Raw genomic sequence first — 112,741 nt, 5'->3', positions numbered from 1 at the left:
CACTCGCCTTGCCGGTGCGCGGCCTCCATGTCGAGATCGATCCCGAGCTTTTCCTGCTGGTGTTCATTCCGCCGCTGCTGTTCAGCGACGCCGTCACGGCACCGAAGCGCGAGCTGCTGGCGCTGCGCGGGCCGATACTGGACCTTGCCATCGGGCTGGTCTTCTTCACCATCGTCGGCTTCGGCTACGCCCTGCACTGGCTGGTGCCGAGCGTTCCGCTCGTCGTCGCTTTCGCGCTTGCCGCGGTCCTGTCGCCGACCGATGCGGTGGCGGTGTCCTCGATCGTCGACAAGAATGTGGTTCCGGCGCGGCTGATGCACATTCTGGAAGGCGAGTCCCTGCTCAACGATGCGTCGGGGCTGGTCATGTTCCGTTTCGCCGTGGCAGCGGTGTTAACCGGCAGCTTCTCCTTCGCCGCCGCATCCCTGACTTTCCTCTACGCCGTGGCAATCGGCATCCTGGCCGGCGTGGTGGCATTGTTCGTTGCCGCCAAGGCGCTGCAATTGCTGAACCGCATCGGCGGCGTGCCGGCCGAGGCGCAGGTGCTGGTCATGGTCCTGCTGCCCTTCGTCGCCTATCTCGGCGCGGAGCATTTCGGGGCTTCGGGCATCCTGGCAGCGGTCACCGCCGGCATGCTGACCGGCGGTTCCGGAGTTTTCCGTTTCCTCGGCGTTTCGGCGCGCATGCAGACGATGTCGCTTTGGACGACGCTTTCCTTCGTTTTCAACGGCGCTCTCTTTATCCTGCTCGGCCTGCAGCTTCCCGATATCATCGGCAACGTGCCGCCCGGGCTCAGCGGCCGCTATCCGGTCATCCAGCCGATCCTGACGGTATTGGCGCTGACGCTGTGCCTGATCGGGCTGCGCTTCGTCTGGATCTGGATTGGCGACACCACAGCCCGCGTCTTGGCGCGATTGCGCAAGCGCAAGTCCGAACCGTTCGGGCTGCGCATCCGGCTCGCCGGCTCGGTGGCCGGGGTGCGTGGCGCCATAACGCTGGCCGGCATTCTGTCGTTGCCGCTCGCCATGCCGGACGGCTCGCCGTTTCCGGCGCGCGACGAAGTGATCTTCCTGGCGGCCGGCGTCATCATCTGCTCGCTGGCCATCGCCAGCCTTGCCTTGCCGAAGATCGCGCACGGGCTGGTCGAGCCGGGCGAAGATCCAGGGGCGGCGGAGGAGCGCCTGGCGCGCGTCGGTGCGGCAAAGGCCGCCATCGCCCGTATCGAAAACATGGCCGCCGCGGAAGATGGGGACGAAGGCGAGGTGCCCGGCGCCCTGCTTGCCGCGGCCGACAGTATTGTCGCCGGCTACCGCCGCCGCATCGCCGCCTCCGACGAAGCCGATGAAGCACGTGCCGAAGCCCGTGAAGCCGGACGGATGGAGCTTGAATTGAGGCTCGCCGGCATCGAGGCCGAGCGCACGGCGGTGCGCGCCATGTTTCGCAGCCGAGAGATCAACGACCACACAATGCGGGCACTGTTGACCGAGATTACTCTCACCGAGGCCTTGCTGAAGGGCTGGCAGGCGAGGAAATAGCCGGCTCTTCGCCTTGCTGCCGCAATCCGGCCAGCAAATTTCGCGCTGCAAACGTGGCGGGGCGAAAGCAACTGTGTTAATGGCGCGGCAGACCCCCAAACCTGAGGAATTCAGCCCATGGCAACAGCAGCGGCAGTGTCGAACAAATTCGAATCCTTCTTCGAAACCACACTGGCCGATGCCGACCCTGAGATTTTCGGCGCGATCCGCAACGAACTCGGTCGCCAGCGCCACGAGATCGAGCTGATCGCATCGGAAAACATCGTCTCCCGCGCCGTGCTGGAAGCGCAGGGGTCGATCATGACCAACAAATACGCCGAGGGCTATCCCGGCAAGCGCTACTATGGCGGCTGCCAGTTCGTCGACGTGGCCGAGGAACTGGCCATCGAGCGCGCCAAAAAACTCTTCGGCTGCAACTTCGCCAACGTCCAGCCGAATTCCGGCAGCCAGATGAACCAGGCGGTGTTCCTGGCGCTGCTGCAGCCCGGCGACACCTTCATGGGTCTCGACCTGAACTCGGGCGGCCATCTGACCCACGGCTCGCCGGTGAATATGAGCGGCAAATGGTTTAAGGTCGTTTCCTACGGCGTGCGCAGGGACGATAATCTGCTCGACATGGATGCGATCGAGAAGACCGCGCAGGAGACCAAGCCGAAGCTGATCCTTGCCGGCGGCACCGCCTATTCGCGCGTCTGGGACTGGAAGCGTTTTCGCGAGATCGCCGACGCGGTCGGCGCCTATCTGATGGTCGACATGGCCCATATTGCCGGCCTGGTTGCCGGCGGCGTGCATCCGTCGCCGCTGCCCCATGCGCATGTGGTCACCACCACCACACATAAGTCGTTGCGCGGCCCACGCGGCGGCATGATCCTGTGCAACGACGAGGACATCGCCAAGAAGATGAACTCGGCGGTGTTTCCGGGCCTGCAGGGCGGGCCGCTGATGCACGTCATCGCTGCCAAGGCGGTGGCGCTCGGCGAAGCGCTGAAGCCAAGCTTCAAGCTCTATGCCGAGAGCGTCGCTGCCAACGCCAAGACGCTCGCCTCCAGCCTGCAGGAGACCGGTCTCGACATCGTCTCCGGCGGCACCGACAATCATCTGATGCTGGTCGACCTCAGGCCCAAGAACGCCACCGGCAAGCGCGCGGAGGCAGCGCTTGGCCGCGCCAACATCACCTGCAACAAAAACGGCATCCCGTTCGATCCTGAAAAGCCGTTCGTCACCTCGGGCGTGCGCCTCGGCACGCCGGCCGGTACCACGCGCGGTTTCGGCCAGGCCGAGTTCCGTGAGATCGGGAAGCTGATCGCCGAGGTGCTGGACGGGCTCAAGGCTGCGAATTCCGACGAAGGCAATGCAGCCGTCGAGGCAGCGGTGAAGGCGAAGGTGGCCGCGCTGACCGATCGTTTTCCGCTTTATCCCTATCTCGGTTGAGCTCTCGCAAACTGTCGTCCCTTATCGGCCGTAGGAGAACGACCGTTTCAGCGGGCACGGAGTCCGGACAGGAGCCTTGACGATGATGCAGATTTTCCGTGTCGCTGGTTTTGGCGCGCTTGGCGTGTTGGCCACATTGACCATCTTGCCGCTGTCCGCCGCCTTGGCACAGTCCGCGCCGACCCCAGCCGCACCGAAGACGGAAACCTTCGGCAAATGGTCCACCACCGTGGACGAGATCGATACCGGTGAGGACGTGCGCAAGACCTGCGTCGCCTCGACCGCCTTTCTCGACGCGAGCGGTACCAGCGGCACTCTTACGCTCGCCATCTCGAACGGTGATGCATTGCCGCCCAATGGCTATCCAACCCTTATCATCGCGATGAGGAACAAGGACTTGCCGACCGGCGAGAACATCCCGGCGGTGTTCGGCGACAGCAACGGCAAGGTCAAGGCGACCGTCAATGCGCTTGCCGGCGGGAAATGGATGTTGAACAACAAGACCGAGGTCAGTCTGGCGCTGCTGCGTGCCATGCGCCGCGCCGGCGCGCTCGATATCGTCTTTGCCGACAAGCCGGTCGCGACGGTATCGATGGACGGCTTCACCAAGGCCTATCGCAGCCTCGGTCTGTCATGTGGGTTTCCGACCGGTGACGTCGCACCGTAGTCGACCGGTATTGCCGTCGGGCTGGCAATTTTGCTTGCGCCTCGCTATTTCAGAGGCTCGAGAGGCCATCCCGATACTTTGCCATCCCGGCAAAAACCTCTAAGCCTTTCGCTCCACGAGAATCGCGTACACAAGGCTCTCCATGCGCTGTCCCTACTGTCAGTCCGAAGATACGCAGGTGAAGGATTCGCGCCCCGCCGAAGATGGCGCGGCGATCCGCAGGCGGCGCGTCTGCCCCGATTGCGGTGGCCGCTTCACCACCTTCGAGCGCGTGCAGTTGCGCGACCTCGTCGTGGTGAAGAAGTCCGGACGCAAAGTGCCGTTCGACCGCGACAAGCTGCTGCGTTCGGTCGAGATCGCGGTGCGCAAGCGCAATGTCGATCCCGAGCGCATCGACCGCGCGGTGACAGGCATCGTGCGCCAGCTCGAAAGCTCGGGCGAGACCGAAGTCGCCTCGGGTGAGGTCGGTCGCCTCGTCATGGAGGCGCTGAAGTCGCTCGACGACGTCGCCTATGTCCGCTTCGCCTCGGTCTATCGCAATTTCCGCGAGGCCAAGGATTTCCACGACGTGCTGGGCGAACTCAAGGGGGATGAGCTCAAAGACGAGGACGCCGGCTGAGCATGGCAAGACGCACTCAAGCCGAACAAGAGGTTCTTGATCGCCGTTTCATGGCCGCGGCGCTTAGGCTGTCGCGGAAAAATGCCGGGCGGACCTCGACCAACCCTTCGGTCGGCACGCTGATCGTGCGCGACGACGGCACCGGGCCGATGATCGTCGGCACCGGTGTCACCGCTGTTGGCGGCCGGCCTCATGCCGAGACCGAGGCGCTGGCCGAGGCTGGCGAACTCGCACGCGGCGCCACTGCCTATGTCACACTGGAGCCCTGCGCCCACCATGGCCGCACACCGCCTTGCGCCAATGCATTGGTCAATGCCGGCGTCGCGCGGGTGGTTGGGGCTGCGAGCGACCCCGATCCACGCGTGTCCGGCAACGGCTATGCGATCCTGCGTGCCGCCGGTGTCGAGGTGGTCGAAAAGGTGCTGGTGGCAGAAGCCGCCGAGCACATGGCCGGCTACCTCACTAGATCTCTCAAAAAGCGCCCCGAAGTGATTCTGAAACTTGCGCTTTCCAGCGACGGCAAGATCGGCATGGAAGGCGAGGGGCAGGTCTCGATCACCGGCGACATCGCCCGGCGCGAAGTCTATCTGATGCGGGCCGAAGCCGACGGCATACTGATCGGCATCGGCACGGCGCTGGAGGACGATCCGGCGCTGACGGTGCGGTTGCCCGGGCTGGAAAACCGTTCGCCGGCGCGCATCGTGCTCGACCGCCAGGTCAGGCTGCCGGAGACGTCGAAACTGGTCGCCGGCGTCGACCGGGTTCCGCTTTACGTCGCCGCCTGTGCCGAAGCCGATCCGCAGCGGCGGTCAGCACTCGAACGCGCCGGCGTGCGCTTCATCGGCACCGAGACCTATGAAGGCGATATTGCGCTGCCGGAACTGCTCGAGGATCTGGCCGCGCTCGGCATGGCGAGCGTGCTGGTCGAGGGCGGCGCCAAGGTGGCCAAAGCCTTCCTCGCCGAAGGGCTGGTCGACCGGATCGTGCTGTTCCAGGGGCCGGAGCCGATCGGCAAGGGTGGCATTGCATCGCCCATCGACGCCAACCATATCCCGGCAGGATTTCGCAAATTGCGCGGCATGCGTTTCGGCGAAGACAGCTATGCCGAGTGGATAAGACCATGATCCCCAAAAGTGGGAATCGGTTTTTGGACAAGATCATGGTCAAACTGAAAGACAGTATCTGATGTTTACCGGGATTGTCACCGATGTCGGCACCGTCGCTGCGGTGAAGCCGCTGAAAGAGGGCGTCGGTTTGCGCATCGACACCGCCTATGACCCTGAGACGATAGCCATTGGTGCCTCGATTTCCTGCGGCGGCGTCTGCCTGACGGTGACGGCGCTCCCGGAAAGCGGCGCCAATACACGCTGGTTCGAAGTCGAGGCGTGGGAAGAGGCGCTCAGGCTGACGACAGCGGCGGACTGGAAATCCGGTACCAGGATCAATCTTGAGCGGGCGCTGAAGATCGGCGACGAGCTCGGCGGCCACATTGTATCGGGCCATGTCGACGGTACGGCCGAGATCGTGGCGCGCAAGGAGGAAGGCGACGCCGTGCGCTTCACGCTCGAAGCACCGCGCGAACTGGCCAAGTTCATCGCGCCCAAAGGCTCCGTCGCGCTCGACGGCACCTCGCTCACCGTCAACAAGGTCGATGGCACGCGCTTTGACGTGCTGCTGATCCATCACTCGTTGACGGTGACCACTTGGGGCGAACGCGATGTCGGCGACCGGGTCAACTTAGAGATCGACACCATGGCCCGCTATGCGGCACGCCTGGCGGAGGCGGCGAAAGAGGGGCTTTGAGCCGCGGTTGGAAATTAGACGCAGCCCGACCCTCTGACAAAGCTTGCGAACGCGGCCGCTTCGGCCTAAGTCACCGGCGACCCCGGAGACATCTATGGCTGGCACATCCCAACACGGCAAAGCGTTCATTCGCCCGAAGAAGAAGGCCCACCTTCTTGTCATCGAGGCTCGCTTTCATGACGACCTTGCCGACGCGCTGCTCGAAGGCGCGACAAGCGCGCTCGAGGAAGCGGGCGCGACATACGATGTCGTCACCGTTCCGGGCTCGCTCGAAATTCCCGCGGTGATTTCCTTCGCGCTCGACGGCGCCACCGAAGGCGGGCGGGGCTATGACGGTTTTGTCGCCCTCGGCACCGTCGTGCGCGGTGACACTTATCATTTCGACATCGTCGCCAACGAATCCAGCCGTGCGCTGATGGATCTGTCCGTGCAGGAAGCGGTCTGCATCGGCAACGGCATCCTGACCACCGAAAACGACGAGCAGGCCTGGACGCGGGCCAGGCGCTCGGAAGGCGACAAGGGTGGCTTTGCCGCGCGTGCGGCGCTGACTATGATTGCCCTCAAGCAACGGTTGGGAGAGCGATCGTGAGCGAACCCGCATCACCCGGCCAGCCTGCGGTACGCCACGCAAACAAGCGCGGTGCTGCCCGTCTGGCCGCCGTGCAGGCGCTCTACCAGATGGATGTGGCCGGCAGCGGCGTCTTCGAGATCACCGCCGAATACGAGGCGTTCAGGCTCGGCAAGGAAGTCGATGGGGCGCTCTATCGCGAGGCGGATGCGCAATGGTTTCGCGCTATCCTCGCCGGCGTCGTCGAGAACCAGAAGACCATCGACCCGATCATCCGCCAGGCGCTGACCGAGGACTGGCCATTGTCCAGGCTCGATTCGACGCTGCGCGCCATATTGCGTGCCGGCGTCTACGAATTGATGAAGCGCGAGGACGTGCCGGTCGCCGTCATCGTCTCCGAATATGTCGACATCGCCAAGGCCTTCTACGAGGAAGATGAACCGAAGCTGGTCAACGCGGTGCTCGATCGCGTGTCGCGCCGGGTGCGCGGCGAGGGGCGCGGCAAGGACGCGTCATGACGGCCATTGTCGCCGTCGAGGCCGTTAAGGAAGCGCGCCGCACCGCGTTCATCCTCGCCGCTTCGCAGGCGATTATCGGTTCGGCCGCGCCCATCGCCATTTCCCTGGGAGCGCTGGCCGGGCAGCATCTGCTCGATGCCGACAAGTCGCTGGCGACGGCGCCGGTCACGGGTTTCAACCTCGGCGTGGCGCTCGGCTCCTTGCCGGCCGCGGCCATCATCCGCTGGCTCGGCCAGCGCGACGGCTTTATGACCGGCACGATTGTTACTGCGCTGGGTGGCCTCATAGCGACACTGGCACTCTTCCATCCCAGCTTCTGGCTGTTCGCCTTCGGCCTGACCGTCATCGGCGTCGGCGGCGCCTTCGTCCAGCAGTTCCGTTTCGCCGCCGCCGACAATGCGACGCCGGAGTTCAAGGCGCGCGCCATCTCCTTCGTGCTGGCCGGCGGCGTCGTCACCGCCATACTCGGGCCGCAGATCGTCATCTTCACCAGCGATCTGTTCTCGCCGGTGATGTTTGCCGGCTCGTTCGCCTCCATCCTGGTGCTGGCCGCGGTCGGCGCCGCTATTCTCTCCTTCCTTCACGTCCCGGTCAGCGCAACCGGCAAGGCTGAAATCGCCGGCAGCGACGCCCGCCCACTTTCAGAGATCGTCACGAGACCGCGTTTTGTCGCGGCTCTGTTTTGCGCCGTCGGCAGCTATGCGCTGATGAGCTTCGTCATGACCGGCGCGCCGTTGGCCATGGTCGGCTGCGGCCTGTCGACGGATGACGCCACGCTCGGCATTTCCTGGCATGTCATGGCGATGTTCGCGCCGAGCTTCTTTACCGGCTCGCTGATCCATCGCTTCGGCGCCGAACGCATCGTGGCGACTGGCCTGATCCTGCTTATCGGTTGCGCCGTGGTGGCGCTGTCCGGGCTGGCATTATGGCAGTTCTGGACGGCATTGATCCTGCTCGGTCTTGGCTGGAATTTCGGCTTCATCGGCGCCACTGCCATGGTCGCCGATAGCTATCGGCCGTCCGAAAAAGGCAAGGTCCAGGGTTTTCACGATTTCGTCCTGTTCGGCTCCGTCGCTTTCGCTTCGCTGATGTCAGGCGCGGTCTACAATGCCTGGGGCTGGGAAATGCTCAACTGGATCATCTTCCCGGTGACGGTGCTTTGCTTCGTGGCATTGGGCGCATTGAAGATGACGGGCTCGCGCGGGACTAGCTGACACGACGCTGTCGGGACGAGCCACGCCCGAATTTACCGCATCGGAACAAAATTATTGCGCCCATCCCCCTTCTTATGAAACCGTGTGCCCCGACGGAGCATTGAAGCCATGCTCATATGCGGCAGCCGTAGTCCGGTTCACAGCAAGGGATTTGTCAAATGTTTTCAGTCAAGGTTCTGGCCGGCGCTGCCTTGGCGCTCGGCATCACCGCAGCCTCGGCGAACGCTCAGGTGGTGGTGTCGTCGAAGATCGACACCGAGGGCGGCGTGCTCGGCAACATCATCCAGCTGGTGCTGAACGCCAACAACATAAAGACCACCGACCGGATCCAGCTCGGCGGCACCCCTGTGGTGCGTAAGGCGATCACCGCCGGCGAGATCGACGTCTATCCGGAATACACCGGCAATGCCGCCTTCTTCTTCGAAAAGGCCGACGATCCCGTGTGGAAGGATGCGGCGAAAGCCTATGAGACGGCCAAGAAGCTGGACTACGACGCCAACAAGATCGTCTGGCTGTCGCCATCCCCGGCCAACAACACCTGGGCGATCGCGCTGCGAAAGGATGTCGCCGAAACCAACAAGCTGGCGACGCTGTCCGACTTCGGCAAATATGTCTCCGGCGGCGGCCAGGTGGTGCTGGCGGCCTCGGCCGAGTTCGTCAATTCGGCCGCCGCGCTGCCGGCGTTCCAGACCACCTATGGCTTCACCCTGAAGCCGGACCAGCTGATCACGCTGTCCGGCGGCGATACGGCGGCGACCATCGCCGCTGCGGCGAACCAGACCAACGGCGCCAATGCCGCCATGGTCTACGGCACCGATGGCGGCATCGCGCCGTCCGGCCTGGTCGTGCTCGATGACGACAAGGGCGTGCAGCCGGTTTACCAGCCGGCGCCGATCATCCGCGAGGCGGTGCTGAAGGAGCATCCCGAAATCGAGACGCTGCTGAAGCCGGTCTTCGCCAAACTCGACCTTGTCACCCTGCAGGAACTGAACGGCCGCGTGCAGGTCGGCGGCGAACCGGTCAAGGGTGTCGCCGAAGACTTTTTGAAGAAGAACGGGTTCTTGAAGTAGTCAGCCCGTTTTGAAAATGACGCCGGTGCGAGGCGCCCCCCTCTGGCCTGCCGGCCATCTCCCCCACTTGGGGGGAGATTGGATGCCCGCTCGGCTTTCACCAATCGCTAACGGCGAAGATGGATCGGCGGCAATGAAGCTGCCGATCTCCCCCCGTGTGGGGGAGATGTCCGGCAGGACAGAGGGGGGCGCGACGGAGCGCGGCGGTCCTGACGTCAGGTCCTCAAGTCGCCGCCATCGCAATGGCACGTCATGACCATCCGCTTTGACAAACTCGGCGTGGTCATTGCCGCGATCGTTGCCTACGCCGCTTTCGCGGCACCCTTCGCCACCTTCCGTGCCAATCGCATCGTGCCGGGCGAGGCACGCTCGATCCTCGAGGCTCTGCCCGCCTCCGTCGGCCCGTTGCTGCTGGCGGTCGTCGTCGCCGCGGCGCTTATCGCGCTGTTGAAGACGCCGCTGACCCTGCGCCTTGCCGCCAGCGTGGCCGCGCTTGCAGCACTGGCGCTGCTGATCGGGGTCGCCGGCAGTTTCCTGACGCCTGAGGGCAACAGCTTCGCCCGCATCTCGCCGGCCTCGGGCTTCTGGCTGCTCATCTTCGCCTTTACGCTTTTGCTCGCCGATGTTCTGACAAGGCTGGACCTGTCGCCAGCGGCGCGGATCGGCGTGCTCGTCGTCGCGGCGGCGGCGATCGGCGTGCTGCTGGTCTCGGGAAGCTGGAACAGCCTGTCGATCCTCAAGGAATATGCCAACCGTGCCGACAGTTTCTGGGCGGAAGGCTCCAAGCATGTGACGCTGGCGCTGGGCTCGCTGGCGGCGGCGGTAATCGCAGGACTGCCGCTCGGTATCCTCTGCCACCGCGTCGAGAAATTGCGGGCCGGTGTGCTGAACGTTCTGAACATCATCCAGACCATTCCCTCGATCGCGCTGTTCGGCCTGCTGATCGCGCCGCTCGGCTGGGTCGCAACGCATGTGCCCGGCGCCGCCTCCCTCGGCATTCGCGGCATCGGCACCGCGCCTGCCTTCGTCGCCCTGTTTCTCTATTCGCTGCTTCCGGTGGTGGCCAACACCGTGGTCGGGCTGGCCGGCGTGCCGCGCGCAGCCAACGACGCGGCGCGGGGCATGGGTATGACCGATCGCCAGCGCCTGTTCGGCGTCGAATTTCCGCTGGCTTTTCCGGTGATCCTCACCGGCATCCGCATCGTGCTGGTCCAGAACATCGGCCTTGCCACCATCGCGGCGCTGATCGGCGGCGGTGGCTTCGGCGTGTTCGTGTTCCAGGGCGTTGGCCAGACCGCGATGGACCTGGTGCTGCTCGGCGCCATCCCGACGGTGGCGCTGGCCTTTGCCGCCGCCATCATCCTCGATGCGGTGATCGAAATGACCTCCACCAAGAGACGCGAGGCGCAACCGGCATGATCGAGATCGAAGGCATCACCAAGCGCTATGACGCGACAACGGTGGTCGACGATGTGTCGATGGTGATCGAGCCGCGCACCATCGCCGTCATCGTCGGAACCTCCGGCTCCGGCAAGACGACGCTGCTTCGCATGATCAACCGGTTGGTCGAGCCGACCGCGGGCGTGATCAAGCTCGACGGCGCCGACAACCGCTCGCTGCCCGGCTATGAGCTGCGTCGCAGCATCGGCTACGCCATCCAGGGCCATGGCCTGTTTCCGCATCGCACGGTGGCGCAGAACATCGCCACCGTGCCGGTGCTGCTCGGCTGGGACGCGGCCCGCATCAAGGCCCGCGTCGACGAGTTGATGACGCTCTACCAGCTCGATCCCGAGGCGTTCGGGCCACGTTATCCGCACGAGCTCTCCGGCGGCCAGCAGCAGCGCGTCGGCGTTGCCCGCGCGCTTGCCGCGGAACCGAACGTGCTGTTGATGGACGAGCCGTTCGGCGCGCTCGACCCGATCATCCGCACCAAGGCGCAGGAGGATCTTCTGGCGATCCAGAAGCGCTTCGGCACCACCATCATCCTCGTCACCCATGACATGGAAGAGGCGGTGCATATGGGCGACAAGATCGCGGTGATGGATGCCGGCAAGCTGGTGCAATATGCCAAACCCGCCGAGATCCTGGCGAAGCCGGCCAGCGCCTTCGTCGAGAGTCTGGTCGGCGCCAGCGAAAAACCGTTCAGGCTGCTGTCGCTCGGCCGCGTGCGCGATGCGGTGGAGAAGGGGACCGCCGAAGGCGAGGCGATCCCCGACGATGCCAGCCAGCGCGATGCGCTGGCCGAGCTCCTCTGGTCGGGCCGCCCGGCTCTGCCGGTGAAGGGCGCCGACGGTAAGCCACTCGGCCGCGTGACGGTGGACGGTCTGGTGAAGCGCGCGGCGCGGCCGGCATGAAAGAGGCTGGCTTAAAAGCCTGGCTTCCATCGCTGCTCAGGCTTGTCCTGGTGGTGCTGCTCGTCGCATTCGTGACCAACCCCGGCTGGTTCGAACCGCTTCTGAAGCCGCTGACCGAGAACAACGCGCCAGTGATCTACAACCAGGGCAGCCTGCTGTCGCTGACGCTGCTGCATCTGAGGACGGTGCTGATCGCCACCGTGGCCGCGACCGTCGTTGCCGTGGCGCTCGCCATCCTGGTCACCAGGCCGGCCGGCGTCGAATTCCTGCCGCTGTCGCGCAGCCTGGTCAATATCGGCCAGACTTTTCCGCCGGTGGCGGTGCTGGCGCTAGCCGTGCCGGCGGTCGGCTTCGGCGAGAAGCCAACGCTGATCGCGCTGTTTCTCTATGGCCTGCTGCCGATCTTCGAGAACGCGCTGACCGGGTTGACGACGCTTCCGGCCAATGTGGTCGAGGCGGCGCGCGGCGCCGGCATGACCGGCTGGCAAAGACTGATCAAGGTCGAACTGCCGCTCAGCGCGCCGATTATTCTCGGCGGCATCCGGCTGTCGGTGGTCATCAGTCTCGCCACCGCAACGATCGGCTCGACCGTGGCGGCCAGGACGCTGGGCGAGGTGATCATCGCCGGTCTGTTGTCGAACAATCTCGCCTTTATCCTGCAGGGCGGCCTGATCGTCGCAGCCCTTGCCGTGCTGATCTATGACGGGCTGTCGGCGATCGAGCGCTACACAGCTCGGCGTATGGGGCGGGAGGCGGCGTAGCGTCTGGGGCGAAATTCATTCGTTTCAGTGCCCGCCCGAACGCGCCGGGTGATCGAGCGTCAGTTCGAGCGTGGTGCCCGTCTCGCCCGAAATCCAGCGGCGGCGGACGATTGCAAAATCATACTGTCTTCCAGCTTTCACAAAAGAAACAAGGTCACCCACGGCGCAATTGCTGTTGAGATCGAGGGCTTCGACAGTCTCCGCAATGCTGTGCAGGCCGGCATAATGTCTCGCGATGGTGGTGAGCACTAGGATCACTGGACCCGCAGTTGCGCGATCTTCGGGACTCGGCGATTGATGCGTGCGATGCCCCGATCTTTCAGCAGGAGTTCTTGCCATGACCGCGCGTCTCTCCAAGATCGTCATGTGTCTGTGTCTGGCGATTTTCGCCTTCCTCGTCGCTTTCGGCAACATCACCGATTACGGCTCAAACTTTGCTTTTGTCCAGCATGTGCTGAGCATGGACACAACCTTTCCTGGTAACGCATTGATGTATCGGTCGATCACCAACCCATCGCTGTGGACGGCGGGCTACTGGCTGATCATCCTGGGCGAGGCCTTGACCTGCCTGCTTTATCTGATTGCCGCGTGGAACCTGTGGCAGGCGCGCAATGCCAGCGGGCAGGTTTTCAACGACGCCAAGAACTTCGTGGTGATCGCCGCCACCATGGGTTTCCTCGTTTGGTACTTCGGCTTTATGGTTGTCGGCGGCGAGTGGTTCGCCATGTGGCAGTCTTCGACGTGGAACGGCCAGGAGGCGGCGTTCAAATTCTACATGACCATGCTGGCGGTGCTGATCTTCGTCGTCCAGCCGGACGGCGACCTGCGCAAAGGCTGACGACCCCCGGCCGATTTCAATCGATCTAATTGGGCGGCGGCGCTGGCGAGTGTGTCGCCGCCCATAGCTTTTGGGCGAAAGCCGGGCAAAAACCGAACAATATCTTGACGTTCGCAACCCTGTTTCGCATAAGCCGGTGCGAGGGGAGCGGATTCCGCGCGCGGAATCCGCTCCCCTGTCTCAACGGCCCAGGGAGGGGTTCTTTTGGGTCATCAATCGAGGAAAATCCGGCAATGACCATAATTTCAGCTGTCATCGCCTGCGGTCTGCTTTCAGTCCTTTACGCCATATGGGCGACACGTTCGGTCCTCGCGGCCGATCAGGGCAATGCACGCATGCAGGAAATTTCCGCGGCCATCCGCGAAGGCGCGCAAGCCTATCTGGCGCGTCAGTACACCACCATCGCCATCGTCGGCGTCGTGGTCCTGCTGCTCGCCTGGTGGCTGCTTTCGATCACCGCCGCCATCGGCTTCCTGATCGGCGCCATTCTGTCGGGCGCCGCCGGCTTCATCGGCATGCACGTCTCTGTGCGCGCCAATGTGCGCACCGCGCAGGCGGCTTCCAACAGCCTCGCTGCCGGCCTCGAGATCGCCTTCAAGTCGGGCGCCATCACCGGCATGCTGGTCGCTGGACTGGCCCTGCTCGGCGTCTCGATCTACTACCTGATCCTCACCCACTTCATGGGTCTTCAGCCGAATGACCGCGTCGTCATCGATGCGCTGGTTTCGCTCGGCTTCGGCGCCTCGCTGATCTCGATCTTCGCTCGTCTCGGCGGCGGCATCTTCACCAAGGGCGCCGACGTCGGCGGCGATCTCGTCGGCAAGGTCGAAGCCGGCATTCCCGAAGACGATCCACGCAATCCGGCCACCATCGCCGACAATGTCGGCGACAATGTCGGCGACTGCGCCGGCATGGCCGCCGACCTGTTCGAGACCTATGCGGTGACGGTGGTCGCCACCATGGTCCTCGCCGCCATCTTCTTCGGCGGCACCGCCGTTCTCGGCGCCACGATGCTCTATCCGCTGGCCATCTGCGGTGCCTGCATCCTGACTTCGATCGTCGGCACTTTCTTCGTCAAGCTCGGCTCCAACGGCTCGATCATGGGCGCGCTCTACAAGGGCCTGATCGTCACCGGCCTGCTGTCGATCGTCGGTCTCGGCGTCGCCACCTCGGTCACGCTGGGCTGGGGCGAGATCGGCACGGTCGCCGGCATGGCGATCACCGGCAGGAACCTGTTCATCTGCGGCCTGGTCGGCCTGCTGGTGACCGGCCTCATCGTGGTGATCACCGAATACTACACCGGCACCGACAAGCGCCCGGTGAACTCCATCGCCCAGGCATCGGTCACCGGTCACGGCACCAACGTCATCCAGGGCCTTGCGGTCTCGCTGGAATCGACGGCACTTCCGGCGATCGTCATCGTCGGCGGCATCATATCGACCTACCAGCTAGCCGGCCTCTACGGCACGGCGATCGCGGTCACCACGATGCTTGGCCTTGCCGGCATGATCGTCGCGCTCGACGCCTTCGGCCCGGTCACCGACAATGCCGGTGGCATTGCCGAAATGGCCGGCTTGCCCAAGGAAGTACGCCAATCCACCGATGCGCTCGACGCCGTCGGCAACACCACCAAGGCGGTCACCAAAGGTTACGCCATCGGTTCGGCTGGTCTCGGCGCGCTGGTGCTGTTCGCGGCCTACTCCAACGACTTGCAGTTCTTTGCCGCCAATGGCGACAAATATCCTTACTTCCAAGGCATGGGCGAGGTCTCCTTCGACCTCTCCAACCCTTACGTCGTCGCGGGTCTGATCTTCGGCGGCCTGATCCCGTATCTGTTCGGCGGCATCGCCATGACGGCCGTCGGCCGCGCGGCGGGCGCTATCGTCGAGGAGGTGCGCAAGCAGTTCCGCGAGGATCCGGGCATCATGGCGGGCACGTCGAAGCCGAACTATGCGCGTGCGGTCGATCTTTTGACCAAGGCCGCGATTCGCGAAATGATCATTCCGTCGCTGCTGCCGGTGCTGGCGCCGCTGGTCGTCTACTTCGGCGTGCTGCTGATCTCGGGCTCGAAGGCGTCCGCCTTTGCAGCGCTCGGCGCCTCGCTGCTCGGCGTCATCGTCAACGGCCTGTTCGTCGCCATCTCGATGACCTCTGGCGGCGGCGCCTGGGACAATGCGAAAAAATCATTCGAGGACGGCTTCACCGACAAGGACGGCGTCAAGCATCTCAAGGGTTCCGAAGCGCATAAGGCCTCGGTGACCGGCGACACGGTCGGCGATCCCTACAAGGACACCGCCGGCCCGGCGGTCAACCCGGCGATCAAGATCACCAATATCGTCGCGCTGCTGCTGCTGGCCGTGCTCGCGCACGGCTGAGGCCGTTTGGCCCTTCCGGGGCTGAAATCCAAAACCGAACCCGCGGGAGCGATTCCGCGGGTTTTTCCATTTTCAGATGTCCCGCGCAGCCAGCGACAATGGTTGCTGGTGTCAAAACAAAACCCGCAGGATCGCTCCTGCGGGTTTCGGTTGCCTGAGATACTGCTGCTTCGAGGGAAGCAAAAGAGAAGAAAGGAATCAGCCGCCGGGCATGCCGCTGCCACCGGGGAGGCCGGGCGCCAGCTTGCTGGCGCCGGTCATGATCTGGCTGAGGAAGTTCTGATCCTTGCCGCCGGTCGGCGTGGTCCGCGAGATGAAGTCGAACATCTTGCCATCCTTCAAGCCGTAATTGGCGATCTGGCTAACGCGCCCGTCCTCGCCGAAATAGACGGCCAGCACCTTCTGGTCGACCAGCCTCGGCTTGTCGAAGGCGACGTAACGCTTGCGCGTCTGTGAGATGTAATAGAAGGCTTCGTTGTCGAAAGTCGCCTTCGTCGACGGGGTGCCAAGCGCCAGAAGCACCTGTTCGCGGCTTGAGCCGACCGGCACCAGGTCGATCGCCTGCTGGTCGATGACGTAGCCCTGCGTCAGCGTTTCGCTTGGATTGAGATCACCGATCATCTTCGACGAGTTGCAGGCGGAAAGCGCCGAAGCAACCACCAGCAGCGAGACCGCACCGGCGGACCTGGACAAAGCGAACCTGGGCAGAAAAGTCGACTTGAATTTCAGCGCGCGCAACTACAACTCCATTAGCTGGCCGCAACTTGCGCTGGGCCGCAAAACCGGTAAACCAGCTTGCTCGCCGATGCAACAAGGCCAATTCAACAATCGGTCCCCGGGAGACCACCCTCAATGTTCCAGCGCCTTTTTGGTCGCGAACGTCACGCCAACCGCGCTATCACCGAGGCGCTTTACGCACAAATCGTGGCAGCGGCGCGGCAAACCGTGTTTTATTCCGACTGGAATGTACCGGACACACCGCTTGGCCGCTTCGAGATGCTGTCGCTGCACATGTTCTTGTTTCAGCACCGGCTGCGCGGCGAGGGCGGTGTTGGAGGCGAGGTCGCGCAAGTGCTGATCGATGAGTTCTTCATGGATGTCGAGCATTCGCTGCGGGAACTGGGCGTCGGCGACGTCGGTGTGCCGAAGCGCATGAAGAAACTGGCGAAAATGTACTACGGCCGCACCGCCGCCTATGACGATGCGCTCGAACGAAATGACCGTGAAGCGCTCGCCGCGGCCCTTGCCCGCAATGTAAGGCCAGATGCCGGCGCCTGGCCGCAAGCGACGCATCTTGCCGACTACGTTGCCGATGTCTCTAACCGACTCACGGAACAGCCGACCGAGGCGATCGTTTCCGGCACGGTGGCATTCCCCGTGGCCAAGACTATCTAAGAAAATAATACTATCTAAGGAAAAGATGAAACACGCTGATCCCCAGAGCCCTGTGTCCTTTGTGGCCAATGTCGCCCGGCTGCCACAGAAGGGATTGCCTGTGGTAATCGAGGCTGACGCCGCGCAGCGCGCCGCACTGGCCGGCGAGCATGAGTTGCTCTCGGTCGAGAAATACCGCGCCGAACTTCTGGTGACGCCATGGAAACGCAACGGCGTCAAGGTCAGCGGCCGCGTCGAGGCCGATATCACCCAGGCCTGCATCGTCACCCTCGACCCGGTCGCGGCGCATATCGACGAGGCGGTCGACGGGTTGTTCCTGCCGGAGCAGTCCAAGCTCGGGCGGCAGGGTTTCGAAGGCGGCGGCGAGATCCTGCTGGATGCCGAAGGGCCGGACAGCCCGGAAACATTCTCCGGCAATACGATTGATGTCGGGGCGCTCGCCGAGCAATTCTTTGGACTGGCGATCGATCCCTATCCGCGCAAGCAAGGCGTTTCGATGGAGGCTGCCGACGATGCCGGGACTGCGGAAAGCGAATTCCAGCAAAAGCTGCGTTCTCTGCTGGGAAAATCCTGAAAAGCCGACCCAATCGGAGAAAGCCGGTTGTGCGGCAGCCCAAAAACGCTATTTTCGCCGAACCTTCGCGAGCCCAATACCGTTGCCAGCGCCAGGCGCTCGCTCAAGCAAACTGTGAGATGATTACCGCGTGATCAGGATTTCCATCGATGCCATGGGCGGCGATCACGGACCAAGCGTGGTCATCCCGGCGCTCATGACGGTCGCGACACGGCGTCCCGACATCCGTTTCGTCATCTATGGCCGCGAGGAGGCGGTGCGCCCGGAGCTCGCAAAACTCCCCAAGCTGGCGGAAGTGAGCGAGTTCATCCACTGCGAGATAGCAGTCAGGATGGACGACAAGCCGAGCCAGGCGCTGCGTCATGGCCGCTGGAAATCGTCAATGTGGAAAGCCGTCGAGGCGGTCAAGACAGGCACTGCCGACGCATGCATCTCGGCCGGCAACACCGGCGCGCTGATGGCGATGTCGAGGTTCTGCCTTCGCACCATGGCGACCATCGACCGCCCCGCAATCGCGGCGCTCTGGCCGACATTGCGCGGCGAAAGCGTGGTGCTGGACGTCGGCGCCACCATCGGCGCGGATGCGCATCAACTGGTTGATTTTGCCATTCTGGGCACCGGCATGGCGCGCTCGGTTTTCGGCATCGAACGGCCGAGCGTCGGCCTGCTCAACGTCGGCGTCGAGGAGATCAAGGGCCAGGAAGAGGTCAAGGAGGCGGGTCGCATGTTGCGCGAAGCCAACATGGCCTCGATGAACTACCACGGTTTCGTCGAGGGTGACGACATCGGCAAGGGGGCCGTCGACGTGGTCGTCACCGAAGGATTTGCCGGCAACATCGCGTTGAAGACGGCGGAAGGCACGGTACGACAGATCGCCGGTTACCTGCGCGCCGCAATGGACCGCACGCTGATGGCCAGGATCGGCTATATATTCGCCAAGGGCGCCTTCGATCGCCTGCGCGAAAAGATGGATGTCGGCCGCTCCAATGGCGGTGTTTTCCTGGGGCTCAACGGCATCGTGGTGAAAAGCCATGGCGGGGCTGATTCGGACGGCTTCGCGGCGGCGATCGAGCTTGGCTACGACATGGTGCGCAACAATCTGCTCGATCGCATCGAAGCCGATCTCGACCTGTTCCACGCGCGCAATCCGCAGGCCCAGACATCTAGGAAATCCGACGTCGTTGCCGACGCAAAGGAATAGGAAAGAGCCTTGATCAGATCAGTCGTGCGCGGCACGGGCGCCGCGCTGCCCCGCCGCATTATGAAGAATGCCGATTTCGAAGGCATGGTCGAGACGTCAGACGAATGGATCGCCCAGCGCACCGGAATCCGCCAGCGCCATATCGCGTCCGACGACGAGACGACGGCTTCGCTTGGCGAGGCGGCAGCGCGCGCGGCCCTCGACGATGCCGGCCTGACGCCTGATGATATCGATCTGATTGTGCTGGCGACCTCGACGCCCAATAACACCTTTCCGGCGACCGCTGTCGAGATCCAGAACCGGCTCGGCATGCATCACGGCTTCGCCTTCGACATGCAGGCGGTATGCTCGGGCTTCGTCTACGCTGTGACCACCGCCGATCTCTATATCCGGGGCGGCCTGGCAAAACGCGTGCTGGTGATCGGCTCGGAAACCTTCTCGCGCATCCTCGACTGGAGCGATCGCTCGACCTGCGTCCTGTTTGGCGACGGCGCCGGCGCCATCGTGCTGGAAACAGGCGAGGGGGTGGGCAGCATTGCCGACCATGGCGTGCTGGCGGCCAGCCTGCGCTCCGATGGGGCCCACAAGGACAAGCTGTTCGTCGACGGTGGTCCGTCCACCACCGGAACGGTTGGCTATCTCAGGATGGAAGGCCGCGAAGTGTTCAAGCACGCGGTCGGCATGATCACCGACGTCATCGAAGCGACATTCGCACAGGCCGGCATCACCGCTGAGGATCTCGACTGGTTCGTGCCGCATCAGGCCAACAAGCGAATTATCGACGCTTCCGCCAAAAAGCTCGGCATAGCAGAGCAAAAGGTGGTGGTTACGGTCGATTTGCACGGTAACACCTCGGCTGCTTCCGTGCCGCTGGCCCTGTCGGTGGCCGTCGCTGACGGCCGCATCAAGAAGGGTGACCTGGTGCTGCTCGAGGCGATGGGCGGGGGCTTCACCTGGGGCGCGGTTTTGGTTCGCTGGTAAGTGCCGAACTGACAGGTTCGGTCCTTGACCTTGCCGGATCAATTACTTAGGCTCTATCTTTGCTTGTATCGATTTATGTTTTTGAGCTGATGGGACGGTTCGCATGGGGGGAAAGACACTTACGCGCGCCGATCTTGCTGAAGCCGTTTACCGCAAGGTTGGCTTGTCGCGTACTGAATCGGCCGAGCTTGTCGAAGCGGTTCTGGACGAGATTTGCGAAGCGATCGTTCGCGGTGAGACGGTGAAATTGTCGTCGTTCGCGACGTTCCATGTCCGCTCCAAGAACGAGCGCATCGGGCGCAACCCCAAAACCGGCGAAGAAGTGCCGATCCTGCCGCGCCGTGTGATGACCTTCAAATCGTCGAATGTGCTGAAGAACCGCATCCTGCGCGCCCACCAGAACAGCAAGGCCAAGGGCGGAAAATAGCGCCTGCGCTTCAAAGCCCGGTTGAAAACGGCCGCTCCCTTTGACGCCGGGCTTGAATATTGTTTCATAAACCGCTGAAATAAGGCCCGATTCGGCAGAACAAGCTGGATCGGAATGGTTCTTTGTTGAGTGTGATCCTGCCCGAAACCGATTCCCACTTCGGGATCATGCTCCAGCGTGAGGATTTCGCCCATGGACAAGAGCCCCGACGCTTTCCGCACCATCAGCGAGGTCGCAGAAGATCTCGACCTGCCGCAGCACGTGCTGCGGTTCTGGGAAACGCGTTTCAACCAGATCAAGCCGATGAAGCGCGGCGGCGGCCGCCGCTACTACCGGCCGCAGGATGTTGAACTGATCAAGGGCATCCGCCACATGCTCTACGACCAGGGCTATACGATCAAGGGCGTGCAGAAGCTGCTGCGCGAGAACGGCAACCATTTCCTGGTCGCCATCGGCAATGGCGACATGGCCGCCGTCGAGGCGATCTCGCAACGCCGGCAGGCCGATGCGGTGCCGCTGACACCGGCTGCCCAGCCGCGCGGCGCCGATGACGAGATGCTGGTCGGCGAGCCCAAGGTGAAACCCAGCCGCCGCTTTTTTGGCCTGGGCAAGACCGAGGACGAAGGGCCGGTGCAGCCGGGCACGTCGAAACTGTCACGCGACAATCGCGCTTTGCTGCAGGAGGCGCTGTTCGACCTTCTGGAATGCAAGCGCCTGCTCGATCAGGTGCGCTAAGAGCCGATCAATCGCCGGCAGAACCGGAACTGCTTCCGAAATCATGCGTTCCTCCCGGAAAGGAAGGACGCATATCATGGTATCATTTTCGACCCTCTCCGACATCGACCTTGAAAAGCAGGTCGCGGCCCTCTCCAGGGAACTGGCGGCGCTGAGGAAAGCCGTGTCCAGGCGGGGCGGCGCTTATTACGAGGACGGGCGTGAGGCAGCGTCGGACTATTACTCGGATCTTGCCGAGCGCTTCAGTGAGGCTCTGCCTGCGATCAGGAGGCATAGCAGGGTGATAGAAAAGACAGCCCGCGAGCACCCCGCGACGGCAGCCGCCGTCGGGCTGGTTGTGGTCGGGCTCGTCGCCAGTCTGCTCCTCAGCCGACAGCAAAAAACGTCACGAACGACATCGAGATCGGCGCGTTGAGACAAAGAGTATGGCGGCCGTCTGCGGACGGCCGCCATGTTCGTGATGACAGGCGATCAGCGGTGCGCTTGCAGTCGAGCTGCAGCACCATAGAACCTGGCCTCCTTCCGGTTGGGGAACGCCTTCTTAGCGTCCATACCGTCTTGGCGCGGCTCTAAAAGGTTTCACGCGTCGGCTCAAAAATTGCGGTCCCTGACGCGTTCTGCGCCTGGGCTCCCGCCGCGGTTTCGATCCTTTCAAAGCGGCTGGCGCGCCAGCGACAGTTGCCTGACGAGCGAGCGGCTCAAAAGGGTCGGCGATCGGCCGGTCAAAGGACCTGATCGGGATGGCGTTTCCGCGCCGAGGCGAAGGCCGAGCCGGTCCGGAATCACGATGCCGTGACGGTTCCTTTGGTGCTTGGCAAATCGTCAATGAGCGGGCATTCTCCCGGCCGTCTCAGGCAACGTCATTATTTGATCAAACTCTTTCAGACCACGGAGTTGCCAATGTCCCACATAGCCAAAAAAGAACCCTTCTCCGAACTGGCGGCAATCGAAGCTGCGCCTGACCACAGCGCCCTGAGAGCTATCCGGGAAGCCAGGGGATATAGCATGGAAGAACTGTCTCTGACATGCGGCCTGGCGGTCGATGAGATTGCGGATATCGAGAACGGCAAGAATGCCGATCCATCGAAGCTCCGGCGAATAGCGACCGCGCTTCGGCTTCCGGAAAACGCGCTGATCGATACAGCCGCGCTGACACATCCCGTGGAAAGTCGGCCCGTCCCATAGCAGCGACGCCGGAGCATCAAACCATACGAATAAACGAGTGTGATTCTGGATTTGAAGTTCCTGAGTGCTGGCGACATGCAACAGAGCAGGAACTTCAAATCCATCGTGCCGGGCATCTGCGGGATGGCCGCCGAATTCGGTTGACCCGAACCGGGTTATCACGATACATCGCGACCGGTCCGGAGTGTAGCGCAGCCCGGTAGCGCACTTGACTGGGGGTCAAGGGGTCGTCGGTTCGAATCCGGCCACTCCGACCATTTCCAACCTCAGACTTGCCCCCAGAAATCCATCATGTCCCAGCCGCCGGCGCAGGCGCCACCAACTGCCGCTGATGGCGGTATTCCAGCGCGATGGCGCCCCAGATCAGTCCGAGCAGCAGATAGACATGACGCCAGTGGTCGATGTCGATGAAGGTGCCCAGGCCGATATTGCCGATGAAGGCGACATAGGCGCACAGAAGAAAGGGCTGCCAGGGCCTGTCGCGTAGGAGAATGCGGAAGCCGGCCGCGATCGTCCACAAGGTCAGCGCGAGGAACGACACGAAGCCGAGCCAGCCATAGTCCATCAGCATCTTCAGCCAGATGTCGTGCGTGTCCTCGCCGAACATCGTGCCGAAGACGAGCGGGCCGATGCCGAGCGGATGCTCCAGCGCCATCTGGAAGCCAATCGTGTAGCGGGCGAAACGGCCGAGGCGGGCGGTGTCGTAGCTCTGTTCCAGCTGGGCGCGGCTGGAAAACATTTCCGAAACGCCCGGCAGTTGCAGGATGACGAGCATCGCGATCACCAACAGCGCAATCGCGGCGATGGTCATGACGACGACGCGAAGCCGGAATTTGCCGCTGGCGCTCTGCAGGAACAGGGTGCCGGTGAGCAGGATCGCCGCGACGCCGAACATGCCCCAGGCGCCGCGTGAGAAGGAGAAGAAAATGCCGGCCGTGATGATCAGCAGCGGCACCGCCAGCAGCGGCATGCGTGAGACGGGGCCGGTCAGCAGGAGATAGAGCAGGTAGATGCCAGGCAGCACCAGGAACGGCCCGAACACGTTCGGATCCTGGAAGGCGCCGGTGGCGCGGTCGTATTTGGTGAATATCTCCGCCCCGGGGAAGGCATGGAAATAGCCTGCTATGCCAAGCAGCGAGGTCAGCACCGCCGACATCACATAGGCCAGGAAGATCACCCGGTAGAGACTGGGCTGGACTGCTGTCACCGAGGCGAAGAACACCGCGGTAAAGGCAAGGAACAACGACACCGAAATATAGAGCGGGGTGCCGGCAATATCCGACATCTGGGTCATCGAGATCATGCCGCCGATGTTCATGAGCACCAGCAGCACCAGCAGCGGCGCCGCCGCGCGCGATATGCGCAGGCCGAACAAGGCCCACACCACGATCAGCCCGGCCATATAGAGGTCGTATGGGGCAGGCTCGGCAATGACGAAGCCGGACAGGAAAACGCCGAGGAAAACCGCGCCCGAGGCAATCAGCGCGATCAGCTTGGCATTGATTGCGGCCGGCGGCAGGTCATGCGTGACGGCGCTCAATAGGCATTTTCCGTGTTGAGCAGCCGGATCGGTGTCAGAAACAGGATCCTCAGGTCGAACAGCAGTGACCAGTTCTCGATATAATAGAGGTCGTACTCCGTACGCATCCGGATCTTTTCGTTGGTATCCATCTCGCCGCGCCAGCCATTGATCTGCGCCCAGCCGGTGACGCCTGGTTTGACCTTGTGGCGCGCGAAATAACCGTCGACCACCTCATTGTAGAGAAGGTTGTGCGACTGGGCGGCTATGGCATGCGGGCGCGGCCCGACCAGCGACAGCGAACCGAAAAGCGAATTGAAGAACTGCGGCAACTCGTCGATCGAGGTCTTGCGGATGAAGCGGCCGACGCGGGTGACGCGCGGGTCGTTCTTGGTCACCGTCTGCTTGGCCGTCGGGTCCGCCTTGTCCGTATACATCGAACGGAATTTGTAGACATCGATGATCTCGTTGTTGAAGCCATGCCGCTTCTGATGGAACAGCACTGGTCCCTTACTGTCGAGCTTGATGGCGATCGCTGTCACCAGCATCACCGGCGAGAACACGATGATGCCGATGATCGAGAAGACGATGTCGAAGGCGCGCTTGGCGACCGAATCCCAGTCGTTGATCGGCTTGTCGAAAATATCGAGCATCGGCACGGAGCCGATGTAGGAATAGGCGCGCGGCCGGAACTGCAGCGCGTTCGAATGCGCCGAGAGCCGGATGTCGACCGGCAGCACCCACAGCTTCTTCAAAAGCTGCAGGACGCGCGATTCGGCGGTCAGCGGCAGCGACACGATCAGCATGTCGATGCGGGCGATGCGGGCAAACTCGATGAGCTCGGAAACCGTGCCGAGCTTCGGGTAGCCGGCGACGATGGGCGGCGAGCGCTTGTCGCCGCGGTCGTCGAAGATGCCGCAGATACGGATGTCGTTGTAGGGCTGCTTTTCGACGGAACGGATCAGGACTTCCGCCGCCGGGCCGCCGCCGACGATGACGGCGCGGCGTTCCATGCGCCCGTCGCGCGCCCAGCGCCGGATCAGCTTGGACATCATTAGCCTGAGACCGAAGATCAGGATGAAGCCGACGACGAACCATGTGCCGAAAAACAGGCGCGAATAGTCTTCCGACGTCTTCATGGCGAATGCCGTCAGCGCCATCAAGGCGAAGGTGCCGGCCCAGACCATCAGGAGACGGCCGAAATTGGCGAGCGGCCGCATCAGCGAGACGATCTGGTAGCAGTCGGTGACGTCGAACAGCACCACGGCGAGGAACGAGGCGGCGGCGATCGTCAGCGGATACTGCCAGGCGAGATGGTTGAAGAAGCCGACATAGTAGAAATAGACGCAGAGACCCGACAGGAACAGCAGCGCGAATTCGACCATGCGCAACACGCCGCTTACCATGATCGGCGACATGGTATCGCGCCGGTATTGCGATGCGACCTGACGGGCGACGTCGTTCATCCCGCCAAGGCTATCGCCGTTGACCGGGCCTTCGAACTTGCGCACCGCGTCTATCGAAAAGCGGCGTGCGGGATCGATCTCGTTCATTGTGTATCCGCCAAGCTTTCCCCGGGTGAATAGCAAAAGAGAGCTAAGAAACCCTTGAAACAACAGTTGGCTTTGGAGAAGCTTTTGGGGCTTAACGCTTGAGCGCGGCGAAATAGGCTGTCTCGATCGCGGCGGCCATCACGTCGGCGCCGAATCGCGACTTGAGGTCGGCGGTGTTAGGCATCAGGCTGCTATAGGCCTTTAGGTCGGCCAGCGCCGCGCTCATCTTGTCGCCGAGTTCGCGCGGGTCGGGCCGGATCAGAGCAGGGGAACCGGCGCCGAGAATTTCCGGGATGCCGCCAACGGCGGTGGCGATCATCGATTTGCCGGCGGCGAGCGTCTCCAGCACGATATAGGGCATGGCTTCCGCGCGCGAGGGCACGACAACCAGTTCGGCCAACGCGAAGGCTTTGCGCGCCGGCATCGGCGGCAGGAAGCGGATATGGCCTTCGAGCCCAAGCTCCTTCACCTGCGCATGGTAGCGCGGCAGGTCGTCGCCGGCGCCGACCATCACCGCTTTCAACGGGCGGCCAAGCCGCTTTCCGGCAAGGACCAGCGCATCGATGAAGATGTCCGGTCCCTTGAGGTCGCGCATCATGCCGATATAGAGGACATCGGCCGCATTCTGCTCGGTCCGCACCGGCTCGAACTCGGCGGCGCGCAAGCCGTTGTGGACAAGGTTGTTCGGTGTGGGCGGCTCGCCGACTTTCCTGCGATAAGTCTGTCTTTCATAGTCGGAGACAAACAGAAGATAGTCGGTGAAGCGCGCCATGAACCGTTCGAGCGCGAAGAACAGCTTCCCCGCGACGGTGGTCTCGTCATAGTGCAGAGAGCCGCCATGGGGCGAATAAAGGCGGGCTACGCGAGACCTTGATACCCGCAACAATGAGCCGAACAGGCGGGCATAGACGCCACCCTTGGCGCCGTGCCCGTGGAGCACGTCCGGCCGCAATTCCTTGATAATCTTGAAGGTGCGCCAGGCCGAGGCGAGGTCGCCTGGCCCGACATGCCGCTGCATCGGGGTGCGATGGATGCCGAGCGCCATTCTGCCTTTCATCTGTTCGAACAGGTGTTCCTCGAAATCGCCGCCCGTCGTCGAATCGCAGACGATGCCGACCAAATGCCCGGCGGCGACCTGCGCCTCGGTCAGGTCGCGCACGTGACGAAAAATCCCTCCGACAGGTGAGCGAAAGCAGTGGACGATCCTGAGTGTGTCGGCCACTTGGTCTAGAACAGGCGTTCGCGAACGTAGACCGTGTCACCGGGCAGGAGCGGGTCGGAGGTGGCCACGCGACCGGTCATAACCTTGCCGTTGATGTCGCGGGTGATGTCGACGCTTTCCTGGTTGGCGCGGGGGCTGAAACCGCCGGCGATGGCAATCGCCTTTTGCACGGTCAGGCCGGGAACATAGGAGTACTGGCCCGCGGCGCCGACTTCGCCCATGACGAAGATCGGCCGATACCGGTCTATCTCGACCGAAACGTCCGGATCGCGCAGATAGCCCTGGCGCAACTTGTCGGCGATTTCGCCTTCGAGTTGCTGTGCGGTGTGGCCGCGCGCCGGTACGGCGCCGACGAGCGGGATGGACAGATAGCCGGATTGGTCGACGCTGTAGACGTTGGTCAACCCTTCCTGCTCGAACACGGTGACGCGGACCCGGTCGCCGGCGCCGAGGCGATAGGGCTGGTCGAGCATTTTATGAAAGGCGGCCGGTGCCGGCCGGTAGCTGGAGCAGCCGGCAAGCAACGACACGGCGAGCAGCGCGTGGAAGAGGGAAGCAGTGCTTTTCATGACCGGACACGTACCTTCGACTGGCCGCTGTTACACTGCGGCAAACTTTGGGGGTCGAGGTCCGTTATCATCCCGTTAGGGTTAATGGCCGGTAAAGGTGCGCGGCGGAAGCGGCGGCTTCGGACAAAGGACGGCCGGTTTCGATGCTTTTATTGCCGCTTGCGAGTAGAACCTAACAGATGCTTACCGCGATATTAACGGCTGAGTTACCATAGTTGTTTACCGTCCATCCTGACTGATGCATGTCGCCCAAAAGTGCGCAGCGGTTTTGGGGCAACGACACGCATGAAACCAAGAGCTTAAAGCGCGTCGCGTGGTTCTGTTCAAACGCGACGGGCTTTAAGTACCGGAGCAGGATGCATGTCCGTTCAATCCGCGGCCGCAGATGTCGACGTCGATCTCAGGCAGCTTTTCGCAAGCCTAGCGAGGAACTGGCTGCGCATTCTTGTCATCGCGCTTGTCATAACCGGCCTGGCGCTCGCGCTCACCTGGCTCGCCACGCCGCATTACATGGCCGAAACACGGCTTCTGATCGAAACGCGCGAATCCGTCTACACGCGCCCCGACGGCACCAATAACGACGACAGGCCAATTCTCGACGAGGAAGGCGTGACCAGCCAGGTCGAGGTCATTTCCTCTACCGACATCCTCAAGCAGGTGGCGCAGAAGCTCAATTTGTCACGGCTTCCCGAGTTCGACGAGGCGGCTGACATGCCGGTGTTGAGCCGCCTGCTCGTCGTCGCCGGCCTGAAAAGCGATCCCAGCGAGATTCCGCCGGAAGAACGCGTGCTGAAGACCATGCGCGAGAAGCTCAACGTCTATCGCGTTGAAAAGTCCCGTGTCATCGTCATTGAGTTCTCTTCGGAAAATCCCAGGCTCGCCGCCGAAATTCCGAACGCCATCGCCGACGCCTACATCTCCGTCCAGGGCAACGCCAAGACCGAATCGAATTCCGCCGCAACCGACTGGCTGGCGCCTGAGATCGCCGACCTGACGAAGCGGGTGAAGGATGCCGAGGCCAAGGTAGCAAGCTACCGTGCCCAGTCCGATCTTTTGATGGGCGGCAACAATTCGGTGCTCGCCACGCAGCAGCTTTCCGAACTGTCCAGCGAACTGTCTCGAGTGCGCGCCAATCGCGCGTCGGCAGAAGCGACCGCCGACAGCGTGCGCAGGGCGCTGCAGAATGGCGGCTCGCTGGATGCGGTGCCGGAGGTGCTGTCTTCCGAACTCATCCAGCGCCTGCGCGAGCGGCAGGTGGAGCTCAAGACCAACATCGCCGACCTCTCCACCTCCTTGCTCGACAATCATCCGCGCATCCGGGCGCTGAGGTCGCAGCTTGCCGATCTCGATCGGCAGATCCGCAACGAGGCGGAAAAGATCATGAAAGGGCTGATGACGCAGGCGCAGACCGCCCAGGCCCGTGAAAACCAGCTTGTCGCCGACGTCAACACGCTGAAGGCCGCATCGGCGCGCGCCGGCGACCAGCAGGTCGAACTGGACGCGCTGCAGCGCGAAGCGACCGCCCAGCGGCAGCTGCTCGAATCCTACCTGACCCGCTACCGGGAGGCATCCTCGCGCAAGGACAGCAATTACCTGCCGGTCGACGCCCGTGTCTTTTCGCGCGCGGTGGCGCCATCCGAGCCCTATTTCCCAAAAACCCTGCCGATCATCGGTGCGGCCTTCGTTGGTTCATTGTTGCTCATGGCGATCGTGACGCTTCTGCAAGAGCTGTTCTCGGGTCGAGCCATGCGGCCGGCCGCCGGCGCTCGATTCGAGCGGATCGAACAAGTCGCGATGCCTGTTGCCAGGCACGAACCGGCCGACATCGAAGAAGCCGACGTGGAAGGCGCCGGTATCGGAGAGGCCGGTCTCGAAGAGTTCGAGGATCGGGCGGAAACGGAGGCCGAGCCGGAAGCGGCTGCCGCGGCGCAAGCAACTGCCCCGGCAATTGGCGAGGACGTCGAGCCGGCGCGCGCCACCCTTGGCGAGGTCGACATCGACAAGGCGGTGGAGAAACTGATCTCAAGCGGTACGGCACGCGCCATATTCGTGTCGCCGGAAGGCGACGAGGCCGCCGCCTCAGCGGTGCTGGTGGCGCGTGAAATCTCCGACGCCGGCCTGCGTGTGCTCCTGCTCGACCTCACAGCGTCTGGCGCTGCCTCGCGGCCGATGCTCGACAGCGGGCTTTTCCCTGGTATCACCAATCTGCTCGCCTCCGAAGCGCAGTTCAGCGACGTGATTCATCCCGATCTCTATTCGGACTGCCACGTCATTCCCGTCGGCACTGCCGATCCGGTCCGTGCCATGCGCGCCGCCGACCGGCTGCCGATCATCATGCAGTCGCTGACCACCGCCTACGATCTGGTCGTGGTCGAATGCGGGCCCGCCGACCCACAAAGCATCAGCCGCCTTGTGGGCGAGGGCACGGAGGTCTTCCTGTCCATGTTGGAGCCGGACGATGAGGTGGCGCAGGCTGCGGTCGAGCTGATCGAGAGCGGATATCCCGACCTGACGTTGGTGACGCCCATCGGCCATGAGACGCCGGGGACGCCGGTGCCCGGACGGCGATCCGCCGCCTGAGACGGTTTGATAATTCAGGTCGAAGGTCACGGAAATTCGGCAGCGGTCAGCTGTCGTCTTCGCCCGCGGCAGGTGCTGCCTGTTTGGCCGTCTTGCGGCGCAGCGACTTGGTCAGCTTCCAGGTCGTCGGGTTGTTCTTGATGAAGGCTTTCAGGCGCGCGCCTTGCTGCAGGACAAGCGCCAGCGCGCGGCCCTTCAGCGTCAGCGGAATCAGCACCTCGAAATGCTGGCTCTCGATATCGCACCACAGCCGCTTGTAGGGTTCATCGCCGACCGAGAAATCATAGACGTCGAACCCGCTCTCGCAGGCCTCCTGGATGTTGTCGAAGAACAGGAAGTCTCCGGGGCTGCTATGGGCGAGGTCGTCGTCGGCGATCGCCCCGAATTCGCAGATGAGGCGTTTTCCGGAGCGGCTCGACCCGGTGACCGCGCGAAGCTTGCCGGCAACCTCGAGCCCGTGCAGCACGAAGGACGGCTTGTCATCGGTAAGCGCTTCGACGAACAACGCGCGGAAGAAAGCACGAACCTCCGGCTCGCCGAAAACGTTGGCGATGCCCATCTTGCGGAAGCGGAACTCCTTCATCTCGAAAAACGCATCGAGCAGTCTGTTCACTTCGTTCGCTGTCCGGGCCTCGATGCGGCGGTGACTGCCGACGGCCTCGAACTTGCGCATCTGCGAGCGGTGCTTCTTGCGCTTGCGCTTGCCGCTCGCGCGCGACAGCAGTGCATCGAAACCTCCCACCAAGTCGACGGCCAGCGACAGGTTGGGGCTCGGATAATGTGGAAGCGAGGCAAGCGGATTGGCAATGCCGTCGAGATCGGGCAGCAGCCGTTCCAGTGCGACGACGTCGATGTCCGGTCGCGCCCTGGCGACAGCCGCCAGCATCGAGCGGATCGCCGCACCATCCGCCTTGGCCAGCAAAGACGGGTCGGCGGCGGCGAAATTGCCATTGGCATGGCGGCCGCCCATGAAACGGGCGACGCGGAACGGACCGCTGCGTGTGACTTCCAGCGCCACCGAAAAAACCGGCCGGCCGTCAGCGCTCAGCGTCGCCAAAACGCTGTCCGCTTCGGCATGTTTGGCCCAGTTCACGATCCAGGCCGGGCTCTGCGCCGGTGCGAACAGCGCCGAACGGCAGAACTCGGCATAAGCCGCAAATGCTGTGCTATCGGCGACTGAGACCGACAGGCCGGCATGATCCATCGGCAACACGCGCGGCGCCGCCTCCATTGCTTCGAGCCGATTGCCATCAAATGACGCGGTGGCGTCAATCATACCTCAATCCTTTAAGGCGTATTCACCGCGATTGGGGGCTCGCGTAGGCGCATTCCCTGCTTGGATGAACCTAGGCGCAAAAGGTGAACGAATGATCGACGGGAGCGAGGCAATCCGGAAACTGGCGCTCAACGTCGTCCGCTATACCGGCCTTGCCCCGCTGGCCAAGCCGTTTGTCGGCGGCATCGGCGCGATCCTGATGCTGCACCGGGTCACCGCCACGCCGGAAAAGCCTGATAGCGTCAACCGGCACCTCAACATCGCGCCTGAGTTCCTGGATGCCGTGATCGCCGACATGAAGGCGGACGGCTATGAATTCGTCACGCTGGACGAGGCGATCGATCGCATCAAGAAGGGCGGCAAGGGCGGCCAGTTCGCGGCGATCACTGCCGACGACGCCTACCGCGACAACATGACCGAAGCGCTGCCGGTGCTGGAAAAGCACGGCGTGCCGGTCACCATCTATGTTGCGCCGGGGTTGATAAACGGCGCTGCCGATCTATGGTGGGAAGTGGTCGAGGACATCGTCAATGCGCGGGACCGGTTGATCCTGACGACACCCAACGGTGCGGTGACGATCGACTGCTCGACCCCAGCCAAGAAACTCCAGGCCTTTGCACGGCTGCAGGATTATCTGACGCTGGAGGTCCGCGAGGAGGACCAGCGCGCGGTACTGCGCGAATTGGCGCGGTCGAACCGTATCGAGTTGGACGCGCGCCAGGGCATGTTGATGAACTGGGACGAGATCCGTGCCATGGCGAGGCATCCGCTGGTGACGATCGGCGCGCATACGGTCAATCATCGCAATCTGAAGCGGCTTTCCGAAGCCGATGCGCGCCACGAGGTCGACGACGTCAGGCGCATACTAAAGGCCGAGCTGGGCGAGGCGCCGCGCCATTTCGCCTATCCCTACGGCTATGCCAGCGCCGTTGGCGACCGCGAAGTCGGCTTCGCCCGTGACTCCGGCTATGCCTCGGCAGTGACGACACGCCACGGCGTGTTGCGCGCCGAACATTCAGGCTTCCTGCACGCGCTGCCGCGCATTTCGGTCAACGGTCGCTATCAGAGCGTTGCCCATATCCGCACGATGCTGTCGGGTGTGACGACGCCGCTGGCCAATGCCGGCAAGAGGCTCGTCACCATCTGACGGTGAAAGTCTGACACTTGGTACCGGTGGACGGCCGGCTGTTCACAGCTGCTCTACGCGCTCAGTCCTCGACAAGCCGGCCAGAGAACTATCCTTCCAGAAGCGACGATCACTCCGGCACGCCGGCAATACCCAGCGCCTCGACGTACCCCTCGGCGAACTCCTTGTCCCGCCACGGGTTGATCTGCCTCTGCAGGCCGAGCGTGTAGGTCGGGAACGCCTCCATCAGCCGCCGCGCCGCCGCCTGCGCTTCGTCCGGCCGATTGAGTTTGACCAGCGCCATGATCACCACCCGGTGCGAGGAGCCGTAATTCGGCATCTCGCGCAGCGCTCGTTCTCCCCAAGCCAGCGCTTCCTCGTAGCGTTCGAGCATCAGGTAGCTCATCCCGATGCCGGAGAGCGCGATACCTTTCTCGGGGTCGACCGGGCTCAGCCGCATTGCCCTGTGGAAGTGCTCGATCGCGACGAGGGGGCGGCCGGAATGGGCGTTCACCCAGCCGCTGCCCGTATAGCCCTGCGCCGAATTGGGGTTGAGGAGCAGGGACCGTTCGATCGTGTCCAGCGCCGTCTCGTAATCCTTGGCGCTGTAGGCGATCACTTGCGCGGCGAAACGCAAGCTTGTCGGGTCGTCTCGCGCGTCCGCCAGCACCTCGCGGGCCATGCGCACGGCGACGCGGATATCGTCGGGCTCGTGCCAGCACTGACTCACGGACAGGCTGCGGATATAGGCACCGAGTGCCTTCGCCAGGATGAAGCCTGGGTCGATGCTGAGCGCCTCGTTGGTGAGCCGGCGCACGTCGGCGAAGCCTTCGCGCGTCATGCTGTAGAAGCGCGGCAGCGCACGAAGGTAGAGGTCGTAGGCACCGACGTAGTCGGTCGGCTTCATGCGCGCTTGCTTGATCTCCTCCAGCCGGATGCTCGGCTCAACCGCACCGACGACGCTCTCGGTCACCTTGTCCTGCAGGTCGAAGATGTCGCTCACATCGCCCTCGAAGCGGTCGGTCCAAACATGATGCCCACTGATCGCGTCCACCAGTTGCCCGCTGATGCGCACCCGCGATCCTGCTCTGCGGATGCTGCCTTCGAGCACGTAGCGGACGCCCAACTCACGTCCGACCTGGCGCAGGTCCACCGCTCGGCCCTTGTAGGTGAAGGACGAGTTGCGGGCGATCACGAAGAAGGAGTTCACCCGGCTCAATCCCGTGATGATGTCCTCCACCAGTCCGTCGGCGAAGTATTCCTGGTCGGGGTCGCCGCTCATGTTGGTGAAAGGCAGAACCGCGATCGAGGGTTTCGCGGGCAGGGGAGGCGGTGCAGCCACCGAGGCGCTGGCGTCGGTCTCGACGCGATAGGCGCGCACAGGCCGCTCGATGTTCTTGAGACGCAGGTCACCGAGCGGCGTGAAGCCGAAGTCGAGCTTGCCCTGAAGGTGGTCGTAGGCGGTGCCCGAGACGATCACGGCGCCGGGATCGGCGATGCCTTCGAGACGGACGGCGATGTTGACACCGTCGCCGTAGAGGTCGCCGTCCTCCTCGCAGACCACGTCGCCGAGATTAACGCCGATGCGGAAGCGAATCCGCTCTTCCTCGGGTGTCTCCGCCTCGTGTTCTGCCAAAGCCTGCTGGATCGCCATCGCCGAGGTCACCGCGTTTACGACGCTCGCGAACTCGCACAGAATGCCGTCGCCGGTGAGCTTGACGATCCGGCCCTGATGCTCGGAGACCAGCGGTTCGAGGAGGTCCTTGCGGTATGTCTTGAGCCGCTCGAGCGTGCCGCGCTCGTCGCGCTCCATCAGGCGCGAATAGCCGACCACGTCGCAAGCCAGGATCGCTGCGAGGCGGCGCTGCGCGGTCATTGCACCGCCCGGCCAGGCGCGTGCACGCGGGCTGCCTCGCGCCCATGCCCCACCAACTTCCAGACGCCCAACGTGCATCCATTTCTCCCAGCCGCCGCCCGTCGCCGATTCAGAACGAAGAACGCAGCTTGACCTTGCCTTCACGAGATTTCGCTATCCCGCTTGCGAGGCGTGGAGCGATCCAGTCACCGCGCTAACAGCCAACCGGCGACACGCCCACGCAGCCTCTGGGGAAGCTGACATGCCGCTCCCAGAAGGCCGGAGATATTTGCTGCCCTTGGTAACCGTTTGACGCCACCGTGGCGGTGCTTTTGTCACTGCGGTGTAACAGCGAGATGCCCTACGAACGCGCGCATCGGGCATCACACCAGACGTTCGTGCTTAGAGGTGCTGAGGCGGAAAGTGGCGCCGCCGGCGCGTTCCGATCGGCGACACGGAAGGCAGAAAACCACCCTGAGCAGCCCTACACGTCGGATAGCAAGCGTCAGGCTTTCACCATCTAGCGGCGGCGAGCGAGCCTCAGTTCTTCGGCCGCGGCGGCTCCAGGATCAGCCATTTGATGATGCCCATAGCCGGGAGCACCCAGAGCATGCCGCTGAGCAGGAAGAACAGGAAATGCGCCCACGGTCCTGATTCCGCCAGTTGGGCCACCGCCACGATCGATGCAACGAGCGCATAGACGATGACTAGCGCCACCAGCAGGATTGTTCCGATCAGCTTCTTCAGGCGAATGGGCATTCCGCGATCCCGTTAATCCCTATCGCTTAGGCCCAACAAAAGAGACGCGCAACCCGCAAGAAGCGGCGCGACGGCGTGCCGCGCTATCCGGTCTTGCCAGTTGGATTGCGATGGTTCACCTATCCGCGACTGCAACCAGCCGGGACAAGCCTATGGCTGCCATATCAGCTGCCGCGCCTTTCGTGGCCCGCGACCGCGACCTGCGCAACCGGGCGCTGGTGCGCGGCTGGCTCTACGTCGTGCTTCTGGTGCTGTTTGTACTGGTGCTGGTCGGCGGCGCCACCAGGCTCACCGAATCCGGCCTGTCGATCACCGAATGGAAGCCGATCCACGGCATCGTCCCGCCGCTCAACGACGCCGAATGGCAGGAGGAGTTCCAGCGCTACCAGCAGATTCCGCAATATGCCGAGCTCAACAAGGGCATGAGCATCGAAGCGTTCAAGTCGATCTTCTGGTGGGAATGGGTGCACCGGATCCTGGCGCGCGGTGTCGGCCTGGTGTTCGCCGTGCCGCTGGTGTTTTTCTGGGCGACACGCCGCATCGAGCGCGGCCTGGGGCCGAAACTATTAGGCATTCTTCTTCTCGGCGGCCTGCAGGGCGCGATCGGCTGGTGGATGGTGGCGTCCGGGCTGGTCGACCGGGTTTCCGTCAGCCAGTACCGGCTGGCAACGCATCTGACGCTGGCCGCGCTGATCTTCACCGCGACCATTGTGGTGGCGCGAGGGCTCGCGCCGCATTCCGAGCCCGCCGCCGATCGTTCGACGCAGCGTCTGGCCGGTTTTCTGGTGTTGCTGGCCCTGATCCAGATCTATTTAGGCGGGCTTGTCGCCGGGCTCGACGCCGGCCTGAGCTACAACACCTGGCCGCTGATGGACGGCAAGCTCATCCCCGGCGATCTGCTGATCTTGGAGCCGACATGGCGCAACTTCTTCGAGAACCCGAAGACGGCTCAGTTCATCCACCGGCTCGGCGCCTACACGATGTCAGTCGCAGCACTTTGGCACATGATCGCGACGCATCGCCGCCAGCCTGAAACGACGCATGCGCGCCGCGCGACGCTGCTGTTTCTGCTGGTGCTGGCACAGGCCTCGATCGGCATCGGCACGCTGCTGATGCACGTGCCGCTGCACATGGCACTGACGCATCAGGCATTCGCGCTTGTCCTGCTGGGTTTTGCCGCAGCGCATTGGCGCGGCACCAAGGGCGCCTATCCGCTGCCCAACCAGATCGCCGTCAGAGGCTGAGCCGCACCGTCCTGATCGCCGTAACAATGGACAATTCGCGGCCTTCCTCGATCGCGTTGCGGTCTTCATGATGCCATGACGCCGACAGGCAGCCATAGGCGATGGCGTGATCAAGAATGGCGGGCGGCGCTTGGCCGAGCGTTCTGGCGAAGATCTCGGCCATATGGGCGATCCGCCGGGGATCGCGGCAAAGATCGTCGCGGTCGAGCGGATTGTAGAACATGTTCGCCGCATCGAAGCCGGGATCGCCGAGAACGCCCTTCGGGTCTATCGCCAGCCAGCCGCGCGGCCCGTGCATGATGTTGTCGTGATGCAGGTCGCCATGCAGCGGCAGGACGTCGGCAGGATCGGCCAACAGCCGTTCCGCGGTCGCAGCCGCTTCGACATAGAGGCTCTTTTCGCCGGCGTCGCGATCGATCTTCGCCTTCTTGAACAGGCTGGAAAACCGTGTCCGCAGCGGCTGAAGATCCGCTGGGGGAGGGTGGTCGGATGGTGAGAACAGTCTTGCCATCACTTCGGCCGCGATTGCGGTGGCGGCATTGTCTCCCTGCTCGGCGAGAACCTGTGACAGCAAGGTTTCGCCGGCATATTCGAGCAGCATGCAGTGGCCGTCGCGGCCGAGCAGCCGCACCGCGCCTTCGCCGCGCCGCCAGGCAAGGAAATGCTCGCCGCGCAGCTCGTCCTCGACGTCGTCGAAAGGTTTCAGCGCCTTGACAATCGCCAGCGATCCGTCGGCGCGAAAAACCTTCCAGATGCGGCTGCTGAAGGTTTCGGCGATCAGTTCTGGCGCCTCGACCTTCCAGTGCGTTGGAAATACCGGAGCGTCCATTCAGTGTTTGAGGCCGAGCATTAGATCCATGTTCTGCACGGCGGCACCCGAGGCGCCCTTGCCGAGATTGTCGTAGACGGCGAGCAGCAGCGCCTGGGCCCGATCGTCATTGGCGAAGACGTAGACCTTCATCCGGTTGGTGCCGTTGTAGATTTCGGGATCGATCTCCGGCATGCGCTCCAGATGCGCATAGGGCGCCACCTCGACCACGCCGCCTTCGATGGCGGCAAAATGGTCGGCAATCGCCGCATGAAGCTCGGCGCCGGTCGGCACATAGTCGAGGCCGCCGAGCTGCAGCGGCACCACCGTGATCATGCCTTGCGCGAAATTGCCGACCGCCGGCTGCATGATCGGATCATGCGACAGCTTCGCATAGGTCCTGAGCTCCGGCACATGCTTGTGCTGCAGGGTCAGCCCATAGGGCAGGAATTCCGACGCATCCTCGCCCTTGGCGACATAGTCCTCGATCATCGGCCGCCCGCCGCCCGAATAGCCCGAAATGCCATTGACGGTGATTGGAAAATCCGGCGGCAGCAGCCCGGCTGCCACCAGCGGCCTGAGCGTCGCGATCGGGCCTTGCGGCCAGCAGCCCGGATTTGCGACGCGCTTTGCCCCGGCGATTGTCTTCGCCTGATCCTTATCCATTTCGGCGAAACCATATTCCCAGCCTTCGGCCACGCGATGCGCAGTCGAGGCGTCGATGACCCTGGTGGTATCGTTGGTGATCAGCGAAACGCTTTCTTTTGCGGCTGCATCCGGCAGGCACAGGATTGCGACATCTGCGGCATTGAGGAACTCGGCTCTGGCTGCCGCTTCCTTGCGACGCTCGGCCGGAATGGAGATGATCTCCAGATCGCCGCGCTCGGCAAGCAGCGCCCTGATCTGAAGACCAGTGGTGCCGTGTTCGCCGTCGATGAAGATTTTCGGTTTCATTGCCTGACTGAATTCCCTGTTATTTCAAACTTATATGCCGCTTGCCTGATTCAATGCGGCAGCGGCGTGATTGCCGCTGTTCAGCTCCTCGAGCCGGGCCTTTCGTTCCGCGAGGAGCCCGAGATAGTGCATGGCCACGGTCGAGCCGGCAATTGCCGTTATATCGGCGTGATCATAGGCCGGCGCAACCTCCACGATATCGGCGCCGACGATATCGACCTGATTGATCTGGCGCAGCACCGACAGGATTTTTGCCGAGGAGGGCCCGCCGGCGACCGGCGTGCCGGTGCCGGGTGCGAAGGCCGGGTCCAGGCAATCGATGTCGAAGGTGACATAGGCCTTCTTGCCGCCGGTGCGGTCGACGATGGCATAGGCGATATCGGACGCGCGCATTTCCTCGACTTCGTGGCCATACAGGATCTTGATGCCGAAGGTATCAGGCGCATGGGTGCGGATGCCGATCTGGATCGAACGGTCGGGGTCGATGATTCCCTCCTTGACCGCGCGGCCGACGAAGGAACCGTGATCGATGCGCTTGCCGTCGTCCGGCCAGGTGTCCTGGTGAGCGTCGAATTGCACCAGGGCCAGTGGGCCGTGAATGGCGGCATGCGCCTTGAGCAGCGGCCAGGTGACGAAATGGTCGCCGCCGAGCGATAGCAGGAAGGCGCCGGATTTCAGGATCTTTGCCGCCTCGCGCTCGATCGTGCCTGGCGTCTTCTGGTGATTGCCGCTGTCGAGCAGGCAATCGCCATAGTCGACCACGGCGAGATGTTCGAACAGATCGCGCGAATACGGATATTGCGGATCGTTGTCGAGGATGGTCGAGGCGCGGCGGATCGCCTGCGGCCCGAAGCGCGCACCCGGCCGGTTGGTGACGGCGGCGTCGAAGGGGATGCCCCATACCACGGCTTCCGCGCCTTTCACGTCCTTCGTGTATTTGCGTCGCATGAACGACAGCGCGCCGGCATAGGTCGGCTCGAAGGACGCGCCCGTCTTGGCCCGGGCGGTGAAGGCGTGGTCGATGTTGCTGTTCGGCATGAAGCGATCTCCTGTGCGTCGACGCGCAACCTTATTGGACATAATTCTCAGAAATGCGACCCCTTCCGGGGCCAGGGCCACTCGAGCTTGGTCACAAGTTTTTGCTTGCCAGGCAAATCCGCATGGCAGGCCCAAAAATTGTGCAGTTGAGCATTCGAGATATCGAAGAACGGCCGCTTCAACCGGTATTGACCTGACCTTCCGGCATTTGCGAAGCCGGCTTCGTTCACTGGGCTGTCACGTGCGTCGCTTAACCGGGTCTCCATCCGGCACGGAGCGATTCTCATGCGAACGACCTGGCTGAACCTTCTGCTTTCCGCCGTCTTGGCGCTCTTTACGGGCTCGGCATCGGCAGACGAAACACGCGCCAGACAGATTCTCGACCGTTTTGAACACGCCAACCAGTGGCGCGACCACGTCATGGTGGCGGCACACCGCGCCGGCAGCATGCAGGCCCGCAAGACGCTCTATGCGGAGAACTCGATTGCCGCGGTCGAGGGTTCGATCGCGCTTGGTGCCGAAATCGTCGAAGTCGACGTCAGGCGCTCGAAGGACGGCCAGTTCGTCGTCATGCATGACAGCTGGCTCGACCGCACGACGAATTGCAAGGGCGAGGTGGTCAAGCGCACGCTGGCCGAGCTCAAAACCTGCAGGCTGGTGATCGAAGGCACCGGCGCCGTCACCGATGAGCCGGTTTCGACGCTGCGCGAGATGCTGATGGCGACCAAGGACAGGATCCTCATCAACATCGACAACAAGCTCGATGTCGACAGCCTGGCAGGCATGATCGCGGTTGCGCGCGACCTGGGCATGGCCGAGCAGGTGATCGTCAAGGAAAACCTGTGGAACCCGGCCAGGATCACCACGGTCAAGGCCGCCATGGGTGCGATCGGCAGCGGTTTCCAGTTCATGCCGATTATTGCCGACGACGCGGTTCGTGACGCCGGCTTCGCTGAGAAGGTCAGCGGGATCTTTTCGCCGCGCGCGGTCGAGATGATCAACTGGCGCGCGGGGTCGGAGACGCTGACCGATACCGGCGGGCCGTTGTTCAGCCCCCGCATGCGGGCGGCGGCGATAAGGGGCGACTGGCACATCTGGGCCAACACTTACGCCATCGTCAACAAGCCGGGCGGCTTCCTTGCCGGTGGTCGCGGCGACGAGTTGGCGGTGCTCGCCAGCCTGCCGCGCGAGACCTACGGTTTCTGGGCCGAGCGCGGCGCCACCATCATCCAGACCGACGAGCCGAAAGCGGCGATCGACTGGCTGGCGGCAAACGGCTACCGCGTGCCTTACCCCGATGAGGCGCGGCCGGCGGCGGAGCCGGCCAACACGGCAAGCATCAACTAAACTGGATCGAAGCGGGCAAGAGCTGCTTGGAGTCGCCAGCCGCCGTCAGGCAGCCATTGCCACCGCGTCCAGTTCCCTCACGGCCTCTTCGGACAGATCGAGTTCGGCTGCGGCAAGGTTCTCCCTGAGATGCGCGACGGACGAGGTGCCGGGAATCAGCAGGATATTGGGCGCGCGACGGAGCAGCCAGGCGAGCGCGACCTGCATGGGCGTGGCGCCCAGGCGCTCCGCGACGCCGGATAGCGTAGACGACTGCAGCGGGTTGAAGCCGCCGAGCGGAAAGAACGGCACGTAGGCGATGCCGTCGCGGGCAAGTTCGTCGATCAAGGCATCGTCGCTTCTGTGCGCCAGATTGTATTGGTTCTGCACGCAGACGATCCCGGCGATGCGTCGCGCCTCTTCGACCTGCGTTGACGTGACATTGCTTAACCCGATGTGGCGCACCAGGCCCTGCCGCTGCAGCTCGGCCAGCACGGTGAGCGGCGCCTCGATCGATCCTTCGGCCGGGCCGTGTGCGTCGAACATGATCCTGAGATTGACCACATCCAGCACGTCGAGCCCGAGATTGCGCAGATTGTCGTGCACGGCCTGGGTCAGCTCCTCTGGAGAGAAGGCCGGGAGCCACGCGGCATTGGCATCGCGGCGGGCGCCGATCTTGGTGACGATGGTGAGATCGTCGGGATATGGCCCCAGTGCTTCACGGATGAGCTGATTGGTGACGTGCGGGCCGTAAAAGTCGCTGGTGTCGATGTGGTTCACACCAAGCGCAACGGCTTCGCGCAGCACGGCCAGTGCTGCGTCGTGATCCCTCGGCGGGCCGAATACGCCGGGCCCTGCGAGCTGCATGGCGCCGTAGCCGAGCCGCTTCACGGTGCGGTCGCCCAGAGTGAATGTGCCTGACTTGTCGATGCTGGACATGATTTATCTCCGTTCAAGATAAGGCTGAGATAGGCGCTATCCGATCTCACGATAATTGGGCACACTCCGCACGGGCTGTACGGAATATCGAACAATGAAGATGGATCTTGGAGATCTGAACGCCTTCGTGGCCGTGGCGCGGGCCAAGGGTTTTCGCGATGGTGCCCGCGCCAGCGGCGGCAGTGCGTCGGGCTTGAGCGAGGCGGTGCGCCGCCTCGAGACGCAGCTCGGTGTCCGGCTGCTCAACCGGACGACGCGCAGCGTCGTTCTGACCGAAGCCGGCGAAGGCTTGCTGGCGCGGCTCGGTCCGGCCTTGACGGAGGTAGAGGCGGCGCTGGATGTGGTGAACGGCTTTCGCGATAGACCGGCGGGTTCGTTGCGTCTCAACGTGCCGGTCAGCGCAGCGCGGCTGGTGTTGCCCAGCATTGTTCCCCGCTTCCTCGCCGCCTATCCCGGTATCCGGTTGGAGGTGATCGCCGAGGAGAGCTTTGTCGACGTGGTGGCGGCAGGATGCGACGCCGGCATCCGCTATGACGAACGGCTGGAGCAGGACATGATCGCTGTGCCGATCGGACCGCGCGTACAGCGCTTCGCCGCCGCCGCCAGCCCTGCCTACCTCGATCGCCATGGCCGTCCCGAACACCCGCGCGATCTGCTCCGCCATGCTTGCCTGCGCGGCCGCTTCGCCGGCCGCACGGTACCGCCATGGGAATTCGAACGCGATGGCGAGGTGGTGCTGGTCGACCCAACCGGGCCGCTCCTCGTGACCTTGGGTGGGGCGGCTGATCTCATCGTCGATGCCGCCATCGCCGGCACCGGCATCGTCTGCCTGTTCGAGGATTGGCTTCGCCCCTACTTCGAGAGCGGTGCGCTCGAACCCGTCATCGAACCGTGGTGGCAGAGCTTCTCCGGGCCATTTCTCTACTATCCCGGCCACCGCCTGGTGCCGGCTCCACTGCGTGCGTTCATCGACTTCATCAAGGTATCGGCTGATCGGTCTTGAATTTGAGTCAGGTTAGCCAAAAGAAAAGGCCGCCCGGAGGCGGCCTTTTCGAATGTATGAAGCTGCGTAGCGCTTAGCGCTTCGAGAACTGGAACGAGCGGCGGGCCTTCGCCTTGCCGTACTTCTTGCGCTCGACGACGCGGCTGTCGCGGGTCAGGAAGCCGCCCTTCTTGAGCACGGCGCGCAGCGCCGGCTCGTAGTAGGTCAGCGCCTTGGAGATACCGTGGCGTACGGCACCTGCCTGGCCGGAAAGGCCGCCGCCGATAACCGTGGCGACGATGTCGTACTGGCCGGCGCGGTTGGCGGCGATGATCGGCTGGTTGAGGATCATCTGCAGGACCGGGCGCGCGAAATATTCGGCGAACACCTTGTCGTTGACGACGATCTTGCCGGAGCCGGGCTTCACCCAGACACGCGCAATGGCGTTCTTGCGCTTGCCGGTAGCATAGGCGCGGCCCGACTTGTCGAGCTTCTGGACATGGACGGGTGCAGCCGGCTGCGTGTTGGTGTTGCCGGTGGCAGTTCCGAGTTCTGCGAGCGAGGAAAGCTCAGCCATTTTACGAAACCTTCTTGTTCTTGGCGTTCAGCTTGGCCACGTCGAGCGTGACGGGCTGCTGGGCGACATGCGGATGTTCCGTGCCTGAATAGACGCGGAGATTCTTCATCTGGCGACGGCCGAGCGGGCCACGCGGGATCATGCGTTCGACGGCCTTTTCGACGACACGCTCGGGGAAACGGCCCTCGAGCAGCTGGCGCGCGGTGCGCTCCTTGATGCCGCCGGGGTGGCCGGTGTGCCAGTAATAGACCTTGTCGGTGAACTTCTTGCCGGTGAACACCACCTTGTCGGCATTGATGACGATGACGTTGTCGCCGTCGTCGACATGCGGGGTGAAGGTGGGCTTGTGTTTGCCGCGAAGATGATTGGCGATGACAGTGGCGAGACGGCCGACGACGAGACCCTCGGCGTCGATCAGCACCCACTTCTTCACCACATCCGCAGGCTTCTGCGAAAAGGTTGTCATGGATTTGTTGCTTTCGGTTCGGACCTTCCCCCACTCACGAACGAAAAGGGAAGGCGTTTCTTGTTGCTTGGATTGACGCAGGGCGCTCGCCCGCTGCCAATAACAAAACGGCGGCCTTTGGTGGGCCGCTGTTCCGTGAGGGCTTATAGGCGAGGGGAATTAGCCAGTCAAGTTGCATTTCTGGCCGCCTTAGAAGGATTATATTGCTAAATCAAAAGGTTAGGAGTGAGGTATTATTATACCGCACTTTAATCCGGCAATTTGACTAGCGCCGTCCCGGAATAATCGCAGCCAGCAGCAGTTTGATGCCGACAGCGATCATGATCGCGCCAGCCAGGCGTTCTTGCCAGACAAGAAAACCGGCGTTGCGTGCCAGCCAGCGGCCGACCGCGCCTGAGGCCAAGGCTACAGCTCCCAGAATCAAAAGGCCCGTAGCCTTCATCGTGGCCCCGAGCACGATAAATTGCATCGCCGGCGATCCTGTGGAGGAATGAACGAACTGCGGCAGTACTGCGAGCATGAAGACCAGTGCGGTGGGGTTGGTCAGGTTGCAGACCATGCCTTGCCGAAAGGCACCTGCCAAACCTCCCTCATTGGCTGTGACGATGCTGGTTGTTTCCGCTCCCTTGCGCATGAGCAAGAACTTCGTCCCGATTGCGATCAAGTACGCTGCTCCGAGCAGTTGCAGCAGGCCATACGCGACAGGCGAGGACGTGACCAGCGATGCAAGTCCCATTGCCAGCAGTGGAATCTGGATCACGCCTGCGAAAACGCACCCGGTCGCAGTCGCCAGTGCTGCCCGCCAACCCTGTCCGATACCGCGGCTGATCACCAGAAGCATGTCCGGCCCCGGACCGGACAGTTGGTAGCCAAGCACGGCGACCAGGAATGCCAGATAGGTGGGAAGTTCGGGCATGTTTTTGCGGACCTGATTGGACCTGCGAACGTGTTGTCCGACATTTCGTTCCGTTGGAACGAGGGGAAACACGTATCCGTCCTGCAAATCAGGCCTGCGATTGGAAGCTCTTCTTCGGCGGGATCGAATAAGTTCCCGTCGCGTGCGCTACCGTGTGTCCGTCCGGTCCGGCGACAATGTCGATATCGAACACCATCAGGCTCTTGCCCAGCTTCAGGATGCGGCAATGGCCATGGATCGGGCCGGCCTCGGCTTTGCGGACGAAATTGATACTGAGATTGGTGGTGACCGAAAGCGCATCCGGCCCGGCATGTGAAAGCACGCAGACATAGCCGCCTATATCGGCCAGTGTGAACAGCGATGGGCCCGACACCGTTCCGCCAGGGCGTAGATGCCGCTCGTCGGCATTCAGGCGAACCGTGCAGCCGCCCGGGAACACGTCGATCGCCTCGTAGAAGGTGAACTGGTCGTTGAGCTGCGGGTAGACGGTCTCCATCAGCGCGTTGACTTGCGCTGCGGTCAGCACAGGCTTGAGATTCTTGTGGGCAGGCATAAGCGGTTTCCTGTATGTGGCGCCGGCATGGCCGGCGGTTTTCAAGGCGAGGGCGCTTGGCCGAGGCTGCGCCGCCGAGAAAACACGTCCCAAGGCTGTTCTTCAATCGGCAGCGTGCTAGTTCTTTTGTTCCATGGCCGGCGAATCCGATGCCGCTGGCCGATGAAGAGGTTGGAGACCATGGCCGAAATCGTCGCCATCAAGCCGGCTGTTGCCGAAGGTCCTGTTATCGCGAGACTGGACGAGGGCATCCTGCGCCTGACGCTCGCCAATCCGCCGGCCAATGCCCTGTCGCTGGCGGTCATGGCGGCGCTGACGGCGGAACTCGACCGCGCGAAATCAGACAGATCCGTCCGCGTCATCATTCTGGCCGCGGCCGGAAAGGTGTTCTGCGCTGGGCACGACCTTAAGGAAATGACTGCGCGCCGCACTGATGCCGATCGTGGCAAGGCATTCTTCGAGGAGACGTTTTCCGCTTGCGCGGCACTGATGCAGGCGATCGTGCGCCATCCCAGGCCGGTGATTGCCGAGGTCGACGGTCTGGCAACGGCGGCTGGGGCGCAACTGGTGGCGAGCTGCGATCTCGCCATCGCCTCGCATGAGGCGACCTTCTGCACGCCGGGTGTCAATATCGGCCTGTTCTGCTCGACGCCGATGGTGGCGCTGTCGCGCAATGTCTCGCGCAAGCACGCGATGGAAATGCTTTTGACCGGCGAGACCATCGATGCAGCGACGGCCAAGGAATTCGGTCTCATCAATCGCGTGGTGCCGCGCGAATATCTGAATCAGATTGTCACCAAATATGCGCAAACCATTGCTGCCAAATCGTCTTTGGTGGTCAAGACGGGCAAGGAAGCCTTCTACGCGCAGGCCGAGATGGGGCTGGCCGAGGCCTATGCCTACACCGGCCGCGTCATGGTCGACAACATGCTGGCGCGCGGCGCGGAAGAAGGCATCGGCGCGTTCATCGGCAAGCGCAAGCCCGAATGGACGGACGACTAGATATGGAACCCCGCATCTCCATCGTCACCATCGCCGTCGACGATCTCGAGCGCGCCACGCGCTTCTACGAGGCGATGGGCCTGACCCGCCATGCCGGCATCACCGACGGCGTCGCCTTCTTCCAGATGGGTGGCGTCATTCTCGGCCTGTTCCCGCGCGCAAGCGCCGAAGAGGATTCGGGCATCACCTTTGGCACGGCGCCGTCGGCGATCTACCTCGCCTACAACACCCGCTCCGATATGGAAGTCGACGACGTGCTTGCCATGGCCGAAAAGGCCGGCGGTCGTATCGTCAAGCCGGCCGGCCGCGCCTTCTGGGGCGGGTGGTATGGATATTTCGCCGATACGGAAGGGCATGTCTGGGAAGTGGCGCACAATCCGGCTTTTCCGATTGCGGAAGACGGCAGCATCTCGCTGCCGGGCTGACCGCGTTTTCTCCGGTGGCGTATCGCAAGCAACTGACGCGGCTGAAAGCGCCTTATCTCAAGCGCATCCTGATTGAGCCGAGCCGTGTCGCAGATTGGGAAAAATATCCCTGGAATCTGCCGATCTTCCGCAGCCACGATTTCGAACTCGAATTCACCACGCCGATCACCATCATCGTCGGCGAGAACGGCACCGGCAAATCGACGCTGCTCGAGGCGATCGGCGCGCTGGCCGGATACGATGAGGCCGGCGGCGGCAAGGGCTACATGCCCATCGACCACTCCCGCGCCATCGACAAGAGCGGCGCAGCTCTCGCCGCCACGCTGCGCGGCCATTGGCTGCCGAAAGTCACCGCCGGCTGGTTCTTTCGCGCCGAATCTTTCTACTCCGTGGCGCGCTACCTCGACCAGGCGGCGCTGGATGCGGGTGAAGCGCCGCCCGATTTCCTGTCCTGGTCGCATGGCGAGGGCTTCATCCGCTTCTTCGAGGAGCGCTGCCGCAGGCAAGGCATCTACATCCTCGACGAACCGGAAAGCGCTTTGTCGCCGACGCGTCAGATCGAGCTTTTAAAGGTGCTGCGGCGGATGGATCTATCAGGCACGGCGCAAGTGATCATGGCGACGCATTCGCCGCTGCTGATGGCGTGTCCCGGCGCGCGGCTGTTCCGCATCAGCCGGTTCGGCCTCGACCCGACCGATTTCCATGATACCGATCATTTCCGCATGATGCGCAGTTTTTGCAACGATCCGGATGGTTTTCTCGCCGAAGCTCTGTATGAGGACGAGGCATGAACCACGACGCCTACGACAATGCCTATATCGCCGGCATCCTCAATTCGGTGAAGACCATCGCCATGGTCGGCGCGTCGCCAAACGACGTGCGGCCGAGCTATTTCGTGCTGAAATATCTGCTCGCCAAGGGTTTTTCGGTGCTCCCGATCAATCCGGGCCATGCCGGCAAGGAAATCCTCGGCCGAACAGTCTATGCTAGGCTTGCCGATCTCCCCGAGCCCGTCGACATGGTCGACATCTTTCGCGCTTCCGCCGCAGTGCCGGGCGTTGTCGACGAGGTCTTGCAGCTCGATCCCTTGCCGAAAGTCATCTGGATGCAGCTTGGCGTGCGCCACGACGAGGCGGCCGCGCGCGCCGAGGCCGCAGGCATCAAGGTGGTGATGAACCGCTGTCCCAAGATCGAATATGGCAAGCTGTCGGGGGAGATCGGCTGGACCGGCGTCAACTCCGGGGTCTTGTCGTCGAAGAAGCCGATCATGCGGTCGGGGTTCCAGAGCTTCGGCGTTCGCCAGAAGTAGAAAGAAAATTCCCTGGGCTGGTGAATTTTCTCGCGCCTGGGTCATAGATCGCGAGCCGAAGGGCATTTTCTTCTTTGCATTCACGACTGGGCTTCGCCAAGAATGCCCGACGATTTCTGAAAGTTTCAAAAGGGAGGTTTTCGATGACCCGTACGCCCGGTTTCAATACGCTCGCTGTCCATGCCGGCGCCAAGCCCGATCCGGCGACGGGGGCGCGGGCGACGCCGATCTACCAGACCACCTCCTATGTCTTCGACGATGCCGACCATGCCGCCTCGCTGTTCGGGCTAAAAGCCTTCGGCAACATCTATACCCGGATCATGAACCCGACCCAGGCGGTGTTGGAAGAGCGCATCGCGGCACTCGAAGGCGGCACAGCAGCGCTGGCCGTCGCGTCTGGCCATGCCGCGCAGGTGCTGGTGTTCCACAATCTGATGCAGCCCGGCGACAATTTCGTCGCCGCGACAAGGCTTTACGGCGGCTCGATCAACCAGTTCGGCCACGCCTTCAAGAATTTCGGCTGGCAGGTGCGCTGGGCCGACACCAACGACGTCTCGACTTTCGAAAGCCAGATCGACGACAAGACCAAGGCGATCTTCATCGAGAGCCTGGCCAATCCGGGCGGCGTCTTCGTCGACATCGAGAAGATCGGCGACATCGCCCGCAAGCACGGCCTGCCGCTGATCGTCGACAACACGCTGGCCTCGCCCTATCTGGTGCGGCCGATCGAGCACGGCGCCGACATTGTCGTGCATTCGCTGACCAAGTTCATCGGCGGCCACGGCAATTCGATCGGCGGCGCTATTATCGACGGCGGCACCTTCGACTGGTCGAAATCAGGCAAATATCCGATGCTGTCGGAGCCGCGCCCCGAATATGGCGGTCTCGTCCTGCACGAGACCTTCGGCAATTTCGCTTTCGCCATTGCCGCGCGCGTGCTTGGCCTGCGCGATATCGGCCCGGCGATCTCGCCCTTCAATGCATTCCTCATCCTGACCGGCCTGGAAACCTTGCCGCTCAGGATGCAGCGCCACTGCGACAATGCGGTCACTGTCGCCGGCTGGTTGTCCAACCACCCCAAGGTCGCCTGGGTATCCTATCCCGGCCTGCCCAGCGACAAGAACAATGCGCTGCAGAAGAAATACTCGCCGCTTGGCGCCGGCGCCGTGTTTACCTTCGGCCTGAAGGGCGGCTATGCCGCGGGCATCAAATTCGTTGAAGCGCTCGAACTGTTCTCGCACCTCGCCAATGTCGGCGACACCAAGTCGCTGGTCATCCACCCGGCATCGACCACGCACCGCCAGTTGTCCGACGAGCAGAAGGTCGTGGCCGGGGCGGGACCCGACACGGTCCGGCTCTCGGTCGGCATCGAGGATGTCGAAGACATCATCGCCGATCTGGAACAGGCCCTGGCCAAGGTCTGAATGACCATGGCCGCGCCGAAATTTCTGTCCGTCGATATCGAGAGCGTCGAACCGGAACTTGGCGCGCCGGCGCCGGATCGTCTGATCTCCGGCGATCCGAAGTTCCGCACCTGGAACGTCGAGGAACGCGATGGCGGGCTCTATGCCGGCATCTGGGAGGCGACGCCGGGCAGATGGCGCATTGAGTATGACGAATGGGAGTTCTGCCACATCCTGTCCGGCGTCTCCGTGATATCAGAAGAAGGCGGCGAGGCGCGCACCGTCAAAGCCGGCGACAGTTTCGTGCTCAGGCCGGGCTTCAGGGGAAGTTGGGAAGTGCTTGAAACGACTCGCAAGGAGTATGTGATCAAGCTTTGATCACTTGCATGGCGCTTCACAAAAGCCGATCGACATCACTGTCGGAAAATCCGTATCCAGCCATCATGTTCCGGTGCCAGGGAGTTCCCAGCAAATCGTCCAGGTATGAATCGATGCGCTGGCGCAGGATCGGATTGTGTTTGGCGAGAGCGAAAGCGCCGGCGGCCGGCTGTTTTTCGGCTGCCGGAACGTCGATGACCTCGAGCTGCGCATCGGGCCGTCTGGTCAGGTAGCCTCGGTGCGCCATGGCGACACTTGCATAGGCGCGAACTGCACCGGCCGCGACCGCGTCTGCCGCGCCTGCTTGCGTGGCGAATATCCTTATCCGCTCCGGCGGAACGCCGTTTTGCAAGGCTGTTTGATGTTGGATCTGGCCCGATATGACGGCGATCAGCGCTGTCTCATCTCCGGCGATGGATCGATAGCCCTTGAGCCCGCGCGGATTCGCAACCAGCAGCCCGTCCTGCAACACCCAGATCGGTCGCGTGAAGTCGACGGATTTCTTGCGTTCGTCCGAAATGAACAGACCGGTGGTCATGTCCCACTCGCCTTTGGCCAGTCCGGGAAGCAGTTTGGCGAACTCGGTCTCGATGGGCGAAAAGACCTCTAGCCCCAACGCTTCGCAGACCTTCCGCGCGAGCCTGACGTCGCAGCCAGAGACATCTCCGGAAGCGTCGGTGAAGCAGAAAGGAGGCTCCTGCAAAAAAGCGAATTTCATCTTTCCGGTCATGCGATCCCAGCCTTGGCCTGCTGTTTTCAAAAGTGCGCGACGAGCTTTTCCAGCCCGTGGAAATGATAGGTGTCGCGGAAGCGCGGCTGTTGGGCAAGATAGAGCCGCGGTAGCCGGTCGAACAGGGTTTTCAGCGACACCTGCAATTCGAGCCGGGCGAGCGGCGCGCCGATGCAGAAATGGATGCCGGCGCCGAACGAGACGTTCTTTTGATCCGTGCGTTCGGATTTGAAGGCGAGGGGCTCGGCAAAAGCAAGCGGATCGTGATTGGCCATGCCGAGCAACAGGCCGATCGTCTCGCCCGGCCGCACGAGAATATCTGGAGCGACCTCGATCTCCTGATAGGCGTAGCGGGTGAACATGTGCAGCGGCGCGTCGAAACGCAGGCATTCCTCGACCGTGGCTGCGGTCGCTTCCGGCGAAGTGAAGAAGCGGCGTGGGTCACCGCCTTGCGCAAGGATCGAGCGCACCGCGTTGCCTGTCTGGTGAACGGTCGCCTCGTGCCCGGCGTTGAGCAGCAGGATAGCCGAGGACACCAGCTCGTCCTCGGAGAGTTTTTGGCCATCGTCCTGCGCCGAGATCAGCAGCGACAACAGATCGTCGCCAGGGGTTTTGCGGCGCTCGGCGACATAGCCGCGTAGAAAATCCGAAAAATCCCGCGCGGCGCGATTGGCAGTCTCTTCCGTTTCGCGTGTGCGGCCATGCATGTACATGGCGACCATCTGATGCGACCAGTCGAGCAGCTGCGGCCCCATCTCGACAGGCACGCCGAGCATCTCGGCAATGATGGTGATCGGCAACGGCGACGCGAAGGCCGGCAGCAGGTCGACCTGGTCCGGTTCGAAACGGTCGATCAGCTCGTTGGCAAGCGCCTCGACACGCGGCCTGAGACGCTCGACCTGACGCGAGACGAAGGCGCGGTTGACCAGCGTTCTGAGCCTGGTGTGCACGGGCGGTTCCAGTTCCAGCATCGAATTGGCCTCGATGCCGTCGAATGCGCTGAGATGCGTGCGGTCCTGGTCGATCCTGCTTCTATCGGGGATGCCGGCCGGGTTCTGACGACCGAAGCGGCGGTCACGCAGCAGCCGGTTGACGTCGTCAAAGCCGCCGAAGCACCAAAAACCGAACTCCTCCCAGAAGAAGGCGTTCGTTTCGCGATGGATGAAGGCATAGGCCTCGTAAGGGTTTTGGAAAAAAGCCGCCTCATGTGGATCGAGCCGCAGCTGGCGGGTGGAGGGATCGAAGGCAAGATACTCTGGCGTCAATTTGGTCATGGCAGACAATTAACGCGGCTTGCCAGCTTGGTGCCAGTCCGTATGTTGGCGCGCGACAGCCCAATGAGTTGAGCCAGCCGGCGCGGCTGCGGAAAGACTGACTTGATGAATGTGATCGTGGTTGGCGCAGGCATTGCAGGGCTTTCGACGGCGTGGTCGCTGGTCAAGGCCGGGTACCGGGTCTCGATCGTCGAACAGGGATCGATTCCCAACCCGCTTGCCGCCTCAGGCGATCATCACCGCATCATCCGCCGCGCTTATGGTGCAGCGGCGGGCTATGGCCGCCTGATCACCGAAGCTTATGAAGCCTGGGACGAAATGTGGGCCGATCTTGGCGAAAACCATCTCGATCCGCGCGGCTTCATCTGCATTTCGCGCGACGAGGGTGATGACGCCGAGCAGATGCGCGACGGGCTGGTGGCCGGCGGTTTTCCCTTCGAGATGATCGAGCCGGTCGAAGCCGTTGCGCGCTGGCCGTTCCTCGAGAGCGGAAGTTTTCGCTACGCTTTCTTCTCGCCGGAGGGCGGTGCGCTGCATTGCCGCAAGATCGCGGCGGGGCTCGCCAAATGGTTGCGGGCCAACGGCGCCAATGTCTACGAAAACAGCAAGGTGACGAAGATCGATGCCGAGGCCGGTCACATCGTGCTTGCAAGCGGCGAGACGATGCAGGCCGACCGCATCGTCGTCACATCGGGTGCCTGGGTGCTGAAACTGTTTCCGGAACTGGACGGCGAACTGAAAACCTGGCGCAACGCGCTCGCCTACGTCGAACCGCCGGCCGATTTGAAAGCGGCGTGGCAGGCTGCCCCGGTCATCCTCGATGTCGGCGGTGCTGTCGACGGCTATGTTATCCCACCGTCAGGCGGCGCCGGCATGAAGTTCGGTTCCGGCCTGCACAAGGTGCCAACCAGCGACGCCGACTGGAACCGTGAGCCGGTGCCGGGCGAGGGCGAAGCGATCCGCAATCTGTTCTCGCCGCCGATCGCCCGCATCGAGGAGTATGGGGTGACCGAGGTGGTGACCTGCGCCTACACCTTCACCGCCGACAAGAAATTCCTGGCGCATGAAAAGGGCAAATGCCTTGTTGTCTCGGCCTGCTCCGGCCATGGTTACAAATTCGGCGCAGCGGTCGGCAGGCGCGTAGCGGCGGCCGTCGGCCATGGCGACGTCGCCGGCCTGAAGAAATGGCTGAGGGCCGAAGTAGCCTGAGCTAATACCTGCAGTGCTTTGGGATATGCACCCGCCGCCAACTGGTCGAGCCGTCCTGCACCATCACGCGGCGCGCCACCTTCTGGTATGATGGCGCGATCTCAGTGATGCGCCGCCGCTCCGGTCGCACCAGCACCTCTCGGGCAACGCTCTCATATTCGGCTGGGAGGACAACCCGTCGGGTGCGCTCGGGTTCAACGACGACTGTTTCGGCGACGCGCGCGTAGCGGGCCTTGCGCCAGACCTTGCACAGCACCTTGCGGCCGTGGATGACGCGCCATTCCCACGCATAGCCGCCGTCATCGATCTTGACCTTGTGGTAGACGGTGCGGGTGATAGCTGGCACGACCTCGTACGTAACGCGGGGCGGTGCGATCTGCTCGACGCGCTCAACCGTGCCATAAATCGGCGGGTCGTAGTCGACCACCTGGCCGCCGGGGCTGACCAGCACGTTTTCATAGACGGTTTCGTAGACGGCCGGCCTGTTGACCTGCTGGTAGCATTCGAGCGCGCGTCCGCCGGCAGCCGTTTCGGACACCATGCCGAAAACGGCAAGGTTGGCGATGGCCAAGGAAGCAGGTTTCCTGATCATGGCACTCCCCTGTTGAACCTTCAGCAAAGCTCAACGTTGAATTGTAGGGGAAGCCGCATCGCGGGAAAGCAGTTTCGAGATATTTCGTTAAGCGACGCGGTTAAGAAACTGCTACGCGGCCGCGCCGCCTCAAGAGCAGCAGAAGGCTGCTGGCGCAGCTGCGGGCGAATCCTGTGCAGAAAGCTTGATTCGACTTAACCGGATGGCTAGGAGGGGCGGCCTTGCGCTAGGGTGAGCCGACATCCTATTTACAGGATAACGATCCAGAACCGATTCTGCCCGACCTTCTAATCCCCCGGCGCCGGAATCCCATCCTCAATAAGGGATAGTCCATGAAGAACCCCGTCGAAACCTACATGAACCTCGTTCCGATGGTGGTCGAACAGACCAATCGCGGCGAGCGGGCCTATGACATTTTCTCGCGGCTCCTGAAAGAGCGTATCATTTTCATCACGGGTCCGGTCGAGGACGGCATGGCGACGCTGGTCTGCGCGCAGCTCTTGTTCCTCGAAGCGGAGAATCCGAAGAAGGAAATCAACCTCTACATCAATTCCCCCGGTGGCGTCGTCACCTCGGGTATGGCGATCTACGACACCATGCAGTTCATCAAGCCGGCGGTGGCGACGCTGTGCATCGGCCAGGCGGCCTCGATGGGCTCGCTGCTTCTCACCGCAGGCGAGAAGGGCATGCGCTTCGCCACGCCGAACGCCCGCATCATGGTCCACCAGCCTTCCGGTGGCTTCCAGGGCCAGGCTTCCGACATCGAGCGCCACGCTCAGGACATCATCAAGCTGAAGCGTCGTCTCAACGAGGTCTATGTCAAGCACACCGGCAAGAGCTACGACGAGATTGAAAAGACGCTCGACCGTGACCACTTCATGACCGCTGACGAGGCGAAGGATTTCGGCCTCATCGACAAGGTCATTTCGTCGCGCGAGCCGGTCGAAGGTGTTGCCACATAAGCCCGGTGGCAGTTGGATGGCGGGAAAACACAGTTTTGATGCCGCTTGCGGCATTTCGGCCACAATTGGCTGTTCCCTCGACGGGAGCAATTGCCTACGTTAAGCCTATGTTGATTTTCGACGGCTTAGCTTTGTGCGGGGTTGGTGCGAATCATTGCGACGTTTTCTGATATGTGTTTCGTATGGAATGCGTTGCGGGAGCCGGAACACTGGCGGCGGCGAATTCCCGCGATAGATTGAATATGCGCCCTTTCAACCAGACCATCGGCGGGCGGCTATGAAAGGACATGAAAATGAGCAAGGTCGGCAACAACGGCGGTGATTCCAAGAACACGCTCTATTGCTCGTTTTGCGGCAAAAGCCAGCACGAGGTGCGCAAGCTGATCGCCGGCCCGACGGTGTTCATCTGCGACGAATGCGTCGAGCTCTGCATGGACATCATCCGCGAGGAGAACAAGACCTCGATGGTGAAGTCGCGCGAGGGCGTGCCGACCCCGCAGGAGATCCTCAAGGTTCTCGACGACTACGTCATCGGCCAACCCTACGCCAAGCGCGTGCTGTCGGTGGCCGTCCACAACCATTACAAGCGCCTTGCGCATGCCGGCAAGAACAACGACGTCGAGCTGGCGAAGTCCAACATCTTGCTGATCGGCCCGACCGGTTGCGGCAAGACGCTGCTTGCGCAGACGCTGGCCCGCATCATCGACGTTCCCTTCACCATGGCCGATGCGACGACGCTGACCGAGGCCGGTTACGTCGGCGAGGATGTCGAGAACATCATCCTGAAGCTCTTGCAGTCGGCCGACTACAATGTCGAGCGCGCCCAGCGTGGCATCGTCTACATCGACGAGATCGACAAGATCTCGCGCAAGTCGGACAATCCGTCGATCACCCGCGATGTGTCGGGCGAGGGCGTTCAGCAGGCGCTGTTGAAGATCATGGAAGGCACGGTCGCCTCCGTGCCGCCGCAGGGCGGCAGGAAGCATCCGCAGCAGGAGTTCCTGCAGGTCGATACCGCCAACATCCTGTTTATCTGCGGCGGCGCCTTCGCCGGCCTGGACAAGATCATCTCGGATCGCGGCCGCAAGACCTCGATCGGCTTCGGCGCCACTGTCGCTTCGCCCGAGGATCGCCGCACCGGCGACGTTTTCCGCCTGGTCGAGCCTGAGGATCTGTTGAAGTTTGGCCTCATTCCCGAGTTCGTCGGCCGCCTGCCTGTCCTGGCGACGCTGGAGGACCTCGACGAGCCGGCGCTGATCCAGATCCTGACCGAGCCGAAGAACGCGCTGGTCAAGCAGTATCAGCGGCTGTTCGAGATGGAGAATGTCGACCTGACCTTCCATGAGAATGCGCTGTCGGCGATCGCCAAGCGCGCCATAGAGCGCAAGACCGGCGCGCGCGGCCTGCGCTCGATCATGGAAGCGATCCTGCTCGACACGATGTTCGAGCTGCCGGCGCTGGAAGGCGTGCGCGAAGTGGTTATTTCGGAAGAGGTGGTGTCCGGCAACGCCAGACCGCTCTACATCTATTCCGAGCAGAAGGAAAAGAAGGGCAACGTCAGCGCCTGACGTGAGCCGGCAATAGACTTTGTTTTGAAACGGCGCCGCGAGGCGCCGTTTTGCCATTGCGGACGTGCCGACTTGCGATGAACGGATTGTGACAGATTGGATGAACGGTTTCGTGTTGGCCCTTGATCTTTGCCCCCCGTGCCTCCAACTAACTGAGGAAGGCCGGGGTGCCGAATTTCTGTGCTGTAAAACTCCCGTCACAAACGGTGGTAGGCGGAACGATCCTCGGTCGTTAATATGAGATTCGCGGTTGGCCGATTGGCGGTCGCGACATGAAAGGTTGGACAATGGCCAAAATATCCAAGGCTCCCAGCGACGGCGTCTTCGCAGTCCTCCCACTGCGCGACATCGTGGTGTTTCCGCACATGATCGTTCCGCTCTTTGTCGGGCGTGAAAAGTCGATCAAGGCGCTGGAAGAGGTGATGGGTCAGGAAAAGCAGATCCTGCTTGCGACCCAGATGAATGCCGCCGACGACGATCCCGAGTCCGATGCCATCTTCGACATCGGCACGCTCGCCAATGTGCTGCAGTTGCTGAAGCTGCCGGACGGCACCGTCAAGGTGCTGGTCGAAGGCGCCTCGCGCGCGAAAATCGTCTCCTTCACCGACCGTCCCGACTTCCACGAGGCCCGTGCCGCAGCGCTGGTCGAACCGGAGGAGGAAGAGGTCGAGGTCGAGGCGCTGGCCCGTTCGGTCGTCACCGACTTCGAGAACTACGTCAAGCTGAACAAGAAGATCTCGCCCGAAGTGGTGGGTGCCGCCAGCCAGATCGACGACTATTCCAAGCTCGCCGATACGGTTGCCTCGCACCTTGCCATCAAAATCCCCGAGAAGCAGGAGATGCTGGCCACGCTCTCGGTCAAGGAGCGGCTGGAAAAGGCGATGGGCTTCATGGAAGCCGAAATCTCCGTCCTGCAGGTCGAGAAGCGCATCCGTTCGCGCGTCAAGCGCCAGATGGAGAAGACCCAGCGCGAATACTACCTCAACGAGCAGATGAAGGCGATCCAGAAGGAGCTCGGCGAGGGCGAGGACGGCCGCGACGAGGCCGCCGAGATAGAAGCGCGCATCAAGAAGACCAAGCTCTCCAAGGAGGCCCGCGAAAAGGCGGAAGCCGAACTGAAGAAGCTGCGGACCATGTCGCCGATGTCTGCAGAATCGACCGTCGTGCGCAACTATCTTGACTGGATCCTGTCGATACCGTGGGGCAAGAACTCCAAGGTCAAGCACGATCTGGCCTTCGCGCAGAACGTGCTCGATACCGATCATTTCGGCCTCGACAAAGTCAAGGACCGCATCGTCGAGTATCTCGCCGTACAGAGCCGCCAGAAGAAGCTGAAGGGGCCGATCTTGTGCCTCGTCGGACCTCCCGGCGTCGGCAAGACCTCGCTCGGCAAGTCGATCGCCAAGGCGACCGGCCGCGAGTTCATCCGCATGGCGCTGGGCGGCGTGCGTGACGAGGCCGAAATCCGCGGTCACCGGCGCACCTATATCGGCTCGATGCCCGGCAAGGTCATCCAGTCGATGAAGAAGGCGAAGAAGTCCAACCCGCTCTTCCTGCTCGACGAGATCGACAAGATGGGCCAGGATTTCCGCGGCGATCCGTCATCGGCTTTGCTCGAGGTGCTCGATCCCGAGCAGAACTCGACGTTCATGGACCATTACCTCGAGGTTGAATACGACCTGTCGAGCGTGATGTTCGTGACGACGGCGAACACGTTGAACATCCCTGCGCCCTTGATGGACCGCATGGAGATCATCCGCATCGCCGGCTACACCGAAGACGAGAAGATCGAGATCGCCAAGCGCCACCTGATGCCCAAGGTGATCCGCGATCATGCGCTGCAGCCGAAGGAGTTCTCCGTCGGCGAGGATGCGATCCGCGGCATCATCCAGACCTACACTCGTGAAGCGGGCGTCAGGAGCCTGGAGCGCGAGTTGATGAAGCTCGGCCGCAAGGCAGTGACCGAGATCCTGAAGACGAAGAAGAAGACGATCACCATCACGGCGGACAATCTCGCCGATTATCTGGGTGTTCCGCGCTTCCGCTTCGGTCAGGTCGAGGCCGACGATCAGGTCGGTGTCGTCACCGGCCTCGCCTGGACGGAAGTCGGCGGCGAGCTGCTGACGATCGAAGGCGTCATGATGCCCGGCAAGGGCCGCATGACGGTGACCGGCAATCTGCGCGACGTGATGAAGGAATCGATCTCGGCGGCGGCCTCCTACGTCCGCTCACGGGCCATCGATTTCGGCGTCGAGCCGCCGCTGTTCGACAAGCGCGACATCCACGTCCACGTGCCCGAGGGCGCAACGCCCAAGGACGGACCGTCGGCGGGTGTGGCGATGGCGACGGCGATCGTCTCGGTGCTGACCGGCATCCCGGTCAGGGCCGATGTGGCGATGACCGGCGAGATCACGCTGCGCGGCAGGGTGCTGCCGATCGGTGGGCTCAAGGAAAAGCTGCTTGCAGCACTTCGCGGCGGCATCAAGAAGGTGCTGATCCCGGAAGACAACGCCAAGGATCTGGCGGAGATTCCGGACAACGTGAAGAACAATATGGAGATCGTTCCGGTCTCACGGGTCGGCGAAGTCTTGCGCCATGCGCTGGTGCGTATGCCGGAGCCGATCGAGTGGGTCGAGCCGGTCAATGCGCCGGCTGCGGTGGATGCCGGAGACGACGCCAGCAAGTCGCTGGCCCATTAGCTCTTGCTAAAGTTGCAATGCACAAACAGAGAGCCGGGCCTTGAGCCCGGCTTTTTCATGTGAAAAACCCCGGAATTCCGGGCTTTTTTCGATTTTTTTCGCGCTTTTCGACTTGGTTGCGGAAGCGCTTCTTTCTAAAGTCCGTTTCCTGCCGGATGAGTCGTACGTTTCCGGTTTTTCTCATGGAAGGGAATTTTTATGAACAAGAACGAACTGGTGTCCGCTGTCGCCGATGCCGCGAGTATTTCGAAGGGTGACGCGCAGTCGGCGGTGGATGCGGTGTTTTCCGTGATCACCGGCGAACTGAAGAAGGGCGGCGATGTCCGGCTTGTCGGCTTCGGAAATTTCACCGTGTCAAAACGCGCCGCGTCGACCGGCCGCAACCCGCAGACCGGTGCGGAAGTGAAGATTCCGGCGCGCACCGTGCCGAAGTTTTCGGCCGGCAAGGGCCTCAAGGACGCTGTAAACTAAGCGCGCCCTTTTACATTTTCAGAAAATCAGAAAAGCCGGGCATGCCCGGCTTTTCTTTTACGTCCACTTTGGTGGCTTGCCCTGGTTGCGAGATGACCGCGGACGCGGTCTATGCGGTCGGCGCATCCGCGCGCATCAGCCCTTCCTTCTTGAGATCGGCCCAGAGTGCCGACGGCAGCTTCGCGTCGAGCAGCGCGCGGTTGCTTTCGACTTCGCTCGGCCGCTGGCCGCCGGGGATCACCGACACGACCGAGGGGTGCAGTAGCGGAAATTGCAGTGCCGCCTCGATCAGGCGCACGCCGTGGCGTTTGCAGATGGCCTCGATGCGCGTGACGCGGTCGATAATATCCTGCGGCGCCTCGGAATAGTTGTAGTAGGCGCCAGGCTTCGGCCCGGTTGCCAGGATACCGGAATTATACGGCCCGCCGAGAACGATGCCGATGCCGCGCTTCTGGCATAGCGGCAGGAAGGATTGCAGCGCCTCCTGCTCCAGCAGCGTATAGCGCCCGGCAAGCAGGAAAAGGTCGAAGTCGCCACGCTCGGCAAGTGTCTGGGCGACCGGCCATTCGTTGATGCCGCCGCCGAACGCCTTGATGACGCCCTGGTCGCGCAGGGCCAGCAGCCCATAATAGCCCGAGCGCATGAACTCCTCGATGCGCTGGTCGGAAGCCTCCTTGCTGCCATGGGTGAAGATGTCGACGTCATGCACGAATAGGATGTCGATGCGGTCGACACCGAGGCGCTCCAGCGAGGCTTCGAAGGAGCGCATGACGCCATCATAGCTGTAATCGTAGACCTCCCGGCGCGACGGTGTGTCGAAGAACTTGCCGATGCCCGTGCGTTGGTCCGGCGGGCAGGCGCGCATGATGCGGCCGACCTTGCTCGACAGCACATAGTCGTCGCGCTTCTTCGAGCGCAGGAACGGATTGAGCCGCGTTTCCGAGAGGCCGAGCCCGTAGAGCGGCGCGGTGTCGTAGTAGCGGCAGCCGACCCGCCAGGCGGCCTCCAGCGTGGCGTTGGCATCCTCGTCGGAGACGGCGCGATAGAGGTTTCCCAGCGGCGCCGTGCCGAAGCCGAGTTCCGTGAATGCCATGCCGCCATTGCCGATGCGGTCGAAATGCCGTGTCTTCATGTCCCGTTATTTCCTCACCTACGCAATTGCCATGACACTATCACGCCTGCGGCACTTCAAAAGTACTTCGAGCCGTTGGACACGGATTTTCACGGTGATAGCATGAGCAAAAACAAGCTGTTCGGGGAAAACGTGGCCAAAACGTTCAGACAGATTTTTGATGCCGGCCAGCTGGTGGGTCTGCCATGACGAATGCCGGCACAAATCTGTTCGGGACTGCGCTGGACGAGCTTGGCAGCGTGCTGGCACGGGTCGACGAGAGCCGCGTCGACGCTGCTTGCGCCATGCTGGCCGGCGCGAACAAAGTCGTCGTTTATGGCTGCGGCCGCGAGGCGCTGCAGGTCCAGGGCTTTGCCATGCGCCTCTACCATCTCGGCCTGCCTGTGTCGGTGGTCGGCGACATGACGACGCCGCCGCTCGCCGCGGGTGACGTCTTTCTCGTCAGCTCCGGCCCGGGCGAGACCTCGACCGTTCTGACCTTAATGCAGGTCGCCCGCAAAGCCGGTGCGACCGTCCTGCTGCTGACCGCGCAAGACGAGAGCAGCGCCGCGAGACTTGCCGACTTCGCCTTGCTCATTCCGGCACAGACCATGGCCGACGATCAGGATCCGGAAAAGACATCCGTGTTGCCGATGGGCTCGGTCTTCGAAGGCGCGTTGTTCCTCTTGTTCGAGGTGATGGTGCTGAAGCTCAGGACAATCACCGGCATATCACCCGAAGCGATGCGCGCCCGTCACACCAATATGGAATAGATCATGCGTTACGAACTGATGCTGCCGCACCAGATACGCAAGGCCATCGCCGAGAAATGGCCGGTCGTGCTCCCACTCGGCGTGCTCGAATACCATGGCGAGCATATGGCTGTCGGCATGGACACGCTGGCGGTCGTCAAGATGCTCGAGTTGTACGAAAAGGAGGCTGACATCGTCATCCTGCCGCCCTTCTACTATGGCGCGGCGAGCTACGCGGTGGCGCCGCCGGAGGGCAATGGCTCGTTGCAAGTCGGCGGCAATTCGTTGGCGCCGTTCGGCGAAGAACTGTTCTACAGCCTGCTGCGCATCGGCTTTCGCAACATCCACGCCATCATCCACCACCAGACCGAGAATTTTGCCGCCGGGATGCCGACCGATCTCGCCTTCAAGACCGCTGGGCGGCAGGCGATCTTCCGCTTTCTCGAAAAGGAGCGCGGCGAGGGCTGGTGGGGATCGCAGGCGATGGCCGACTACTATGCCGGGCATGCCGCGGGTGAAAATTTCTTCAACTGGGTGCAGGTGCATCCGCTGATGCCGACCACGATGAACGGCCAGTACCCTTTCGATCATGCCGGCATCGGCGAGACGTCGCTGATGCTGGCGCTATGCCCGGAGGCAGTCGACGCCGGCCACTTCGCCGATAACAAGAGCTGGTATACGGCGAGCGCGCCAGAAGCCTCGGCGGAACTCGGGCAAAAGGGCGTCGCGATGATCCTTGATCATTTGCGTGTGACGCTTTCGGCCTAAAGCGGCTCTCCCTTCTCCCCTTGTGGGGGAAGGTGGCCGAGCGAAGCTCGGTCGGATGAGGGGTGTTCCAGCTTGACACCGATGGTGCTCCGTCCAGCACCCCTCAACCGTCTTGGCGCTACGCGCCAATCCACCTTCTCCCACAAGGGGAGAAGGCAAGAGGGCGCCGCTACTTCACCGCGCCCGCGGTCATGCCCATGATCAGATAGCGCTCGAGCGCGATGCCGATGACGGCAAGCGGCGTGATCGCGGCGGTGGCCAGCGCCGCCATCGACCACCAGTTGATGCCTTGCGAGCCGGTCTGGCTCGCCACCATGACGGGAATGGTCTTGGCATCTGTCGAGGTCAGCAGGGCGGCGAAGAAATACTCGTTCCAGCACAGCACCATTGCCAGGATGAAGGCGGCGACCATGCCCGGCAGCGCGATCGGCATGACAATGCGGAAGAAGGCGCCCCAGATCGACAGGCCGTCGACGAGGGCTGCTTCCTCCAACTCAACAGGGATCGAATTGAACTGGTCGCGCATGATCCAGATGACGATCGGCAGCACCATCAGCGTGTAAAGCAGGATCAGCCCGATGCGCGTGTCGAGCATGCCGACTTCGCGGTACAGCACGAGAAAGGGCAAAGCGAGCACGACCGGCGGCAGGATCAGCTGCGACAGGAAGAAGAAGGAGATGTCCTCATTCTTGAACCAGGCGAAGTGATAGCGGTAGCGGGTGAGGCCGTAGGCGGCGAGGCTGCCGATGACAATGGCGAGGCTCGACGCGCCGACCGAGGTGATGACCGAATTCATGAAGCGCTTGATGAACTCGTCGCGCACCGTCGACGTCCGGAAGATCGAGTCCGGCGACAGGCCGAGCGAGCGCCAGCCCTTCCAGTCCGGCCGGAAGTCGACGAACGGGATGAGATGGCCCTGGGTGACGTCGACTGCGGTTTTGAACGAGGTGGTTATCGTCCAGTAGATCGGGAACAGGCAGATGAAGGCCCAGAACACCAGCGCGCCATAGATGAAGACGCGGTTGGCGAAAAAGCTCGCCGGCGAGCGGATTTCGGAAGCGGCATAGTCGGTGGTCTGAACGCTCATATTGCCGCCCCAATCAATTGACGTTGCGCACGAAGCGGTTGGCGAATTTCAACAGCCATGTCACGAACACGATGATGATGATGAGGTAGGCCATTGCCAGCATGGTGCCGTAGCCGACATTCGAGCGGTCGCGATACTCGCGATAGATGAAGCTCGACACGGAATCGGTCGCGCCACCCGGGCCGCCCGAGGTGACGGTGATGATGATGTCGGCAAGCTTCAGCTTGAAGATGATGCGCAGGATGATCGCCGTTACCGACACCGGCAGCATCAGCGGGAAGGTGACCTGCCAGAAGGTCTGCCAGGCATTGGCGCCGTCTACCCTGGCCGCCTCCAGCACCTCGCGTGACATCGCCTGGAGGCCGGCGAGCAGCATGATCATCATGAACGGGATGAAGGTCCAGGCATCCAGCACCATGATCGAGATGCGGGCGGTGATCGGATTGGAGAAGAAGGCGGGATTTTCCCAGCCGAGCTGGCGCGCCAGTGCCGCGGCCGGCCCGAACCGGTACTCCATCAGCGATTTGCCGATCATCCACGATACTGCGACCGGCGACAGCATCAACGGCATGAGGAAAACGACGCGGAAGAATTTGCGCGCCCGGATCTGTGCGTTGAGGAGCAGTGCGAGGCCAAACGCGATGACGTACTCGACCAGCACCGCGAGCACATAGAGCACCATGTTGAACAGCGCGTTGCGGTAGTAGGGATCGGCCAGCATCTGCCAGAAATTGTCGAGCCCGTTGAACTTCCGGCCACTGAAGGAACTGAGGTTCCAGTCGGTCAGCGCGATGTAGAAACCGAACAGCGTCGGGAAGATCACCATGGCGATGGTGAACAGCAGCGCCGGCAAAAGGAACAGCGCGCGCTGGCCGTCTTCGCCGCGCGTCAGCACCTGGCCGATGCCGAGCGCAACACCCCACAGCACATAGGCATAGACCACCGGCCGCCAGGTCTCGAACCCGATAGTGTCGACCTCGGTCTTGTAGAGGATCTGAACTGCGATCACCGCCAGAAGGCCGAGCGTCGCAGCGGCCATCAAGGCCCGGCCGAGCCGCTTGCGGCCCGGTGATATCAGATCGGATGGAGCGGCGTTTGCCGGCCACGCATTGGTGGGCAAGGTCTGGTCAGCCACGCGTCTGGTCCGTTCACTGAAGGCTTTTGACCGGCTGGCCGGTCAAGCTGCGGTCCGGCGGCCTCGCACCGCCGGACCGCGGTTCACCACAGTCTCAGCCTACATGCCGAGCGAGGCCTTGTAGAGCTTGATCTGATTTTCGCGGCCGATCTGGTCGGTCAGCTTCTCCCAGGCGGCTGCGATCGCATCGGCGCCTTCCTGCGCCTTCATCTTTCCGGCAAACGTGTTGGCCAGAATGTCCTCGGCGGCGCTGTAATACTGGAAGATGCCGGGGATGCGCGGTTCGATCGCGGCGTTCGGATGATTGTAGCTGTCGGCTTCCGACTTCAGATACGAAGTGATGAACGCCTCGTCGTAACCGGCCGCTACCCATTCCGGAATGTCGAAATGCGAATTGCGGTAGGGTTGGAAGCCGGACGGGTACATGGCTGTCCAGATCGACAGATCCTTGCCGCCGAGATGGGCAGCGGCCGACCATGCCGCCTTTTTCTTCTTTTCGTCGCTGTCGACCCGGGCCATGACATAGACGCCCCAGCCGAGATAGGCGCAGTTCGGCGCATAATTCGGTCCGCTGGCGAGCTTATCCCATTGGCCGGTCTTGGAATTGTAGACGTCGTCCGAGCCAGGCAGGATCGAGAAGCCGGTGACGTCGCCGACGACAGAGGAGTCGTTTGTCTTGACGTTTGAGCCGACATCGCCCCACCAGGTGACCATCGAACCGGTGCCGGCCAGGAACTGCTGGAAGGCGGTGGTGTTCGGGTCGGCGTTGATCTGGTCGGCAGGCTCGGAAGGCAGCGCGTCGATGACGTCCTGGATCGCCCGCACCCAGGCTGGATTGTTGATGCGCGGCTTCATCGTGTCGGCATCGAACAGCCAGGCCTTGTCGTCGGGATGTTTGGCATAGGCGGTGGCACGGCTGCCGAGGAAGTAGAAGCCGAAGCCGCCCCAGGCCTTGGGCGCGTCGAGATAGCCGAAGACGTCCTGGCCCTGGAACTGCTTGCCCTTGAGGAATTTGGTCACGGCCTGCACCTGCTGCCAGGTCTTCGGCACGCCCCATTCACCGCCGCCGCCGCCGTCCTTCCACGCCTTGGCAAGGTCGGCATCGGCGAACACGTCGGTGCGGTAATTGAAGTTGTGCGCGTCGCCGTCGACGGTCACGCGGTACTGCTTGCCGTCCCAGGTGCCGACCGGTGGCTGCAGATAGGCGACGACGTCCTTCATGTCGATCTGGTCTTTGACCCAGTCCGGCATTTCGGAGGTCAGGCCCTTGCCGCACACGTCGCCTTCGAACGGCGCACCCATCTCGATGATGTCGAAATCGACGGTGCCGGTGGCGATCGACTGCTGCAGGCGGGCGTTGTAGTCCGCCTGCGCCAGGTCGATCCAGTTGATCTTGGCGCCGGTGTAGGTCTCCCACGGCTTCAGGAAGCCGCGAAACAGCACATTGTGCAGGTTCTGGTTGTTGAGCCCCATGAAGGTGAGCTGGACGCCGGCGAATTCGCCTTCCTTGACGTTGGCTTTGGTCGCCTCCAGGCAAAGCTCGCCGACTTGCTGGAAGTCGGCATCGGTCGGCTGGCCCTTGCCGACGCCGGGAATCTGGAGGATCTGCGCGCGCAGTTCGCTTGCGGCGGAAGCCGGGCGCGTCAGCGCGCCAAGCCCGGCGCCGGATGCCGCGGCGATCGCGGCCATGCTGGCCGCGCCCTTGAGCACATCGCGGCGAGTGGCTCCCGCGCGCATAAACTGGTTGTAAAGGCTGACTTTCATTTCGTTCCTCCCAGAATCTCAAATGACGATTGTTTTCGGATGCCCGGAGCGCTGGACGTGTTCCCCAACGACAGCGACTCCCAGGATTAGTGGCCCAAGTTCCCTCCCGCGACGCTTCGATTTCCGTGGTCCGGATTGGCGTTTCGGCGCGCCGGAACAGGGGCATAGCACGAGCCCTTTCACTATTCTCGCAACCACGGGCCGTGTCAACGAGGGTAGAGTTTTTTATCGATAAAAGACTGACTTGCCCTCGCCGTTTGCGTTGTTTAGCTTCACCGCAACGAAAGGGGGGCCGATGGCTCAAGTCGCAATCAGCAATGTGGCCAAGGCGTTCGGAACCGTCAAGGTCCTGCACGATGTCAGCGTCGACATAGCTGATGGGCAGTTCGTGGTGCTGGTCGGCCCTTCGGGGTGCGGCAAGTCCACGCTGCTCAGGATGGTGGCGGGCCTGGAGACCGTTTCCGGTGGGACGATTGCCATCGGCGAGCGTGTCGTCAACCATCTGCCGCCGGCCAAGCGCGACATCGCCATGGTGTTCCAGAATTACGCGCTCTACCCCCACAAGACGGTCGAGCAGAACATGGCCTTTGCGCTCAAACTGCGGAAGACCGATCCGGCCGTGGTTGCCGAGCGGGTCAAGCGCGCCGCCGATATCCTCGACCTCAATCCCTACCTCAAGCGCTATCCGCGCCAGCTCTCGGGCGGGCAGCGCCAGCGTGTCGCCATGGGCCGGGCCATCGTGCGCAACCCGCAGGTGTTCCTGTTCGACGAGCCGCTCTCCAATCTTGACGCGAAGCTGCGCGTGCAGATGCGCACCGAGATCAAGGAACTGCACCAGCGGCTGAAGACCACCACCATCTATGTCACGCACGACCAGATCGAGGCCATGACCATGGCCGACAAGATCGTCGTGATGCGCGACGGCCGCATCGAGCAGGTTGGCGCACCGCTGGAGCTGTTCGATCGGCCGGCCAATCTGTTCGTCGCCGGCTTCATCGGCTCGCCGTCGATGAACCTGCTCAAGGGCGTGGTGCGCAAGGGCGACAAAGCTGTCGTAGAGATCGCCGGGACGCCATTCCCGATATCAGCGAAAAGCGCGGTGGAGGATGGCCGCAAAGTCGTCTACGGCGTGCGGCCCGAGCATCTCGAAATCCACCCCGACGGCGTGCTGGCGAAGATTTCGGTAGTCGAGCCGACCGGTTCCGAAACGCTGGTGTTCCTGCGTTTCGGCGAGGGCGAGATGGTGGCGCTGTTTCGCGAGCGCCATGACTTCAAGCCAGGCGACACGCTGCGCCTGAAACCCCGGCTCGAGCAGGTCCACCTCTTCGACGCAGAGACCGGCCGCCGTATCTGACCTCACACAAAAGCCCGTTCGGGAGGAATGCCATGCTCAAAGGGATCAATCCGCTGCTCAATGCCGACGTGCTCCAGGCGCTGCGGGCAATGGGGCATGGCGATGATTTGATCATCGCCGACACCAACTTCCCCTCCGATTCAGTGGCCCGCCAGACCGTGCTCGGCCGGCTGCTGCGCATAGACGCGCCGGCGGCGGACGTGGTCAAGGCGGTGCTGTCGCTCTATCCGCTGGACAATTTCGTCGACGATGCCGCCGCCCGCATGGAGATCGTCGGGCAGCCGGACGAGATCCCGCCCGTGCAGAGGCAAGTGCAAAACGAGATCAATGCTGCGGAGGGCAAGGCCTGGCCGATGATTTCGGTCGAGCGCTACGCCTTCTACGAGCGCGCCAAGAAGGCCTATTGCGTCATCCAGACCGGCGAGCGCCGCTTCTATGGCTGTTTTGCCTTCCGCAAGGGCGTCGTTCCGCCGGACGCCGAGTAGCGGCATGCCAGGCAAGCCTGTCGTCATATTGGGCGTGTTCGTCGCCGACACCGCCTACCGCGCCGCCCGCCAGCCACGCATGGGCGAGACGATCCTTGGAACATCCTTCACCCTCGGTCCCGGCGGCAAGGGGTCGAACCAGGCGGTCGCGGCTGGCCGTCTCGGCGCCGACGTCACCTTCCTGACGCGCCTCGGCGTCGATCCCTTTGCCGATATGGCCAGGCAGACCTGGGCGCAGGCCGGCGTGAAGAGCGCCGTCATCGACACCCCGGAAAGCTACACGGGTGCAGCCTACATCTTCGTCGAGGAGACGACCGGCAACAATGCCATCATCGTCAGCCCCGGCGCGGCCATGCTGATTTCGCCCGACGACATCGAAACCCATGCCGGGCTGATCCGCTCGGCCGGCGTCTTCGTCACCCAGCTCGAGCAGCCGATCGACGCGGCGCTGCGGGCGCTGGAGATCGCGCGCGGGGCAGGGGTGACGACCATCCTCAATCCGGCGCCCGCGGCAAAGCTTCCGGACCACATCTACACGCTCTGCGACTATGTCACGCCCAACGAGACCGAGGCCGAGGAACTGACCGGCATCAAGGTGTCGTCCATCGAGGACGCCCGCCGCGCCGCCGACAGCCTGCTCGAAAAGGGCGTCGGCGCGGTCATCGTGACGCTCGGTGAAAACGGCGCGCTCCTGCATACGGCCAGCCGCTCCGACCATGTCGGTGCGGTCAATGCCGGCCCGGTGGTCGAGACTACCGGCGCGGGCGATGCCTTCAATGGCGGCCTGGCTGCAGCACTTGCGAGAGGGGTGGAGCCGTTGCAAGCGGTCCGCTTCGCCTGCGCGGTCGCCGGCATTTCGGTCACCCGGCCCGGCACGGCGCCGTCGATGCCGTCACTGCATGAGGTCGAGGCGCTGCTCGCCGGGTAATACTGGCTGTATGCGCAATGTCCGCAGGGAAATGCTTGTCCCGCCGCGCTGAGGGAATCTAGCTGCGAACGCCCGACAATTCCCGGACCTCTGCCCGCAGCGCCTGTATCTCCGCGAGGATGGTGGCCTGATCGCTATGAAGCGTTGCCCTGTCGGCCGATTCTACGGCTTCATGCTCGGCCTCCATCGCCGAAACGATCACGCCGATGAACAGATTGAGCACGGTGAACGAGGTCGCAATGATGAATGGGATGAAGAACAGCCAGGCGGTCGGATAGACTTCCATGACCGGGCGCACCACGCCGTCCGACCAGCCTTCGAGAGTCATGACCTGGAAAAGCGTGAAGAGCGATTCCGGTATGCCGCCGAACAGTTCGGGAAAGGACGAGCCGTAGAGCTTCGTCGCCATCACCGCAAAGACGTAGAACACCAGCCCGAGCAACAGCATGATCGAGCCCATGCCGGGCAGGGCGGTGATGAAGCCGGTGACGACACGGCGCAGCGACGGAACGATGCTGATCAGGCGCAGGACCCGCAGGATGCGCAGCGCCCTCAGCACCGAGAGCGAACCGGTCGCGGGGATAAGCGCGAAACCGACGACGAGGAGGTCGAAGATGCGCCATGGATCGCGGAAGAAATGCGTCCTGTAGACGACCACCCGGATCGCGAGTTCGAGCACGAAGACGCCGAGGATCGCGCGGTCGATGGCCGTCAGAAGCGGACCAAAGGCAGCAATCGCGTCGGGCGAGGTTTCGAGGCCGAGCGTGACGGCGTTGATCAGGATCAGGATCATGATCGCGAGGTCGAAACGGCGCGATTCGATGAGCGATTTCAGGGCATTCAAGGCTTCTTCTCCGCCAGAGCATCGGACCCAAAAGTGGGAACCGGTTTTGGGAAAATCCGATGCTCAAACAAAAATTGAGCATCGGCCCCAAAATGGGAACCGGGTCTGGAGAATCCAATGCTCAAACGCATATGGCGGGCTTGTGACGCAAGGAATACAAAAAGTTGAAACTCTCAGGAAACTGAAAGTCGAAACTTTTTGTATTAAGGAACCTAGGCCATTCAAAAGAATGGCGCGAGTGACGGGGCTCGAACCCGCGACCTCCGGCGTGACAGGCCGGCACTCTAACCAACTGAGCTACACCCGCGCATAGACGAGCCCGTGTCAGCCGTGTTCGTCGTTGGGGCGGTGTGGATTAGCCGCCGGGTGTGAGGCGTGACCCGCCAGCGATTGATAGCCCTCGGGCTCGAATGTAACCGTCACAAGGCCAAGCAGCCCGGCCGGAAATGGCCTTCCGGCCCGCCGTCAAAGCGGATCGTATCACGGCGCTATATCGTTGCAGTGACAGCGTTTCTCCGCGGCAGCGCCAAGGATTGCATGGGTTTTCGCTCGATCGGTACCAACGTGCAGCGCTGATCTACCAATGCGCAGGAACCATGCGGGGAGCAGCGGGTTTGGCTTGGATGCCGACACGTTCGGTCCACCATTCTCCAAGGAGAATACGATGACATTAGCAAGCAAAACCACAGCAGTCGCCGCGACGCTGGCTATGCTAGCCTCGCCAGCACTATCCCAGACGAGTTCACCCGCGCCCGCCGCACCTACACAGGATCAAGGTTCACAGCCATCGCCGAGCGGGCCAACCGGAGACCCCATGCGGCAAATGATGCGTCAGATGATGACTGAGATGCTGGAAGAGAGAATGCAGGAGCGTCACCGCCCCCGAGCAGAACGACGAGGTGGCGACCGGTGGCACCGCGATTTTCGAAGAGGTCCGCCTGTCGCGCGCCATATGGGAGGCGGGATGATGCATGGCGCACGGATGCGAATGATGTTCGCCATAGTGGACGCTGACGGCGATGGTTCGCTTTCTCAAACCGAGGTTCAGGATTTCGTCGGGCGGATATTCAACGCCGCCGACGAGAACGGTGATGACAGTGTCGACAGGGAGGAGATCCGATACTTCATCCACGGGGGTGCCGACGAAACGGGTGAATAAATCGCTGCAAAGTCTCGCGCGTTCCTGGACGAATTCGGGAAAGGAATTTGGAAATGGCTGGTTTCGTTGGCAAATTTGTCGGGAAAACGCCGGCGCCTCGCAAGGGCATGCCTGGTCCAAAATTGAATGAGAAAGAGTTCAAGGCAAGGTACAAGCAGCAATTCGTCGATCCAGCGTTCGAACCGGTCGCCCAGTCGATCGAGCAAATCGCTTCAATCGCCTGGCAGGCTTATGCGGATTCCCGCAAGAGCCCGACCACGAGGAAAGCCGGCCCTGCGTTCACCGACCCCGACTACGATCTGTCCGTCGATTGGATTGCGGCGCACGAAGCGGTGCTCCAGGCGCAGCGTCGGTATGAGGATCTAACGGCCCCACCGCGTTTATTGATCATCAACGGGTCGTCGCGCAGCGAGCATACCTGTCCCGGCGAGATGTCGAAGAGCTTCCGGCTCGCCGAAATCGCCCGTCGGGCCATCGACAAGGAAACAAAACTTGCGGTTGAGATTCTCGATCTGTCGCGACTTGCTTCCGAATACGGGAGGAACATCTATCCCTGCAAGGCGTGCTTTTCGACGGCCGCTCCGCTCTGCCATTGGCCCTGTTCCTGTTATCCCAACCACTCGCTTGGCCAGGTTCAGGACTGGATGAACGAAATCTACCCGATGTGGGTAGCCGCCCATGGGATCATGATCATCTCCCCGGTGAATTGGTATCAGGTTTCCTCGCCGATCAAACTGATGATGGACAGGCTTGTTTGCGCCGACGGCGGCAATCCAGACCCCTCGTTGACACAAGGCAAGGATGCGGCAATGGCAAAGAAGGTGGAACTGGCCGGCTGGGACTATCCGCGTCATCTGGCAGGCAGGCTGTTTTCTGTGATCGTCCACGGCGATGTCGAAGGTGCCGAGAATGTGCGGCATTCCATCGCTGACTGGCTGCGCTTCATGAAGTTGTCGCCGGCCGGCCCCAGCGCCGAACTCGACCGCTACATCGGTTATTGGAAGCCATACGCTACAAGTCATGATGAACTCGATGCCGACGAGACAATGCAGGAAGAAGTTCGCAACGCCGCCCGCTCGCTCGCCGAAGCCGTCGTCGAACGCCGGGCGGGCCGTTTCCGTCAGATCGGCATCGGCTTGGAAGATCCACGGCAAAAATAGGCGCCTCCGATCAGCGAAGCACGGAATCCCGCAATTCCGCTTGGGACCGGCCCCGAGCTTAGTCAGCGGACGTGCCGTGCATCCGTTCCTGAAGGCACTGGGAAATGTCTTTAATGAAAGCTCCGCCGGATCGATCTCAAGGGCTTCATCCTGCCAATCGTGCCGGGTTGGGCAACCATGCGCCGCCACAGGCGTTAAAGAGCTCAGCGTCCGAGAGAAGCGGGAGCGAGTACATATTCCCGGCCGCGTTGTCCCGCTTCCAGCCAGGAAACCAGGAGTTGTCGCCTATCAGGTTGAGAACGTCTATGAAGCTTCCTTGCCGCCGCGGCTGGACCCCAGATCTAGCGCTTTAAGTCGAGCCTTGATGTCCATGGCCGCACCACAGTCCGCCGACATGCAGTCGGTCCTCCACACCAACATTCAGGCTCTGGTTGACCATCGACGAGAGCAGGAGCAGCGGCAGGCGTTTCAAGATCGAATTGCGGGCCTCATCTCCCGTTTCGCGGGGAGCATGGCATTCGTATATCTGCACCTTGCAATCCTGATCATCTGGGTCGCGCTGAACCTTGGAGCGATCCGGGCTATTCCACCCTGGGACTCAAGCTTCGTGATATTGGCAATGGTAGCCTCGGTTGAGGCGATCTTCCTGTCTACCTTCGTACTTATCAACCAGAACAGGATGGCTGAGCTCAGTGAGCGCCGCGCCGAGTTGGATCTGCAAATCAGCCTACTCAACGAGCACGAAACCACACGACTGATCGAAATGATGTCCGCTCTGACGGAGCGTCTGAAGGTATCGACGCCGGCAGATGACGAACTGCCGCAGCTAGCTCAGAACGTCGATCCTCAAGCAGTGATGAGCCAAATCGAACGGGTTTCTGGAAATCAGACCAAGCGTTAATTTATCGAGTGCCAGTTCGGCACCAGTATCTGAATTGCCGGTCCGGCATTCAGAGATTTTTCATTTTCAATCAGCCAAGCGATTGAAAATGGCGCGAGTGACGGGGCTCGAACCCGCGACCTCCGGCGTGACAGGCCGGCACTCTAACCAACTGAGCTACACCCGCGCATAGACGAGCACGTGTCAGCCGTGTTCGTCGTTGGGGCGGTGGATAAGGGGTAAGCCGCCGGGTGTCAAGCGGAGCAGGACAGCATTACGGCAAACAGGAGAAGGTTTTTTGACAGGCAGGATTTTGTCGCCAAAACCTGCTAGCGCCCAAGGCGTTGTCTGCTCATTTGGCCTTGCGAAGCCTGCCCTAACTGCTTAAAGGTCCGGCCCGGAGCGGGCGATTAGCTCAGTTGGTAGAGCGCTTCGTTTACACCGAAGATGTCGGCGGTTCGAGCCCGTCATCGCCCACCATATAACCGTTCGGTTTAGTCTCGTTCGCTGATCGGCTCGCTTGCCGATGTGACCGACTGCACCGATGATGCCAGGCCTAGGTATTTCGACGACGCGTACGAAGGGACAGGCGCTCGGGACAAACTGAGCGCTTTCCGCGCGTTTATGGGGTTAGAGCAGGGCGGGTTCGGCGATTACAGATCCGTCGAGCGAACACGCCACCTGTGACGGACCCACCGGACCGCCAGGCTGCAACGCGGCAGGTCGCCGTAACTCGAACACGAGTTGCGTTTAGCTTTGAAATATACTTCTATTTCCAGGTGAGATAACCAACAGCCAAGTGCAATTATTGTTTTAATTTATTGTTAACCACGTGTCGGGTGAAACTGCCCGTGTTAACGCTAAAGGTCACCATCCAGGTTATATTTCGGATCTCACCGATATATGGGCAGTAGTAATGTGCGGATTCGGGGGCTATTTCGGTTCGATCCGGGATGCGGAAGCTTTGCTTGCGCGCATGACGGCTGCGATCGCCCATCGCGGGCCGGATGAGCAAGGGACGTTCATAGCGCCGGACGCCGGGCTCGGGCATGCGCGGCTCTCCGTGATCGGGATCGGTGATGGCCAGCAGCCGATGTCCGACGTGTCAGGCAATTTGACGATTGCGTTCAACGGCGAAATTTTCAACTACTTGGAACTGCGCGCAGGGCTGATAGCCAAGGGCCGACGCTTCCGCACGTCGAGCGACACGGAAGTCATCCTGCAGCTTTATGACGAGATGGGCGAAGACTGCCTGTCCCTTCTGAACGGTGATTTCGCCTTCGCGATATGGGATAACAGGCGTCGGCGTATGGTACTTGCACGAGACCGGATGGGTGTCCGGCCGCTGTTCTACACGAACAAGGACGGCGTGCTTTACTTCGCGTCGGAGATCAAAGCCCTGCTGAAGGTCCCCGGCGTCTCGGCCGAAATCGATCCGATTGCACTCGACCAGATCTTTACGCTGTGGGCGCCGATCGCTCCCCGTACGGCTTTCCGCAATATCCACGAGCTTGAGCCGGCAAGCGTGATGATCGCGACGCCGGGGCAGGTCACGGTCAAACCCTATTGGCACCTGGACTATCCGCATCGAGACGCGCCGTCGGAATTCACGAACGAGGACGATGCCGCCGAGGAGCTGCAGGCGCTTTTGACCGATGCGGTGAGCCTTCGCATGCGCGCCGACGTGCCGGTCGGCTCCTATCTCTCTGGCGGGCTCGATTCCTCAGTTGTTTCGGCGCTCGCCGCTGGGATGACGCCCCGGAAACTGCAGACATTTTCGGTAGCTTTCGATAGCGCCGAGCACGACGAAAGCGCCTTCCAGACCGAGATGGCGTCAGCAATCGGTGCTGATCATCGAACCATTGTCAGCCATGCCGGCGATATCGCCCGTGTCTTCCCCGAAGTCATCCACTTTGCCGAGCGGCCAATCATCCGCACGGCGCCGGCGCCGCTCTATCAATTGTCCGGTCTGGTTCGCCAGGCCGGGCTGAAGGTCGTGCTGACCGGCGAGGGCGCCGACGAGGTCTTCGCAGGATATGACATCTTCAAGGAGGCGCGTGTTCGGCGGTTCTGCGCGCGTCAGCCGGCATCGCGCATGAGGCCAAAGCTGTTCCGCAAGCTCTATCCCTATCTGCCTGGCCTGCAACAGCAATCCGTCGAGTACCTGTCCGCATTCTTTGGCGTCGACAACGCGTCCCTCGACGACCCGCTGTTCTCGCATCGGCCACGCTTCAAGACCACGGCGGCGGCGAAGATCTTCTTCTCAGGTGACCTGCGTGCGACGTTGAACGGATACAACGCGGCCGAGGACCTGGTCAGCCGGTTGCCCCAGGCATTTTCCCTGTGGCACCCGCTGCATCAGGCGCAATATCTCGAAACCCGCTTCCTCCTGCCGGGCTACATCCTCTCCAGCCAAGGCGACCGCATGGCCATGGCGCATGGTATCGAAGGACGGTTCCCTTTCCTCGATCCTCGTTTGGTCGAGTTCGCAGCAAGGCTTCCGCCGGAAATGAAGCTGAAGGGTTTGGTGGAAAAGCACATATTGCGCAAGGCAACCAAACACCTGCTTCCGACGGCGATCGGGGAGCGCACCAAACAGCCTTACCGGGCCCCGGACGCCCGCTCCTTCGTGGGAGCCGGAGAACTGGATTACGTCCGCGACGCCTTGAGCGAAGCGAGCATCGCTGCCGGCGGACTGTTCAACGCCAAGGCGGTGGCAAAGCTTCATGAGAAATGCCGCACCCAGCCAGCGTCCGGGTTCCGCGACAACGCGGCCTTCGTCGGCATTTTGTCGACGCAACTGTGGCAGAAAAATTTCACCGGCCAAGAGGTCGGTGCAGCACTCGCAGCTTGAGAAGGGAAGGAAAGAAAAATGGTTACAATCAAGGACAAGGTCAGAACTTTTATCGTCGACAACTTCCTGTTCGGCGACAAATCATACCAGCTTGCGGATACAGATTCGCTGATCGAGAACGACATCATCGACTCGACCGCCGTGCTGGAACTGGTGGCCTTCATCGAGGACGATTTCGGCATAGCGATGGTCGATTCCGACGTCGTTCCGGCCAATCTGGATTCGATTGAACGCCTCTCATCCTTCATCGGTGCGAGAGCAGAAGCGCTGGCAGCATAGGTACGGTCGGCGAGGAGCGTCCATGCGGATCGAACATTTTCTGGTCGCGAAGGCCGCTGCCCATCCCGCCAAAACGGCCTTGATCACCAAGGACAGAAGGCTGTGCTACGAAGAACTGGACGATCTTTCGAGCCGCCTGGCCGCCGCACTTTTTGCGAATGGCGTCAGGCGCAATGATCGAGTCCTGATCTTCATGGACAATTGCTGGGAGGCTGCGGTTTCGATTTTCGCCGTTCTCAAGGCAGGGGCGACGTTCAGTCCAATCAACGCATCCACCAAGGCCGACAAGCTTGCCTACATCATCGGCGATTGCGACGCTGCGGCGATCCTTACCCAGTCAAAACTGATGCCTGTGGTCACTGAGGCGCGCGGCGACAATGCCGGCATCTTTGTGGCTTCTACCGTTGGTGCCGATGGCCAATGTCCGGCAGGGGCGACATCCCTGGCTGATTGCCCGACGTTCGAAGCCCGCGAGATAGACCACCGCGGCATCGACATCGATCTTGCGATGCTGATCTACACCTCGGGCTCCACGGGCCGGCCCAAGGGCGTGATGATGACCCACCGCAATTGCAACGCGGCTGCGGACTCCATCACCACCTATCTGCGCAATTCGCCAGACGACATCATCCTGAATGTTCTTCCCCTTGCCTTCGACTATGGTCTCTACCAGTTGCTGATGGCCGTCAGGCTCGGCGCTACGCTCGTGCTCGAAAAGTCCTTCGCTTTTCCTCAAGCGGTCTTTGAGCGTATCCGCGAGGAGCGCGTGACCGGGCTTCCGCTTGTGCCCACGATGGCAGCGATGATCCTGCAGATGCGTGAGTTGACGCCGGGCTTGCTGCCCAGCCTTCGCTATATTTCCAACACGGCGGCTGCCTTGCCACCAGCGCATATAGAGCGCCTGCGCTCGCTTTTTCCCGGCGTCAGGCTCTATTCGATGTATGGCCTGACGGAATGCAAGCGCTGTACCTATCTGCCGCCCGAGGAACTCGACCGCCGGCCGGGGTCGGTCGGAATAGCCATTCCGAACACTGAAGCCTTTGTCGTCGACGACAACGGGCAAATCGTGCCGCCAGGCGTAGCGGGTGAGCTGGTCATTCGCGGACCGCATGTCATGCAGGGTTATTGGCGAAACGAAGCTGCGACGGAACGGACCCTGCGGCCAGGCCCGAACCCTTGGGAGAAGGTTCTCTACACCGGCGATCTGTTCAGGACCGATGAGGACGGCTTTCTCTATTTCGTCGGGCGCAAGGACGACATCATAAAGACGCGGGGAGAGAAGGTGGCCCCGAAGGAAGTGGAAGCCGTGCTTCACGCCCATCCGGGCATCGCGGAAGCCGTAGTCGTCGGCGTGCCGGACCCGATGCTTGGGCACGCGATCGGCGCATTCGTGGTACGCTCGGACCTGACACTCAGCGAAAAGGATGTCATGCGCCACTGCGCACGTCACCTTGAAGATTTCATGGTCCCCAAGGTCGTCGAGTTCCATCGGGAACTGCCGAAGACGGATACGGGCAAGGTCAGCCGTCGGCTTGCGGCAGAGATGATGGAGGCCGCGCAATGACCGCTCGCCCGACCGAGGACGCGCACGCCTTTCTGGCACAGGCTCTGGCGATCGACCTGGCCATCGAAACGGACCGTATCGTAACGACATTGCGCCAGCAGTTGCGCGGCATCCGCAAGCGAGGCCTCGTGCTCGGTCTTTCCGGCGGGATCGATTCCAGCGTTTCGGTCGCCTTGGCCGCGCGTGCCGTCGGCCACCAGAATGTGCTCTGCCTCTTCATGCCGGAAAACGATTCCGATCCGGAAAGCCTGCGGCTCGGCCGTCTTGTCGCCGAGACGTTCGGTGTCGAGGCTATTGTAGAGGATATCGGGCCGGCCTTGCGCGCCATGGGCTGCTATGAGCGTCGCGATGCTTTCATCCGAGAGTTGGTCCCGGAATACGGCGAAGGCTGGGCCTCGAAGATCGTGATCGCGAATGCTCTAGAGAGCGAGGGCTACAATATCTCGTCGCTGGTGGTGCAGGACCCCGAGGGCAAGCAGACGAAAGTAAGAATGCCGCTGCCGGTCTATCTCGGGATCGTCGCCGCCACCAATATGAAGCAGCGCACGCGCAAGCAGATCGAATATTACCATGCTGATCGCCTGAATTTCGCCGTTCTTGGAACGCCGAACCGGCTGGAGTACGATCAGGGGTTCTTCGTGAAGAACGGTGACGGCGCCGCCGACGTCAAGCCGATCGCACATCTCTATAAAACGCAGGTCTATGCGCTGGCGGCCTATCTCGGTATCCCAGAGGAAATCCGCAACCGGCCACCGACCACCGATACCTACTCGCTGGCGCAGACGCAGGAGGAATTCTACTTCTCGCTCCCCTATGACCGCATGGATATTTGCCTTTGCGGCCTCAACAAAGGCGTGGCGGCCGAAGTGGTGGGGCAGGCGGCCGGCCTAGACGCCTCGCAAGTGGAGCGCGTCTGGGCGGATATCACCGCCAAGCGAAAGGCCACCCGCTATCTGCACCTGCGCCCGCAACTCGTTGACGAGGTCGAGGAAGTCGAGACCTGACCTGCCTCTCCAACCCGTCCGCGGCGAGCGCTTCAGCTAACCGATGTTTCGCGCCACATTGCTCCGTCCGCCTTGATCTGTGATCGGCATTCTGTGGATGAGCAAGAGAGTTTCTCGATGGAAACTACGCCTTGCGGTCTGGCGAGAGGCTGGCGAAACGGAATGCGCTCGGCCAGTCGGACGGAAATCGGCGCTGCTGGACTCATTGTTGGGGACAAGGCTTAATGCTGGCCGGGATGGCGGGATAGGCGACTATGAGATCACCGCAGCAAATGACTGATGGCGGCGATGTTCTCGATGCTGTCGTCGTCGGGGCCGGCTGGGCCGGCCTGGGTGTCAGCTATTGGCTGGCGCGACGGGGCTTGCGCCACAGCGTACTGGAGCGGGGCCGCATAGGAGAGACCTGGCGCACACAGCGATGGGATTCATTTCGGATGAATACTCCCAACGTCCAGACCGTCATGCCGGGCGATTGTTATGACGGTCCGGATCCGGATGGCGCCATGACGCGCGATCAGTTCGTCACTCTCCTTGAGGATTTCGCCGGGCGCAACGCGCTGCCGATCGAAGCGGATACTGCGGTAAGCGAACTCACGCACGAGAATGGCGCCTATCGGCTGACTACCTCACACGGCACGCTTTGGGCGCGCAACGTGATCGTCGCAAGCGGCAGCCTGAATTGTCCGGTGCGCCCGGTATGGGCCGCCGGATTGTCGCCAGCTCTCCGCCAGATCGACGCTTCCGGCTACCGCAGCGCTGCCGATCTGCCCGATGGAGCAGTGCTGGTGGTCGGAGGCGGCCAATCGGGTGTTCAGATCGCGGAGGAATTGGCGGACGTAGGTCGAACGGTCTTCCTTGCGACCAGTCGTGTCGGACGGCTCCCACGGCGCTACCGGGGTCGCGACATCATGGTCTGGCTGGTCGAAAGCGGGTTTCTCGACGTGCGCCGGGAGGAAGTCATTCGACTTGCGGGACGCATCCCGCCGCGTGGTGTGCTCGGGTCGATGCATACGATAAGCCTTCAGGCGCTGAGCGCCCAAGGTGTCGTGCTTCTTGGGCGCCTCACCGGCATCGAGGATGGCGGCAGCCTCTCGTTCGCCGACGATCTCGAAGCGAATGCCCGCTTTGCGGATGAAGCCTCTGACAATGTCAAACGCTATGTCGACGACTATATCAGCCGCACCGGGATCGATGCACCCGTTGCGGAGCCCGACCCGGCGGAGACGGTCGCGATGCGCCAGCCGAACCCGACGATCGGTTCGCTCGATCTCTCCCACTCCGGTGTAACCAGCGTGGTGTGGTGCACGGGCTTTAAGGGCGATTTCAGCTGGATGAGGCTTCCGGGAGCGCTGGACAGCGCGGGACAGCCTGTTCACGCGGATGGCGTGGCCGCCCTGCCGGGCCTTTACTTCGCAGGGCTGGACTTCGCCTCCACACGCAAGTCAGGCATCATCTTGGCGATCGCCGAAGAAGCACCTCGTATTGTTGACCATATCGCAAGGCATTCGTGACCGCCTTTGGCATGGTTCGCTCCTTTACGACTGAATGCTTCAGCTGAAACGACCGCCGATCAACTGGCTCCACTGCTCGCCCGCAAGCCCGTTCAGAAAAGCTTGCGAAGTCTTCATGGCGTCCAAAAGCTCGGGGTCGCGTGAATGCACCACGGTCGAGGCAACGGTCAGGAAGGCTATGCGTCGCCCAAGCATTGCTTCCAGAAGTGCAGGTTGAATTCGTCCGCGCAGGCCGCTGACGCCGCGCGCGGCGGCATGATCGATCAGGCAGTCGATCACGGAACCGGCCTGGCCGGGGAGAGCGAGGATCTGCAGCACGCGACCGATTTCACCCCTCCGTGCGTGATAGGCGAATGCGCCGACATTGGTGCCGACCGGGGATGCCACGGACACGAAAACGAGCTCGCCCAGATCAAGTTTTTGTGCCGCATCGGTCAGGATATGATCGAGCAGGTCTTCCTCCCACGCCGGGCGCAGGGCGAAATGGGTGGTCAACGGCTCGACAAGCTTGGCAAATGTGTGGCTGTCGATTTCGGACATCTGAAAGGCGCCATGGCCTGCCCCGTCCGCCGCCACACCGGACCAGCGCCGTTCGCTGGACTTCATTCGCCTGCAATAAAACCGGTCGATGGCATGGGCAAACGGAATGAGCATCCGGACAAGCTTCATGCGACTGGCGGAAAGGCCGAGCACAAAGGTCGACGGCCGCATCACGCGTATCCAATCGAGACTGTATTGCGGCAGGACCACGCCGCGCAGCCGGGTCCACAACTTCGTGGAGATATCATTGGCCGTCTCGCTGAACGAGATGTCCTGCGGACCATCCAAATAAGCCTTCAACAAGCGAGCGCCGGCCATCGGGTCGCGCTCATGATCCTCGACCATGAGCGAGCTACAGATGGCGGCCCGTAGCTGTCGGCCGTTGAACTGCATCGGCAATACGTGAACGCCGACAAACCCGGAAACGCGGCCTGAATCGTTGACATGGACAAGCGACCGCAGATCGCCTCCGCAACCCGGAGCCTCGAGATAAAACCGTCTCATATATTCGATGAGCGCTGGCGGCGCTTCGGTCCGCTCTTTGCGCAGCACGCGTTGAAACATGCCGGCGATTGCCGGAAGATCGGCACCTTCAAGGGCGCGAATGACGCTCAAGCGCGGCTCCCGGCACCGGAGTCCCGTCCACCGCGTTTCCGGGCCTTGATAACGTCAGCCTTCGCATTGGCCATCGCGGCGAACATCAGGTGTTTGCGGCGGTGCAATCTCGACCAGTTGCAATCGCTCCGGTGGCCGAAAGGAGAGCGGTGATGCCGTGGCAAGGTGGGCCCTTTGCTTGAAGGATGAAAACCAGCGTCGTTGCTGTTACCAACTTCGGGTAAACCGAAGTTAAAGTATTGGTAGCAAATCGAGTTTTATCGGCTTGGCTTTGCTTCGTCGCTGCCGCGGCACGTCAGCCTGCAACTCCCGGTGCGAAGCCAAGTTGCTTGGCGACATAGATGCAGCGGTTTGGTAATCCGACGTCCTGCAACACCTTAAATCCGGCAGTCCTGTAGAAGTTCAGCGCGTGGACATTCTGCGGCATGACCTCGAGGCAAAGTCCGGTTGAGCCGCTTGCGGCAAGGCGCTGCTCGAGAAAGGCCATCGCTTGCCTGCCGATGCCTTTTCCGCGGGCCTGCGGCAACAGGTCGATATGGCCGTGCGAGGGATAGGCGGCCAGCGCTTGCGGTACGGCGAAATCGGGATGATGAATTTTGTGCCGCAGCCAATCGCTGCCGCGCCAGCGGGAGCTGTCGGGTCCCGGGTCGGCCACGCGTGCCTCAAGGTCCGGATACCACTGCGAGACCAACCTGGCATTGAAGGAATTTGTGTCGGCTGCGCCAAGGAGATAGCCGCAGGCACCTGCGGGGCCATCGACGATGAACGCCAGATCGGGTTCGAGGACCTGGTAGGGAATGGTGTAGACGAGGCCGAGCAGATCCGGGTCGTCTTCGCGGCCGGTCGCGTCCTTGCCCGCGTCGCCGGTCTTGAGGCAGATCATGGCGAGCGCTGCATGATCGGCCACCGTTGCCTGGCGCAGGAAAAAACCGTCGCCGAAATCGAGGATCATGGCGGCAGCAGCCGAAAATCCTTGCCCTCGGGCAGCAGCTGCCCGCCGTCGACGATTATGGTCGTGCCGGTGATGTAGCTGGCGTCGTCGGAGGCCAGGAACAGGAAAGCATTGGCCACGTCGCGCGGGCTGCCGAGGCGGCCGAGCGGAATGGCGTCTTCCATGTTCTTGATGAAGGCCGCGCCGCGATGCAGCTGGATTGCTTCGGTGAGGATATTGCCGGGCTCGACGCCGTTGACGGTGATGCCATAGCCCGAGAATTCGAGGGCGGCCGAACGGATCAGGCCGTTGATGCCGGCCTTGGTCGCCGAATAGTGGCCATGACCCGGGCTGGTGACGTGCGGGCCGGTGATGGAGGAGGTGAACAGCATGCGGCCAAAGTGCTGCGCCTTCATTGGAACGAGCGCGGCACGGGCGGCATTGAAGGTGCCGCGTAAATTGACCGCCATGACACGGTCCCAGTCGTCCGGGCTGGTGTTTTCCAGCAGCTGCCAGGGATAGATGCCGGCATTCTGGACCATGATGTCGAGACGGCCGTGATGGTCGAGTGCCAGCGCAACGGCGGCTTCCGCATCGGCCATCCGCGAGATGTCGGTGCGAATGAAGGCAGCGCCGAGCTCGTCCGCGGCCGCTTGCCCGGCCTCGACCTCGGTATCGGCCAGGACGAGCTTCGCGCCCTCTTCGGCAAAACGTTGTGCAATGCCCTTGCCGATGCCGCGCGCACTGCCGACGATCAGCGCGACCCTATCTTCGAGACGGCCGGTCATGCCAGCCCCCCTCATGCCAGTCTTTGGCGGATGGTTTGCTTGAATGCGTCGAGCAGCACGGCGGCAAGCACCAGCAGCCCGTGGATCACCTGGGTGAAGTTGGCCGGAAGGCCCATGAGGTTGATCGCAGTGTTGATCGCGGACAGCAAAAGCACGCCGGCATAAACGCCGGGCAGGGTGCCGACGCCACCCTTCAGGCTGACGCCGCCGATGACGACGGCGGCGAAGGCGTTGAATAGCAGGCCGACGCCGAGATTGGCGGTCGCGCCGGAGGTACGGATCGCCAGCAGCCAACCGGCAAGACCAGCTATGGCGCCAGCGAGAACGAAGGCAATGACGAGGTTGCGATTCACACGGATGCCGGCGCGGAACGTGGCGGTCTCGTTGCCGCCGATCATGACGAGATGCCTGCCGAAGGGTGTCTTGGCCATGATCAGCGAGAACACTACGAAACACGCAATAGCGATCCAGGCGGTGAGCGGCAGGCCAAGCAGGCGCTGAATGCCGAACCAGCGGATTGCCGGCGCAAGATCCTGTGCGGAGCGGCCGCCGGAAATAACCAGCACAAGGCCGCGCACCCAGATGTAGGACGCAAGCGTGATGATAAAAGCACTCATCTTCACCTTCACGACGAGGTAGCCGTTGATGACGCCGATGATGCCGCCGACAGCCAGGGCAATAAGCAGCGAAACCGGAACCATCAGCCATTCCGGGTGCAATTGAACGCCAAGGCCGATACCGGCCGAGCAGAACAGGATGCCGACCGCCATGGCGCCGAGCGCCGCCACGGATTCGACCGACAGGTCCATGTGTCCGGTGATGATGACCAGCGCCAGGCCGATCGACATGACGCCAAGCACGCTCGACGCCTCTATGATGTTGGCGAAGATGCCGAGCTGGAAATAATTCGGAATGAAGATGGAGAAGACCACCAGCACGAAGACCAGCATGAACCAGACGAGGTTGTCGAGGATGAACTCGAGGACGTGGCGCGTGCGGGGGGACATGTGCTGATCCGGCTGGCGCATGCCCCGAAAATCATTTTGGATTCTCGGAAGCGATTATGCGCGGATTGAAGTTGCTGCAACGTTCCCTGCGCGTCTGTTCGGACGCGCCGAGCTGCAGAGGCAGGGCTTCGGGCCAGCGTGGCCCGAAGCCCTGGGCGACCTTGCTATTCGACCGGCTTCACAGTGTCCGAGGGCGGCTTCATGTTGCCCCAGAAGGCCGGGTTGTCGACGTTTTCCTTGGTGATCGCAGCGCCGGGGATCTTGATGTTCGGCCCCCAGGCTTCCTTGGTCACGGTCGACTTCAGGCCGAGCACTTCGTATTCGCCCGGCTTGATCTCCTGCTTGTTGACGATCTTGTCCATGAACATGGCGACGGCGGCGGCCTGAGCGTAGAGCGGCTGCTCGACTTCGACATTGAGCCAGCCCTTGCGGATCAGGTCGAGGCCGACCGGAGCACCGTTCGAACTCATCAGCATGACGTCGCCCGGCTTTTTGCCGGCGGCCTCGAGCGAAGCGACGGCAGCGACCGAAAGATGGGCGGCATGGCTGAAGATCAGGTCGATATCCGGGTTGGCAAGCATCTGGTCGGCAACGATCGTGCCGGCATTGCTGGCCTCCCATTGCATGGCTGGAACCGAGATGATCTTGACGTCCGGGAACGCCTTCATCTTCTCCTCGAAACCCTTCTGGATGTCGAGCGTGTAGGGGTCGCCGGGATCGCCGAGCACCTGGAGGATTTTTCCCTTCACCGAGCCGTTCTTCGCCTTCAAGAGCTTCTCGGCCTGATCGGCGGCGACGTAGCCGATCTCGACGGTTCCCGCCACCGATGTGAAGTCGGACGGTGTCGAGGTGATCTGGCGGTCGAATTCGACCACCGGGATGCCGGCTGCGCGGGCGGCTTCGATGGACGGCTTCAGCGCATTGAAATCGACGGCGGCGAGAATGATCGCCGCCGGCTTGAGGGCGATAACGTCGTTCATCTGCGATTGCTGAGCGTCGGTCTTGTTGTCGGCGTTCAGCGTCTTCATCTCGTAGCCGACCTGCTTCAGGAACAATTCCAGAGCGCTCACCGAGCCGGTCTGAAATTCATCGAGTAGCGTCGGCACCATATAGTAGACGGTGCCCTTGGACTGAGCGAATGCCGGCGTGAGCGTGGCAAAGGCCAGTGCCAGGATACCGAAGACAGCAAGAAGTATTTTCTTCATGTCGTTCGCTCCTTTTGCGCCGGACCCCTCATTTGTCCCTCAACTCGCCGGTCCGGCACCGGCAAGCGTCTCACCGGTGATCATGTTGATCACCGCATCGGGACTTGTTTTATTGCGTGCGACATCGCCCGCCACGACGCCTTGCCGGATCACCACGATCCGGTCGGCGACCTGGAAGGCCTGCTGCATGATATGTGTGATGATAACGACGCCGATACCTTGGCTCGCCACCTGGCGGATCATGTCGAGGCCGCGCCGCGTCTGCTCGACGCCAAGTGCTGCGAACGGCTCGTCGAGAAGCACGAGCTTGCCGCCAAAATGCACGAAACGGTTGAGCTCGATGGCCTGCCGCTGGCCGCCAGAAAGGTGCTCGACATTGGTTCTGAGCGAGGGGATGCGCGTGCCGGCGCTGGCCAGCGCCTTTTTGACCACTTGCTCCATGGCGGGTTCGTCGAGCACGGGAACGCCGAGAAATTTCCTGGTGATCTCGCGGCCCATGAAGAAATTGGCGACCACGTCGACATTGGTGCAAAGCGAAAGATCCTGGTAGACGGTTTCGATCCCCGCCGCTTTTGCCTCGGCGGGAGACTTGGCCAGGAATTCCTTTCCCTCGAAAAGCATGCGGCCCGAGGTCGGCTCCAGTCCGCCGGCGATGATCTTCACCAGCGTCGATTTGCCGGCGCCGTTGTCGCCCAGAAGCGCCACGACCTCGCCCTTGCCGATCGAGAAGCTGATGCCCTTGAGCGCTTCGATCGAGCCATAATTCTTGGTGACGTTGTCAAGCACCAGCAGGGGCTCGCTCATGCCAGGCTGAGCTCCGATCATGCCAGGCTGAGCTCCGCTCATGCCGCGATCCCCTTGCTTTGCAGGATATCTCGCCCGCGTTCGCGCTCGGCGGTGAATATCTGGCCGAAGCGCGGCGAAAGCACCCCTGAGACGGCAAGCGCTGCGGCCCCGCGCAGCACCGCATGCTGGCCGCCGCGTGCGACGGTGACGCGGGGCGTCGTGCGGTCTCCGCGCGCCGAGACCGAGTTTGGGGGATTTGCGACCGAGCCGGCCAGCCGTTCGAGCAAATCGGTGGACGCCAGTCCGCCGAGGATAATGGTTTCGGGATCGAACAGGTTCTCGATGATGGTTATGGCGTTGCGGAAGATCGGCCCGACTTCATCAACCCAATCGGCGTCGCTGATGTCCCGGCGCCGCAGCGCCTCGAGCGAGAGGTATCTTTCCAGGCAGCCCCGATTGCCGCAGGGACAAGGCTCGCCAGCCGGCACGACAGGAATATGACCGATTTCGCCGGCATTTCCCCAGGCGCCGCGCAACGCCGTTCCGTCATGCACCATGACGCCGCCAAGACCGACACCGAAATAGAGATAGTAATATTCGGAATATCCTGCGCCGAGGCCGTACAGGCGCTCGCCCATTGCCGCGGCCGCCATGTCGGTCTCGAAAAACGCGGGCAGCCCGGTCGAGGCCTCCAGCCGTTCCCGAAGCGCCACGTCCTTCCAGCCGGTCATCGTCGTCGGGCCGATAAAGCTCATCGACTCCACACCGAAGGGGCCGGGCAGCGCCATGCCAATGCCGAGAACGCGACCGCCAGGCCGCAGTCCGGTCAATTCGAGCACCATCGCGCCGATCAGCTCGAAGGCAAGGTCGGGCGTTGCGCTGGGGGCCTCTCGATAGGTGCTCTCGATTACGTCTCCGCTCAGATTGATAAGCGCCGCATTGATGCCGAGGGGAGTGACGTGGATGCCGACGGCGTAGCCGCCCTCCGGGTTGATCCGCAGGGTCGCCGGAGGCAGGCCGCGCCCGCGCGGCTCCTCGCGCATCGAGAGAACGTAGCCGTGTTCTTCCAGCTCGCGAACGATGGTCGATACAGTTTGCACGGTGAGCCCGACCCGCCGGGCAATGTCGCCGCGGGCGATCGGGCCGTGAAGGCGGATGGACTCAAGCACGATGCGCCTGTTGTAAGGCCGCCCGAATTCCTGATTGGTCCCCCGCAGTGCCATGTCTTGCGCGCCTCTAGGAAGTATGAGGTTCGCACCGAATATTTATTCAGTCAAATGGAATTCAAAAATAAATTCGCTTGTAATTCGCAACCTTCGAGATTGGCCCAGGCCCACCCGATTTCGTTATCCCAGGCGGAGCAGGAGCGAAGCGACGTTGCGGAGATCCTCGGATGAGGAAGTCATGGAGGCCGGTGGGCTTCAGAGATACTGCGCGACTTTCTTGCCGACCCTCAGGAAGCGCAGCGGGTCGATGGCTTCGCCATTGTGGCGGATCTCGTAGTGCAGGTGCGGGCCGGTCGAGCGGCCGCTGCTGCCGGTCTTGCCGATAACGTCGCCGGCGTTGAGCCTCTCGCCAACCGTCACGCTGATTTTGCTGAGATGCCCATAGCGCGTCGCAAAGCCATTGCCATGGTCGACCTCGACCATGCGACCATAGCCGCCGTTCCAGCCGGCCTTGACGACGACGCCAGGCGCCGTGACCTTGGCGGGCATTCCGGTAGGCGCCCTGAAATCCATTCCCGAATGCAGCGCGGCGGTGCCGAGGAGCGGGTCGGTGCGCACGCCGAACGGGCTGGTGACCGAACGGCCGGGGGCGGGATTGGCGAGCGGCAGCCGTCGTGCTTCCGTCTTCAGGCGGTCAAGCGCGTCCAGCGCCTCGTCGAGCTCCTTGACCTTGCTGTTGAACACCATCGAACTGTCGAGCGGTATCAGCGGGCCGCCGGCATCGCTCTTGCCGAAGTCGCTGTCGATCGGCAGGCCAGCCGACTCGAGCGCCTGGGAAATCGCATCGGCGTTTCTGTAGGCGTTGTCGGCGAGCGTAGTGATGCGGGTGAGTTGCTGGCTCTCTATGGCCTTGAGCGACTCGTTGATCGACACGAACAGTCTGTCGGCACGGTCGGCCGCCGTGTCGCTCGGCAGCGGATCGGAGCGGGTCGACCACAAGGAGAACGGCCTGGTGTCTCCGGCTCCAAGTTCGGCGCCGACGCTGGCAACTGAATAGGTCTGCGGCTGGGCATCGGTCACGTCGGCGCGTTTATCCGGGGTTGCGTTAGCCGCAGGTGGTGTTCCAACGTCGCTCCCGGTGCGTTCGAGCATCGGGCCGAGGCGGCCATGGCGCAGGCTGAGCTGGGTCTGTCGTTCCAGCAGTTCGCCAACCTTGGTTTCCATGAGCTGCTGGTCGAGAAGCTGGCGGCTGGTGATCCGGTCGACCTGGGCTCGGAGCGCGGAGATGCGGTCCTCATAGGCCTGCTGCATGCGCGCCTGCCGTGCCGTGGTTGCGCCGATCAGGTCGTCGCGCAGCACCAGGTAGGAGGTCGCCAGCAGATAACCGATGGCCATCGCCGCCAGCGCGGAGCCGCAAAACGCGGCAACCCATGGCCGTATGGTGAAATGCCTTATCTCGTTGCCCCGGGCGATAATGACCGTGTGGGGCTCCTTGCGCCTGCCAAAGACCGTTGACTGACTGGCTACGTTCACGGGACCAAGCTTTCGTTACGACACCAACGACAGCCTGATTACACATCATTAAGGTTAACGGTCGGTTGCTTCAGCGCAACTCCCTTACCGTTGGTTGCGTCGAATTTGGCGGCTCATGCTTCATTTGGGGCTTTCAAGGCCGCCATCGGCTCACCGTCAAAGTGCGCGCACCGCCTCCAGCACCGCCTCAGCATGGCCTTTGACCCGAACATTTCGCCAGATCCTGGCAATCCGTCCGTCGCTGCCGATCAGGAACGTCGCACGCTCGACACCCATATAGCGGCGGCCATAAAGCGTCTTCTCGACCCACAGATGATAGGCTTCGATTACCTTGCGATCCTCGTCGGCGACGAGATCGACGGCGAGGCCGTATTTCGATTTGAATTTGTCGTGCTTTCGGACGCTGTCCGGCGACAGGCCGATGACCGCGGCGCCGAGCTTTTCGAACTCCGGCTTCAACTGCGTAAAGCCGATCGCCTCAGTGGTGCAGCCTGTGGTGTCGTCCTGCGGATAGAAGTAAAGTACGACCGGCTTTCCCAGCAATGCCGCGAGGCTGAGTGATCCGCCACCGTCTCGGGGAAGTTCGAATTGCGGCGCAAGCTCGCCGACGTCGAGATCAGCCATATCGATGCCCTTGTTTGTGGTTACGCGCCAAGCCGCATCGATATAATGTCAAACTGGGATTCGTCCACCGGTCGAGTTCGTTCAACGGAAAATTGCGTGGATCAGGAGCAGCCGCAGCACGAGAAGATCAGATTCAGGCGTGATGAGATCACAGACCTGGGGACCTTCCCGTCCGCGTGCCGCATACCGCCGCTCGGCCAGGCGCCGATCGGCCGCGGCGTTCGTATTCTTGCGCGGCTATTTGCCGGCCTTGTGGCCCTTGTGCTGCTGGCCGCCGTCGCTGTGTATGCGATCGGCATGTCCGGTTTCGGCGCCGAGCGGCTACGGGCCGAAGCCGAAACGGCCATCGAGAAATTGGCCGGCGTCGACGTTGACGTTACGGTCGGGCCGGCCCGTCTCACGCTCGACGGATCGAGCTTCATCGCGCTGCAGGTCAGCGACGTCAGCCTCAAGACCGCCGACGGCAAACCGATGGCCGATGCCGGGCGGGTCCGTTTCGGCATAAGGCTGATACCGCTGTTTTCGGGCGAGGTGCGGCTCACCAGCGCCAGGATTTCCGATGCCCGCATAATGATGGCGGCGATGCCGTCGGGCGGCGACTGGACGGCGGCGCTGCGCAATGACGATGGCCTCATCGACCCGGAAAAACTGTCCGATGCGGTCTTTGCCAACGTCAACCACGCGCTCGATGCGGTGCGGGAGGATTCGATGCGCCAGATCGACCTCAGCAATTTCGACCTCGTTCTGCCCGAGACCGGCTCGGTCAAGCTGGTCAGGATCACCGATGCGTCAGTTGCGCAGTCCGAGCCGGGCGGCATGGAGTTTTCATCCGACGCGGACGTCGACGGCAGGGCGCTTACCATCGCTGCCTCAGCCACCCGCGATACGGCAACGCGGCGCGTGACCGGGTTGGACGCCAGCATCGAGATAGCGGAGGCCGACAAGGCTGCCGCGACGCCAGGCGGAAAAATCGGCGCCATTGCCTTGAAGCTGGCTGGATCGGAGGGATCCGGCGAGACCCCGTCGCGGCTGACGGCCTCCTTGTCGCTTGCCGGTTCCGTACTCGATTTCGGTCCGCGTGCCGGGATACTTCCAGCCGACGTCGATCTCGATGCGACGCTCGTCGCCGGCGCCAACAAGGTCCAGGTGGATCGGCTGCAGGTCAGGACCGGTCGCTCGACATTCGATTTCGCCGGTTCGATCGGGCCGAAGCCGGCGACTGGAACGGCGGGCGAGGAGCCATCCTACCGCTACGATCTGACCAGCGATCACTCGACACTGGCGCCTTTGGAATCGTCCGAACCTGCGCTCGATTTCATCGCACGCGTCGCCGGCGTCTATCAGACCAGGAGCCATAAGCTCGTGGCCGAGCAGATCGGGATCAGATCCGGGGGAGCCAGCGAGGCGCTGGGCACGGCGTCGGTAGAGTTCGTCGAGGGAAAGGTGCCGGGCATATCTGTCGCCTTCAACCTCCACGACATGCCGGTCTCGCATGTCAAGCAGTTGTGGCCCTGGTTTTCCGCGCGAAATGCTCGCCTTTGGGTGCTGAAGAACCTGTTCGGCGGCCACGTCGTCGACGCCAGCCTGCAGTTCCAGGTCGTGCCGGGGCGCCTGGGCAACGGCATTCCGCTATCCAACGACGAGGTATTCGGCCGTTTCCAGATCGAAGGAGCGCGCTTCGATACGGCCGGTCACATTCCGCCGATACGCGATGCCGTCGGCGTTGTCGAATTCCACGGCAACGACGTCGACGTCAGGCTCTCCTCGGGTAACGTCTATATGGTGAGCGGCCGCACGGTGGCGGCGAGCAACGGCACGATGACGGTCAAGGCTGCAAACCGCCCGCCGGTGATCGGCGCGCTCGACATCGACGTCGCCGGCGAGGCGTCCGCAATCGCCGAGCTCGCCTCCTACGAGCCTATCAACGCCATGCGCCATGTTGGCCTGCTGCCGGACGACCTGTCCGGTACCGTGACCGGCCACGTGAGAGCGGACATTCCGCTGCAGTCCGGCGTCGACACTTCGAAACTCGATTGGCTGGTGGCGCTCGATTACAAAGACCTGTCGCTGGCCAAGCCGTTCGAAGGCCAGGCGGTGACGGACGCCGACGGTTCGATCACCGTCGAGCCCAATCGGGCCGTGATATCAGCCAAGGCGCTGCTGAACGGCATTCCAGCCGAGCTCGATCTGATCGAGCCGCTCAACAATGCCGGGCCGCCACGCAGCCGGAAAGTGGCGCTGGTGCTCGACGACAAGATGCGGGCAACCGCCATGCCTGGCCTGTCGGCGCTGCTTTCGGGAACCATCAAGGTTGCAATCGACAAGAGCGGTGGCAGCAACCAGACTGTTTCGGCGGACCTGACCAATGCCAGGCTGAACATTCCCTGGGCAGGCTGGAGCAAGGGACCCGGCGTCCCAGCCAATGTTACATTTGCCATGACCAGGTCCGCCGACACCACGACGCTGTCCGATTTCGGCCTGAATGGAAAAACTTTTTCGATCGACGGCGGCGTGGTGCTGGTCAACGGCGCCCTGTCCTCGGCGCGGTTCAGCAAGGTCACGTTGAACCGGGGGGACGACGTTGCCGTATCGGTGAAGCGATCGGGCAAGGGCTATGCAATCGACATCAGCGGCAACAAGCTGGATGCGCGTTCGCTGATCAAGCAATTCACGTCCGATGTCGACACCGCCACCAAGGCCACGGGTTCCGACGCGATTTCCGTCAGCGCCGATGTCAATTCCCTGATCGGCTTCCACAACGAGACACTGTCGAACCTGAAGCTCGACTACAGCGCCGCCGGTTCCAGGGTGAACGGTCTCAAGGTGAGTGCCACGGCAAGTTCGGGTGCTGCCATAAGGATCAGCAATACGACCGGCGCCGGCAGGCGCAACCTTAACATGACGTCGGCCGATGCCGGCGCCATCCTGCGGTTCCTCAACATTTACGAGCATATGGAGGGCGGTTCGATCACGCTGGCGCTTGCCGGGGCAAGCGACGGGCCGATGAAGGGCCAGGTCGACTCAAGCGACTTCTTCGTGGTCAACGAGCCGAAGCTCGCCTCGCTCGTGTCGACGACGCCGGCGGGCGACAGCCGCAGCCTCAACGAGGCTGTAAAAGCCAATATCGACACGTCGAGAGTGAAATTCGAGCGCGGCTTTTCCGAGATCGAAAAGGGCGACGGTTATCTCAAGCTGGCCAATGGCGTACTGCGCGGTCCACGCATCGGCACCACCTTCCAGGGCACGCTCTACGACCGGAACAACAACATGGACATGACCGGCACGTTTATGCCGGTCTACGGCCTCAATCGCATCTTTGGCGAACTGCCGCTCTTCGGCGCGCTGCTCGGCAACGGCCGCGACCGCGGGCTGATCGGCGTGACCTACCGGCTCAGGGGCGATGCCAACAAGCCGAAACTCGACGTCAATCCGCTGTCGGTGATCGCGCCTGGAATATTCAGGTCGATCTTCGAGTATCGGTGAGGCGGCCGACCGCTCAGACCGGCCGCACCAGAACGTGTTTTTTCTTACCGAGCGAAAGTTTTACGACCTCTTCCGGGCCGAGATCCTGAAGTGTCACCAACCGGCGATCGTCGGATACAGGCTGGTCGTTCAGGCGCACGGCGCCGCCCTGGATATGCCGCCGCGCCTCGCCGTTGGACGCGGCAAGCCCGGCGGTGACTAACAGCGACAATATTCCGACGCCGCTTTCCAGGTCGGCCCTGCCCAGCGCGACGGTCGGCAGCGTTTCGGCCAGCGCGCCTTCTTCGAACGTCTTGCGTGCGGTCTCCTCGGCTTGCTCGGCTGCCTCGCGGCCGTGCACGATGGCTGTCGTTTCGGTGGCCAGGACTTTCTTGGCTTCGTTGATCTCCGAGCCGCCAAGGGCGGCGAGCCGTGCGATTTCGGACAGCGGCAGACGGGTGAAAATCTTCAGGAAGCGCGCAACGTCGGCATCCTCGGTGTTGCGCCAGTACTGCCAGAAATCATAGGGCGAGTAGAGGTCCCCGTTCAGCCAGACCGCGCCCTTGGCCGATTTGCCCATCTTGGCGCCTGACGAGGTCGTCAGCAGCGGCGTGGTCAGCGCGTAGAGCTGCGGCGTGCCCATCCGGTGCCCGAGATCGACGCCGTTGATGATGTTGCCCCACTGGTCGGATCCTCCCATCTGCAGGCGGCAGCCATAGCGACGGCTGAGCTCGACGAAATCGTAGCCCTGTAGGATCATGTAGTTGAATTCGAGGAACGACAGCGATTGTTCGCGATCGAGCCTCAGTTTGACGCTGTCGAAGGTCAGCATGCGATTGACCGAAAAATGCCGGCCGACATCGCGCAGGAATTCGACATAGTTGAGCTTCATCAGCCAGTCCGCATTGTTGACCATGATCGCGTCGTTCTGCCCGTCGCCGAAACGCAGAATGCGGCCGAAAATGCGCTTGATGCCCTCGATGTTGGCAGCAATTGCCTCGGGCGTCAAAAGCTGGCGCTGGTCGTCGCGGAAGGAAGGGTCGCCGATCATCGAGGTGCCGCCGCCCATCAGGGCGATCGGCCGGTGGCCGGTCTCCTGCAGCCAGTAGAGCATGGTCGCCGAAATCAGATTGCCGATATGCAGGCTGGTCGCCGTGGCGTCGTAGCCGACATAGGCGGTCACCGTTTCTTTGGCAAAAAGCTGGTCGAGGCCGGTATCATCCGAAATCTGATGGATGAAACCGCGCTCGCTCATTATGCGCAGGAAATCGGATTTGAAGGCGGACATCTTTTCTTTCCCGAAAGCGGCCAACCGAAGCGGATCGGACGTGGTATGCGTGAACGCGGGCGTTTAGCATCCAAGCGCGCTCAGCAAAAGGGGCGCGCTCAGCAAAAGGAGAATCCGGTTTTGCGGCCGCGCGGATAGCGTGCAGATGCTTGCTTCATCGTTTGGGCTGGCGTAATGAGGCGCCGCGCCAGCGGGTTCTTGCAGCACCCAGTCCGCTGGAACGGCACCGCACGGCATCGAATCGAATGCCATATCCTGTGACAGAGCCCGACGCGACATGCCGGAGATATCCATCGTCATCCCTTGCCGGAACGAGGCGGCGAACCTGCCGCTTCTGCTCGACGAGATCGGGGCGGCGATGGCCGGACGCGATTTCGAGGTGATCGTCGTCAATGATGGTTCGACGGACGAGACCGCTTCGGTGCTTGCCGCCCAGGCGGCACTTCGCCCCTTTCCGCTCCGCCACCTCAGGCATGAGAAATCCGCCGGCCAGTCTCTCTCGGTGCGTTCGGGCGCATGGGCGGCCCGCGGCGATATCGTCGCCACGATCGACGGCGACGGCCAAAACGATCCGAAATACATTCCGGTGCTGGTCGACGCCCTGCGGCAGGCCGGTCCCGATTTCGGTGTTGCGCAAGGAGAGCGCCTGAAGCGCCGTGACAGCAAGATCAAACAACTGGCTTCCCGTTTTGCCAATTGGCTGAGAAAGGCCATCCTCCATGACGAGACCCGCGACACGGGCTGCGGCCTGAAGGCGATCCATACCGATATCCTCAGGAAATTGCCGTTCTTCGACGGCACGCACCGCTTTGTTCCGGCGCTCGTCATCCAGGAGGGGTATCGGGTCGTGCATTGCGACGTCGTCGACCGCTCTCGCCGGCACGGCAAGTCGAATTACGGGATCTTCGATCGCGGCCTGCAGGGAGTGCTCGATCTCGCCGGTGTCTGGTGGCTGCGCCGCAGGCGCCGGAGAATGCCAAAAACAGAGGAAATCAGGCATGGCTAACGTGCTTCAGGAATTGATGACCTGGCTTCACGAGGTTTTCGTCAGGCAGTTCGATACGTGGATTCTGCTCGGCTTCGTCGCCCAGTTCTTTTTTTCGATGCGCTTCCTCGTGCAGTGGATCGCATCGGAAAAAGCCAAGCGCAGCGTGGTGCCGATCGCTTTCTGGTTCTTTTCGCTGTTCGGCGGTAGTCTGCTGCTGATCTATGCCATCCAACGGCAGGATCCGGTGTTCATCGCCGGCCAGGGCATGGGCCTGTTCATCTACATCCGCAATCTTTGGCTGATCGCCAATGAGCGCAAGGCAGCGATGACGAAGGTCGATTGAGCGACCTGCCGGCGGCGAAGATCAGGCTCCGTCGAGCCCGCCGTAGGACCGTACCAGCCGGACCATGTCGGGCGAGTTCGGGCTCTCGCTCTCGAGCCCCTCGGCGACACCGCTACGGTCGGCAATCGGCCGGTTCTGGCTGACTTTCCACTTGCCTTGCATATCAGTGATCTCGAGTTCCAGCCCGACGATGCCCTTGATCTGCGACTGGATGAAGGTGGCTGGTGCGTCGGTCACTGCCCAAGGTGCTTCGCGAGCACCTTCCTGTGACACGGTCAAATCGGCAATCTGCTGGGCCAGCCAGTCCTGGTCCTCGATCACCTTGACGGTGCCGCGCACCTGGACGATGGCGTAGTTCCAGGTCGGCACGACCTTGCCGGTCTCGCGCTTGGTCTCGTACCAGGACGGTGTCACATAGGCGTCGGTGCCCTGGAAGACGACCAGCACCGGCGATGCCGGGCTCTCGGCCAGCAGTCGCCACTGCGGATTGGCTCGCGCCAGATGGGCGCGCAACCTGCCGTTCGGCGGCACTTCGGCGTCGAGCAGGGAGGGGGCGTCGAGCAGGAACGGGATCGCGTTGGCGACCGGCCCCTCGGCTCCATTTGAAATCAGCAGGCCAAGCGGATGGGCCCGGATCAGCCCGTGCAGCACGTCCTGCCGCGTTTCCTGGAAATGAGGGGGCTGGTACACCGCTGTTTCCCGACTATCTCAGCCGTTTCGGCCGCGGGTCGGACAATTCACCGGCCAGACGGCGGTCGAGATAGTCCGCGCATTCTTGGAGCAGGAGGTCCGCATCGTTGGAGAAGAAATGGTTGGCGCCGGGCAAGGTCTTCTGGGTGATGGTGATCCCCTTTTGCGTGTGTAATTTGTCGACCAGCCCCTGCACGTCCTTCGGCGGCGCGACCTTGTCCGCATCGCCATGGATGATGAGGCCGGACGACGGGCAGGGCGCCAGGAACGAGAAATCATAGGTGTTGGGCTGCGGCGCGATCGAGATGAAGCCTTCGATCTCCGGCCGGCGCATCAGAAGCTGCATGCCGATCCAGGAGCCGAACGAATAGCCGGCGACCCAGCAGCTCTTGGAGTCCGGATGCAGCGACTGCACCCAGTCGAGCGCTGCGGCCGCATCCGACAATTCGCCGGTGCCGTGGTCGAATTCGCCCTGGCTGCGGCCAATGCCGCGGAAATTGAAGCGAAGCGTGGTGAAATCCCGCTTCTGGAACATGTAGAAGAGGTCGTAGACGATCTTGTTGTTCATCGTGCCGCCGAACTGGGGGTGCGGATGCAGGATGATGGCAATCGGCGCGCTCTTTTCCTTGGAAGGTTGATAGCGACCCTCCAGGCGACCGGCCGGACCGGTGAAAATGACCTCAGGCATAAAATACTCCACATGGCATATGAATGCGCGGCGCCCGGAACAACTCTTCCTATGGCCTTGACGCAGGGCGAGCGTCTTTCTAGAAGCTAGTTTAGAATTGTTCAAAACTGGATGGCCGAAAAAATCGTCGCTCGGCCACCCGCGCCGCAAGTCGCGTAAATAGGACGGCTTGCCTTGCAATTTCAAGGAAATAACGCGCTATCCCAGTGGAATGGCTATTGAAGGGACCGATCGAAACGAAAATGGCCGGAAGACGCGCTTATCTCGACTACAATGCCAGCGCGCCGCTGCTTGCCGCGGCGCGCGCGGCAATGGTTGCCGCGCTCGATGCCGCCGCCAACCCGTCGTCGGTCCATGCCGAAGGTCGCGCCGCACGGCGGCTGATCGAGAATGCAAGGCGCGATGTGGCAGCACTGGTCAACGCCAGGGCCGAGCATGTCGTGTTCACCTCCGGTGCGACTGAAGCCGCCTCGACGCTGCTGGCGCCGGATTGGCAGATGGGCCGCGGCACTGTCCGCATGGGCAAGGTCTATGTCTGCGAAGCCGATCATCCTTGTGTGCTGAATGGCGGACGTTTTCCGCCAGCCCTGGTGACGCGCATTGGCGTCGACGCCGACGGCGTCGTCAGGCTCGACGCGTTGGCGGCGGCACTTGGCGGTCACGACAAGGCGGACGGTCTGCCGCTGGTGGCGATCCATGCGGCCAATAACGAGACCGGCGTCATCCAGCCCATCGACCGCATCGCCGAAATCGTCAAGGCGGCGGGCGGCATCCTGGTCGTCGACGCCGTGCAGGCGGCGGGCCGCATTCCGATCGACATGTCAGCGGGTTATGCGGATTATTTGATTCTGTCCTCGCACAAGATCGGCGGCCCCAAGGGCGTCGGCGCCATCGTTGCCGCCGCGGACCTGATGATGCCGAAGCCTTTGATTAATGGCGGCGGCCAGGAAAAGGGCCATCGCGGCGGCACCGAGAACCTGGCAGGCATTGCCGGTTTTGGGGCGGCGGCGCGGGAAGCCGTGATCGGATTGAAGAGCATCGATGCGGTTGGTCGCCGCCGCGACGAGATCGAGACCATCGTGAAAACGCTGGTCCCGGATGCGGAAATCTTCGGAACCGGCGCGCCGAGGCTTGCCAATACGACATTCTTCGCTATTGCGGGCATCAAGGCCGAGACGGCGCAGATCGCCTTCGACCTGGCAGGCGTCGCGCTGTCGGCCGGATCGGCCTGTTCGTCTGGCAAGGTTGGCCCGAGCCATGTGCTGAAAGCCATGGGACACGGTGACAGCCTTGGTGCTTTGCGCGTGTCCATCGGCCACGCAACGGGCGCCGAGGACATTGAACTGTTCCGTGCCGCGCTGACAGGTATCGCCTCGCGCCGCGCAGGCAGGGAAGAAGCTGCCTGAGTGCGGCAGAATGATGCAGGCCTTTCGGCCTGGTAGAGCCGTGCGTTTCGTGGTGGCCGGGTGAATTTCCGGCAGGAACGCACTATATGGAACTTACGCCGCCTTGGTTGCCCACGGGCATTCGTTTCGCGGTGCCATAGTTTGAAAACTGCCGGGCCTTGACCCCGGCGTGGATGGAGAACGCATATGCCTGCTGTGCAGGACACGATCGATCGGGTCCGAAAGATCGACGTCGACCAGTATAAATACGGATTCCAGACCGAAATCGCGATGGACAAGGCCCCAAAAGGGCTGAGCGAAGACATTATCCGCTTCATCTCCGCGAAGAAGGACGAGCCGTCCTGGATGCTGGAATGGCGTCTGGAAGCCTATCGGCGCTGGGTGACGCTGGACGAGCCGAAGTGGGCGCGCGTCCATTATCCGAAGATCGATTTCCAGGACCTCTACTATTACGCGGCGCCCAAGAGCACGCCGGGACCGACATCGCTGAGCGACGTCGATCCCGAATTGTTGAAAGTTTATGAAAAGCTCGGCATTCCGTTGAGGGAACAGGAAATCCTCGCCGGCGTGCAGAAGACCGATGCGTCGGAACTCGAGGAACCCAGCGACAATGTCTATAAGTCCGGCCGCGTTGCGGTCGATGCCGTGTTCGATTCCGTGTCCGTCGTCACCACCTTCAAAAAGGAGCTGGCGCAGGCCGGCGTCATCTTCTGCTCGATCTCGGAGGCTATCCGCGAGCATCCGGAACTGGTGCAGAAATATCTCGGTTCGGTCGTGCCGACCTCCGACAATTTCTACGCCACGCTGAATTCCGCCGTGTTCACCGACGGCTCCTTCGTCTTCGTGCCCAAGGGCGTGCGCTGCCCGATGGAACTGTCGACCTATTTCCGCATGAACGAGAAGAACACCGGCCAGTTCGAGCGCACGCTGATCATCGCCGAGGAGGGGGCCTACGTCTCCTATCTCGAAGGCTGTACGGCACCGCAGCGCGACGAGAACCAGCTTCACGCCGCGGTGGTCGAACTGATCGCGCTCGACGATGCCGAGATCAAATATTCGACGGTGCAGAACTGGTATCCCGGCGACGCCGAGGGCAAGGGCGGCATCTACAATTTCGTCACCAAGCGCGGCGATTGCCGTGGCCACCGTTCGAAGATTTCGTGGACTCAGGTCGAGACCGGTTCGGCCATCACCTGGAAATATCCGAGCTGCATCTTGCGCGGCGACGATTCCAGCGGCGAGTTCTATTCGATCGCCGTGTCGAACGGCTATCAGCAGGTCGATAGCGGCACCAAGATGATCCATCTCGGCAAGAACACGTCGAGCCGCATCATCTCCAAGGGCATTGCCGCCGGCTTCTCGCAGAACACTTATCGCGGCCAGGTTTCGGCGCACCGCAAGGCGACCAACGCTCGTAACTTCACCAACTGCGACTCGCTGCTGATCGGCGACCAGTGTGGTGCGCACACCGTGCCCTACATGGAAGCCAAGAACGCAACGGCGCAGTTCGAGCATGAGGCGACGACGTCGAAGATTTCCGAGGACCAGAAGTTCTATGTCATGCAGCGCGGCATTCCCGAAGAAGAGGCGATCGCGCTGATCGTCAACGGCTTCGTCAAGGACGTCATCCAGCAACTGCCGATGGAATTCGCAGTCGAGGCGCAGAAGCTTATCGGCATCAGCCTCGAGGGGAGCGTGGGATGATGAGCTCTGGCTTTGCGTTGTCATCTCTGAGCCTGGCACTGTCATCCTCGGATTTGGCGCCGCCAGCCTTAAACGTGGCGTCGTCATCCTCGGGCTTGTCCCGAGGATCTACCGGCCTCTCAACACGGATCGCTCCACATCTTCGTTGGACAGCAGATCCTCGGGACAAGCCCGAGGATGACGGCGCGAAACTCGGAGATGACGGCGCCAGGTTTAAGGATGACGGCGCAACGTTTAAGGGCGCTACGTCTAAGGATGCTGGCGCGTTGCACCGGCCATCTGCGGGAAAATGACCGGCTTTGTCTACATGATGTCCGATAAGCCGCGTGGAGTTATCTACATTGGCGTAACCAGTGATTTGCATGGGCGAGTGTGGGAACACCGTAATGATGTGCACCGAGGTTTTACCTCGAAATACAAGGCAAAGAATCTGATTTGGTTCGAACGGCACCCGAACATCGTTCTCGCGATTCAGCGCGAAAAGTCTTTGAAACGCTATCGCCGCGAATGGAAGACGAACCTGATTGAGGGTCTAAATCCGACCTGGCTGGATTTGTATGAGAGCATTGATGAGATTGAGAATGTCTATCAGCCTCATCCGAATACGAGAATCTGGAGTGACTACCATTGAGAGACGGGTGGATGTCTGAGTACGGCTACGAATAGGACGAACAAAAAATGCTTGAGATCAAAAACCTCCATGCCCGCATCGTCGACGACGGCACCGAGATCATCCGCGGCCTGAACCTGACGGTGAAAGCCGGCGAGGTCGCCGCCATCATGGGTCCGAACGGCTCGGGCAAGTCGACGCTGTCCTACATCCTCGCCGGGCGCGAGGACTATGAGGTGACCGAGGGCGACATTCTCTACAACGGCCAGTCGATCCTCGAAATGGATCCGGCCGAGCGCGCCACGGCGGGCATTTTTCTCGCGTTCCAATATCCGATGGAGATACCGGGCGTGGCGACGATGGAGTTCCTGAAGGTGGCGATGAACGAGCAGCGCAAGGCGCGCGGCGAGGAACCGCTGAAGATCCCGGAATTCCTGAAGCGGGTGAAGGAGGCGGCGGCCTCGCTCAACATGGACATGGCGATGCTGAAGCGGCCGCTCAATGTCGGCTTTTCCGGCGGCGAGAAGAAGCGCGCCGAGATCCTGCAGATGAAGCTGCTTGAACCGAAGCTCTGCGTGCTCGACGAGACCGATTCCGGCCTCGATATCGATGCGCTCAAGATCGTCTCGGACGGCGTCAACGCGCTGCGCTCGCCGGACCGCGCCATCGTCGTCATCACCCACTACCAGCGCCTGCTCCAACATATCGTGCCTGATAGCGTGCACGTGCTCTACAGGGGCCAGGTGATCAAGTCGGGCGACAAGTCGCTGGCGCTTGATCTCGAGGCCAATGGCTATGCCGGCGTGATCGGCCAAGCCGCGTGAAATGCCAGAAGGCCAAGAAGGCAAGCCAAACAAGGCGATACTGATGAATATGCATACTCAACCCCAGCGAACCCCGGCCGAAACGGCGCTGATCGACGCCTTCAGCGAGCGGCTGTCGCTGCTGCCCGGCGACGGCGCGGTGATGCTGAAGCGCGATGACGCCATCGAGGCGATCAAGGGCGGCCTGCCGACGCGACGCATCGAATCGTGGCACTACACCGACCTGCGCCGCCTGCTGACTTCGGTTCCGGACTTCGATCCCGCAGCCGCCCCGAAAGCCATTGCGCCGATCGTTGAGGGCTCCGCCATTCTGCCGGTGCTGAACGGCGTGTCGAGCGCGAAGGTTTCCGCCGTCGAAGGCGTTACCGTGCAGCGCCTGTCGGAAAAACTGACCGACGGCAGCATCGCGCCCGGGCTCGATACCTATGGCGCCGATGACGCGATCGGCGCGCTGAACACCGCCTTTGTCGCCGACGGCTATTTTGTCGACATCGCCGACGGGACCGAACTGGACAAGCCGATCGAACTGCAGAACCTGCAATCCGGCGGCCAGACGCATGTGCGCCTGACTGTGCGCGTCGGTGCCGGCGCCAAGGCTGTTATCGTCGAGCGCCAGACGGGTGAGGGCGCCGCATTGGTCAGCTCGGTCAGCCAGCTTCTGCTCGGCGCGGGTGCCGACGTGACGTGGCTGATCGTGCAGGAGCAGCCGGATACGGCGACGCATCTTGCCCAGTTCAAGGCGCATCTCGGCAAGGGTGCGAAGCTGACGCTGTTCGTGATGAATGCCGGCGGCAAACTGGTGCGGCAGGAGGTCGTCGTCAAGACGACAGGCGAAGGCGCCGATTTCACGCTGCGTGGCATCAACCTGCTGGCTGGTGACACCCATACCGACGTCACCATGGTCCTCGACCATGCCGTGCCGCATACGACTTCGACGGAAGTGATCCGCAATGTGGTTACCGGCAAGGCGCGCGGCGTCTTCCAGGGCCGCATCAACGTCCATCAATATGCGCAGAAGACCAACGCCAAGATGGCCTGCAACACGCTGCTTCTGTCGGACGATGGCGAGTTCTCGACCAAGCCTGAGCTCGAAATCTTCGCCGACGACGTCGTCTGCGGCCATGGCGCGACCGTCACCGAGATCGACCACAACCACCTGTTCTACCTGATGGCGCGTGGCATCGATGAGAAGTCGGCCCGTGGCTTGTTGGTGAAGGCGTTCGTCGCCGAGGTGATCGAGGATCTGGACGACGAAACGATTGTCGAGGCGCTGGAAACGAGGCTCGACGGCTGGTTCGTCGCGCACGGGTGAGCGCCTGACCTTCTCCCCCAGGGGGAGAAGGTGGCCGAGCGAAACTCGGTCGGATGAGGGGTGCTGGACGGAATGAGGCGCTGCTTCGAGAGAGCTTGTGATGGACCAGAAAGTCGAAAACATCCCCTACGACGTCGAGGCGATCCGCCGCGACTTCCCGATCCTGTCGCGGGAAGTCTACGGCAAACCGCTGGTCTATCTCGACAATGGCGCCTCGGCACAGAAGCCGCAGATAGTGCTCGACACCATCCAGCATGCCTATTCCCAGGAATACGCCAACGTCCATCGCGGCCTGCATTTCCTGTCGAATGCCGCGACTGATGCCTATGAGAAGGCGCGTGAGACGGTTCGCCGTTTCCTCAACGCGCCGAGCACCGACAACATCGTCTTCACCTCGAACACCACCGCAGCGATCAACACCGTTGCTTATGGTTATGGCATGGCCAACATCGGCGAGGGCGACGAGATCGTGCTCTCGATCATGGAGCACCATTCCAACATCGTGCCGTGGCATTTCATCCGCGAGCGCCAGGGCGCCAAGCTGGTCTGGGTGCCGGTCGACGATCTCGGCGTCTTCCACATCGAGGAGTTCGAGAAGCGGCTGACCGATCGCACCAAGCTCGTCGCCATCACGCACATGTCGAATGCGCTGGGTACGGTGACACCGATCAAGGAGATCGTCCGTATCGCGCATGCGCGCGGCATTCCGGTGCTGGTCGACGGCAGCCAGAGCGCCGTGCATATGCCGATCGACGTCCAGGATCTCGACTGCGATTTCTTCGTCTTCACCGGCCACAAGGTCTACGGTCCCTCGGGCATCGGCGTGCTCTATGGCAAGAAGGACATGCTGGAGCGCATGCGCCCGTTCATGGGCGGCGGCGAGATGATCGAGGAGGTGACTGAAGACATCGTCACCTACAACGAGCCGCCGCACCGCTTCGAGGCAGGCACGCCGCCGATCGTGCAGGCGATCGGGCTGGGTGCTGCGCTGGAATACATGGAAAAGATCGGCCGCGAGCGCATCGCCGCCCACGAGGCCGATCTGAAGGATTATGCCCATCAGCGGCTGCGGGCCATCAATTCGCTGCGCATCTTCGGCGACGCGCCTGATAAGGGCGCCATCATCTCCTTCGAATTGCAAGGCATTCATGCCCATGACGTCTCGATGGTGATCGATAGGCAAGGCGTTGCTGTCCGTGCGGGGACCCATTGCGCCCAGCCGCTGTTGAAACGCTTCGGCGTAACCTCCACATGCAGGGCGTCGTTTGGCATGTATAATACCAGGGCCGAAGTCGACGCTTTGGCTGATGCGCTCGAAAAAGCGCGCAAGTTTTTCGGGTGACGATCATGGATGATGCCAGCCATACCGCTGAGACCACTTCGGAAACGACTGCCAACGGTCTGGTTTCCGCCTCGGCCATTCCCGCCGACGAACTGGCGCGGCTGACCGACGACATCGTCTCGGCGCTGAAGACGGTCTACGACCCGGAAATCCCGGCCGACATCTACGAGCTCGGCCTGATCTACAAGATCGACATCGAGGACGACCGCTCGGTCAAGATCGACATGACGCTGACCGCGCCCGGCTGCCCGGTGGCCGGCGAAATGCCCGGCTGGGTGGAAAACGCCGTCGGCGCCGTCGAAGGCGTGTCCGGCGTCGAGGTCAACATGACCTTCGATCCGCCCTGGTCACCCGACCGCATGTCGGAAGAGGCGCAGGTGGCGGTGGGCTGGTATTGATGGGTGTACTTGCGCCAGGCAGAAAATTTCACCATTTTAGGTGAGGAATCATTCGGCAGGCCTTGAACCTGCACAGAATGGAGAAGGAAAACATGGGACGCTTCGCCGTCATCACGATGACCGAAAAGGCTGCCGACCGGGTGCGCGAGATCGTCGCGACCCGTGAGAATGCGCATGGCATTCGCCTTGGCATCAAGAAGGGCGGCTGCGCCGGCATGGAATATACGGTGGATCTGGTGACCGAACCCAGCACCAAGGACGACCATATCGAGCGCGACGGCGCCCATGTCTATGTCGCGCCGGAGGCAGCGCTTTTCCTGTTCGGCACCGAGATGGATTTCGAGCAGACGACGCTGCGCACCGGCTTCACCTTCCGCAACCCGAACCAGAGCTCGGCCTGCGGCTGCGGCGAATCGGTCGAATTGAAGCCGGCCGACCTCAAGGCTTTGGCCGAGGCGCGCGCCTCGGCTTGAGCTTTCCTTCACCCCGTTTACGGGGAGAAGGTGGCCCGAAGGGCCGGATGAGGGGCAGCGCCAGCCTCTCCAAGTTAACGCCGCCGTTCATCTGCCTGCCGGCATCTTCTCCGGGGCGAAGAAATGCTAATCCACCCACATTCCCGTCCGCTTGTGCCGGTCGGCGATCGACTCCTCGGGATAGACATCGAAGCTCTTGTCTTTCTTGCCGACCTCGGGTTCGACCCAGTTCGCCTTGTATTTCAGCATGAGGTGCACCTTTTCGGGCGGTTTTGGCAGGTCCGTGTCAATCGCCGAGGCGAAGGGATGCACCAGCTCCGGCCAGGTCGGGTCGTAGAGCCAGAGCGCCGATCCGCATTTCCTGCAGAAATTGCGCTCGCCTGACGAGATTTCGCATTGCGGATGCTCGTCGTCCTCGATTTCCGCCCGGTAGACGCCGAGATTGCGCTTGCCGGTTATCTTCAGCGTGTCGAAATCGGCGCCGAGATTGATGGCAAAGCCGCCGCCGCCCTGCTGCTTGCGGCAGATCGAGCAGTAGCACAGCATGAACGGCACCGGCGTGTGGCTTTCCACCTCGAAGCGGACGGCATTGCACCGGCAGGACCCTTTGAGCAGAAGCGGCATGACAAAACTCCGACGAAATTGGTCTCAACTTGTCAGGATGGTGCTGGTTGCGGCGATGACAAGGAGAAATCCGGGTGACATGATCGACGCATGGACAATGAACGCATCGCCGAGCTTTTCGAAGGGCTTGGCCCGGTCAGCATACGAAAACTGTTCGGCGGCAAGGGCATTTATTTCGACGGCGTCATCGTGGCGATCGTCCTTCGTGGCGAACTGTTGCTGAAGGCCGACGCGGAAAGCGCGCCGGAATTCGAAGCGGCCGGCTGTCGGCAATGGACTTATACCGGCTCGAGGCATGGCAAGCTGGTCTCGATGCCGTATTGGAGCATTCCCGACAGTGCCTTCGACGATCCGGATGAGATAGCGGTGTGGGCACGCCGGGCCTATGAGGCGGGGCTGCGGGCCGGCAAATAGGTTGCCTCCCCGCTGGCAATTTCCCGCGCCTCGGGCACAAGCGTCAGCGCGTCGGCAAAACTCGCAGCCGTGAAAGCCGGCGCAAGCCCCGTACCCTCGACGGCAAGCATCGCCGCGGCAACGCCTTCACGCAGTGCTGCGCGCAGCGTCAGGCCGTTGAGCAGGGCAGCCACCGTTGCGCCCGCCAGCGCATCGGCGGCGCCGTCCGCGATCTTTCCTGGCGGCAGGATCGAGAAGGCGCCGGCTTCGTCGAAACCCAGCACCGGACCGTCATCGGCCGTCACCACGCCGCCTTTGAGGCCCGCGCGCCTCAGGCTGTCGACGACATCTTGCGCCGCGGCGCCGATATCGACATCGGCGAGCGCGATGGCCTCGCGCCGGTTCATGAAGACCAGCGCCAGGCTGCCGAGCAGCGGCGCGAGCCGCGTCGCCTTGGCCGGTGAGACGGCAAGGGCGAAGACCGGCTTGCCGGCGGCAAGCGCCACCAGCCGCTCCAATGCCGTCGACGGCAGGTTTGCGTCGCACAGGACCGCATCGGCAGTGCTGATCGCCTCGCGCATCTTGGCACGGCGGATCTGCTTGGCAAATGCCAGATCGTAGAGCGCCATGTCGGCAAGGCCGACGATCAGCGCGCCGTCGCGGTCGATCAGCGCCGTGTGGCTCGGTGTCGCGCGATCGAGGAACACCGCGGACAGATCGGTAATGCCGGCAGCATGGATGGCGCGCGAGACCGTGTCGGCCAGAGCATCGCCGCCGTGCACCGAAAGCAGCGAGCCGGAGATGCCGCGCCGCACGGCGCTGCGCAAGGCATTGAAGACGGCGCCGCCGACAGCCTCGCGCATCGTGCCGGGATTTGACGCGGCCGGCACGAAGTCGCCCGAAACCTGGCCGCGCCGGTCTATATAGGCGCCGCCTACGGCCAGGATTGTCGGCGACTTCATCATGCCGGCGAGATGACCTTTGCTGATTGCCCGAGTGGAGACTAGGTTGTCCGGCGCAACCCGGCAACCTACGGCGCGATTCGGAAGATGGCAGCACGATCCCGCCGAGGGGTGCAGGATACCTCCGAGCCGAAAAAAGCGAAACAAAAAAAGAACAAATACGGATATCATTTGTTTTTCAGCTACTTGATGCCTCTTGCCAAACGAGAACAAATAAGGTACAAATTAAGAAGGATTACGGATTGTCCGGCCTTCATTGACGACCAAGGGGTGATGTATCATGGCTCAGAATTCTTTGCGGCTTGTAGAGGACAAGGCAGTGGACAAATCAAAGGCTCTGGATGCGGCGCTGTCGCAAATCGAGCGTGCTTTCGGCAAGGGCTCGATCATGCGGCTCGGCGCAAACGAGCAGGTCGTCGAGATCGAAACGGTGCCGACCGGCTCGCTCGGTCTCGACATCGCGCTTGGCGTCGGCGGTCTGCCACGCGGCCGCATCGTCGAGATCTATGGGCCGGAAAGCTCAGGCAAGACGACGCTGGCGCTGCACACGGTGGCCGAAGCCCAGAAGAAGGGCGGCATCTGCGCCTTCGTCGATGCTGAGCATGCGCTCGATCCGGTCTATGCCCGCAAGCTCGGCGTCGATCTGGAAAACCTCCTGATCTCGCAGCCTGACACCGGCGAGCAGGCGCTGGAGATCTGCGACACGCTGGTGCGTTCCGGTGCCATCGACGTGCTAGTGGTCGATTCGGTCGCGGCGCTGACGCCGCGCGCCGAAATCGAGGGCGAGATGGGCGATTCGCTGCCCGGCCTGCAGGCCCGGCTGATGAGCCAGGCGCTGCGCAAGCTGACCGCCTCGATCTCGCGCTCCAACACCATGGTCATCTTCATCAACCAGATTCGCATGAAGATCGGCGTCATGTTCGGTTCGCCTGAGACCACGACCGGCGGCAACGCGCTGAAATTCTATGCTTCGGTGCGCCTCGACATTCGCCGCATCGGCTCGGTCAAGGACCGCGACGAGGTCGTCGGCAACCAGACCCGCGTCAAGGTGGTCAAGAACAAGCTGGCGCCGCCCTTCAAGGTGGTCGAGTTCGACATCATGTATGGCGAGGGCGTGTCCAAGACCGGCGAGCTGGTCGACCTCGGCGTCAAGGCCGGCGTGGTCGAAAAGTCGGGCGCCTGGTTCTCCTACAATTCGCAGCGTCTCGGCCAGGGTCGTGAGAACGCCAAACTGTTCCTGCGCGACAACCCCGACACGGCGCGCGAGATCGAGCTGGCGCTGAGGCAGAATGCCGGGCTGATCGCGGAGAAATTCCTCGAGAATGGTGGTTCCGAAGGCGGCGACGATGGTTTCGAGGATGAAGCCGGCGCGATGTAAGGCCTCAGTGGTGGCCAGAGTTTGGCCATAATCCCGGTTCATCACCTCCAGCTTATGTAATCGAGTTCTGTATTGTTGCGTTTCAAACCGCCGGCTTAGCGCCGGCGGTTTGCGTTTCAGCGGTGGCGCCGATGACCTGCAAGCCCGCAAGTTGGCCCAATTCCGTGTTTCTGGACAGGGTGCAATGCGGCGGCTAAAAGGCCATGTCCATTTACCGTCGGCCGGGCCGGCGGTTCTCTCCAGAAGGCAGTATTATTCATGAGTGGCGTGAACGAGATCCGGTCGACATTCCTCGACTATTTCCGCAAGGAGGGTCATGAGGTCGTCGCGTCGAGCCCGCTGGTGCCGCGCAACGACCCGACGCTGATGTTCACCAATGCCGGCATGGTGCAGTTCAAGAATGTCTTCACCGGCCTGGAAAAGCGGGCCTATTCGCGTGCCACAACCGCCCAGAAGAGCGTGCGCGCCGGCGGCAAGCACAACGACCTCGACAATGTCGGCTACACCGCGCGCCACCTGACCTTCTTCGAGATGCTCGGCAATTTCTCATTCGGCGACTATTTCAAGGAACGCGCCATCGAGCTTGCCTGGAACCTGATCACCAAGGAGTTCGGGCTGAAGCAGGACAAGCTGCTGGTCACCGTCTATCACACCGATGACGAGGCCGCCGGCTTCTGGAAGAAGATCGCCGGCTTTTCCGACGATCGCATCATCCGCATTCCGACCTCGGACAATTTCTGGGCAATGGGCGACACCGGACCTTGTGGGCCGTGCTCGGAGATCTTCATCGACCGTGGCGAGCACATCTGGGGTGGGCCTCCCGGCAGCCCCGAGGAGGATGGCGACCGTTTCCTCGAATTCTGGAACCTGGTATTCATGCAGTATGAACAGGTGACGAAGGACGAGCGCATCGATCTGCCGCGCCCGTCGATCGACACCGGCATGGGCCTGGAGCGCATGGCCTCCATTCTGCAAGGGGTGGAAAGCGTCTTCGAGACCGACCTGTTCCGTCACCTGATCGACGCTGCATCATCCGCGCTCGGCCGCGGCCCGGATGCGGACACCGTCGCCTCGTTCCGCGTTATCGCCGACCATTTGCGTTCATCCTGCTTTTTGGTGGCCGACGGCGTGCTGCCGTCCAATGAAGGCCGCGGCTATGTGCTTCGTCGCATCATGCGCCGCGCCATGCGCCACGCACAGTTGCTCGGTGCCCGCGATCCGCTGATGTGGCGCCTGGTACCGGCGCTGGTGCGCGAGATGGGCCAAGCCTACCCGGAACTGGTGCGCGGCGAACAGATGATCACCGAGACGCTGAAGCTTGAAGAAACCCGTTTCCGCAAGACCCTGGTGCGCGGCTTGGGCCTGCTTTCGGAGGCGACGGAAAGGCTGGGCGCCGGCGACATGCTGGATGGCGAGACAGCCTTCAAACTCTACGACACCTATGGCTTTCCACTCGACCTGACACAGGACGCGCTGCGTCAGCGCAACATCTCGGTCGATCTTGCCGGCTTCACCAATGCGATGGAGCAGCAGAAGGCCGAGGCGCGCAAGAGCTGGGCAGGTTCCGGCGAGGCCGCGACCGAAACGGTGTGGTTCCCCGTGCGCGAGGCGGCCGGCGCCACCGAGTTCCTCGGCTACGAGACCGAGCAGGCGGAAGGCCTCATCCAGGCGCTGGTCAGGGACGGCAAGACCGTCGACAGCGCGGCCAAGGGCGACGCCGTTGCCGTGGTCGTCAACCAGACGCCGTTCTATGGCGAGTCCGGTGGCCAGATGGGTGATACCGGCACCATTTCAGGCGAAGGGTTCTCGATCGAGATCTCCGATACGCAGAAGAAGGCCGACGGGCTTTTCGTGCATCTCGGCAAGGTGATCAGCGGCACGGTCAGCACGGGCGCAACCGTCGAGCTGAAGGTCGACCATGCGCGCCGCTCCAGGTTGCGCGCGAACCATTCCGCGACGCATCTGATCCATGAGGCGCTGCGCGAGGTGCTGGGCACCCATGTCGCGCAGAAGGGCTCGCTGGTCGCGCCCGAGCGTCTGCGCTTCGACATTTCGCACAACAAGCCGATCTCGCCTGACGAACTCGAGGAGGTTGAGCGGATGGCGAACGAGATCGTCGTCCAGAACAGCCCGGTGTCGACGCGGCTGATGTCTGTCGACGATGCCATTGCCGAGGGCGCCATGGCGCTGTTCGGCGAGAAGTATGGCGACGAAGTGCGCGTCGTTTCGATGGGTACGGGCCTGCATGGCGCGAAGGCCAACCGGCCCTATTCGGTCGAGCTCTGCGGCGGCACGCATGTCAGGGCGACCGGCGATATCGGTCTGGTGCGCGTCGTGTCGGACAGCGCTGTCGCCGCCGGCGTGCGCCGTATCGAGGCGTTGACCGGGGAGGCGGCCAGAAAGCATCTGGACGAGCAGGACAAACGGCTGAAGGCGGTCGCTGCCACGTTGAAGATTTCGCCGGCCGACGTGCCGGCCCGCGTCGAGGCGCTGCTCGATGAGCGCAAGAGGCTCGAGAAGGAACTGACCGAAGCGCGCAAGAAGCTGGCGCTGGGCGACCGCTCGCCATCCGGTGTACCGGCTGAAAACGAAACCATCGCCGGTGTCGGTTTCCTCGGCAAGGCGGTCTCCGGCGTCTCGCCGAAGGATCTGAAACCGTTGGCCGATGCCGGCAAGAAGTCGCTCGGCTCCGGCATCGTCGTCTTCGTCGGCACGGCTGAGGACAACAAGGCGAGCGTCGTGGTCGGCGTCACCGACGACCTGACCGGCCGCTTTAGCGCCGTCGATCTGGTGCGCGTGGCATCCGCGGCCTTGGGCGGGCAGGGCGGCGGCGGTCGGCCTGATATGGCCCAGGCCGGTGGCCCGGATGCCTCGAAGGCCGAGGATGCGATTGCTGCGGTTAAGGCGGCGCTGGAAGCTGCGTGAACCTGCACCAGTAAAGCGAGGCCGAAGCGCAGCGGGGATGATGTGGCAACGTTGACCATGTATCAAGTCGACGCTTTTGCCGAACGGGCTTTCCAAGGCAACCCTGCTGCGGTTCTCGTTTTGGCAGACTGGCTATCGGACGATGTGATGCAGGCCATCGCAAACGAGAACAATCTTGCTGAAACCGCGTTTGCGCGGCCGAATGGCAAGGGTTGGGATTTGCGCTGGTTCACGCCGGTTCATGAAGTCGACTTCTGTGGCCATGCTACTCTTGCGACCGCCCATGTATTGGCCGCGGAACACAATGTGCCTGGCGATATGGCCTTTGCCACGCGGGTGGGTGAGTTGCGGGTTTCCCAACGGGAAGGTGCCTACCAGCTCGATCTGCCGTGTTTTCCGCCGCAGCCGCTCGGCGGGGAGTTAACGCTGGCGCTGCAAGAGATATTTCCCCTGCGTCCGGTTTCGAGCTTCCGCAATTTCGAAAACCTGTTTGTCGAGCTTGCCGACGAGTCGTCCGTACGGTCATTCGTTCCCGATCTGCTCAGGATCGGAACCCTTCATCCTCTTGGCCTGGTCATTACCGCGCCTGGGCGAGCCCACGATTTCGTCTCGCGTTATTTCGTGCCCGGGGCGGGCATTCCCGAGGATCCGGTGACTGGCTCCACTCATGCGACGCTGGTGCCTTACTGGGCTGAAAAACTCGGCAAGACGCATCTGTCGGCATTCCAATGCTCGCAGCGCGGCGGGCATTTGCTGTGCGACCTGGCTGGAGATCGTGTGCTGATCGAAGGTCGTGCGAAGACCTTCATGAAGGCGGAAATCTACCTTCCCGAATGAGCGGCTGCCATTCGCCTCACCCTGCCTTTTCGGTTCCGGAAAAGCTTGGACGCTGAGCGATGCGGTCCCACCAGGCCAGAATATCGGAAAATTCGGCCAGCAGCTTGCGCCCTTCGGCGGCCTTGACGAAGTAGCCGATGATCGGTGCCGCGTGCAAATCGGCCAGCGTCAATTGCTCGCCCAGCAGCCACGGCCCGGCGGCTTTCAGTGATGTGAGCACGCGAAGCACAGTTCTCGCCTGCCGAAGTCCGGCGGCGATCAAAGCCTCGTCAGGCGCCGTCTTCTCCAGCCGCTCGACAGCGACATCCCAGACCATCGCCCGATAGGCATAGGCGTCGAGCATGCCGATGATCTGGTTCATGGTTGCGCGAGGCCGAACCTCAACCGGCTGCAAAGCCGGCCCACCAAACGCTTCGTCGACATAGCGCGCAATCGCGCTCGCTTCGAACAGGCGAAAGCCGTCATGCTCCAAAGCCGGGATGCGCCCAAACGGATGATGCTCGAAATACCAACCGGGAATGCCGTCCTCGGCAAACACATCAACCGGCACCAGCTCGTAGTCGATGCCCTTTTCCTCGAGCGCGAGGCGGACGATGCGCATATAGACGCTGTAGTCCGCCCCGTAGAGGATCGGCTTGGTCATCGATCACCCTTCTTCCGCTCTCGTTGTTCGCCCTAACAAGAAGGCTCCTTTCGGAGCCTTCGATGTTGCCGGGTTTTGTCCGTCACGCCATCGCCTTCTGCAGATTCTCATCGATCTTGTCGAGGAAACCGGTGGTCGACAGCCATGGCTGGTCGGGGCCGATCAGCAGCGACAGGTCCTTGGTCATGAAACCGGCCTCGACGGTCTGGATGCAGACCCTTTCCAGCGTCTCGGCAAAGCGCTTCAGGTCGGCGTTGTCGTCGAGCTTGGCGCGGTGGGCGAGGCCGCGCGTCCAGGCGAAGATCGAGGCGATCGAATTGGTCGAGGTTTCCTCGCCCTTCTGATGCTGGCGATAGTGACGGGTGACGGTGCCATGCGCGGCCTCCGCCTCGACCGTCTTGCCGTCCGGTGTCATCAGCACCGAGGTCATCAGGCCGAGCGACCCAAAACCTTGCGCCACCGTGTCCGACTGCACGTCGCCATCGTAGTTCTTGCAGGCCCAGACATAGCCGCCCGACCATTTCAGGCTGGAGGCGACCATGTCGTCGATCAGCCGGTGCTCGTACCAGATCTTTTTCGCCTTGAATTCGGCTTCGAACTCAGCCTCGTAGACTTCCTGGAAAATATCCTTGAAGCGGCCGTCATAGGCCTTGAGGATGGTGTTCTTGGTTGAGAGGTAGACCGGGTAGTTGCGCAGCAGGCCGTAATTCAGCGAGGCGCGGGCGAATTCGCGGATCGACTCGTCGAGATTGTACATGGCCATGGCGACGCCGGCGGCCGGCGCATCGAACACGTCATGCTCGATCACCTTGCCGTCCTCGCCGACGAACTTGATCGTCAGCTTGCCCTTGCCGGGAAAGCGGAAGTCGGTGGCGCGGTACTGGTCGCCGAAGGCATGACGGCCGACGATGATCGGCTTGGTCCAGCCGGGCACCAGCCGCGGCACGTTCTTCATGATGATCGGCTCGCGAAAGATGGTGCCGCCGAGAATGTTGCGGATCGTGCCGTTCGGCGACTTCCACATCTTCTTCAGCTTGAATTCCTCGACGCGCTGCTCGTCGGGCGTGATCGTGGCGCATTTC

General features: G+C 62.3%; 108 protein-coding genes and 4 tRNA genes (2 of these 112 cut by a window edge). 69 read left to right on the top strand and 43 right to left on the bottom strand.

The features are described 5' to 3' along the window. The 13 genes from ABID19_RS24590 to ABID19_RS24530 all read left to right on the top strand — a co-directional run. Nucleotides 1–1,535, top strand: the 3' portion of a protein-coding gene (locus ABID19_RS24590; RefSeq protein ID WP_354493488.1) for a Na+/H+ antiporter. Its footprint begins 112 nt before the window's first position; only the last 1,535 of its 1,647 coding nucleotides appear in the window; its start codon lies off the left edge, out of view; its stop codon occupies nt 1,533–1,535. Between the two features lie 117 nt (nt 1,536–1,652). After that, nucleotides 1,653–2,966, top strand: coding sequence for a serine hydroxymethyltransferase (gene glyA / locus ABID19_RS24585; RefSeq protein WP_354493487.1), 1,314 nt, complete (start codon nt 1,653–1,655; stop codon nt 2,964–2,966). An 85-nt stretch (nt 2,967–3,051) separates the two neighbouring features. Further along, a complete protein-coding gene (locus tag ABID19_RS24580; protein WP_354493501.1) occupies nt 3,052–3,633 on the top strand; it encodes an invasion associated locus B family protein in 582 nt (193 codons plus the stop codon). Nucleotides 3,634–3,775: 142 nt separating this feature from the next. Then, nucleotides 3,776–4,252, top strand: coding sequence for a transcriptional regulator NrdR (gene nrdR / locus ABID19_RS24575; RefSeq protein ID WP_127314444.1), 477 nt, complete (start codon nt 3,776–3,778; stop codon nt 4,250–4,252). 2 nt (nt 4,253–4,254) lie between these two features. Continuing rightward, nucleotides 4,255–5,376 (top strand): bifunctional diaminohydroxyphosphoribosylaminopyrimidine deaminase/5-amino-6-(5-phosphoribosylamino)uracil reductase RibD, encoded by a 1,122-nt coding sequence (gene ribD, locus ABID19_RS24570; protein ID WP_354493486.1) that lies wholly within the window; start codon nt 4,255–4,257, stop codon nt 5,374–5,376. A gap of 61 nt (nt 5,377–5,437) precedes the next feature. Continuing rightward, the gene (locus ABID19_RS24565; protein ID WP_354493485.1) at nt 5,438–6,055 is read left to right on the top strand and encodes a riboflavin synthase; all 618 of its coding nucleotides are present in this window, start codon (nt 5,438–5,440) and stop codon (nt 6,053–6,055) included. Between the two features lie 94 nt (nt 6,056–6,149). Continuing rightward, nucleotides 6,150–6,644: a 6,7-dimethyl-8-ribityllumazine synthase gene (ribH, locus tag ABID19_RS24560; RefSeq protein WP_354493484.1), complete on the top strand. Its 495-nt coding sequence runs from the start codon at nt 6,150–6,152 to the stop codon at nt 6,642–6,644. Then, complete coding sequence (nusB, locus tag ABID19_RS24555) at nt 6,641–7,141, top strand: transcription antitermination factor NusB (RefSeq protein ID WP_023798402.1); 501 nt, start codon at nt 6,641–6,643, stop codon at nt 7,139–7,141. Before ribH ends, nusB begins: the two co-directional genes overlap by 4 nt. Then, nucleotides 7,138–8,355 (top strand): MFS transporter, encoded by a 1,218-nt coding sequence (locus tag ABID19_RS24550; RefSeq protein ID WP_354493483.1) that lies wholly within the window; start codon nt 7,138–7,140, stop codon nt 8,353–8,355. Before nusB ends, ABID19_RS24550 begins: the two co-directional genes overlap by 4 nt. Before the next feature lie 158 nt (nt 8,356–8,513). Continuing rightward, nucleotides 8,514–9,425 (top strand): glycine betaine ABC transporter substrate-binding protein OsmF, encoded by a 912-nt coding sequence (gene osmF, locus ABID19_RS24545; RefSeq protein WP_354493482.1) that lies wholly within the window; start codon nt 8,514–8,516, stop codon nt 9,423–9,425. Between the two features lie 252 nt (nt 9,426–9,677). Beyond that, a complete protein-coding gene (locus ABID19_RS24540; protein ID WP_354493481.1) occupies nt 9,678–10,844 on the top strand; it encodes an ABC transporter permease in 1,167 nt (388 codons plus the stop codon). Next, nucleotides 10,841–11,779, top strand: coding sequence for an ABC transporter ATP-binding protein (locus ABID19_RS24535; RefSeq protein ID WP_354493480.1), 939 nt, complete (start codon nt 10,841–10,843; stop codon nt 11,777–11,779). The genes ABID19_RS24540 and ABID19_RS24535 overlap by 4 nt, the downstream gene beginning before the upstream one ends. Further along, entirely contained in the window at nt 11,776–12,540 is a 765-nt protein-coding gene (locus ABID19_RS24530; protein WP_354493479.1) for an ABC transporter permease, read from the top strand. The genes ABID19_RS24535 and ABID19_RS24530 overlap by 4 nt, the downstream gene beginning before the upstream one ends. A gap of 24 nt (nt 12,541–12,564) precedes the next feature. On the opposite strand, the gene ABID19_RS24525 is transcribed toward ABID19_RS24530, so the two are convergent. Further along, nucleotides 12,565–12,789: a hypothetical protein gene (locus ABID19_RS24525; protein ID WP_354493478.1), complete on the bottom strand. Its 225-nt coding sequence runs from the start codon at nt 12,787–12,789 to the stop codon at nt 12,565–12,567. An 88-nt stretch (nt 12,790–12,877) separates the two neighbouring features. On the opposite strand from ABID19_RS24525, the gene ABID19_RS24520 reads away from it, so the two are divergent. After that, nucleotides 12,878–13,378 (top strand): DUF2165 family protein, encoded by a 501-nt coding sequence (locus ABID19_RS24520; RefSeq protein WP_354493477.1) that lies wholly within the window; start codon nt 12,878–12,880, stop codon nt 13,376–13,378. A gap of 233 nt (nt 13,379–13,611) precedes the next feature. Further along, nucleotides 13,612–15,753 (top strand): sodium-translocating pyrophosphatase, encoded by a 2,142-nt coding sequence (locus ABID19_RS24515; RefSeq protein ID WP_354493476.1) that lies wholly within the window; start codon nt 13,612–13,614, stop codon nt 15,751–15,753. A 198-nt stretch (nt 15,754–15,951) separates the two neighbouring features. Here ABID19_RS24515 and ABID19_RS24510 read toward each other — a convergent pair whose 3' ends face one another. Next, entirely contained in the window at nt 15,952–16,491 is a 540-nt protein-coding gene (locus ABID19_RS24510; RefSeq protein ID WP_354493475.1) for an outer membrane protein assembly factor BamE, read from the bottom strand. Nucleotides 16,492–16,605: 114 nt separating this feature from the next. Here ABID19_RS24510 and ABID19_RS24505 point away from each other — a divergent pair, with 114 nt between their 5' ends. The 9 genes from ABID19_RS24505 to ABID19_RS24465 all read left to right on the top strand — a co-directional run bounded on the left by ABID19_RS24505 (nt 16,606) and on the right by ABID19_RS24465 (nt 22,508). Then, nucleotides 16,606–17,148, top strand: coding sequence for a ubiquinol-cytochrome C chaperone family protein (locus ABID19_RS24505; protein ID WP_354493474.1), 543 nt, complete (start codon nt 16,606–16,608; stop codon nt 17,146–17,148). A 25-nt stretch (nt 17,149–17,173) separates the two neighbouring features. Then, nucleotides 17,174–17,722 (top strand): YceD family protein, encoded by a 549-nt coding sequence (locus ABID19_RS24500; protein WP_354493473.1) that lies wholly within the window; start codon nt 17,174–17,176, stop codon nt 17,720–17,722. A 130-nt stretch (nt 17,723–17,852) separates the two neighbouring features. After that, a complete protein-coding gene (gene plsX, locus ABID19_RS24495) occupies nt 17,853–18,923 on the top strand; it encodes a phosphate acyltransferase PlsX (RefSeq protein ID WP_352935090.1) in 1,071 nt (356 codons plus the stop codon). Between the two features lie 9 nt (nt 18,924–18,932). Continuing rightward, entirely contained in the window at nt 18,933–19,904 is a 972-nt protein-coding gene (locus ABID19_RS24490) for a beta-ketoacyl-ACP synthase III (RefSeq protein ID WP_354493472.1), read from the top strand. A gap of 103 nt (nt 19,905–20,007) precedes the next feature. Further along, the gene (locus tag ABID19_RS24485) at nt 20,008–20,331 is read left to right on the top strand and encodes an integration host factor subunit alpha (protein ID WP_126041188.1); all 324 of its coding nucleotides are present in this window, start codon (nt 20,008–20,010) and stop codon (nt 20,329–20,331) included. A gap of 192 nt (nt 20,332–20,523) precedes the next feature. Continuing rightward, a complete protein-coding gene (locus ABID19_RS24480; RefSeq protein WP_354493471.1) occupies nt 20,524–21,066 on the top strand; it encodes a MerR family transcriptional regulator in 543 nt (180 codons plus the stop codon). Nucleotides 21,067–21,142: 76 nt separating this feature from the next. Beyond that, nucleotides 21,143–21,481 carry a hypothetical protein gene (locus ABID19_RS24475; protein ID WP_354493470.1) on the top strand — a complete coding sequence of 113 codons (339 nt, stop codon included), beginning with the start codon at nt 21,143–21,145 and terminating at the stop codon, nt 21,479–21,481. A 485-nt stretch (nt 21,482–21,966) separates the two neighbouring features. Further along, nucleotides 21,967–22,251 carry a helix-turn-helix domain-containing protein gene (locus tag ABID19_RS24470; protein ID WP_354493469.1) on the top strand — a complete coding sequence of 95 codons (285 nt, stop codon included), beginning with the start codon at nt 21,967–21,969 and terminating at the stop codon, nt 22,249–22,251. A gap of 180 nt (nt 22,252–22,431) precedes the next feature. Next, a tRNA-Pro gene (locus ABID19_RS24465) sits at nt 22,432–22,508 on the top strand. Between the two features lie 32 nt (nt 22,509–22,540). On the opposite strand, the gene ABID19_RS24460 is transcribed toward ABID19_RS24465, so the two are convergent. From ABID19_RS24460 to ABID19_RS24445, 4 genes are all read right to left on the bottom strand, one after another. Further along, nucleotides 22,541–23,791, bottom strand: a complete 1,251-nt coding sequence (locus tag ABID19_RS24460; protein WP_354493468.1) for an O-antigen ligase family protein — start codon at nt 23,789–23,791, stop codon at nt 22,541–22,543. Further along, a complete protein-coding gene (locus tag ABID19_RS24455; RefSeq protein ID WP_354493467.1) occupies nt 23,788–25,323 on the bottom strand; it encodes an undecaprenyl-phosphate glucose phosphotransferase in 1,536 nt (511 codons plus the stop codon). The genes ABID19_RS24460 and ABID19_RS24455 overlap by 4 nt, the downstream gene beginning before the upstream one ends. 91 nt (nt 25,324–25,414) lie before the next feature. Next, the gene (locus ABID19_RS24450; protein ID WP_354493466.1) at nt 25,415–26,545 is read right to left on the bottom strand and encodes a glycosyltransferase; all 1,131 of its coding nucleotides are present in this window, start codon (nt 26,543–26,545) and stop codon (nt 25,415–25,417) included. Between the two features lie 5 nt (nt 26,546–26,550). Continuing rightward, a complete protein-coding gene (locus ABID19_RS24445; protein ID WP_352935067.1) occupies nt 26,551–27,114 on the bottom strand; it encodes a polysaccharide biosynthesis/export family protein in 564 nt (187 codons plus the stop codon). 360 nt (nt 27,115–27,474) lie between these two features. Here ABID19_RS24445 and ABID19_RS24440 point away from each other — a divergent pair, with 360 nt between their 5' ends. Next, nucleotides 27,475–29,694: a GumC family protein gene (locus tag ABID19_RS24440; RefSeq protein WP_354493465.1), complete on the top strand. Its 2,220-nt coding sequence runs from the start codon at nt 27,475–27,477 to the stop codon at nt 29,692–29,694. A 46-nt stretch (nt 29,695–29,740) separates the two neighbouring features. Here the strand turns inward: ABID19_RS24440 and ABID19_RS24435 are convergent, their stop codons facing one another. Then, a complete protein-coding gene (locus ABID19_RS24435; protein WP_354493464.1) occupies nt 29,741–30,970 on the bottom strand; it encodes a GNAT family N-acetyltransferase in 1,230 nt (409 codons plus the stop codon). Between the two features lie 91 nt (nt 30,971–31,061). Between ABID19_RS24435 and ABID19_RS24430 the strand changes: the two genes are divergently transcribed. Then, nucleotides 31,062–32,117 (top strand): polysaccharide deacetylase family protein, encoded by a 1,056-nt coding sequence (locus ABID19_RS24430; protein WP_354493463.1) that lies wholly within the window; start codon nt 31,062–31,064, stop codon nt 32,115–32,117. A 109-nt stretch (nt 32,118–32,226) separates the two neighbouring features. On the opposite strand, the gene ABID19_RS24425 is transcribed toward ABID19_RS24430, so the two are convergent. Both ABID19_RS24425 and ABID19_RS24420 read right to left on the bottom strand, forming a co-directional pair. Continuing rightward, the gene (locus tag ABID19_RS24425) at nt 32,227–33,972 is read right to left on the bottom strand and encodes an adenylate/guanylate cyclase domain-containing protein (RefSeq protein ID WP_354493462.1); all 1,746 of its coding nucleotides are present in this window, start codon (nt 33,970–33,972) and stop codon (nt 32,227–32,229) included. 519 nt (nt 33,973–34,491) lie between these two features. Then, complete coding sequence (locus ABID19_RS24420) at nt 34,492–34,710, bottom strand: DUF2842 domain-containing protein (protein ID WP_023798362.1); 219 nt, start codon at nt 34,708–34,710, stop codon at nt 34,492–34,494. Between the two features lie 152 nt (nt 34,711–34,862). On the opposite strand from ABID19_RS24420, the gene ABID19_RS24415 reads away from it, so the two are divergent. Next, nucleotides 34,863–35,954: a COX15/CtaA family protein gene (locus ABID19_RS24415; RefSeq protein WP_354493461.1), complete on the top strand. Its 1,092-nt coding sequence runs from the start codon at nt 34,863–34,865 to the stop codon at nt 35,952–35,954. On the opposite strand, the gene ABID19_RS24410 is transcribed toward ABID19_RS24415, so the two are convergent. Genes ABID19_RS24410 through speB form a run of 3 tightly spaced genes read right to left on the bottom strand, consistent with a single transcriptional unit; the run spans nt 35,944 to nt 38,754 of the window. Beyond that, nucleotides 35,944–36,783, bottom strand: coding sequence for an aminoglycoside phosphotransferase family protein (locus tag ABID19_RS24410; protein WP_354493460.1), 840 nt, complete (start codon nt 36,781–36,783; stop codon nt 35,944–35,946). The two genes, ABID19_RS24415 and ABID19_RS24410, sit on opposite strands and share 11 nt — an antisense overlap. Then, nucleotides 36,784–37,716 (bottom strand): N-acetyl-gamma-glutamyl-phosphate reductase, encoded by a 933-nt coding sequence (gene argC, locus ABID19_RS24405; protein WP_354493459.1) that lies wholly within the window; start codon nt 37,714–37,716, stop codon nt 36,784–36,786. A 30-nt stretch (nt 37,717–37,746) separates the two neighbouring features. Then, nucleotides 37,747–38,754 carry an agmatinase gene (speB, locus tag ABID19_RS24400; protein ID WP_354493458.1) on the bottom strand — a complete coding sequence of 336 codons (1,008 nt, stop codon included), beginning with the start codon at nt 38,752–38,754 and terminating at the stop codon, nt 37,747–37,749. 285 nt (nt 38,755–39,039) lie between these two features. On the opposite strand from speB, the gene ABID19_RS24395 reads away from it, so the two are divergent. Beyond that, nucleotides 39,040–40,101 (top strand): glycerophosphodiester phosphodiesterase family protein, encoded by a 1,062-nt coding sequence (locus ABID19_RS24395; protein WP_352935036.1) that lies wholly within the window; start codon nt 39,040–39,042, stop codon nt 40,099–40,101. Between the two features lie 45 nt (nt 40,102–40,146). On the opposite strand, the gene ABID19_RS24390 is transcribed toward ABID19_RS24395, so the two are convergent. Then, nucleotides 40,147–41,019, bottom strand: a complete 873-nt coding sequence (locus ABID19_RS24390; RefSeq protein WP_354493457.1) for an aldo/keto reductase family oxidoreductase — start codon at nt 41,017–41,019, stop codon at nt 40,147–40,149. 94 nt (nt 41,020–41,113) lie between these two features. Here ABID19_RS24390 and ABID19_RS24385 point away from each other — a divergent pair, with 94 nt between their 5' ends. Then, the gene (locus tag ABID19_RS24385) at nt 41,114–42,022 is read left to right on the top strand and encodes a LysR family transcriptional regulator (RefSeq protein WP_352935030.1); all 909 of its coding nucleotides are present in this window, start codon (nt 41,114–41,116) and stop codon (nt 42,020–42,022) included. Nucleotides 42,023–42,095: 73 nt separating this feature from the next. Here the strand turns inward: ABID19_RS24385 and rpsI are convergent, their stop codons facing one another. The 4 genes from rpsI to ABID19_RS24365 form a co-directional block, all read right to left on the bottom strand. Further along, nucleotides 42,096–42,578, bottom strand: coding sequence for a 30S ribosomal protein S9 (gene rpsI, locus ABID19_RS24380; protein WP_023717316.1), 483 nt, complete (start codon nt 42,576–42,578; stop codon nt 42,096–42,098). Between the two features lies 1 nt (nt 42,579). Then, a complete protein-coding gene (gene rplM, locus ABID19_RS24375) occupies nt 42,580–43,044 on the bottom strand; it encodes a 50S ribosomal protein L13 (protein WP_354493456.1) in 465 nt (154 codons plus the stop codon). A 265-nt stretch (nt 43,045–43,309) separates the two neighbouring features. Then, nucleotides 43,310–43,960, bottom strand: a complete 651-nt coding sequence (locus tag ABID19_RS24370; protein ID WP_354493455.1) for a LysE family translocator — start codon at nt 43,958–43,960, stop codon at nt 43,310–43,312. A gap of 88 nt (nt 43,961–44,048) precedes the next feature. Further along, nucleotides 44,049–44,513 (bottom strand): PaaI family thioesterase, encoded by a 465-nt coding sequence (locus tag ABID19_RS24365; protein ID WP_354493454.1) that lies wholly within the window; start codon nt 44,511–44,513, stop codon nt 44,049–44,051. A gap of 180 nt (nt 44,514–44,693) precedes the next feature. Between ABID19_RS24365 and ABID19_RS24360 the strand changes: the two genes are divergently transcribed. The 6 genes from ABID19_RS24360 (at nt 44,694) to ABID19_RS24335 (ending at nt 49,030) form a co-directional block, all read left to right on the top strand. Beyond that, nucleotides 44,694–45,515, top strand: a complete 822-nt coding sequence (locus tag ABID19_RS24360; protein WP_354493453.1) for an enoyl-CoA hydratase — start codon at nt 44,694–44,696, stop codon at nt 45,513–45,515. 2 nt (nt 45,516–45,517) lie between these two features. Next, nucleotides 45,518–45,940, top strand: coding sequence for a VOC family protein (locus ABID19_RS24355; protein WP_354493452.1), 423 nt, complete (start codon nt 45,518–45,520; stop codon nt 45,938–45,940). A 14-nt stretch (nt 45,941–45,954) separates the two neighbouring features. After that, on the top strand, nt 45,955–46,731 hold the full coding sequence (locus tag ABID19_RS24350) for an AAA family ATPase (RefSeq protein WP_352935017.1): 777 nt from the start codon (nt 45,955–45,957) through the stop codon (nt 46,729–46,731). Next, nucleotides 46,728–47,249 (top strand): CoA-binding protein, encoded by a 522-nt coding sequence (locus tag ABID19_RS24345; RefSeq protein ID WP_354493451.1) that lies wholly within the window; start codon nt 46,728–46,730, stop codon nt 47,247–47,249. Before ABID19_RS24350 ends, ABID19_RS24345 begins: the two co-directional genes overlap by 4 nt. A gap of 143 nt (nt 47,250–47,392) precedes the next feature. Then, nucleotides 47,393–48,673: an O-acetylhomoserine aminocarboxypropyltransferase gene (locus tag ABID19_RS24340; protein WP_354493450.1), complete on the top strand. Its 1,281-nt coding sequence runs from the start codon at nt 47,393–47,395 to the stop codon at nt 48,671–48,673. Beyond that, nucleotides 48,674–49,030 carry a cupin domain-containing protein gene (locus tag ABID19_RS24335; RefSeq protein WP_354493449.1) on the top strand — a complete coding sequence of 119 codons (357 nt, stop codon included), beginning with the start codon at nt 48,674–48,676 and terminating at the stop codon, nt 49,028–49,030. Between the two features lie 16 nt (nt 49,031–49,046). Here the strand turns inward: ABID19_RS24335 and ABID19_RS24330 are convergent, their stop codons facing one another. Together ABID19_RS24330 and ABID19_RS24325 are read right to left on the bottom strand one after the other, a co-directional pair. Further along, complete coding sequence (locus ABID19_RS24330) at nt 49,047–49,748, bottom strand: transporter substrate-binding domain-containing protein (RefSeq protein ID WP_354493448.1); 702 nt, start codon at nt 49,746–49,748, stop codon at nt 49,047–49,049. Between the two features lie 38 nt (nt 49,749–49,786). Then, complete coding sequence (locus tag ABID19_RS24325; protein WP_354493447.1) at nt 49,787–51,034, bottom strand: cytochrome P450; 1,248 nt, start codon at nt 51,032–51,034, stop codon at nt 49,787–49,789. Nucleotides 51,035–51,139: 105 nt separating this feature from the next. Between ABID19_RS24325 and ABID19_RS24320 the strand changes: the two genes are divergently transcribed. Beyond that, nucleotides 51,140–52,243 carry an NAD(P)/FAD-dependent oxidoreductase gene (locus ABID19_RS24320; RefSeq protein ID WP_354493500.1) on the top strand — a complete coding sequence of 368 codons (1,104 nt, stop codon included), beginning with the start codon at nt 51,140–51,142 and terminating at the stop codon, nt 52,241–52,243. 1 nt (nt 52,244) lies between these two features. Here the strand turns inward: ABID19_RS24320 and ABID19_RS24315 are convergent, their stop codons facing one another. Further along, a complete protein-coding gene (locus ABID19_RS24315) occupies nt 52,245–52,835 on the bottom strand; it encodes a hypothetical protein (protein WP_354493446.1) in 591 nt (196 codons plus the stop codon). Nucleotides 52,836–53,167: 332 nt separating this feature from the next. On the opposite strand from ABID19_RS24315, the gene clpP reads away from it, so the two are divergent. The 4 genes from clpP (at nt 53,168) to ABID19_RS24295 (ending at nt 58,535) form a co-directional block, all read left to right on the top strand. After that, complete coding sequence (gene clpP, locus ABID19_RS24310) at nt 53,168–53,797, top strand: ATP-dependent Clp endopeptidase proteolytic subunit ClpP (RefSeq protein WP_337125698.1); 630 nt, start codon at nt 53,168–53,170, stop codon at nt 53,795–53,797. Between the two features lie 293 nt (nt 53,798–54,090). Further along, nucleotides 54,091–55,365 (top strand): ATP-dependent Clp protease ATP-binding subunit ClpX, encoded by a 1,275-nt coding sequence (gene clpX / locus ABID19_RS24305; protein WP_029353486.1) that lies wholly within the window; start codon nt 54,091–54,093, stop codon nt 55,363–55,365. 287 nt (nt 55,366–55,652) lie between these two features. Continuing rightward, on the top strand, nt 55,653–58,064 hold the full coding sequence (lon, locus tag ABID19_RS24300; RefSeq protein ID WP_352934995.1) for an endopeptidase La: 2,412 nt from the start codon (nt 55,653–55,655) through the stop codon (nt 58,062–58,064). A gap of 198 nt (nt 58,065–58,262) precedes the next feature. After that, the gene (locus ABID19_RS24295) at nt 58,263–58,535 is read left to right on the top strand and encodes an HU family DNA-binding protein (protein ID WP_006201846.1); all 273 of its coding nucleotides are present in this window, start codon (nt 58,263–58,265) and stop codon (nt 58,533–58,535) included. 109 nt (nt 58,536–58,644) lie between these two features. Here ABID19_RS24295 and ABID19_RS24290 read toward each other — a convergent pair whose 3' ends face one another. Continuing rightward, nucleotides 58,645–59,667: an aldo/keto reductase gene (locus ABID19_RS24290; RefSeq protein WP_354493445.1), complete on the bottom strand. Its 1,023-nt coding sequence runs from the start codon at nt 59,665–59,667 to the stop codon at nt 58,645–58,647. Nucleotides 59,668–59,852: 185 nt separating this feature from the next. On the opposite strand from ABID19_RS24290, the gene hxlB reads away from it, so the two are divergent. After that, entirely contained in the window at nt 59,853–60,419 is a 567-nt protein-coding gene (hxlB, locus tag ABID19_RS24285) for a 6-phospho-3-hexuloisomerase (protein ID WP_354493444.1), read from the top strand. A 3-nt stretch (nt 60,420–60,422) separates the two neighbouring features. Then, nucleotides 60,423–61,166, top strand: coding sequence for a creatininase family protein (locus tag ABID19_RS24280; RefSeq protein WP_354493443.1), 744 nt, complete (start codon nt 60,423–60,425; stop codon nt 61,164–61,166). 169 nt (nt 61,167–61,335) lie between these two features. Here ABID19_RS24280 and ABID19_RS24275 read toward each other — a convergent pair whose 3' ends face one another. The 3 genes from ABID19_RS24275 to ABID19_RS24265 form a co-directional block, all read right to left on the bottom strand. After that, a complete protein-coding gene (locus ABID19_RS24275; RefSeq protein ID WP_127316290.1) occupies nt 61,336–62,253 on the bottom strand; it encodes a carbohydrate ABC transporter permease in 918 nt (305 codons plus the stop codon). Nucleotides 62,254–62,266: 13 nt separating this feature from the next. Next, nucleotides 62,267–63,388, bottom strand: a complete 1,122-nt coding sequence (locus tag ABID19_RS24270) for a carbohydrate ABC transporter permease (RefSeq protein ID WP_127206229.1) — start codon at nt 63,386–63,388, stop codon at nt 62,267–62,269. Between the two features lie 99 nt (nt 63,389–63,487). Continuing rightward, entirely contained in the window at nt 63,488–65,152 is a 1,665-nt protein-coding gene (locus ABID19_RS24265) for an ABC transporter substrate-binding protein (RefSeq protein WP_354493442.1), read from the bottom strand. Nucleotides 65,153–65,447: 295 nt separating this feature from the next. Between ABID19_RS24265 and ABID19_RS24260 the strand changes: the two genes are divergently transcribed. From ABID19_RS24260 to rbsK, 3 genes are read left to right on the top strand one after another with little or no spacing between them, the layout of a single operon-like run. Further along, nucleotides 65,448–66,506, top strand: a complete 1,059-nt coding sequence (locus tag ABID19_RS24260; protein WP_354493441.1) for an ABC transporter ATP-binding protein — start codon at nt 65,448–65,450, stop codon at nt 66,504–66,506. A 32-nt stretch (nt 66,507–66,538) separates the two neighbouring features. Continuing rightward, nucleotides 66,539–66,991, top strand: a complete 453-nt coding sequence (locus ABID19_RS24255) for an RbsD/FucU family protein (RefSeq protein ID WP_354493440.1) — start codon at nt 66,539–66,541, stop codon at nt 66,989–66,991. Between the two features lie 4 nt (nt 66,992–66,995). Continuing rightward, on the top strand, nt 66,996–67,919 hold the full coding sequence (rbsK, locus tag ABID19_RS24250; protein WP_354493439.1) for a ribokinase: 924 nt from the start codon (nt 66,996–66,998) through the stop codon (nt 67,917–67,919). 58 nt (nt 67,920–67,977) lie between these two features. Here the strand turns inward: rbsK and ABID19_RS24245 are convergent, their stop codons facing one another. After that, the gene (locus tag ABID19_RS24245; protein ID WP_354493438.1) at nt 67,978–68,763 is read right to left on the bottom strand and encodes an ion transporter; all 786 of its coding nucleotides are present in this window, start codon (nt 68,761–68,763) and stop codon (nt 67,978–67,980) included. Between the two features lie 230 nt (nt 68,764–68,993). Next, nucleotides 68,994–69,070 (bottom strand) — tRNA-Asp (locus ABID19_RS24240). Between the two features lie 507 nt (nt 69,071–69,577). On the opposite strand from ABID19_RS24240, the gene ABID19_RS24235 reads away from it, so the two are divergent. From ABID19_RS24235 to ABID19_RS24225, 3 genes are all read left to right on the top strand, one after another. After that, on the top strand, nt 69,578–69,922 hold the full coding sequence (locus tag ABID19_RS24235; RefSeq protein WP_354493437.1) for an EF-hand domain-containing protein: 345 nt from the start codon (nt 69,578–69,580) through the stop codon (nt 69,920–69,922). Nucleotides 69,923–69,975: 53 nt separating this feature from the next. Continuing rightward, nucleotides 69,976–71,082, top strand: coding sequence for a flavodoxin family protein (locus ABID19_RS24230; RefSeq protein WP_354493436.1), 1,107 nt, complete (start codon nt 69,976–69,978; stop codon nt 71,080–71,082). 364 nt (nt 71,083–71,446) lie between these two features. Then, nucleotides 71,447–71,983 (top strand): DUF1003 domain-containing protein, encoded by a 537-nt coding sequence (locus ABID19_RS24225; RefSeq protein ID WP_354493435.1) that lies wholly within the window; start codon nt 71,447–71,449, stop codon nt 71,981–71,983. 89 nt (nt 71,984–72,072) lie between these two features. Here ABID19_RS24225 and ABID19_RS24220 read toward each other — a convergent pair. After that, a tRNA-Asp gene (locus ABID19_RS24220) sits at nt 72,073–72,149 on the bottom strand. A 217-nt stretch (nt 72,150–72,366) separates the two neighbouring features. On the opposite strand from ABID19_RS24220, the gene ABID19_RS24215 reads away from it, so the two are divergent. From ABID19_RS24215 to ABID19_RS24190, 6 genes are all read left to right on the top strand, one after another. Next, nucleotides 72,367–72,442: transfer RNA gene (locus ABID19_RS24215), tRNA-Val, on the top strand. A 436-nt stretch (nt 72,443–72,878) separates the two neighbouring features. Continuing rightward, nucleotides 72,879–74,816, top strand: a complete 1,938-nt coding sequence (gene asnB / locus ABID19_RS24210) for an asparagine synthase (glutamine-hydrolyzing) (RefSeq protein WP_354493434.1) — start codon at nt 72,879–72,881, stop codon at nt 74,814–74,816. A gap of 18 nt (nt 74,817–74,834) precedes the next feature. After that, nucleotides 74,835–75,095 (top strand): acyl carrier protein, encoded by a 261-nt coding sequence (locus ABID19_RS24205; protein ID WP_354493433.1) that lies wholly within the window; start codon nt 74,835–74,837, stop codon nt 75,093–75,095. A gap of 22 nt (nt 75,096–75,117) precedes the next feature. Continuing rightward, nucleotides 75,118–76,659 carry a class I adenylate-forming enzyme family protein gene (locus ABID19_RS24200; protein ID WP_354493432.1) on the top strand — a complete coding sequence of 514 codons (1,542 nt, stop codon included), beginning with the start codon at nt 75,118–75,120 and terminating at the stop codon, nt 76,657–76,659. Continuing rightward, on the top strand, nt 76,656–77,663 hold the full coding sequence (nadE, locus tag ABID19_RS24195; protein ID WP_354493431.1) for an NAD(+) synthase: 1,008 nt from the start codon (nt 76,656–76,658) through the stop codon (nt 77,661–77,663). Before ABID19_RS24200 ends, nadE begins: the two co-directional genes overlap by 4 nt. A 254-nt stretch (nt 77,664–77,917) precedes the next feature. After that, entirely contained in the window at nt 77,918–79,174 is a 1,257-nt protein-coding gene (locus tag ABID19_RS24190; protein ID WP_354493430.1) for a flavin-containing monooxygenase, read from the top strand. Between the two features lie 39 nt (nt 79,175–79,213). On the opposite strand, the gene ABID19_RS24185 is transcribed toward ABID19_RS24190, so the two are convergent. The 9 genes from ABID19_RS24185 to ABID19_RS24145 all read right to left on the bottom strand — a co-directional run bounded on the left by ABID19_RS24185 (nt 79,214) and on the right by ABID19_RS24145 (nt 88,369). Next, on the bottom strand, nt 79,214–80,329 hold the full coding sequence (locus ABID19_RS24185) for a hypothetical protein (protein ID WP_354493429.1): 1,116 nt from the start codon (nt 80,327–80,329) through the stop codon (nt 79,214–79,216). A 295-nt stretch (nt 80,330–80,624) separates the two neighbouring features. Then, nucleotides 80,625–81,281, bottom strand: a complete 657-nt coding sequence (locus ABID19_RS24180) for a GNAT family N-acetyltransferase (protein WP_354493428.1) — start codon at nt 81,279–81,281, stop codon at nt 80,625–80,627. Continuing rightward, nucleotides 81,278–82,048: an SDR family oxidoreductase gene (locus tag ABID19_RS24175; RefSeq protein ID WP_354493427.1), complete on the bottom strand. Its 771-nt coding sequence runs from the start codon at nt 82,046–82,048 to the stop codon at nt 81,278–81,280. Before ABID19_RS24175 ends, ABID19_RS24180 begins: the two co-directional genes overlap by 4 nt. Nucleotides 82,049–82,059: 11 nt before the next feature. After that, nucleotides 82,060–83,055: an ABC transporter permease gene (locus tag ABID19_RS24170; RefSeq protein ID WP_354493426.1), complete on the bottom strand. Its 996-nt coding sequence runs from the start codon at nt 83,053–83,055 to the stop codon at nt 82,060–82,062. Nucleotides 83,056–83,219: 164 nt separating this feature from the next. Further along, nucleotides 83,220–84,260, bottom strand: coding sequence for a sugar ABC transporter substrate-binding protein (locus tag ABID19_RS24165; RefSeq protein WP_354493425.1), 1,041 nt, complete (start codon nt 84,258–84,260; stop codon nt 83,220–83,222). Between the two features lie 39 nt (nt 84,261–84,299). Then, nucleotides 84,300–85,064 (bottom strand): ATP-binding cassette domain-containing protein, encoded by a 765-nt coding sequence (locus ABID19_RS24160; RefSeq protein WP_354493424.1) that lies wholly within the window; start codon nt 85,062–85,064, stop codon nt 84,300–84,302. Between the two features lie 38 nt (nt 85,065–85,102). After that, nucleotides 85,103–86,269 (bottom strand): ROK family transcriptional regulator, encoded by a 1,167-nt coding sequence (locus ABID19_RS24155; RefSeq protein WP_354493423.1) that lies wholly within the window; start codon nt 86,267–86,269, stop codon nt 85,103–85,105. A 198-nt stretch (nt 86,270–86,467) separates the two neighbouring features. Further along, nucleotides 86,468–87,745, bottom strand: coding sequence for a M23 family metallopeptidase (locus tag ABID19_RS24150; protein ID WP_354493422.1), 1,278 nt, complete (start codon nt 87,743–87,745; stop codon nt 86,468–86,470). A gap of 156 nt (nt 87,746–87,901) precedes the next feature. Then, nucleotides 87,902–88,369: a peroxiredoxin gene (locus tag ABID19_RS24145; RefSeq protein ID WP_354493421.1), complete on the bottom strand. Its 468-nt coding sequence runs from the start codon at nt 88,367–88,369 to the stop codon at nt 87,902–87,904. A 96-nt stretch (nt 88,370–88,465) separates the two neighbouring features. Between ABID19_RS24145 and ABID19_RS24140 the strand changes: the two genes are divergently transcribed. Continuing rightward, nucleotides 88,466–91,852 carry a YhdP family protein gene (locus ABID19_RS24140; protein ID WP_354493420.1) on the top strand — a complete coding sequence of 1,129 codons (3,387 nt, stop codon included), beginning with the start codon at nt 88,466–88,468 and terminating at the stop codon, nt 91,850–91,852. A 13-nt stretch (nt 91,853–91,865) separates the two neighbouring features. Here ABID19_RS24140 and tyrS read toward each other — a convergent pair whose 3' ends face one another. After that, a complete protein-coding gene (tyrS, locus tag ABID19_RS24135; protein ID WP_354493419.1) occupies nt 91,866–93,119 on the bottom strand; it encodes a tyrosine--tRNA ligase in 1,254 nt (417 codons plus the stop codon). Between the two features lie 277 nt (nt 93,120–93,396). Between tyrS and ABID19_RS24130 the strand changes: the two genes are divergently transcribed. Both ABID19_RS24130 and ABID19_RS24125 read left to right on the top strand, forming a co-directional pair. Further along, nucleotides 93,397–94,125: a glycosyltransferase family 2 protein gene (locus ABID19_RS24130; RefSeq protein ID WP_352934908.1), complete on the top strand. Its 729-nt coding sequence runs from the start codon at nt 93,397–93,399 to the stop codon at nt 94,123–94,125. Next, the gene (locus ABID19_RS24125; protein ID WP_354493418.1) at nt 94,118–94,450 is read left to right on the top strand and encodes a lipid-A-disaccharide synthase N-terminal domain-containing protein; all 333 of its coding nucleotides are present in this window, start codon (nt 94,118–94,120) and stop codon (nt 94,448–94,450) included. Before ABID19_RS24130 ends, ABID19_RS24125 begins: the two co-directional genes overlap by 8 nt. A 21-nt stretch (nt 94,451–94,471) precedes the next feature. Here the strand turns inward: ABID19_RS24125 and ABID19_RS24120 are convergent, their stop codons facing one another. After that, nucleotides 94,472–95,140, bottom strand: a complete 669-nt coding sequence (locus ABID19_RS24120; RefSeq protein WP_354493417.1) for an FMN-binding negative transcriptional regulator — start codon at nt 95,138–95,140, stop codon at nt 94,472–94,474. 13 nt (nt 95,141–95,153) lie between these two features. Further along, nucleotides 95,154–95,828 (bottom strand): alpha/beta hydrolase, encoded by a 675-nt coding sequence (locus ABID19_RS24115; protein WP_027154148.1) that lies wholly within the window; start codon nt 95,826–95,828, stop codon nt 95,154–95,156. Nucleotides 95,829–96,070: 242 nt separating this feature from the next. Between ABID19_RS24115 and ABID19_RS24110 the strand changes: the two genes are divergently transcribed. The 8 genes from ABID19_RS24110 (at nt 96,071) to sufA (ending at nt 103,897) form a co-directional block, all read left to right on the top strand. Then, a complete protein-coding gene (locus ABID19_RS24110) occupies nt 96,071–97,234 on the top strand; it encodes a cysteine desulfurase family protein (protein ID WP_354493416.1) in 1,164 nt (387 codons plus the stop codon). Between the two features lie 186 nt (nt 97,235–97,420). Continuing rightward, nucleotides 97,421–98,938 (top strand): Fe-S cluster assembly protein SufB, encoded by a 1,518-nt coding sequence (gene sufB, locus ABID19_RS24105; protein ID WP_354493415.1) that lies wholly within the window; start codon nt 97,421–97,423, stop codon nt 98,936–98,938. 289 nt (nt 98,939–99,227) lie between these two features. Then, nucleotides 99,228–99,569: a GIY-YIG nuclease family protein gene (locus ABID19_RS24100; protein WP_354493414.1), complete on the top strand. Its 342-nt coding sequence runs from the start codon at nt 99,228–99,230 to the stop codon at nt 99,567–99,569. 47 nt (nt 99,570–99,616) lie between these two features. Further along, the gene (gene sufC, locus ABID19_RS24095) at nt 99,617–100,372 is read left to right on the top strand and encodes a Fe-S cluster assembly ATPase SufC (protein WP_354493413.1); all 756 of its coding nucleotides are present in this window, start codon (nt 99,617–99,619) and stop codon (nt 100,370–100,372) included. A 43-nt stretch (nt 100,373–100,415) separates the two neighbouring features. Continuing rightward, entirely contained in the window at nt 100,416–101,684 is a 1,269-nt protein-coding gene (sufD, locus tag ABID19_RS24090; RefSeq protein WP_354493412.1) for a Fe-S cluster assembly protein SufD, read from the top strand. A gap of 100 nt (nt 101,685–101,784) precedes the next feature. Further along, nucleotides 101,785–103,026, top strand: a complete 1,242-nt coding sequence (locus ABID19_RS24085; RefSeq protein ID WP_354493411.1) for a cysteine desulfurase — start codon at nt 101,785–101,787, stop codon at nt 103,024–103,026. Between the two features lie 5 nt (nt 103,027–103,031). Beyond that, a complete protein-coding gene (locus ABID19_RS24080; RefSeq protein ID WP_292393203.1) occupies nt 103,032–103,424 on the top strand; it encodes an SUF system Fe-S cluster assembly protein in 393 nt (130 codons plus the stop codon). Nucleotides 103,425–103,516: 92 nt separating this feature from the next. Continuing rightward, nucleotides 103,517–103,897 carry a Fe-S cluster assembly scaffold SufA gene (sufA, locus tag ABID19_RS24075; protein WP_292310455.1) on the top strand — a complete coding sequence of 127 codons (381 nt, stop codon included), beginning with the start codon at nt 103,517–103,519 and terminating at the stop codon, nt 103,895–103,897. Between the two features lie 126 nt (nt 103,898–104,023). On the opposite strand, the gene ABID19_RS24070 is transcribed toward sufA, so the two are convergent. After that, on the bottom strand, nt 104,024–104,521 hold the full coding sequence (locus ABID19_RS24070) for a GFA family protein (RefSeq protein WP_354493410.1): 498 nt from the start codon (nt 104,519–104,521) through the stop codon (nt 104,024–104,026). A 90-nt stretch (nt 104,522–104,611) separates the two neighbouring features. Here ABID19_RS24070 and ABID19_RS24065 point away from each other — a divergent pair, with 90 nt between their 5' ends. After that, nucleotides 104,612–104,935: a TfoX/Sxy family protein gene (locus ABID19_RS24065; RefSeq protein WP_354493409.1), complete on the top strand. Its 324-nt coding sequence runs from the start codon at nt 104,612–104,614 to the stop codon at nt 104,933–104,935. On the opposite strand, the gene ABID19_RS24060 is transcribed toward ABID19_RS24065, so the two are convergent. After that, nucleotides 104,905–105,879: a carbohydrate kinase family protein gene (locus ABID19_RS24060; RefSeq protein WP_354493408.1), complete on the bottom strand. Its 975-nt coding sequence runs from the start codon at nt 105,877–105,879 to the stop codon at nt 104,905–104,907. The two genes, ABID19_RS24065 and ABID19_RS24060, sit on opposite strands and share 31 nt — an antisense overlap. A 277-nt stretch (nt 105,880–106,156) precedes the next feature. Here ABID19_RS24060 and recA point away from each other — a divergent pair, with 277 nt between their 5' ends. From recA to ABID19_RS24045, 3 genes are all read left to right on the top strand, one after another. Next, nucleotides 106,157–107,254, top strand: coding sequence for a recombinase RecA (gene recA, locus ABID19_RS24055; protein ID WP_008875470.1), 1,098 nt, complete (start codon nt 106,157–106,159; stop codon nt 107,252–107,254). Nucleotides 107,255–107,512: 258 nt separating this feature from the next. Beyond that, a complete protein-coding gene (alaS, locus tag ABID19_RS24050) occupies nt 107,513–110,179 on the top strand; it encodes an alanine--tRNA ligase (RefSeq protein WP_354493407.1) in 2,667 nt (888 codons plus the stop codon). Between the two features lie 57 nt (nt 110,180–110,236). Beyond that, nucleotides 110,237–111,016, top strand: coding sequence for a PhzF family phenazine biosynthesis protein (locus ABID19_RS24045; protein WP_354493406.1), 780 nt, complete (start codon nt 110,237–110,239; stop codon nt 111,014–111,016). Between the two features lie 16 nt (nt 111,017–111,032). On the opposite strand, the gene ABID19_RS24040 is transcribed toward ABID19_RS24045, so the two are convergent. Together ABID19_RS24040 and ABID19_RS24035 are read right to left on the bottom strand one after the other, a co-directional pair. Beyond that, the gene (locus ABID19_RS24040; protein WP_354493405.1) at nt 111,033–111,659 is read right to left on the bottom strand and encodes a glutathione S-transferase family protein; all 627 of its coding nucleotides are present in this window, start codon (nt 111,657–111,659) and stop codon (nt 111,033–111,035) included. Nucleotides 111,660–111,741: 82 nt separating this feature from the next. After that, on the bottom strand, nt 111,742–112,741 hold the 3' portion of the coding sequence (locus ABID19_RS24035) for an NADP-dependent isocitrate dehydrogenase (protein ID WP_354493404.1). Its footprint extends 212 nt past the window's final position; the window shows 1,000 of its 1,212 coding nt (coding positions 213–1,212); its start codon lies beyond the right edge, outside the window; its stop codon occupies nt 111,742–111,744.

The organism is Mesorhizobium robiniae (assembly GCF_040545535.1).
In the GTDB taxonomy this organism is placed as follows: domain Bacteria; phylum Pseudomonadota; class Alphaproteobacteria; order Rhizobiales; family Rhizobiaceae; genus Mesorhizobium; species Mesorhizobium robiniae.
This window is presented reverse-complemented; position numbering and strand designations above follow the sequence as displayed.

What these genes read in the sequence shown, in the direction of transcription:
- osmF (WP_354493482.1), top strand. Translation starts at nt 8,514, where the DNA reads ATGTTTTCAGTCAAGGTTCTGGCCGGCGCTGCCTTGGCGCTCGGCATC.
- ABID19_RS24110 (WP_354493416.1), top strand. Translation starts at nt 96,071, where the DNA reads ATGGCCGGAAGACGCGCTTATCTCGACTACAATGCCAGCGCGCCGCTG.
- ABID19_RS24485 (WP_126041188.1), top strand. Translation starts at nt 20,008, where the DNA reads ATGGGGGGAAAGACACTTACGCGCGCCGATCTTGCTGAAGCCGTTTAC.
- ABID19_RS24290 (WP_354493445.1), bottom strand. Translation starts at nt 59,667, where the DNA reads ATGAAGACACGGCATTTCGACCGCATCGGCAATGGCGGCATGGCATTC.
- rplM (WP_354493456.1), bottom strand. Translation starts at nt 43,044, where the DNA reads ATGACAACCTTTTCGCAGAAGCCTGCGGATGTGGTGAAGAAGTGGGTG.
- ABID19_RS24265 (WP_354493442.1), bottom strand. Translation starts at nt 65,152, where the DNA reads ATGAAAGTCAGCCTTTACAACCAGTTTATGCGCGCGGGAGCCACTCGC.
- speB (WP_354493458.1), bottom strand. Translation starts at nt 38,754, where the DNA reads ATGCCGAACAGCAACATCGACCACGCCTTCACCGCCCGGGCCAAGACG.
- ABID19_RS24330 (WP_354493448.1), bottom strand. Translation starts at nt 49,748, where the DNA reads ATGAAATTCGCTTTTTTGCAGGAGCCTCCTTTCTGCTTCACCGACGCT.
- ABID19_RS24475 (WP_354493470.1), top strand. Translation starts at nt 21,143, where the DNA reads ATGGTATCATTTTCGACCCTCTCCGACATCGACCTTGAAAAGCAGGTC.
- ABID19_RS24480 (WP_354493471.1), top strand. Translation starts at nt 20,524, where the DNA reads ATGGACAAGAGCCCCGACGCTTTCCGCACCATCAGCGAGGTCGCAGAA.
- nadE (WP_354493431.1), top strand. Translation starts at nt 76,656, where the DNA reads ATGACCGCTCGCCCGACCGAGGACGCGCACGCCTTTCTGGCACAGGCT.
- ABID19_RS24175 (WP_354493427.1), bottom strand. Translation starts at nt 82,048, where the DNA reads ATGACCGGCCGTCTCGAAGATAGGGTCGCGCTGATCGTCGGCAGTGCG.
- ABID19_RS24340 (WP_354493450.1), top strand. Translation starts at nt 47,393, where the DNA reads ATGACCCGTACGCCCGGTTTCAATACGCTCGCTGTCCATGCCGGCGCC.
- ABID19_RS24365 (WP_354493454.1), bottom strand. Translation starts at nt 44,513, where the DNA reads ATGCCTGCCCACAAGAATCTCAAGCCTGTGCTGACCGCAGCGCAAGTC.
- tyrS (WP_354493419.1), bottom strand. Translation starts at nt 93,119, where the DNA reads ATGTCCGCCTTCAAATCCGATTTCCTGCGCATAATGAGCGAGCGCGGT.
- recA (WP_008875470.1), top strand. Translation starts at nt 106,157, where the DNA reads ATGGCTCAGAATTCTTTGCGGCTTGTAGAGGACAAGGCAGTGGACAAA.
- lon (WP_352934995.1), top strand. Translation starts at nt 55,653, where the DNA reads ATGGCCAAAATATCCAAGGCTCCCAGCGACGGCGTCTTCGCAGTCCTC.
- ribD (WP_354493486.1), top strand. Translation starts at nt 4,255, where the DNA reads ATGGCAAGACGCACTCAAGCCGAACAAGAGGTTCTTGATCGCCGTTTC.
- ABID19_RS24540 (WP_354493481.1), top strand. Translation starts at nt 9,678, where the DNA reads ATGACCATCCGCTTTGACAAACTCGGCGTGGTCATTGCCGCGATCGTT.
- ABID19_RS24530 (WP_354493479.1), top strand. Translation starts at nt 11,776, where the DNA reads ATGAAAGAGGCTGGCTTAAAAGCCTGGCTTCCATCGCTGCTCAGGCTT.
- ABID19_RS24345 (WP_354493451.1), top strand. Translation starts at nt 46,728, where the DNA reads ATGAACCACGACGCCTACGACAATGCCTATATCGCCGGCATCCTCAAT.
- ABID19_RS24155 (WP_354493423.1), bottom strand. Translation starts at nt 86,269, where the DNA reads ATGGCACTGCGGGGGACCAATCAGGAATTCGGGCGGCCTTACAACAGG.
- ABID19_RS24100 (WP_354493414.1), top strand. Translation starts at nt 99,228, where the DNA reads ATGACCGGCTTTGTCTACATGATGTCCGATAAGCCGCGTGGAGTTATC.
- ABID19_RS24260 (WP_354493441.1), top strand. Translation starts at nt 65,448, where the DNA reads ATGGCTCAAGTCGCAATCAGCAATGTGGCCAAGGCGTTCGGAACCGTC.
- ABID19_RS24200 (WP_354493432.1), top strand. Translation starts at nt 75,118, where the DNA reads ATGCGGATCGAACATTTTCTGGTCGCGAAGGCCGCTGCCCATCCCGCC.
- ABID19_RS24445 (WP_352935067.1), bottom strand. Translation starts at nt 27,114, where the DNA reads ATGAAAAGCACTGCTTCCCTCTTCCACGCGCTGCTCGCCGTGTCGTTG.
- ABID19_RS24160 (WP_354493424.1), bottom strand. Translation starts at nt 85,064, where the DNA reads ATGAGCGAGCCCCTGCTGGTGCTTGACAACGTCACCAAGAATTATGGC.
- nrdR (WP_127314444.1), top strand. Translation starts at nt 3,776, where the DNA reads ATGCGCTGTCCCTACTGTCAGTCCGAAGATACGCAGGTGAAGGATTCG.
- ABID19_RS24060 (WP_354493408.1), bottom strand. Translation starts at nt 105,879, where the DNA reads ATGATGAAGTCGCCGACAATCCTGGCCGTAGGCGGCGCCTATATAGAC.
- argC (WP_354493459.1), bottom strand. Translation starts at nt 37,716, where the DNA reads ATGAAACCGAAAATCTTCATCGACGGCGAACACGGCACCACTGGTCTT.
- rbsK (WP_354493439.1), top strand. Translation starts at nt 66,996, where the DNA reads ATGCCAGGCAAGCCTGTCGTCATATTGGGCGTGTTCGTCGCCGACACC.
- ABID19_RS24125 (WP_354493418.1), top strand. Translation starts at nt 94,118, where the DNA reads ATGGCTAACGTGCTTCAGGAATTGATGACCTGGCTTCACGAGGTTTTC.
- sufB (WP_354493415.1), top strand. Translation starts at nt 97,421, where the DNA reads ATGCCTGCTGTGCAGGACACGATCGATCGGGTCCGAAAGATCGACGTC.
- sufA (WP_292310455.1), top strand. Translation starts at nt 103,517, where the DNA reads ATGGGACGCTTCGCCGTCATCACGATGACCGAAAAGGCTGCCGACCGG.
- ABID19_RS24500 (WP_354493473.1), top strand. Translation starts at nt 17,174, where the DNA reads ATGAAACACGCTGATCCCCAGAGCCCTGTGTCCTTTGTGGCCAATGTC.
- ABID19_RS24080 (WP_292393203.1), top strand. Translation starts at nt 103,032, where the DNA reads ATGGATGATGCCAGCCATACCGCTGAGACCACTTCGGAAACGACTGCC.
- ABID19_RS24385 (WP_352935030.1), top strand. Translation starts at nt 41,114, where the DNA reads ATGAAGATGGATCTTGGAGATCTGAACGCCTTCGTGGCCGTGGCGCGG.
- ABID19_RS24420 (WP_023798362.1), bottom strand. Translation starts at nt 34,710, where the DNA reads ATGCCCATTCGCCTGAAGAAGCTGATCGGAACAATCCTGCTGGTGGCG.
- ABID19_RS24320 (WP_354493500.1), top strand. Translation starts at nt 51,140, where the DNA reads ATGAATGTGATCGTGGTTGGCGCAGGCATTGCAGGGCTTTCGACGGCG.
- glyA (WP_354493487.1), top strand. Translation starts at nt 1,653, where the DNA reads ATGGCAACAGCAGCGGCAGTGTCGAACAAATTCGAATCCTTCTTCGAA.
- hxlB (WP_354493444.1), top strand. Translation starts at nt 59,853, where the DNA reads ATGACGAATGCCGGCACAAATCTGTTCGGGACTGCGCTGGACGAGCTT.
- ABID19_RS24065 (WP_354493409.1), top strand. Translation starts at nt 104,612, where the DNA reads ATGGACAATGAACGCATCGCCGAGCTTTTCGAAGGGCTTGGCCCGGTC.
- ABID19_RS24455 (WP_354493467.1), bottom strand. Translation starts at nt 25,323, where the DNA reads ATGAACGAGATCGATCCCGCACGCCGCTTTTCGATAGACGCGGTGCGC.
- ABID19_RS24315 (WP_354493446.1), bottom strand. Translation starts at nt 52,835, where the DNA reads ATGATCAGGAAACCTGCTTCCTTGGCCATCGCCAACCTTGCCGTTTTC.
- ABID19_RS24410 (WP_354493460.1), bottom strand. Translation starts at nt 36,783, where the DNA reads ATGGACGCTCCGGTATTTCCAACGCACTGGAAGGTCGAGGCGCCAGAA.
- ABID19_RS24370 (WP_354493455.1), bottom strand. Translation starts at nt 43,960, where the DNA reads ATGCCCGAACTTCCCACCTATCTGGCATTCCTGGTCGCCGTGCTTGGC.
- ABID19_RS24335 (WP_354493449.1), top strand. Translation starts at nt 48,674, where the DNA reads ATGACCATGGCCGCGCCGAAATTTCTGTCCGTCGATATCGAGAGCGTC.
- ABID19_RS24275 (WP_127316290.1), bottom strand. Translation starts at nt 62,253, where the DNA reads ATGAGCGTTCAGACCACCGACTATGCCGCTTCCGAAATCCGCTCGCCG.
- ABID19_RS24130 (WP_352934908.1), top strand. Translation starts at nt 93,397, where the DNA reads ATGCCGGAGATATCCATCGTCATCCCTTGCCGGAACGAGGCGGCGAAC.
- asnB (WP_354493434.1), top strand. Translation starts at nt 72,879, where the DNA reads ATGTGCGGATTCGGGGGCTATTTCGGTTCGATCCGGGATGCGGAAGCT.
- ABID19_RS24505 (WP_354493474.1), top strand. Translation starts at nt 16,606, where the DNA reads ATGTTCCAGCGCCTTTTTGGTCGCGAACGTCACGCCAACCGCGCTATC.
- ABID19_RS24580 (WP_354493501.1), top strand. Translation starts at nt 3,052, where the DNA reads ATGCAGATTTTCCGTGTCGCTGGTTTTGGCGCGCTTGGCGTGTTGGCC.
- ABID19_RS24565 (WP_354493485.1), top strand. Translation starts at nt 5,438, where the DNA reads ATGTTTACCGGGATTGTCACCGATGTCGGCACCGTCGCTGCGGTGAAG.
- ABID19_RS24415 (WP_354493461.1), top strand. Translation starts at nt 34,863, where the DNA reads ATGGCTGCCATATCAGCTGCCGCGCCTTTCGTGGCCCGCGACCGCGAC.
- ABID19_RS24170 (WP_354493426.1), bottom strand. Translation starts at nt 83,055, where the DNA reads ATGTCCCCCCGCACGCGCCACGTCCTCGAGTTCATCCTCGACAACCTC.
- ABID19_RS24550 (WP_354493483.1), top strand. Translation starts at nt 7,138, where the DNA reads ATGACGGCCATTGTCGCCGTCGAGGCCGTTAAGGAAGCGCGCCGCACC.
- ABID19_RS24190 (WP_354493430.1), top strand. Translation starts at nt 77,918, where the DNA reads ATGAGATCACCGCAGCAAATGACTGATGGCGGCGATGTTCTCGATGCT.
- sufD (WP_354493412.1), top strand. Translation starts at nt 100,416, where the DNA reads ATGAATATGCATACTCAACCCCAGCGAACCCCGGCCGAAACGGCGCTG.
- ABID19_RS24045 (WP_354493406.1), top strand. Translation starts at nt 110,237, where the DNA reads ATGTATCAAGTCGACGCTTTTGCCGAACGGGCTTTCCAAGGCAACCCT.
- ABID19_RS24230 (WP_354493436.1), top strand. Translation starts at nt 69,976, where the DNA reads ATGGCTGGTTTCGTTGGCAAATTTGTCGGGAAAACGCCGGCGCCTCGC.
- ABID19_RS24360 (WP_354493453.1), top strand. Translation starts at nt 44,694, where the DNA reads ATGGCCGAAATCGTCGCCATCAAGCCGGCTGTTGCCGAAGGTCCTGTT.
- ABID19_RS24520 (WP_354493477.1), top strand. Translation starts at nt 12,878, where the DNA reads ATGACCGCGCGTCTCTCCAAGATCGTCATGTGTCTGTGTCTGGCGATT.
- rpsI (WP_023717316.1), bottom strand. Translation starts at nt 42,578, where the DNA reads ATGGCTGAGCTTTCCTCGCTCGCAGAACTCGGAACTGCCACCGGCAAC.
- ABID19_RS24470 (WP_354493469.1), top strand. Translation starts at nt 21,967, where the DNA reads ATGTCCCACATAGCCAAAAAAGAACCCTTCTCCGAACTGGCGGCAATC.
- ABID19_RS24085 (WP_354493411.1), top strand. Translation starts at nt 101,785, where the DNA reads ATGGACCAGAAAGTCGAAAACATCCCCTACGACGTCGAGGCGATCCGC.
- clpP (WP_337125698.1), top strand. Translation starts at nt 53,168, where the DNA reads ATGAAGAACCCCGTCGAAACCTACATGAACCTCGTTCCGATGGTGGTC.
- ABID19_RS24440 (WP_354493465.1), top strand. Translation starts at nt 27,475, where the DNA reads ATGTCCGTTCAATCCGCGGCCGCAGATGTCGACGTCGATCTCAGGCAG.
- ABID19_RS24255 (WP_354493440.1), top strand. Translation starts at nt 66,539, where the DNA reads ATGCTCAAAGGGATCAATCCGCTGCTCAATGCCGACGTGCTCCAGGCG.
- ABID19_RS24145 (WP_354493421.1), bottom strand. Translation starts at nt 88,369, where the DNA reads ATGGCTGATCTCGACGTCGGCGAGCTTGCGCCGCAATTCGAACTTCCC.
- ABID19_RS24395 (WP_352935036.1), top strand. Translation starts at nt 39,040, where the DNA reads ATGCGAACGACCTGGCTGAACCTTCTGCTTTCCGCCGTCTTGGCGCTC.
- ABID19_RS24430 (WP_354493463.1), top strand. Translation starts at nt 31,062, where the DNA reads ATGATCGACGGGAGCGAGGCAATCCGGAAACTGGCGCTCAACGTCGTC.
- ABID19_RS24325 (WP_354493447.1), bottom strand. Translation starts at nt 51,034, where the DNA reads ATGACCAAATTGACGCCAGAGTATCTTGCCTTCGATCCCTCCACCCGC.
- ABID19_RS24515 (WP_354493476.1), top strand. Translation starts at nt 13,612, where the DNA reads ATGACCATAATTTCAGCTGTCATCGCCTGCGGTCTGCTTTCAGTCCTT.
- ABID19_RS24225 (WP_354493435.1), top strand. Translation starts at nt 71,447, where the DNA reads ATGTCCATGGCCGCACCACAGTCCGCCGACATGCAGTCGGTCCTCCAC.
- ABID19_RS24390 (WP_354493457.1), bottom strand. Translation starts at nt 41,019, where the DNA reads ATGTCCAGCATCGACAAGTCAGGCACATTCACTCTGGGCGACCGCACC.
- ABID19_RS24205 (WP_354493433.1), top strand. Translation starts at nt 74,835, where the DNA reads ATGGTTACAATCAAGGACAAGGTCAGAACTTTTATCGTCGACAACTTC.
- ABID19_RS24535 (WP_354493480.1), top strand. Translation starts at nt 10,841, where the DNA reads ATGATCGAGATCGAAGGCATCACCAAGCGCTATGACGCGACAACGGTG.
- ribH (WP_354493484.1), top strand. Translation starts at nt 6,150, where the DNA reads ATGGCTGGCACATCCCAACACGGCAAAGCGTTCATTCGCCCGAAGAAG.
- ABID19_RS24070 (WP_354493410.1), bottom strand. Translation starts at nt 104,521, where the DNA reads ATGCCGCTTCTGCTCAAAGGGTCCTGCCGGTGCAATGCCGTCCGCTTC.
- ABID19_RS24435 (WP_354493464.1), bottom strand. Translation starts at nt 30,970, where the DNA reads ATGATTGACGCCACCGCGTCATTTGATGGCAATCGGCTCGAAGCAATG.
- clpX (WP_029353486.1), top strand. Translation starts at nt 54,091, where the DNA reads ATGAGCAAGGTCGGCAACAACGGCGGTGATTCCAAGAACACGCTCTAT.
- ABID19_RS24040 (WP_354493405.1), bottom strand. Translation starts at nt 111,659, where the DNA reads ATGACCAAGCCGATCCTCTACGGGGCGGACTACAGCGTCTATATGCGC.
- sufC (WP_354493413.1), top strand. Translation starts at nt 99,617, where the DNA reads ATGCTTGAGATCAAAAACCTCCATGCCCGCATCGTCGACGACGGCACC.
- ABID19_RS24235 (WP_354493437.1), top strand. Translation starts at nt 69,578, where the DNA reads ATGCGGCAAATGATGCGTCAGATGATGACTGAGATGCTGGAAGAGAGA.
- ABID19_RS24165 (WP_354493425.1), bottom strand. Translation starts at nt 84,260, where the DNA reads ATGAAGAAAATACTTCTTGCTGTCTTCGGTATCCTGGCACTGGCCTTT.
- ABID19_RS24115 (WP_027154148.1), bottom strand. Translation starts at nt 95,828, where the DNA reads ATGCCTGAGGTCATTTTCACCGGTCCGGCCGGTCGCCTGGAGGGTCGC.
- ABID19_RS24180 (WP_354493428.1), bottom strand. Translation starts at nt 81,281, where the DNA reads ATGATCCTCGATTTCGGCGACGGTTTTTTCCTGCGCCAGGCAACGGTG.
- ABID19_RS24355 (WP_354493452.1), top strand. Translation starts at nt 45,518, where the DNA reads ATGGAACCCCGCATCTCCATCGTCACCATCGCCGTCGACGATCTCGAG.
- ABID19_RS24295 (WP_006201846.1), top strand. Translation starts at nt 58,263, where the DNA reads ATGAACAAGAACGAACTGGTGTCCGCTGTCGCCGATGCCGCGAGTATT.
- alaS (WP_354493407.1), top strand. Translation starts at nt 107,513, where the DNA reads ATGAGTGGCGTGAACGAGATCCGGTCGACATTCCTCGACTATTTCCGC.
- ABID19_RS24425 (WP_354493462.1), bottom strand. Translation starts at nt 33,972, where the DNA reads ATGACCGCGCAGCGCCGCCTCGCAGCGATCCTGGCTTGCGACGTGGTC.
- ABID19_RS24280 (WP_354493443.1), top strand. Translation starts at nt 60,423, where the DNA reads ATGCGTTACGAACTGATGCTGCCGCACCAGATACGCAAGGCCATCGCC.